Annotated in this window: 99 protein-coding genes (2 of these 99 running past the window's edge); 83 read left to right on the top strand and 16 right to left on the bottom strand. The window is 47.9% G+C overall.

Features of this window, described 5'->3' with window-relative positions; all coding sequences use genetic code 11:
- The 24 genes from HPY28_RS01940 to HPY28_RS01830 form a co-directional block, all read left to right on the top strand.
- Nucleotides 1-347 carry the final stretch of an ABC transporter permease gene (locus tag HPY28_RS01940; protein WP_017248300.1) on the top strand. It extends 586 nt beyond the left edge of the window, so 347 of the gene's 933 nt are visible here — the last part of the coding sequence; its start codon lies off the left edge, out of view; it ends in the stop codon at nucleotides 345-347.
- A gap of 3 nt (nucleotides 348-350) precedes the next feature.
- A complete protein-coding gene (locus HPY28_RS01935; protein WP_174229990.1) occupies nucleotides 351-1,295 on the top strand; it encodes an ABC transporter permease in 945 nt (314 codons plus the stop codon).
- A gap of 28 nt (nucleotides 1,296-1,323) precedes the next feature.
- Nucleotides 1,324-2,343: an ABC transporter ATP-binding protein gene (locus tag HPY28_RS01930; protein ID WP_026043061.1), complete on the top strand. Its 1,020-nt coding sequence runs from the start codon at nucleotides 1,324-1,326 to the stop codon at nucleotides 2,341-2,343.
- Nucleotides 2,344-3,291 carry an ABC transporter ATP-binding protein gene (locus HPY28_RS01925; RefSeq protein ID WP_174229989.1) on the top strand — a complete coding sequence of 316 codons (948 nt, stop codon included), beginning with the start codon at nucleotides 2,344-2,346 and terminating at the stop codon, nucleotides 3,289-3,291. It abuts the gene before it with no gap.
- A gap of 36 nt (nucleotides 3,292-3,327) precedes the next feature.
- Nucleotides 3,328-4,956, top strand: a complete 1,629-nt coding sequence (locus HPY28_RS01920) for a peptide ABC transporter substrate-binding protein (protein ID WP_017248302.1) — start codon at nucleotides 3,328-3,330, stop codon at nucleotides 4,954-4,956.
- 80 nt (nucleotides 4,957-5,036) lie between these two features.
- On the top strand, nucleotides 5,037-6,839 hold the full coding sequence (locus tag HPY28_RS01915; protein ID WP_174229988.1) for a S9 family peptidase: 1,803 nt from the start codon (nucleotides 5,037-5,039) through the stop codon (nucleotides 6,837-6,839).
- A gap of 5 nt (nucleotides 6,840-6,844) precedes the next feature.
- A complete protein-coding gene (locus HPY28_RS01910; RefSeq protein ID WP_174229987.1) occupies nucleotides 6,845-8,860 on the top strand; it encodes a S9 family peptidase in 2,016 nt (671 codons plus the stop codon).
- A 31-nt stretch (nucleotides 8,861-8,891) separates the two neighbouring features.
- Nucleotides 8,892-10,271, top strand: coding sequence for a M20/M25/M40 family metallo-hydrolase (locus HPY28_RS01905; protein ID WP_174229986.1), 1,380 nt, complete (start codon nucleotides 8,892-8,894; stop codon nucleotides 10,269-10,271).
- Between the two features lie 174 nt (nucleotides 10,272-10,445).
- Complete coding sequence (msrB, locus tag HPY28_RS01900) at nucleotides 10,446-11,417, top strand: peptide-methionine (R)-S-oxide reductase MsrB (protein WP_174229985.1); 972 nt, start codon at nucleotides 10,446-10,448, stop codon at nucleotides 11,415-11,417.
- A 95-nt stretch (nucleotides 11,418-11,512) separates the two neighbouring features.
- Nucleotides 11,513-13,090, top strand: a complete 1,578-nt coding sequence (locus tag HPY28_RS01895) for a glutathione ABC transporter substrate-binding protein (RefSeq protein WP_174229984.1) — start codon at nucleotides 11,513-11,515, stop codon at nucleotides 13,088-13,090.
- 96 nt (nucleotides 13,091-13,186) lie between these two features.
- Nucleotides 13,187-14,089 (top strand): M15 family metallopeptidase, encoded by a 903-nt coding sequence (locus HPY28_RS01890; protein ID WP_069845181.1) that lies wholly within the window; start codon nucleotides 13,187-13,189, stop codon nucleotides 14,087-14,089.
- A gap of 80 nt (nucleotides 14,090-14,169) precedes the next feature.
- The gene (locus HPY28_RS01885) at nucleotides 14,170-14,817 is read left to right on the top strand and encodes a TetR/AcrR family transcriptional regulator (RefSeq protein ID WP_026043063.1); all 648 of its coding nucleotides are present in this window, start codon (nucleotides 14,170-14,172) and stop codon (nucleotides 14,815-14,817) included.
- A gap of 240 nt (nucleotides 14,818-15,057) precedes the next feature.
- A complete protein-coding gene (accB, locus tag HPY28_RS01880) occupies nucleotides 15,058-15,573 on the top strand; it encodes an acetyl-CoA carboxylase biotin carboxyl carrier protein (RefSeq protein ID WP_174224660.1) in 516 nt (171 codons plus the stop codon).
- Between the two features lie 31 nt (nucleotides 15,574-15,604).
- Nucleotides 15,605-17,728 carry a methylmalonyl-CoA mutase family protein gene (locus HPY28_RS01875; protein WP_174229983.1) on the top strand — a complete coding sequence of 708 codons (2,124 nt, stop codon included), beginning with the start codon at nucleotides 15,605-15,607 and terminating at the stop codon, nucleotides 17,726-17,728.
- Nucleotides 17,728-19,899, top strand: coding sequence for a methylmalonyl-CoA mutase (gene scpA, locus HPY28_RS01870; protein WP_174229982.1), 2,172 nt, complete (start codon nucleotides 17,728-17,730; stop codon nucleotides 19,897-19,899). The genes HPY28_RS01875 and scpA overlap by 1 nt, the downstream gene beginning before the upstream one ends.
- Nucleotides 19,896-20,948 (top strand): methylmalonyl Co-A mutase-associated GTPase MeaB, encoded by a 1,053-nt coding sequence (meaB, locus tag HPY28_RS01865; protein ID WP_017248313.1) that lies wholly within the window; start codon nucleotides 19,896-19,898, stop codon nucleotides 20,946-20,948. Before scpA ends, meaB begins: the two co-directional genes overlap by 4 nt.
- A gap of 4 nt (nucleotides 20,949-20,952) precedes the next feature.
- Nucleotides 20,953-22,518 (top strand): acyl-CoA carboxylase subunit beta, encoded by a 1,566-nt coding sequence (locus HPY28_RS01860; protein ID WP_174229981.1) that lies wholly within the window; start codon nucleotides 20,953-20,955, stop codon nucleotides 22,516-22,518.
- Between the two features lie 20 nt (nucleotides 22,519-22,538).
- On the top strand, nucleotides 22,539-22,988 hold the full coding sequence (locus HPY28_RS01855) for an acetyl-CoA carboxylase biotin carboxyl carrier protein (RefSeq protein WP_173621701.1): 450 nt from the start codon (nucleotides 22,539-22,541) through the stop codon (nucleotides 22,986-22,988).
- A 14-nt stretch (nucleotides 22,989-23,002) separates the two neighbouring features.
- A complete protein-coding gene (gene accC, locus HPY28_RS01850; protein WP_017248316.1) occupies nucleotides 23,003-24,349 on the top strand; it encodes an acetyl-CoA carboxylase biotin carboxylase subunit in 1,347 nt (448 codons plus the stop codon).
- Nucleotides 24,350-24,541: 192 nt separating this feature from the next.
- Nucleotides 24,542-24,757 carry a WYL domain-containing protein gene (locus HPY28_RS30330; RefSeq protein ID WP_254613043.1) on the top strand — a complete coding sequence of 72 codons (216 nt, stop codon included), beginning with the start codon at nucleotides 24,542-24,544 and terminating at the stop codon, nucleotides 24,755-24,757.
- The gene (locus HPY28_RS30325; protein ID WP_238144767.1) at nucleotides 24,685-24,903 is read left to right on the top strand and encodes a WYL domain-containing protein; all 219 of its coding nucleotides are present in this window, start codon (nucleotides 24,685-24,687) and stop codon (nucleotides 24,901-24,903) included. The genes HPY28_RS30330 and HPY28_RS30325 overlap by 73 nt, the downstream gene beginning before the upstream one ends.
- Before the next feature lie 10 nt (nucleotides 24,904-24,913).
- Complete coding sequence (locus HPY28_RS01840) at nucleotides 24,914-25,249, top strand: hypothetical protein (protein ID WP_026043065.1); 336 nt, start codon at nucleotides 24,914-24,916, stop codon at nucleotides 25,247-25,249.
- 110 nt (nucleotides 25,250-25,359) lie between these two features.
- Nucleotides 25,360-25,587 carry a hypothetical protein gene (locus HPY28_RS01835; RefSeq protein ID WP_254613042.1) on the top strand — a complete coding sequence of 76 codons (228 nt, stop codon included), beginning with the start codon at nucleotides 25,360-25,362 and terminating at the stop codon, nucleotides 25,585-25,587.
- Nucleotides 25,588-25,610: 23 nt separating this feature from the next.
- Nucleotides 25,611-26,807 (top strand): MFS transporter, encoded by a 1,197-nt coding sequence (locus HPY28_RS01830; RefSeq protein ID WP_174224655.1) that lies wholly within the window; start codon nucleotides 25,611-25,613, stop codon nucleotides 26,805-26,807.
- A 13-nt stretch (nucleotides 26,808-26,820) separates the two neighbouring features.
- Here the strand turns inward: HPY28_RS01830 and HPY28_RS01825 are convergent, their stop codons facing one another.
- Nucleotides 26,821-27,420, bottom strand: coding sequence for a TetR/AcrR family transcriptional regulator (locus HPY28_RS01825; RefSeq protein WP_017248321.1), 600 nt, complete (start codon nucleotides 27,418-27,420; stop codon nucleotides 26,821-26,823).
- A gap of 180 nt (nucleotides 27,421-27,600) precedes the next feature.
- Between HPY28_RS01825 and cyoE the strand changes: the two genes are divergently transcribed.
- From cyoE to HPY28_RS01800, 5 genes are all read left to right on the top strand, one after another.
- Nucleotides 27,601-28,518: a heme o synthase gene (gene cyoE, locus HPY28_RS01820; protein ID WP_017248322.1), complete on the top strand. Its 918-nt coding sequence runs from the start codon at nucleotides 27,601-27,603 to the stop codon at nucleotides 28,516-28,518.
- Nucleotides 28,519-28,699: 181 nt separating this feature from the next.
- Nucleotides 28,700-28,996, top strand: coding sequence for a heterocycloanthracin/sonorensin family bacteriocin (locus HPY28_RS30860; protein WP_082192166.1), 297 nt, complete (start codon nucleotides 28,700-28,702; stop codon nucleotides 28,994-28,996).
- Nucleotides 28,997-29,151: 155 nt separating this feature from the next.
- Complete coding sequence (locus HPY28_RS01810) at nucleotides 29,152-31,095, top strand: putative thiazole-containing bacteriocin maturation protein (protein WP_174229980.1); 1,944 nt, start codon at nucleotides 29,152-29,154, stop codon at nucleotides 31,093-31,095.
- A complete protein-coding gene (locus tag HPY28_RS01805) occupies nucleotides 31,092-33,032 on the top strand; it encodes a TOMM precursor leader peptide-binding protein (protein ID WP_174229979.1) in 1,941 nt (646 codons plus the stop codon). The genes HPY28_RS01810 and HPY28_RS01805 overlap by 4 nt, the downstream gene beginning before the upstream one ends.
- A 22-nt stretch (nucleotides 33,033-33,054) precedes the next feature.
- Nucleotides 33,055-34,668 carry a SagB family peptide dehydrogenase gene (locus HPY28_RS01800; protein WP_174229978.1) on the top strand — a complete coding sequence of 538 codons (1,614 nt, stop codon included), beginning with the start codon at nucleotides 33,055-33,057 and terminating at the stop codon, nucleotides 34,666-34,668.
- A 40-nt stretch (nucleotides 34,669-34,708) separates the two neighbouring features.
- On the opposite strand, the gene HPY28_RS01795 is transcribed toward HPY28_RS01800, so the two are convergent.
- Nucleotides 34,709-36,454 carry a cysteine desulfurase-like protein gene (locus HPY28_RS01795; RefSeq protein ID WP_173621708.1) on the bottom strand — a complete coding sequence of 582 codons (1,746 nt, stop codon included), beginning with the start codon at nucleotides 36,452-36,454 and terminating at the stop codon, nucleotides 34,709-34,711.
- Between the two features lie 279 nt (nucleotides 36,455-36,733).
- On the opposite strand from HPY28_RS01795, the gene HPY28_RS01790 reads away from it, so the two are divergent.
- On the top strand, nucleotides 36,734-37,246 hold the full coding sequence (locus tag HPY28_RS01790; protein ID WP_173621709.1) for a GNAT family N-acetyltransferase: 513 nt from the start codon (nucleotides 36,734-36,736) through the stop codon (nucleotides 37,244-37,246).
- 124 nt (nucleotides 37,247-37,370) lie between these two features.
- On the opposite strand, the gene HPY28_RS01785 is transcribed toward HPY28_RS01790, so the two are convergent.
- Nucleotides 37,371-38,147, bottom strand: coding sequence for a hypothetical protein (locus tag HPY28_RS01785; protein ID WP_174229977.1), 777 nt, complete (start codon nucleotides 38,145-38,147; stop codon nucleotides 37,371-37,373).
- A 253-nt stretch (nucleotides 38,148-38,400) separates the two neighbouring features.
- Here HPY28_RS01785 and HPY28_RS01780 point away from each other — a divergent pair, with 253 nt between their 5' ends.
- From HPY28_RS01780 to ybaK, 14 genes are all read left to right on the top strand, one after another.
- Nucleotides 38,401-39,012 (top strand): DedA family protein, encoded by a 612-nt coding sequence (locus tag HPY28_RS01780; RefSeq protein ID WP_017248330.1) that lies wholly within the window; start codon nucleotides 38,401-38,403, stop codon nucleotides 39,010-39,012.
- Between the two features lie 182 nt (nucleotides 39,013-39,194).
- Nucleotides 39,195-40,679 (top strand): amidohydrolase family protein, encoded by a 1,485-nt coding sequence (locus HPY28_RS01775; RefSeq protein ID WP_173621711.1) that lies wholly within the window; start codon nucleotides 39,195-39,197, stop codon nucleotides 40,677-40,679.
- A 188-nt stretch (nucleotides 40,680-40,867) separates the two neighbouring features.
- Nucleotides 40,868-41,710, top strand: a complete 843-nt coding sequence (locus HPY28_RS01770) for an ABC transporter ATP-binding protein (protein ID WP_174229976.1) — start codon at nucleotides 40,868-40,870, stop codon at nucleotides 41,708-41,710.
- Nucleotides 41,643-42,398: an ABC transporter permease gene (locus tag HPY28_RS01765; protein ID WP_020477521.1), complete on the top strand. Its 756-nt coding sequence runs from the start codon at nucleotides 41,643-41,645 to the stop codon at nucleotides 42,396-42,398. The genes HPY28_RS01770 and HPY28_RS01765 overlap by 68 nt, the downstream gene beginning before the upstream one ends.
- A 29-nt stretch (nucleotides 42,399-42,427) precedes the next feature.
- Entirely contained in the window at nucleotides 42,428-43,423 is a 996-nt protein-coding gene (locus tag HPY28_RS01760) for an aliphatic sulfonate ABC transporter substrate-binding protein (RefSeq protein ID WP_173621712.1), read from the top strand.
- Between the two features lie 80 nt (nucleotides 43,424-43,503).
- Nucleotides 43,504-44,364: a tryptophan 2,3-dioxygenase gene (kynA, locus tag HPY28_RS01755; protein WP_017248335.1), complete on the top strand. Its 861-nt coding sequence runs from the start codon at nucleotides 43,504-43,506 to the stop codon at nucleotides 44,362-44,364.
- 199 nt (nucleotides 44,365-44,563) lie between these two features.
- Complete coding sequence (locus HPY28_RS01750; protein WP_026043067.1) at nucleotides 44,564-45,664, top strand: ATP-binding protein; 1,101 nt, start codon at nucleotides 44,564-44,566, stop codon at nucleotides 45,662-45,664.
- On the top strand, nucleotides 45,625-48,027 hold the full coding sequence (locus HPY28_RS01745; RefSeq protein WP_174229975.1) for a DUF5682 family protein: 2,403 nt from the start codon (nucleotides 45,625-45,627) through the stop codon (nucleotides 48,025-48,027). The genes HPY28_RS01750 and HPY28_RS01745 overlap by 40 nt, the downstream gene beginning before the upstream one ends.
- Nucleotides 48,012-49,151, top strand: a complete 1,140-nt coding sequence (locus HPY28_RS01740; protein WP_017248338.1) for a VWA domain-containing protein — start codon at nucleotides 48,012-48,014, stop codon at nucleotides 49,149-49,151. The genes HPY28_RS01745 and HPY28_RS01740 overlap by 16 nt, the downstream gene beginning before the upstream one ends.
- Nucleotides 49,152-49,170: 19 nt before the next feature.
- Nucleotides 49,171-52,638 carry a DUF4132 domain-containing protein gene (locus HPY28_RS01735; protein ID WP_174229974.1) on the top strand — a complete coding sequence of 1,156 codons (3,468 nt, stop codon included), beginning with the start codon at nucleotides 49,171-49,173 and terminating at the stop codon, nucleotides 52,636-52,638.
- Nucleotides 52,639-52,640: 2 nt separating this feature from the next.
- On the top strand, nucleotides 52,641-54,299 hold the full coding sequence (locus tag HPY28_RS01730; RefSeq protein ID WP_174229973.1) for a hypothetical protein: 1,659 nt from the start codon (nucleotides 52,641-52,643) through the stop codon (nucleotides 54,297-54,299).
- Nucleotides 54,300-54,323: 24 nt separating this feature from the next.
- A complete protein-coding gene (locus HPY28_RS01725) occupies nucleotides 54,324-54,614 on the top strand; it encodes a hypothetical protein (RefSeq protein ID WP_017248341.1) in 291 nt (96 codons plus the stop codon).
- Nucleotides 54,615-54,987: 373 nt separating this feature from the next.
- Nucleotides 54,988-56,565, top strand: coding sequence for a glutathione ABC transporter substrate-binding protein (locus HPY28_RS01720; protein WP_174229972.1), 1,578 nt, complete (start codon nucleotides 54,988-54,990; stop codon nucleotides 56,563-56,565).
- Nucleotides 56,566-56,680: 115 nt separating this feature from the next.
- Entirely contained in the window at nucleotides 56,681-57,160 is a 480-nt protein-coding gene (gene ybaK, locus HPY28_RS01715) for a Cys-tRNA(Pro) deacylase (protein ID WP_174229971.1), read from the top strand.
- 40 nt (nucleotides 57,161-57,200) lie between these two features.
- Here the strand turns inward: ybaK and HPY28_RS01710 are convergent, their stop codons facing one another.
- The gene (locus HPY28_RS01710; RefSeq protein WP_174229970.1) at nucleotides 57,201-58,025 is read right to left on the bottom strand and encodes a hypothetical protein; all 825 of its coding nucleotides are present in this window, start codon (nucleotides 58,023-58,025) and stop codon (nucleotides 57,201-57,203) included.
- A gap of 110 nt (nucleotides 58,026-58,135) precedes the next feature.
- Here HPY28_RS01710 and HPY28_RS30855 point away from each other — a divergent pair, with 110 nt between their 5' ends.
- The 4 genes from HPY28_RS30855 to HPY28_RS01690 all read left to right on the top strand — a co-directional run bounded on the left by HPY28_RS30855 (nucleotide 58,136) and on the right by HPY28_RS01690 (nucleotide 62,324).
- Nucleotides 58,136-59,110 carry a helix-turn-helix transcriptional regulator gene (locus HPY28_RS30855; RefSeq protein ID WP_217444705.1) on the top strand — a complete coding sequence of 325 codons (975 nt, stop codon included), beginning with the start codon at nucleotides 58,136-58,138 and terminating at the stop codon, nucleotides 59,108-59,110.
- A gap of 149 nt (nucleotides 59,111-59,259) precedes the next feature.
- Nucleotides 59,260-60,240, top strand: a complete 981-nt coding sequence (locus tag HPY28_RS01700) for an ABC transporter substrate-binding protein (protein WP_174229968.1) — start codon at nucleotides 59,260-59,262, stop codon at nucleotides 60,238-60,240.
- Between the two features lie 76 nt (nucleotides 60,241-60,316).
- Nucleotides 60,317-61,342 (top strand): AraC family transcriptional regulator, encoded by a 1,026-nt coding sequence (locus tag HPY28_RS01695; RefSeq protein ID WP_017248347.1) that lies wholly within the window; start codon nucleotides 60,317-60,319, stop codon nucleotides 61,340-61,342.
- 190 nt (nucleotides 61,343-61,532) lie between these two features.
- Nucleotides 61,533-62,324: an SDR family NAD(P)-dependent oxidoreductase gene (locus HPY28_RS01690; protein WP_017248348.1), complete on the top strand. Its 792-nt coding sequence runs from the start codon at nucleotides 61,533-61,535 to the stop codon at nucleotides 62,322-62,324.
- Nucleotides 62,325-62,426: 102 nt separating this feature from the next.
- Here the strand turns inward: HPY28_RS01690 and HPY28_RS01685 are convergent, their stop codons facing one another.
- Nucleotides 62,427-63,443, bottom strand: a complete 1,017-nt coding sequence (locus HPY28_RS01685; RefSeq protein WP_174229967.1) for an LLM class flavin-dependent oxidoreductase — start codon at nucleotides 63,441-63,443, stop codon at nucleotides 62,427-62,429.
- 349 nt (nucleotides 63,444-63,792) lie between these two features.
- Between HPY28_RS01685 and HPY28_RS01680 the strand changes: the two genes are divergently transcribed.
- Genes HPY28_RS01680 through HPY28_RS01635 form a run of 10 tightly spaced genes read left to right on the top strand, consistent with a single transcriptional unit; the run spans nucleotide 63,793 to nucleotide 72,108 of the window.
- Entirely contained in the window at nucleotides 63,793-64,083 is a 291-nt protein-coding gene (locus HPY28_RS01680) for a glutaredoxin family protein (protein ID WP_174229966.1), read from the top strand.
- 58 nt (nucleotides 64,084-64,141) lie between these two features.
- A complete protein-coding gene (locus HPY28_RS01675; protein WP_174230165.1) occupies nucleotides 64,142-65,161 on the top strand; it encodes a methionine ABC transporter ATP-binding protein in 1,020 nt (339 codons plus the stop codon).
- A 2-nt stretch (nucleotides 65,162-65,163) separates the two neighbouring features.
- Complete coding sequence (locus HPY28_RS01670; RefSeq protein WP_173621722.1) at nucleotides 65,164-65,814, top strand: methionine ABC transporter permease; 651 nt, start codon at nucleotides 65,164-65,166, stop codon at nucleotides 65,812-65,814.
- Nucleotides 65,815-65,844: 30 nt separating this feature from the next.
- Nucleotides 65,845-66,687: a MetQ/NlpA family ABC transporter substrate-binding protein gene (locus HPY28_RS01665; RefSeq protein ID WP_017248353.1), complete on the top strand. Its 843-nt coding sequence runs from the start codon at nucleotides 65,845-65,847 to the stop codon at nucleotides 66,685-66,687.
- A gap of 24 nt (nucleotides 66,688-66,711) precedes the next feature.
- Nucleotides 66,712-68,061, top strand: coding sequence for an LLM class flavin-dependent oxidoreductase (locus HPY28_RS01660; RefSeq protein ID WP_174224640.1), 1,350 nt, complete (start codon nucleotides 66,712-66,714; stop codon nucleotides 68,059-68,061).
- A 4-nt stretch (nucleotides 68,062-68,065) separates the two neighbouring features.
- Nucleotides 68,066-69,223 (top strand): M20 peptidase aminoacylase family protein, encoded by a 1,158-nt coding sequence (locus tag HPY28_RS01655; protein ID WP_017248355.1) that lies wholly within the window; start codon nucleotides 68,066-68,068, stop codon nucleotides 69,221-69,223.
- A gap of 4 nt (nucleotides 69,224-69,227) precedes the next feature.
- The gene (locus HPY28_RS01650) at nucleotides 69,228-70,013 is read left to right on the top strand and encodes a methionine ABC transporter ATP-binding protein (RefSeq protein WP_173621725.1); all 786 of its coding nucleotides are present in this window, start codon (nucleotides 69,228-69,230) and stop codon (nucleotides 70,011-70,013) included.
- The gene (locus HPY28_RS01645) at nucleotides 70,010-70,678 is read left to right on the top strand and encodes a methionine ABC transporter permease (protein WP_174224638.1); all 669 of its coding nucleotides are present in this window, start codon (nucleotides 70,010-70,012) and stop codon (nucleotides 70,676-70,678) included. Before HPY28_RS01650 ends, HPY28_RS01645 begins: the two co-directional genes overlap by 4 nt.
- Before the next feature lie 41 nt (nucleotides 70,679-70,719).
- A complete protein-coding gene (locus HPY28_RS01640) occupies nucleotides 70,720-71,562 on the top strand; it encodes a MetQ/NlpA family ABC transporter substrate-binding protein (protein WP_017248358.1) in 843 nt (280 codons plus the stop codon).
- Nucleotides 71,563-71,589: 27 nt separating this feature from the next.
- Complete coding sequence (locus HPY28_RS01635) at nucleotides 71,590-72,108, top strand: GNAT family N-acetyltransferase (RefSeq protein WP_173621727.1); 519 nt, start codon at nucleotides 71,590-71,592, stop codon at nucleotides 72,106-72,108.
- A gap of 52 nt (nucleotides 72,109-72,160) precedes the next feature.
- Here the strand turns inward: HPY28_RS01635 and HPY28_RS01630 are convergent, their stop codons facing one another.
- Nucleotides 72,161-72,595 carry a VOC family protein gene (locus HPY28_RS01630; RefSeq protein WP_174224883.1) on the bottom strand — a complete coding sequence of 145 codons (435 nt, stop codon included), beginning with the start codon at nucleotides 72,593-72,595 and terminating at the stop codon, nucleotides 72,161-72,163.
- 91 nt (nucleotides 72,596-72,686) lie between these two features.
- Nucleotides 72,687-73,589 (bottom strand): glutamate biosynthesis transcriptional regulator GltC, encoded by a 903-nt coding sequence (gene gltC / locus HPY28_RS01625; RefSeq protein WP_174229965.1) that lies wholly within the window; start codon nucleotides 73,587-73,589, stop codon nucleotides 72,687-72,689.
- A 124-nt stretch (nucleotides 73,590-73,713) separates the two neighbouring features.
- On the opposite strand from gltC, the gene gltB reads away from it, so the two are divergent.
- The 3 genes from gltB to HPY28_RS01610 all read left to right on the top strand — a co-directional run bounded on the left by gltB (nucleotide 73,714) and on the right by HPY28_RS01610 (nucleotide 81,543).
- Nucleotides 73,714-78,327, top strand: a complete 4,614-nt coding sequence (gene gltB / locus HPY28_RS01620) for a glutamate synthase large subunit (RefSeq protein WP_174229964.1) — start codon at nucleotides 73,714-73,716, stop codon at nucleotides 78,325-78,327.
- 126 nt (nucleotides 78,328-78,453) lie between these two features.
- Nucleotides 78,454-79,533 (top strand): WG repeat-containing protein, encoded by a 1,080-nt coding sequence (locus HPY28_RS01615; RefSeq protein WP_174229963.1) that lies wholly within the window; start codon nucleotides 78,454-78,456, stop codon nucleotides 79,531-79,533.
- A gap of 69 nt (nucleotides 79,534-79,602) precedes the next feature.
- Complete coding sequence (locus HPY28_RS01610) at nucleotides 79,603-81,543, top strand: hypothetical protein (RefSeq protein WP_017248364.1); 1,941 nt, start codon at nucleotides 79,603-79,605, stop codon at nucleotides 81,541-81,543.
- Nucleotides 81,544-81,642: 99 nt separating this feature from the next.
- Here the strand turns inward: HPY28_RS01610 and HPY28_RS01605 are convergent, their stop codons facing one another.
- A complete protein-coding gene (locus HPY28_RS01605) occupies nucleotides 81,643-81,855 on the bottom strand; it encodes a glycine zipper domain-containing protein (protein WP_026043071.1) in 213 nt (70 codons plus the stop codon).
- A gap of 192 nt (nucleotides 81,856-82,047) precedes the next feature.
- Between HPY28_RS01605 and HPY28_RS01600 the strand changes: the two genes are divergently transcribed.
- Complete coding sequence (locus HPY28_RS01600; protein ID WP_017248366.1) at nucleotides 82,048-82,470, top strand: VOC family protein; 423 nt, start codon at nucleotides 82,048-82,050, stop codon at nucleotides 82,468-82,470.
- Nucleotides 82,471-82,545: 75 nt separating this feature from the next.
- On the opposite strand, the gene HPY28_RS01595 is transcribed toward HPY28_RS01600, so the two are convergent.
- From HPY28_RS01595 to HPY28_RS01585, 3 genes are all read right to left on the bottom strand, one after another.
- Nucleotides 82,546-83,874 (bottom strand): GntP family permease, encoded by a 1,329-nt coding sequence (locus tag HPY28_RS01595; RefSeq protein ID WP_017248367.1) that lies wholly within the window; start codon nucleotides 83,872-83,874, stop codon nucleotides 82,546-82,548.
- Nucleotides 83,875-83,899: 25 nt separating this feature from the next.
- On the bottom strand, nucleotides 83,900-85,441 hold the full coding sequence (gene gntK, locus HPY28_RS01590; protein WP_174229962.1) for a gluconokinase: 1,542 nt from the start codon (nucleotides 85,439-85,441) through the stop codon (nucleotides 83,900-83,902).
- A 196-nt stretch (nucleotides 85,442-85,637) separates the two neighbouring features.
- A complete protein-coding gene (locus HPY28_RS01585; protein ID WP_017248369.1) occupies nucleotides 85,638-86,504 on the bottom strand; it encodes a MurR/RpiR family transcriptional regulator in 867 nt (288 codons plus the stop codon).
- Nucleotides 86,505-86,675: 171 nt separating this feature from the next.
- On the opposite strand from HPY28_RS01585, the gene gnd reads away from it, so the two are divergent.
- Together gnd and HPY28_RS01575 are read left to right on the top strand one after the other, a co-directional pair.
- Nucleotides 86,676-87,572 carry a phosphogluconate dehydrogenase (NAD(+)-dependent, decarboxylating) gene (gnd, locus tag HPY28_RS01580; protein ID WP_069845130.1) on the top strand — a complete coding sequence of 299 codons (897 nt, stop codon included), beginning with the start codon at nucleotides 86,676-86,678 and terminating at the stop codon, nucleotides 87,570-87,572.
- Nucleotides 87,573-87,867: 295 nt separating this feature from the next.
- A complete protein-coding gene (locus HPY28_RS01575; protein ID WP_238144715.1) occupies nucleotides 87,868-88,266 on the top strand; it encodes an enoyl-CoA hydratase-related protein in 399 nt (132 codons plus the stop codon).
- Here the strand turns inward: HPY28_RS01575 and HPY28_RS01570 are convergent, their stop codons facing one another.
- Nucleotides 88,267-88,971: a MerR family transcriptional regulator gene (locus HPY28_RS01570; protein WP_174229961.1), complete on the bottom strand. Its 705-nt coding sequence runs from the start codon at nucleotides 88,969-88,971 to the stop codon at nucleotides 88,267-88,269.
- 178 nt (nucleotides 88,972-89,149) lie between these two features.
- Between HPY28_RS01570 and HPY28_RS01565 the strand changes: the two genes are divergently transcribed.
- Nucleotides 89,150-90,415: a class I SAM-dependent methyltransferase gene (locus HPY28_RS01565; RefSeq protein ID WP_174229960.1), complete on the top strand. Its 1,266-nt coding sequence runs from the start codon at nucleotides 89,150-89,152 to the stop codon at nucleotides 90,413-90,415.
- A 2-nt stretch (nucleotides 90,416-90,417) separates the two neighbouring features.
- The gene (locus HPY28_RS01560; protein WP_174229959.1) at nucleotides 90,418-93,003 is read left to right on the top strand and encodes a metallophosphoesterase; all 2,586 of its coding nucleotides are present in this window, start codon (nucleotides 90,418-90,420) and stop codon (nucleotides 93,001-93,003) included.
- 52 nt (nucleotides 93,004-93,055) lie between these two features.
- On the opposite strand, the gene HPY28_RS01555 is transcribed toward HPY28_RS01560, so the two are convergent.
- Nucleotides 93,056-94,471, bottom strand: a complete 1,416-nt coding sequence (locus tag HPY28_RS01555) for an alanine/glycine:cation symporter family protein (RefSeq protein WP_173621736.1) — start codon at nucleotides 94,469-94,471, stop codon at nucleotides 93,056-93,058.
- Nucleotides 94,472-94,514: 43 nt separating this feature from the next.
- Nucleotides 94,515-95,492 carry a glutaminase gene (locus tag HPY28_RS01550; protein ID WP_035291144.1) on the bottom strand — a complete coding sequence of 326 codons (978 nt, stop codon included), beginning with the start codon at nucleotides 95,490-95,492 and terminating at the stop codon, nucleotides 94,515-94,517.
- A 217-nt stretch (nucleotides 95,493-95,709) separates the two neighbouring features.
- Between HPY28_RS01550 and HPY28_RS01545 the strand changes: the two genes are divergently transcribed.
- The 7 genes from HPY28_RS01545 (at nucleotide 95,710) to HPY28_RS01515 (ending at nucleotide 102,221) form a co-directional block, all read left to right on the top strand.
- Nucleotides 95,710-97,020 (top strand): sensor histidine kinase, encoded by a 1,311-nt coding sequence (locus HPY28_RS01545; protein ID WP_305819875.1) that lies wholly within the window; start codon nucleotides 95,710-95,712, stop codon nucleotides 97,018-97,020.
- Between the two features lie 4 nt (nucleotides 97,021-97,024).
- Nucleotides 97,025-97,957 carry a response regulator gene (locus HPY28_RS01540; protein WP_174229958.1) on the top strand — a complete coding sequence of 311 codons (933 nt, stop codon included), beginning with the start codon at nucleotides 97,025-97,027 and terminating at the stop codon, nucleotides 97,955-97,957.
- 155 nt (nucleotides 97,958-98,112) lie between these two features.
- The gene (locus tag HPY28_RS01535; protein ID WP_017248378.1) at nucleotides 98,113-98,862 is read left to right on the top strand and encodes an alpha/beta fold hydrolase; all 750 of its coding nucleotides are present in this window, start codon (nucleotides 98,113-98,115) and stop codon (nucleotides 98,860-98,862) included.
- A 7-nt stretch (nucleotides 98,863-98,869) separates the two neighbouring features.
- Nucleotides 98,870-99,469, top strand: a complete 600-nt coding sequence (locus HPY28_RS01530) for a TetR/AcrR family transcriptional regulator (protein ID WP_174229957.1) — start codon at nucleotides 98,870-98,872, stop codon at nucleotides 99,467-99,469.
- A 106-nt stretch (nucleotides 99,470-99,575) separates the two neighbouring features.
- Nucleotides 99,576-100,238 (top strand): GntR family transcriptional regulator, encoded by a 663-nt coding sequence (locus HPY28_RS01525; protein WP_174229956.1) that lies wholly within the window; start codon nucleotides 99,576-99,578, stop codon nucleotides 100,236-100,238.
- An 11-nt stretch (nucleotides 100,239-100,249) separates the two neighbouring features.
- Nucleotides 100,250-101,587: a serine hydroxymethyltransferase gene (locus tag HPY28_RS01520; protein WP_106833959.1), complete on the top strand. Its 1,338-nt coding sequence runs from the start codon at nucleotides 100,250-100,252 to the stop codon at nucleotides 101,585-101,587.
- A gap of 145 nt (nucleotides 101,588-101,732) precedes the next feature.
- Nucleotides 101,733-102,221, top strand: a complete 489-nt coding sequence (locus HPY28_RS01515) for a MarR family winged helix-turn-helix transcriptional regulator (protein WP_174224628.1) — start codon at nucleotides 101,733-101,735, stop codon at nucleotides 102,219-102,221.
- Nucleotides 102,222-102,243: 22 nt separating this feature from the next.
- On the opposite strand, the gene HPY28_RS01510 is transcribed toward HPY28_RS01515, so the two are convergent.
- Nucleotides 102,244-103,131: an NAD-dependent epimerase/dehydratase family protein gene (locus HPY28_RS01510; RefSeq protein ID WP_017248383.1), complete on the bottom strand. Its 888-nt coding sequence runs from the start codon at nucleotides 103,129-103,131 to the stop codon at nucleotides 102,244-102,246.
- Nucleotides 103,132-103,311: 180 nt separating this feature from the next.
- On the opposite strand from HPY28_RS01510, the gene HPY28_RS01505 reads away from it, so the two are divergent.
- From HPY28_RS01505 to HPY28_RS01475, 7 genes are all read left to right on the top strand, one after another.
- Nucleotides 103,312-104,319 carry a LacI family DNA-binding transcriptional regulator gene (locus HPY28_RS01505; RefSeq protein WP_026043074.1) on the top strand — a complete coding sequence of 336 codons (1,008 nt, stop codon included), beginning with the start codon at nucleotides 103,312-103,314 and terminating at the stop codon, nucleotides 104,317-104,319.
- 64 nt (nucleotides 104,320-104,383) lie between these two features.
- Nucleotides 104,384-105,352 carry a sugar phosphate isomerase/epimerase family protein gene (locus HPY28_RS01500; RefSeq protein ID WP_174229955.1) on the top strand — a complete coding sequence of 323 codons (969 nt, stop codon included), beginning with the start codon at nucleotides 104,384-104,386 and terminating at the stop codon, nucleotides 105,350-105,352.
- Nucleotides 105,353-105,363: 11 nt separating this feature from the next.
- Nucleotides 105,364-106,428: a Gfo/Idh/MocA family protein gene (locus HPY28_RS01495; RefSeq protein WP_173621742.1), complete on the top strand. Its 1,065-nt coding sequence runs from the start codon at nucleotides 105,364-105,366 to the stop codon at nucleotides 106,426-106,428.
- Between the two features lie 17 nt (nucleotides 106,429-106,445).
- Nucleotides 106,446-107,783: an ABC transporter substrate-binding protein gene (locus tag HPY28_RS01490; protein WP_174224627.1), complete on the top strand. Its 1,338-nt coding sequence runs from the start codon at nucleotides 106,446-106,448 to the stop codon at nucleotides 107,781-107,783.
- A 108-nt stretch (nucleotides 107,784-107,891) separates the two neighbouring features.
- Entirely contained in the window at nucleotides 107,892-109,202 is a 1,311-nt protein-coding gene (locus tag HPY28_RS01485; RefSeq protein ID WP_174229954.1) for a carbohydrate ABC transporter permease, read from the top strand.
- A 12-nt stretch (nucleotides 109,203-109,214) separates the two neighbouring features.
- Complete coding sequence (locus HPY28_RS01480) at nucleotides 109,215-110,042, top strand: carbohydrate ABC transporter permease (protein WP_017248389.1); 828 nt, start codon at nucleotides 109,215-109,217, stop codon at nucleotides 110,040-110,042.
- Nucleotides 110,043-110,061: 19 nt separating this feature from the next.
- Nucleotides 110,062-110,553, top strand: coding sequence for an SRPBCC family protein (locus HPY28_RS01475; RefSeq protein ID WP_017248390.1), 492 nt, complete (start codon nucleotides 110,062-110,064; stop codon nucleotides 110,551-110,553).
- A gap of 79 nt (nucleotides 110,554-110,632) precedes the next feature.
- On the opposite strand, the gene HPY28_RS01470 is transcribed toward HPY28_RS01475, so the two are convergent.
- Nucleotides 110,633-112,042 (bottom strand): sigma-54 interaction domain-containing protein, encoded by a 1,410-nt coding sequence (locus tag HPY28_RS01470; protein ID WP_017248391.1) that lies wholly within the window; start codon nucleotides 112,040-112,042, stop codon nucleotides 110,633-110,635.
- Nucleotides 112,043-112,273: 231 nt separating this feature from the next.
- Here HPY28_RS01470 and pdhA point away from each other — a divergent pair, with 231 nt between their 5' ends.
- The 3 genes in view from pdhA to HPY28_RS01455 are tightly spaced (at most 17 nt apart) and all read left to right on the top strand, a layout consistent with a single transcriptional unit that may run on beyond the window.
- Complete coding sequence (pdhA, locus tag HPY28_RS01465; RefSeq protein WP_174230163.1) at nucleotides 112,274-113,341, top strand: pyruvate dehydrogenase (acetyl-transferring) E1 component subunit alpha; 1,068 nt, start codon at nucleotides 112,274-112,276, stop codon at nucleotides 113,339-113,341.
- Complete coding sequence (locus HPY28_RS01460) at nucleotides 113,338-114,321, top strand: alpha-ketoacid dehydrogenase subunit beta (RefSeq protein WP_173621747.1); 984 nt, start codon at nucleotides 113,338-113,340, stop codon at nucleotides 114,319-114,321. The genes pdhA and HPY28_RS01460 overlap by 4 nt, the downstream gene beginning before the upstream one ends.
- Nucleotides 114,322-114,338: 17 nt before the next feature.
- Nucleotides 114,339-115,343: the 5' portion of a dihydrolipoamide acetyltransferase family protein gene (locus HPY28_RS01455; protein ID WP_174229953.1), read on the top strand. It continues 297 nt past the right edge of the window; the window shows 1,005 of its 1,302 coding nt (coding positions 1-1,005); it begins with the start codon at nucleotides 114,339-114,341; the stop codon falls past the right edge of the window.

Raw genomic sequence — 115,343 nt, 5'->3', positions numbered from 1 at the left:
TGATCGACGTGATGAACCAGAACTATATACGGACCGCTGAGGCGAAAGGAATTCCGACTTTTCTGATAGTGATCAAGCATGGAATTCGCAACGCTATTTTGCCGATCGTCACGTTTATGGGACCGCTTATCGCGGGGTTGTTAACTGGAACGTTCGTCGTCGAAAAGATTTTTGCGGTACCAGGGATCGGCAAGTACTTCGTCGATGGCATTTTCAATCGAGATTATCCCGTTATTCTGGGAACGACAGTATTCTACAGTGCCATCTTGGTGCTCATTATCTTCTTGATTGATCTGGCCTATATGTTCATCGATCCACGAATCAAACTATCGAGTAGGGGGAGGTAGCCAATGGCGGTAGATCAATCGGTAAATGAGTTGTTTCGACCTAGAGCTCAAAAAGCAGATGGACAGATCGCCCAGATGCGACCGAGCCTGACTCATTTTCAACAAGTTACGAGAAAGCTCGTCAGAAACAAGCTGGCAATGGTGGGTTTTACCCTGATTGTTTTGCTGATTGCCATGGCGATCATTGGACCACATCTCGTTCCGTACAGCTATTCCGATCAGAGTCTCTTGAATGCGAATCAGGAAATTTCGAGCGAGCATTGGTTCGGAACAGATGAGCTGGGTCGTGACATGTTTTCACGAACATGGTACGGAGCGCGGATTTCACTGATTATCGGAATATCGGCAGCGTTAATTGATTTGGTCATCGGAGTGACTGTCGGTGGTATTGCCGGATACATGGCCGGTCGAGGCAAAAAGGGAGACCGAATCGATACCATCATCATGCGATTGATCGAGGTCTTGTACGGACTGCCGTACCTGCTCGTGGTGATCATGCTGATGGTTGTCATGGAGCCTGGAATTGTTACCATCATCATCGCGTTATCCGCAACCGGTTGGGTAGGGATGGCTCGTCTCGTTCGGGGACAAATCCTGCAATTGAAAAACCAGGAGTTCATCATGGCTGCGCAAGTGCTGGGTGCCAAATTCCCTCGCATTCTGTTACGCCACCTGATTCCGAACACGATCGGAGTCATCATCGTGAACTTGACGTTTACCATTCCGTCGGCGATATTTGCAGAATCTTTCCTCAGCTTTTTGGGGTTGGGTGTGCAAGCACCAATCGCTAGCTGGGGCACGATGACTAACGACGCACTCGGCGTCATTTTGACAGGGGATTGGTGGAGACTTTTCTTCCCGGCCCTGATGATTTCTTTGACGATGTTTGCCTTCAATGTCTTCGGTGATGGCTTGCAGGACGCATTGGACCCAAGAATTCGCGAGTAACCTCGCCACGAAGATAGGAGGATCAGACATGGCGGATCATTTGCTACAAGTAGAAAACCTCCGCGTACATTTCAAAACGTACGGTGGAGAGGTACAGGCTGTACGGGGAGTTACCTTTCATGTTGATCGTGGCGAGACGCTTGCGGTAGTAGGAGAGAGCGGCTGTGGGAAGAGTGTAACCGCCCAAGCGATCATGGGCTTGATCCCGAACCCGCCGGGAAGAATCGTGGATGGTCAGATTCGTTTTGACGGAAAAGTCATCACGGGGATGAACAAGAAGGAATTGCTTTCGGTTCGTGGAGCTGAGATCGGGATGGTCTTCCAAGACCCGATGACAGCACTGAACCCGACGATGAAGGTCGGCGCTCAGATTGTAGAGGGATTTGTTCGTACCCATCAGGTCAGCAAAGAAGAGGCGCGTAAAAAAGCGATGGAGATGCTTCGACTGGTCGGTATCCCCGATCCGGAAAAACGTGTCGATCAATACCCGCATGAGTTTTCCGGGGGAATGCGGCAACGTGTCGTCATCGCGATTGCACTCGCCAATAATCCAAAGCTCGTCATTGCAGATGAACCGACGACAGCATTGGATGTAACGATTCAAGCACAAATCTTGGACTTGCTCCGAGAATTACAGGAAAAGCAGCAGCTCTCCATCGTGATGATTACACATGACTTGGGTGTCGTAGCCGAAATCGCGCACCGGGCCGTGGTTATGTATGCAGGAATTGTGGTGGAAACAGGCAAGGTAGAGGATATTTTCGCAAATCCGAAGCATCCGTACACATGGGGCTTGATGCGCTCTCTGCCGCGGATCGATGGCGTGGAAAAGGAACGACTGGTACCGATTGAGGGAACCCCGCCAGATTTATTCCACCCGCCAAAAGGTTGTCCGTTCGCTCCGCGTTGTCAGTTTGCGATGGAAATATGCGAGCAGCAAATGCCGGACGCTTCCACATTCACCGAGGGTCACCAAGCTGCATGTTGGCTACATGATCCACGGGCACCGAAGCTGGAAGAATTGGTGGCAGCAGGGAGGCAGACGTAGATGAGCCAAGCGTTGGTTGAAGTCAAAAATCTAAAAAAGCATTTTGCGATCGGCAATGGGATTACGCTAAAGGCAGTCGACGGCGTGACCTTCACCATTAATCGCGGCGAGACGCTCGGACTAGTAGGCGAGAGCGGTTGCGGTAAGTCGACGTTGGGCAGAACGATGATTCGCCTCTATGAAAATACAGATGGAGAAGTTTTGTTCAAAGGCAAAAATGCACACGGTCTAAAAGGGAAAGATGCAGAGCAGTTCCACCGTGACGTCCAAATGATTTTTCAAGACCCGCAAGCAAGTCTGAATCCGCGCATGACTGTCATGGACATTATTGCGGAGGGCTTGGATATTCACGGCTTGTCCCGTGGTGCAAGAGCGGATCGGGTCAAAGAATTGCTGGAGCTGGTTGGTTTGTCTAAGGAACATGCGAACCGATTCCCTCATGAATTCAGCGGAGGCCAAAGACAGCGGATCGGGATTGCCCGAGCACTTGCGGTTGAACCGGAATTTATCATCGCGGATGAACCGATTTCGGCGCTTGATGTGTCGATTCAAGCGCAGGTCGTGAATCTATTAGAAGACTTGCAACAGGACAGGGGGCTGACTTACTTGTTTATCGCCCACGATCTGTCCATGGTGAAGCACATTTCCACTCGAATCGGAGTAATGTACCTCGGCAAAATGGTAGAAATGGCAAACAGCTTCGAGCTGTATGCAAAGCCACTTCATCCATATACACAAGCATTGTTGTCCTCGATTCCGATTCCTGATCCGACGATCAAGCGGGAGCGCATCATTTTGCAGGGCGATTTGCCGAGTCCTGCCAACGCGCCAAGCGGTTGTGTTTTCCGAACAAGATGCCCGAAGGCCATGGAGCAATGCGCGGCACAGATTCCGCAATGGCAGGAAGCCGCACCGAACCATTGGGTTGCTTGTCATCTCTATCAGTAGTTCGATTTTCTATCTTAATATATAGGGGGAAACAACGTGAAGAAATTAGCTGCCTTTGCCCTGTCGCTCTCGCTCGTCATTCCGGCTCTAGCTGGTTGCGGCGGTAGCGGCGAGTCAGCATCGACTGGAGGTACCACTACTCCAGGCGCTGCTGCCAAACAAGAAGTTGTGTTCAATGCCAAGTCTGAGCCACCAGACTTGAACCCGCTCACCTCGACGGATACCACGTCCTTCTGGATCATGGATCACTTGGGCGAAGGCTTGTACACCAAGGATAAGGACGGCAATCCGATCCTGGGACAAGCCAAGGAAGTGAAGCTGTCGGATGACAAGCTGAAGTATACATTCATTTTGCGTGATGATGTGAAATGGACCAACGGCGAGCCAGTGACAGCCGAGGATTATGCCTTTACGTACATGAAACACCTTGATCCGGCAACTGCTTCCACTACGGCTTACCTCCTCTATTACATTAAAGGAGCAGAGGCATACAACAAGGGCACAGGAAAAGCAGAAGATGTAGGGATCAAGGCTGTGGATGCAAAAACGCTCGAAATCGAGCTGGTTGCACCTACTTCATACTTTGACAAAATGCTGGCTACCCGTTACTGGCACCCGATCAACAAGAAGCAGGCGGAAGCCAATCCAAAATGGGCAGCAAATGCGGATACCTACATCTCCAACGGTGCTTACAAGCTTGTTTCGTGGAAGCATGACTCCGAGCTCGTGGTAGAAAAGAACGAGCATTATTGGAACAAGGCTGACGTAAAAATGGATAAGATCACCTGGAAAATGGTGAATGACGCCACGACTGCTTATCAGATGTACAAGAGTGGTGAGCTCGACTTCAACAAAGAGATGCCGTCTGACATCCTCGCGCAAGAAAAAGCGAGCCCAGATTTCAAATCCGTTCCTTACTATGGTACGTACATGTACATGTTTAACGTAACGAAAGAACCGTTTACGAATAAAAAGGTCCGCAAAGCTTTCGCCATGTCGCTTGATCGTAAAGCCCTGTCCGAAATGGTGAGCCAAGGTGGAGAGACACCAGCTTACTCTATGGTTCCGCGTGGTGCGATGCAACCAAACGGAAAAGACTTCCGCGAAGAAGGCGGAGATTACTTCAAAGAAGATTACGAAGCAGCGAAGAAGTTGCTGGCTGAAGGTATGCAAGAAGAAGGCTGGTCCACACTGCCAGACGTTACGCTGATGTACAACACCGATGAAAGCCACAAGAAAATAGCGCAAGCGATCCAAGAAATGCTCAAGAAAAACTTGGGCGTAGAAGTGAAAATGACAAACCAAGAGTGGAAAGTGTACCTGGATACAACGAAACAAAAGAACTACCAAATGGGCCGTATGGGCTGGGTAGGTCAAATCAACGACCCTGCATTTAACCTGGACTACTATTTGGGTGAAAGTCCGAACAACCGTACTGGTTGGGTAAACAAAGAGTATGATCAGTTGAATATGGCGGCAAAAGTTGAGCAAGATCCGAACAAGCGTATGGAACTGCTTCATCAGGCAGAAGCCATTTTGATGGATGACATGCCGTTCATACCAGTCTACCACTACCAGCAAAACTATTTGGTGAAACCGAATGTAGAAGGTCTCACTTTCCCAGTCAACGCGTTCCCGAGCGCTCGCTGGGCAACCAAAAAATAGAAAAAAAGAGGAGCTTCTCCTCTTTTTTCTCTTTACATACTCCAATATACATCTAGCAAAAGAGGAAAGGATGATTTCTCTTGATTTTGGACTATCTGCAAGTGAAATCCGCGTATCAATTGAAGGTGGTACCGCAGCGTAGAGAGATTACCTTTTTAACGAAACAGACAGGTATCGCGCAGTTGTGGCGCTGGAATGAAGATTCCAACCGCTCGGAGCAAGTGACCTTTTTGCCTGATCGTGTGGTAGCTGTTGACCATTCCCCGTGCGGAACGAAAACGATTGTGGGGATGGACAACAAGGGAGACGAGCGGCAACAGTTCTTTTTGCTAACGGAAAATGGTGCAGTCGTGAAGCCGCTGACAGACGCTCCCGATTATTTTCACTATTTAGGAGGCTGGTCTCCGTGTGGGCAAAAGATCGCGTGGTCCAGCAATCGTCGCAATCCGCGCAGCTTCGATATTTTTGTACAGGATGTCGAGAGTGGTGCGCATGAGGAAGTCTTCCGCTCTGATGGGCGCACAGATCCAATCGGCTGGCTGCCAGACGGGACAGGACTCATTTTCAGCGTACAGGAGACCAACATTGACAATTGTCTGTATGTGTTGAATCTGCAAACGAAGGAAGCACAAAAGCTCGCCATTTGCAGCAAACATGCGCGCTATCATTCCTTGGTACTGTCAAAAGACGGCCAAACGGGATATCTCGTAACCGACCGCGATGAAAACACAAAAGCGTTGTGCCGCTTTTCACTGCATACAGGAGAGCTGAACAAACTGGTGCACGATGCGAAATGGGACATTGAGGAGGTAAAATTATCTCCAGATGAGAAGCGACTTGCCTTCACGATCAATGAAGGAGGCTACTCCGTTCTTGCTCTCTATTCTTTGACAGAGCAACGCTGGGAGCGGGTGGAGGAAGCACCACATGGAGTGATCTCTTCCTTGGCGTGGGTGAGTGATGATCAGCTCGCCTATACACTGAAAAGTCCTACACTTCCAGGCGACATCTGGACGTATACCATTTCGGAGCAAACCAGCAGACGTGTGACGAACATTGGTCAATCCGATGCGCTGGAAGATAAACTCATCGAGCCCAAATTGTGCAGCTTTCCCTCTTTTGATGGCTTGGAAGTACCGTATTTCCTCTATGCCAAAGATACAGCTAATGATGCAGAGATAAAACCAGTCGTCGTCTACGTCCATGGCGGGCCAGAGAGCCAAATTCGACCGGAGTATCATCCCGTTTTTCAGTTTTTGGCGAACGAAGGCTTTACGGTGGTAGCACCGAATGTTCGCGGCAGCATGGGTTACGGTCGGGAATATGTCCAGCTCGATGATCGCCGCAAGCGGATGGATTCTGTAGCCGATTTGGCTTGGCTGGTCAAAGATTTAGGCAATCGCCCAAGCGTTGACCCGAAGGCGATCGGCATCATGGGTCGCAGTTACGGAGGCTTCATGACACTGGCGGCACTCACGCATTACCCTGACCTGTGGGCCGCAGGTGTTGATATTGTGGGGATTTCCCACTTCAAAACCTTTCTGGAGAACACCGGGGCATGGAGACGGAGATTGCGTGAGGTGGAGTACGGGTTCCTCGGCGAAGACGATGACTTTTTTGAAGAAATTGCTCCTTTGAATCATTCCCATAAGATCTCGGCTCCGCTTCTCGTATTCCACGGGCGCAATGATACGCGTGTTCCTGTCAGCGAAGCAGAGCAGCTCGTAGCAGACATGAGAGGCAGGGGACAAGAAGTCGATTTGCACATTTTTGAGGATGAAGGCCACTTTACCGAAAAGCTGGACAATCACATCACGTTGAATCAAAAAATTTCCCAGTTCTTTTTGGAGCAACTGGCATCCACCAATAAAATCGAGGAGTGATTAGGATGACGCAAGTAAAAAGAGGCATAACGGCTGAAGATTTGTATCAAATGCGGTACGCGAGCGATCCACAGCTATCACCAGACGGAAAAACGCTTGCCTATGTGGAAAATCTCATCGATGAGTCCCCCGCTTACCAAAATCACTTGGTTTTACGCAAATTGGATGCAGATGATCCACAGCCCCTGACGTCTGGCTCCCGCGATACCTTCCCACGCTGGTCGCCGGATGGTTCAAAGATTAGCTTTGTTTCGAATCGATCTGGAAAACCACAGATTTGGCTGATCGATGCAAAGGGAGGAGAAGCAAGGCAGCTCACGCGTTGCAAAAACGGCGTCAGCAATCCGACTTGGTCACCTGACGGCAAATACATTGTCTTCTCGTCGATCCTGGATGAGGGTGAAACATTCGCAGACCTCGAGGGTACCGAGGAAAAAGAAAAGGCCAAAGCCATTCATGTCGGAAGAATGAAGTACAAATCCGATGATCTCGGGTTCATTTACGAGAAAAACAAGCAGCTGGCCATTGTTCAAGTAGAAACAGGCGAGGTTACTCCACTCAGCGATGGCCCGTACAATCATACGTTTGGCTCCTGGTCGCCGGACGGAAAATGGCTCGCCATTACGGCGAACCGAGCAGAAGACCCTGATTTTCAGCATAGTGTTGACGTTTTTCTCATCCCTTCTGAAGGGGGAGAATGGAAAAAGCTGACCAACAGCAAAGGGATTTTTGCCTATCCAACCTGGTCACATGACGGGAACAAGCTAGCGTATATCGGAAGTGAATTGGACACGCATTTGTACGCAGCACAGAAGCGCATCTGGGTATATGATTTGGAAAAGGGCGACTATACTTGCATCACAGCGGATTGGGACGTTCAGGTTGGCGATTCCACCATCGGAGACATGCGCTCGCCAGGTCACCCGAATCCAGGGGCTGTATGGACAGCGGACGGAGGAGGCATGTATTTCATCGCCAGCGAACGAGGAAATTCTGGCATTTATCACGTAACGCTGGACGGACAAGTCACGAGTGTTGTAACGGGCAACCGGAATATTTACGGCTTTTCGCTGCATGAAAACGAACAAGCGGTGGTTGCTGCCATCAGTGATCCGTTTACGCCCGGAGACTTGTATCAAGTAAGTCTGAAAGACGGCGAAGAAAAACGTTTGACAGCACTGAACGAAGAACTATTTGCGGGCATTGAGTTCCCTGTTCCTGAAGAAATGGAGTTTGTCGCGATGGATGGCTGGAAGCTGCACGGTTGGATGCTTAAGCCTGTCGGTTTTGAAGAAGGAAAAAAATATCCGATGGTTCTGCAAATTCATGGCGGGCCTCACTCTATGTACGGAAATACGTTTTTCCATGAGTTCCAGCTGCTCGCTGCAAAAGGCTACGCCGTACTCTATACAAATCCGAGAGGGAGCTTTGGCTACGGAGAGCGTTTTGTTCAGGCGTGCTGCGGAGACTATGGAGGGAACGATTATCGCGATTTGATGACGGCCGTGCAATATGCATGCGATCATTTCGATTTTGTCGATGAGGACCGCTTGGGTGTCGCAGGTGGCAGCTATGGTGGCTTCATGACGAACTGGATCGTCGGTAAAACCAATCGATTCAAAGCGGGTGTAACAGATCGGAGTATTTGCAACTGGGTAAGCTTTTACGGTGTCAGTGATATCGGTTATTACTTCACTGCCGAAGAGATTCAGGCAAATCCATTCACGAATCCGGAAAAAATGTGGCAGCATTCACCGATTCGCTTGGTAGAGAACATCGAGACGCCACTGCTGATCATGCATGGGGAACATGACTACCGTTGCCCAATCGAACAGGCCGAGCAGCTTTATGTAACGTTGAAGCATCAAGGCAAGGCCCCGGTGTCATTTGTCCGTTTCCCGGGTGCCAGTCATGAACTATCCCGCAGTGGTGATCCTCTGCAACGTGTGTTGAGACTGCAATATACGACGGATTGGTTTGATACCTATTTGATCGCACACCAAAAAGTGAAAGTAGAATAAGCAGATAACTGCCAATTGGAGGTGCCCTTTCGTGAACAAAGAACAAGTCATAGGTAGCGTGCAAGAAAATTTGCCACAGGCAATCGAGAAGCTGAAGCATTATTTGCGTTTTCCTACCGTATCCGCACAGCATAAGGCCATCCCAGAGACGGTTGAATACGTGGTCAAGATGATTCATGAGGTTGGCGGAGAGACAAAGGTACTCGACAATCTTGGCGGCAATCCAGTCGTGTATGCGTCTTTTGCAGCAGGCAGTGAAGGAGACGCCAGTAAAACGATCCTGTTTTACGATCACTACGATGTTCAACCACCTGAGCCGTTTCATGAGTGGAACACGGAGCCGTTTGACCCTACGATCATTGATGGAAAGCTGTATGCCCGTGGGGCTGCTGACAATAAAGGTGACCTCGTTGCGCGTCTGACGGCGATTCATATTTTGCAGCAGCAAGCGGGCGGTTTGCCTTGCAACATCAAGTTCCTGATCGAAGGAGAAGAAGAGATCGGCAGCCCGAATCTGGAGCCATATCTTCGAGAGTACAAGGATCTTTTCCAGGCGGATGCCTGCATTTGGGAATTCGGTGGAAAGGACGAAAATGAGCGAATCAGCATGGTTGCAGGGATCAAAGGAATGGCGTACCTTGAGCTGACATGCGTTGGGGCAGAGATCGACATGCATTCCTCTGTCGGTGCGTATGTAGACAATGCAGCATGGCGCTTGGTCCAGGCATTGGCGACGATGAAAAATCAACAAAACGAGATTTTGGTCGAAGGCTTCTTTGACGGGATCGAGGAACCGACAGCGGATGAAAAGAAAGTCGTTTCCGAATTGCCGTTCAGTGAAGAAGCGACAGCAGCGCTATACGGTTTGAAACGCCCACTGATTACCGCAGCAAACAACGTGGACCCACGAGAAGCCATGGTTTTCCACCCAACTATGACCATTTGTGGTCTGGATAGCGGCTATACAGGAGAGGGTGCGAAAACGGTACTGCCGAAAAGCGCGAAGGCCAAGTTGGATTGCCGCCTTGTCCCAGGACAAGATCCACAGCACATCATGAATTGCATCGAGAACCATTTGGAGAAGCATGGTTTTACGGATATTACCATCAGCATGATTAACGGACAAAAAGCGTACCGTTCCGATTTCCACCATCCATTTGTTGCTCACGTGCTGGACTCGGCTCGCGTCATTTACGAACATGAACCAGTGCTTTCTCCAAACGCGGCAGGAACGGGGCCGATGTATATTTTCGGTGAACAGCTGAAGCTTCCGGTTGTTAGTACAGGAGTAGGCTGGGTTGGCTGCAAAGTACATGCACCGAACGAATCCATCCGTTTGAAAGACTTCGAGGAAGGAATTGCCCATATGGTTGTCATGCTCTCTGGATTTGCCAAAGCGCTGTCAGAGTAGCGACATACGAGTGAAGAATCAGGCAATTCTATAGCGAAAAGGGGACCTTTCAAGTGAAAAGGTCTCCTTTCCTATTTGGAACCCTCTCGCAGCACTTCCAGAGTGGACTTTGCTTTTGCAAACCATGTACAATCGTAAATGATAATGTACATACATTTACAGGAGGCGAAATGCGTGAACAGCGATACACATCCATTCGAAATCGCAACCTTTGCAGGCGGGTGCTTCTGGTGCATGGTCAGTCCGTTTGACAAGATGCCAGGCATTGAAAAAGTCGTCTCCGGCTATACAGGCGGTCATGTCGAAAACCCAACCTATGAACAGGTATGCTCTGATACGACGGGACACTATGAAGCGGTCCAAATCACATATGATCCGTCGCTCATCACATACGAGGAATTGCTGCAAATGTTTTGGAGACAAATCGACCCGACTGACGCTGGTGGTCAATTCGGTGATCGAGGTCAATCGTATGCGCCAGCGATCTTCTATCATAATGAAGAGCAAGAAAGGCTTGCGTTGAAATCCAAGCAAGAGCTGGATGCGAGCGGTCGTTTCCAAAAGCCCATTGCAACGCTGATTTTGCCAGCCAAGCCGTTCTATCCGGCGGAGGAATATCATCAGGACTACTATAAAAAAAATTCGGTTCGCTACCAATACTATCGGGCGGCATCAGGCAGAGCGAAATTCACCAAGGAAGCCTGGCGAGACAGTGCGAAGCAAGAAGAATTGAAAAAAACCTTGACCCCGCTCCAGTACGAGGTGACGCAAAATAACGGGACAGAACGTCCATTTACGAACGAATTCTGGGATCATAAGGAAGAGGGCATCTACGTAGATATCGTCTCCAACGAGCCTTTGTTCAGTTCTTTGGACAAGTTCGATTCCGGCTGCGGGTGGCCATCCTTTACCCAGCCATTGCAAGAGGAAAACGTAACCGAGCATGTGGATTTGACACATAATATGATTCGTACAGAGGTTCGCAGCAAAGATGCAGATTCTCATCTCGGCCACGTTTTCGAGGACGGTCCTGGAGAAAATGGATTGCGCTACTGCATCAATTCAGCCGCCTTGCGCTTCATTCCGAAGGATCGTTTGGAGGAAGAAGGCTTCGGGGAGTTTCAGCGATTATTTGAAAAAGAATAGTGCGTGGACCGCTACTCTCTGGGAAACATGGGAGAAGGCGGTCTTTTTGCTAAACATACAACTAGGCAAACATAAGAGCATGCAGGGAGGGTCCAATGTACACGCAGATATCCTTTCACAGACTAATTGGACTGTTACTCGCAGCAATCATAGCTATAGCAGGCTGTTCCTTCGGTCAGGAGCCGCCTCACAGCAACCAAATCGTACCGACACCCCAAAACGTTGTTGAGGGTGGGACGTTAATCATTGCACGTATGTCGGATGCCGCAAATCTCGATCCCCATTTTATTTTGACGATTAATGAGGCGAGTGTCGTCCAAGGAAAAGTGTATGAAGGGCTCGTCAAACGAGATCGGAACATGAACATTCAGCCACAGCTGGCAACGTCATGGAAACAAATCGACGATCTTACTTGGGAGTTTACTCTCCGTCAAGGTGTTGTTTTTCACGATGGGACTCCCTTTCATGCACAGGCGGTCAAGAAAACATTTGATCGTGTATTAGATCCAGCGGTGGCTTCTCCTCGGGCAGCCATGTTCGAAAAAGTAAAGCAGGTAAGGGTCATCGATCCGTACAGAGTGCAATTCATCCTTCATAAGCCATTTGCGCCTTTGCTTTCTATTTTGGCCAGTCATGAGGGGAGCATCATCAGCCCTACTGCGATCGATAAATACGGACGGGAGTTATCGCATCACCCGGTTGGTACTGGCCCTTATCAGTTCCAATCATGGGAGCCTGGCAGTCAAATTACGTTGAGCAAAAACCAGTCCTATTGGGGCGAGGCTGCTACGCTTGATCAAGTCTTCTTCAAGGTTGTTCCGGATGATGCGGCTCGCATTGCGATGGTCGAGAATGGAGAAGCACATATTGCAGAGTCCATCCCTGTCATGGAGCTGGATCGGATTCAAGCGTCCAACCAGATGCGGGTGTACCGCAGTGATGCGCTCGGGACGGAGTTTATGGGGTTTAATGTTTCACGTCCACCACTGAATGATATCCGTGTGAGGAAAGCCATCAGTATGGCGATCGAGACGGGAGCGATCATTAAAGGGGTGTATAACAATGTGGGAACCAAGGCGAACTCACCGATTGGACCGCATGTGTTTGGCTACAGTCCGACTGTGAAAAGCTACCCGTACGACATCAACCAAGCGCGTCGTTTGCTCGCAGAGGCGGGCTATCCAGATGGTTTTCCTATTCAAATGATTACCTACAACAGACGGGACCGAATCTTGGTTGCCCAAGTGATACGGTCGCAAGTAAAAGGGATCGGTATCGACGCGGAGCTAAAAGTCGTCAGCTACGATGAGTTTGTCCGAACCATTGAGAAAACGAAGGATCATGAGATTTTTGTCAGTGGCTGGGCAAATGCAACCGGGGATGCCGACTACAATCAGTACAATTTATTTCATACATCGGGTGGCGGGGCTGGCAACAGTTTTCAATACAGCAATCCCGAGCTGGATCGTCTCATCGAGGCTGGTCGTATCGAAACAGATCCTGCCAAAAGACTCGCCATCTACGCAAAAGCACAAGAAGTGGAGCTGCAAGATGCTTTGGTCGTGCCGATTCGCAATCTGGAGAATTTAGCTGTGATTAGCAACCATATTCAGGGCTTCTCCATCAGTCCAGCGGGTTACCTGAATATCGATCAGGTCGTGATTTCTCGATAAAACATGTAACGAAACGCCGGTCAATTATGTCATAATAAGTACGTACTTTTATTACCTACATAATTGGATCAGCTCCAAAACGAAAGGAACGTTACAATGAGAAGTTTTCGACACCGACTTTTGCATCCGCTCGTACTCGTAACGGCAATGACATTTGTGTTGTCTGGATGTAACAGTACAGCTGCTCCACAAGAACCACAGACACCACCATCCGTGGAGACGCCAACTCCTCCAAAGAAAGAAGAAGTGAAGCCAAAAGAAGAGACCACGCCTTCACCGGCTGAAACACCAAAGCAAGAACAACCGGAGCAACCCCAGAAAGCGAAGCCTACGGAAACGAAGCCGGCAGAAAAGCCACCAGCGGGTCAGCCACCTGAGCTGTCGTTCCCGGACATCGAGGTCGTAGGTGAGCCTGAGAGTGTTGCTGTACTGGTGAACAAACAACGCAAGCTTCCAGAGAACTATCAGCCAAATGATTTAGTGTTTCCGAACGTTCCTTACCTGCTCCCGGAAAAGAGCGAGAAACGAAAAATGCGCAAAGAAGCAGCTGGTGCGCTTGAACAGTTATTTGCGGCAGCCCAGGCTGACGGCGTCCAGTTGGCTGGCGTATCTGCCTATCGCTCCCACGCCTACCAGAAAACGCTGTTTAATCGCTATGTAAAAAAAGACGGCGTAGAGAAGGCACGGACCTACAGTGCCGTTCCAGGGACGAGTGAGCATGAGACGGGACTCGCGATTGACGTCTCCGGTAAGGATGGCAAATGCGCAGCAACGAGCTGCTTTGGTGGAACAAAAGAAGCGAAGTGGCTGGATGAAAACGTCGAGAAGTTTGGATTTATCATTCGCTACCCAGAGGGAAAAGACGCGATTACTGGCTATATTTATGAGCCGTGGCATTTGCGCTATGTAGGTGCCGAGATTGCGCAAGAAATTGGAGAAAAAGGGATTACGCTCGAAGAATATTCAGGTGCCGTGCCTGTTTCCACACCAACGAATTAAGGAAGAAACGCCGATCTCTCACCGAAGAGAATCGGCGTTTTTGCTATGTAGTTATGCTATAATGGTCACGGGTGAAGATAATGGCCGAAAAATCAATCAGAGAACGTATTATTGAAACATCCATGCGCTTGTTTGAAGCAAATGGCTACCACAAAGTGACTGTGGATCAAATTGTGAAAGAAAGCGGCACGTCGAAGGGAGGATTTTATCACAACTTCAAATCAAAAGATGAACTCCTCTATATCATTCATGATCAATTTATTACGTATGTGTTGGAGAAAGCAGAGGAAGCTTACGAGAAGTGGGATACCCCGACTGAGCGACTCCAAGCAATCGTAAAATCCTTCGTTATGATGATTGATCTGTACCGCTCGCAGGTTACGATCTTTTATCAGGAGAGTCTGTTTTTAGCACCAGAGTACTACACGGATATTGAAACAAAACGGGATCGCTATAAAAAAATCATGTTCACCGTCATTTCGGACGGAATCGAATCGGGTGAGTTCCGCCCGGAGCTGCCTGTGCCGATTGTGTCCATGGCTATCTTTGGCATGGTGAACTGGATTTACAAGTGGTATCAAAAGTCAGGGACGTACTCGATCGAGCAAATCGCGGATATTTATGCAGATATGGTTCTTCATTCCGTTTTGAAATCAGAATCGATGGAAAACCCGGCATTTCAACGTTTTTTCCTGCAATCAGAAGGAAATTCCTTCAATCCATTGTAGGGGCGCTAACAAGGATCATGCGGCTACACTCAAGCTTTTCGATAGGAGACAGGGGCATAGTCGCTTGATGGTCCCTTATCATATTCTTCGATCAGACCAACTGGTTGGTCTGTACTAGTATTCTGACATTTGTTATACTATCAAAAAGACCAACTGGTCGGTCTTGCACAATCACAACAGACCAACTAGTCGGTTCGTGAGAGTGTGCCAGTCAGATGCGGGAATAGGGGAGGAATAGTCGTGCTTACCATTTACGAATTACGAGAACTTGTGAAGCTATTGGAGCAGACGGACATAGAATCTTTTGAGGTAAATGATGAAGATTCTTCATTGCGAATCAAACGAAGAAATGGGAATCAAGTCACAGCCATACACCAGACTCCCGTACAAACAAAAAGCGCGCCAATCGTGACGGCGGCACCCGTTGTCCCTTTGCCTAAAAAAGAAATGATTGAGCGTCCGGTCGAAAAGGTCCCTGTGGAAGCGCCTCAGAAATCGGCGGAAGTGACGGAAAACTTGTACAAAATCACTTCACCCATGGTGGGAACCTTCTATGCAGCACCTGCCGTTGACGCAGCACCATACGTATCCATAAATGATCGGGTAGAGCCAACTACCATTGTCTGTATTGTCGAAGCCATGAAGCTGTTTAACGAGATTGAAGCAGAAGTAAAAGGAGAGATTGTCCAAGTCTTGGTGGAAAACGGTCAGTTGGTCGAGCATGGACAGCCGTTATTCCTGGTGAAGCAAGCGTAATGGAGCAGCTTTTAAGGGGAGGACTGGAAGAGTGAGCAAACATACATGGTTCAAGGAATTCTCCGTTCCCACGTACGAGCAATGGCGGGAGGCGGCAGAAAAATCGCTAAAGGGTGCCTCTTTTGATGCCAAGTTACTGACGCATTCGTACGAGGGGATTGTTCGCCAGCCCATCTATCGGTACGAAGATGTCAAAACATTGCCGCATCTGGAAGCGCTACCAGGCGAGGCACCTTTTCATAGAGGGAATCAACAGCATGGCGAGCAAAAGGAACACAAATGGCATGTCTGTCAGGAAATCATCGCAACGAGTGCCGAGGCGTTCAATCAGGCAGCCGTAGACGATTTGGAGCGCGGGCAAACGATGCTACATCTGCTGGTGGATCAAGCGACATTGGATGGACTTGATCCGGACGAAGCATTGCCAGATTCGATTGGTCACAAAGGTGTATCTGTTTTTTGCAGAGAGGATGTAGAGCAGGCACTTCAAGGGGTGAAGCTTTCAGAGGTCCCTCTTTTCGTGAACACGGGAGCGATGGGCTTACCCATTCTTTCGCTCCTTTTGGCACATGTTGAAACGACAGGTCAGCAAGTCTCCGAACTTCGCGGTTGTATCGGGCAAGACCCTATAGCGGTTCTGCTCACAGAGGGCAAACTCCCTTGTTCTTTGCAGACAGCTTATCACGCCATGGCGAGCATGACGAAATGGGCAAAAGATCATGCGCCCGCGCTGAAAACGATGCTGGTTCAAAGCCATCCTTATCAGGACGGTGGCGGAAACGCAGTAACCGAACTTGCTTTTTCACTGGCCACAGGTGTCGACTATTTGCAAGCGATGCTTGAGCGGGGGCTGTCTATAGAGGAAGTTGCACCACGAATGCAGTTCTCATTTTCGATCGGTTCAGACGTCTTCATGGAAATCGCGAAGTTGCGTGCTGCAAGAATGGTCTGGTCAAACATCGTGGCAGCCTACGGTGGATCATTGGAAGCGCAAAAGATGACGATTCACGCCAGAACTTCGGCCTGGACGAAGACGATTTACGATCCGTATGTCAATATGCTGCGTTCCACGACAGAAGCGTTCTCAGCCGTCATTGGTGGAGCAGACAGTCTGCATGTATCCGCATTTGACGAATCCATACGCCCTGCCAATGCGTTTTCAAGAAGAATCGCCAGAAATACGCAAATCATTTTGCAAGAAGAAGCGCATTTGGCAAAAGTGATCGACCCTGCGGGAGGTTCTTGGTACGTAGAATGGCTCACAGATGCATTAGCGAAAAAAGCATGGGAGCTGTTCCAGCAGGTTGAAGCGCACGGTGGCATGCTGAGCGCATTAGAAGCAGGCTTCCCACAAGGCTTGATCGCCCAGATCGCGGATCAAAAAGCAGCGAGCATCGATACGCGTAAAAAGCGTTTGGTTGGAACCAACATGTATGCCAATACGGCTGAGCAGCCACTGCAGGCCGAGAGTCTTCCGAGCATTCACGAAGAGCGAGCAGCGGAAGCACGATCCCTCCGGTTGAAACAAAACGCGACTCTCGTCTCCACAGCGCTCGATGAGTTGGCGAATCGTACGGAGGAGTTCGTGGAACGTGCAGTAACAGCAGTGCTTCATGGAGCGACTGTGGGTGATATCGCCAAAGCCATGAAACGTGAAAATTCAGTGGAGACAATCATCCAACCACTCCGTATTCACCGGGCATCCGAACGCTTTGAATCCTTGAGAATACAGGCAGATGATTTCTTGAAAACGACAGGCAAGAGACCGACTGTGTTCTTGGCTATGATGGGTTCAGTGGCAAAGCATAAGGCACGGGCAGATTTCGCATCAGAGTTTTTTGCAGTTGGCGGTTTTGACGTATTGCGTCAGCAAGCATTCTCTACCACTGTAGAGGCGGCCGAAGCTGCATTGGCATCGGGTGCGTTGATCACGGTCATTTGTTCGGACGATGCGAGTTATCCAGAGCAGGTTCCACCTTTGGCGCAAGCAATCAAGCAACGTGTAGCTCAGATGACGGTTCTGTTGGCTGGCTTGCCTGACGCAGAGCAGCTGGCTACTTTTAAGGCGGCCGGTGTAGATGATTGCATCCACATGCGTTCCAATTGCTACGAGATGTTGCGAGAACTTCAGGAGCGGATAGGAGTGAGCTCATAATGAAGCGACCTGATTTTTCAAAAATGACTTATCAGTCCAAACGAGATGTGTCTGATTTGTTTCCCCAACTGGATGCAAACCCACCAGGAAACGAGCAAATGTGGCAGACGCTGGAGCAGATCCCTGTAAAACCTCTTTACACCATGGAAGATGTGGAGGACATGGATCACCTCGGCTACATGCCTGGTTTGCCACCGTATACGCGTGGACCATATCCGACGATGTACGTAACTCAGCCTTGGACGGTGCGGCAATATGCCGGATTTTCTACGGCGGAAGAGAGTAACGCATTTTACCGACGGAATTTGGCTGCGGGACAAAAAGGGCTGTCGATTGCCTTCGACCTCGCGACACATCGCGGCTATGACTCTGATCACCCCCGGGTAGTCGGTGATGTCGGGAAAGCAGGCGTAGCAGTTGACTCCATTCTTGATATGAAAATTTTGTTCGATGGCATTCCCCTCGATAAAATGTCCGTCTCCATGACGATGAACGGAGCCGTTTTACCTATTATGGCGTTCTATATCGTGGCAGCAGAAGAGCAAGGGGTATCGCAGGCCGAGCTAACCGGAACGATCCAAAATGACATTTTGAAGGAATACATGGTTCGGAATACTTACATTTATCCGCCAGAAGCGTCGATGAAGATTATTTCCGATATTTTTGCCTACACCTCCAAGCACATGCCCAAATTCAACAGCATCAGTATTTCAGGCTATCACCTGCAAGAAGCGGGTGCGACCGCGGATATTGAATTGGCCTACACGTTGGCAGATGGCTTGGAATACGTTCGTACTGGCCTTGCAGCAGGCATCGACATCGATGCGTTTGCGCCACGACTGTCCTTTTTCTGGGCGATTGGCATGAACTACTTCATGGAAGTGGCGAAAATGCGTGCAGGCCGCTTAATTTGGGCCAATCTGATCAAGCAATTCCATCCCAAAAACGAAAAGTCGATGGCACTGCGGACACACTCGCAAACATCTGGATGGAGTTTGACGGAGCAGGACCCGTATAACAACGTGGTGCGGACGTGCATCGAAGCCATGGCCGCGGCTCTGGGGCATACCCAATCTCTGCATACGAACGCTCTGGATGAAGCGATTGCGTTGCCGACCGATTTTTCAGCCAGAATCGCGCGAAATACACAGTTGTTTTTGCAGGACGAAACCGAGATAACCAAGGTCGTCGATCCGTGGGCAGGTTCTTATTACGTCGAGTCCTTGACTGCGCAGCTCGTGGAAAAAGCGTGGGCGCACATCGAAGAGATCGAAGCACTTGGTGGTATGGCAAAAGCAATAGAGACGGGATTGCCGAAAATGAAGATCGAGGAAGCGGCTGCACGCCGTCAGGCCCATATCGATTCGGCGAAGGAAGCCATTATTGGCGTGAACAAATACCGTCTGGACAAGGAAGATCCGCTGGAGATTCTCGAAGTGGACAACACAGCGGTTCGGGAAGCGCAAATCAGACGTTTGCAGGAGCTGCGCAGTAACCGAGATGAGGCGAGAGTGCAAGTAACTCTTCAAGCGATTACGGAATGTGCGAAATCAGGCGAAGGCAATCTGTTGGAACTGGCCATTGAAGCGGCGCGGGCAAGAGCTTCTTTGGGCGAAATATCGGATGCCTATGAAAAGGTCGTAGGTAGACACAAGGCGGTCATTCGCTCCATTAGCGGCGTCTACAGTTCCGAATACGCAGATGCCGATGAGGTAGCGACTGTGCGCAAGATGGCAGACGAATTCGAGCAGTGGGAAGGCAGACGTCCCCGTATTATGATCGCGAAAATGGGTCAAGACGGACATGATAGGGGCGCGAAAGTAATTGCTACTGCCTTTGCGGATTTAGGCTTTGACGTCGATATCGGTCCGTTGTTCCAAACACCTGAGGAAACAGCGAAGCAGGCGATAGAAAATGATGTGCACGTGATCGGCTTCAGCTCGCTTGCGGCAGGGCATAAAACCTTGCTGCCCCAACTGGTGGAAGAGCTCAAGAAGCTAGGACGAGAGGATATTGTTGTGGTCATAGGCGGTGTTATACCAGCGCAGGATTACGCCTTTTTGCGAGAGCATGGTGCCGCAGCTATCTTTGGGCCAGGAACAGTCATTCCTGTAGCAGCCCAGCACGTTCTGCAAGAGATCGTGTATCGCCTGGAGGCTGCTGGACAATGACCGGGGGCAAGGCTGACAAGAATTTCTTGAACGTTTCCTCCAAGGCACGTCTCCCGCGCTTATCAGTGGATCAATACGTCACAGGCGTACGAGATAGTAACCGAACGGTTTTGGCGCAGGCAATCACGCTGGTTGAGAGCAATGCTCCCGCTCATATGGATATGGCCCAAGAGGTGATTAAGCAGCTGCTTCCTCATACAGGTCAATCTATACGCATAGGTATATCCGGTGTGCCAGGTGCAGGTAAGAGCACGTTCATTGAAGCATTCGGCAGTATGCTTTGTGAAAAAGGTCATCGTGTCGCTGTTTTGGCTGTTGATCCGAGCAGTACGGTTACTCGCGGGAGCATTCTCGGCGACAAGACACGGATGGAGCTTTTGTCACGCAATCCACAGGCGTTCATCCGACCTTCTGCCACAGGGGGCACGCTAGGCGGTGTCAATCGGAAGACGCGGGAAACGATGCTGATCTGCGAGGCAGCAGGCTATGATGTGATTTTGGTCGAGACGGTAGGGGTTGGACAGAGTGAGACGACAGTCAGGTCCATGGTTGATTTCTTTTTACTGCTGATGTTGACAGGGGCGGGCGATGAACTGCAAGGAATCAAAAAAGGCATCATGGAAATCGCGGATGCGCTACTGATTAATAAAGCCGATGGGGAAAATCGCACGCGTGCCTTGATCGCCAAAGGTGAATACAATCGTGTTCTGCATTACTTGCAGCCGGCAACCACTGGCTGGGAAACGAAGGCATATATGTGTTCTTCCCTGACAGGGGAAGGCATTGAAGGTATTTGGGAGGTCATCGGTCAATTTCGTGAAACCACCATCCAATCAGGCGGCTTCGAGGCAAGACGCAAAGCGCAGCTACTCGATTGGATGCACAGTATGGCTCAGGACTACTTGCGCGCGACCTTTTTTGGCAACCAGCAAGTAGCCGAGCTGCTTCCCTCCATTGAAGGAGCCGTTGCGAGTGGCGAGATTTCACCGACGAGTGCCGTGCAACAATTAGTGGCGATCTACGAGAATGCGATCATGAAAAAGGAATAGAGAGATGGTGGCCCTTATGAGCAACAATATGTACGAGAAAATTGATGAATTGATGGAACGGAAATATAAAATCCAGCTTGGTGGCGGAGATGCTCGTATCGATGCCCAACATAACCGCGGTAAGTTGACCGCACGTGAGCGGATCGATCTACTGCTTGACCCAGACACCTTTATGGAGCTGAACCCGTTTGTTGAGCATCGTGCTACGCATTTTGGTCTCGACCAGATGGAGGCACCAGGCGAAGGTGTTGTGACGGGCTATGGTAAAATCAACGGTCGTCCTGTCTATTTGTTCGCGCAGGATTTCACGGTGTTTGGTGGAGCTCTGGGTGAGATGCACGCGATGAAAATTGCCAAGGTGATGGACTTGGCAGCGAAAAACGGCGCTCCCTTTATCGGTCTGAATGACTCTGGCGGCGCACGCATTCAAGAAGGGGTAAGCTCACTGGATGGCTATGGTACGATTTTTTACCGCAATGCCATTTACTCCGGTGTGATTCCACAAATCTCTGTCATTCTCGGTCCGTGTGCAGGAGGAGCGGTTTACTCTCCAGCGATTACGGATTTCGTGTTCATGGTTGAGAAGACGAGTCAAATGTTCATCACAGGACCAAAAGTCATCGAAACCGTTACAGGTGAAAAAATATCCGCGGAGGATCTAGGCGGAGCCAAAGTCCATTCTACGGTGAGCGGCAATGCCCATTTTACGGCAGAGACCGAACAGGAAGTGTTGGAAGGAGTACGCAGGTTGCTCAGCTTCCTACCACAAAACAATCGCGATCGCGCACCTGTGATAAAAGCAGAGGAGAATAATGGTTGGCAAGAGGAACTCTTGGAGCTAGTACCTGCTGAAAGTACCAAAGTATACGATGTGCGCAAGGTCATCGAAAAAATCGTGGATCACGGTGATTTCATGGAAGTACAGCCGAACTTTGCCCGCAATATCGTTATCGGTCTGGCGCGTATCGATGGACACAGTGTCGGCATTATCGCCAACCAGCCAAAGGTCATGGCAGGCGGACTGGACATTCATTCATCGGATAAGCTGGCACGGTTCATCCGTTTCTGCGACTGCTTCAACATTCCACTGTTGACCTTTGAAGATGTCTCTGGCTTTTTCCCGGGGATCAATCAGGAGCACGGCGGGATTATCCGTCATGGGGCGAAAATCTTGTATGCATACTCAGAAGCTACGGTTCCCAAAATCACCGTGATTCTGCGCAAAGCTTACGGAGGCGCTTATGTGGCGCTCAACTCCAAGTCCATTGGTGCAGATATCGTGTATGCTTGGCCGAATGCAGAAATTGCCGTCATGGGTCCCGAGGGGGCAGCTAACGTCATTTTTTCAAAGGAAATCGAACAAAGTGAGGACCCGGCTGCGACTCGCGCAGAGAAAATTGCCCTCTACCGAGAAAAGTTCGCCAACCCATATGTCGCGGCAAGTCTCGGGATGGTGGATGATGTCATCGATCCGCGCGAAACCCGCCAAAAGGTGGCGCAAGCCTTGGAAATGCTCAGAAATAAACAAGAAGATCGTCCGTACAAAAAGCACGGGAATATCCCACTTTAGAAAGGAGCTCTGATCGTGCTATGAAGCTGCATGAGCTGCGTGAATTCATCAAGCTGGTGAATCAGTCTTCCATTGAGGAGCTGGAATGGGAGAAGGGCAAGACCCGCATCGTGATCAAGAAAAGCGCACCAGTCGAAGTCGTGGCTGTCCATGAGCCTGTACAGGTGGGCGAAGTGGAGCATGGCTATCAGGAGGCAGCCGCCACTGCTGAGTCCGTCGATGTCGTTGCTGCGGTACCCAAGGAAGTGATACAGCAAGTCATGTCGCCGGGAGTAGGACTGTTCTATGCGGAAGTGACAATAGGGCAGACTGTTCAAGTAGGCGAAAAGGTTGGACGCTGCACGGCTGATGCTCTTCAGCTATCTGCCGAAATTACGACCCCAGTTAGCGGCATCATTACGGAAATTCTCGTCGTGGATGGTCAATTTGTCGATTACGGAAAAGCATTGCTCGTTGTCAAAACTCAGTAGGAAGGAGTGCGCCTATGTTTACGAAAGTATTGATTGCCAATCGCGGCGAAATCGCTGTCCGCATTATTCGCGCTTGTCAGGAACTAGGGATACGTACAGTCGCTGTCTTTTCTGAGGCGGATCGGGAAGCATTGCACGTAGAATTGGCGGATGAAGCGTATTGCATCGGACCCACGGCGTCCAAGGACAGCTATTTGAACATGGCACGGATTATGACGGTCGCTCTTTATACGAAGGCAGACGCTATCCATCCGGGCTATGGCTTCTTGGCGGAAAACGCTTCGTTTGCCCAGCTTTGCCAAGATTGCTCGATTACCTTTATCGGTCCCGATCCTGAAGCGATCACAAAAATGGGTGACAAATCCGTAGCAAAAGCAACGATGAGTCAAGCGAATGTACCATTAGTCCCGGGCACAGACGGCTTGATTGATGACATCGATGAGGCATTGCAGGTGGCGGAGAAAATAGGCTATCCTGTCATTGTAAAAGCAACGGCTGGTGGTGGCGGCAGAGGCATGCGTGTCGCTTTTGACGCCGATGACTTGTCCAAGGCGATTCGGCAAGCCCAGAAAGAAGCAGAGACGGCATTCGGTAACGCTGGCGTGTACTTGGAAAAATACGTGGAAGAGCCACGGCATGTGGAGATTCAAATCATGGGCGACAAGCACGGCAGTGCAGTGTACTTGGGAGAGCGGGATTGCTCCATTCAGCGACGTCATCAAAAGCTGGTAGAAGAAGCGCCATCTCCTGCGCTAGACCAAACACTGCGCGAGCAAATGGGGCAAGCTGCGGTGGCGGCAGCCAAAGCGGTTTCGTACCACGGAGCGGGCACTGTTGAATTTTTGCTCGACAAGCATGGCCAATTTTACTTCATGGAAATGAATACACGGATTCAGGTAGAGCATCCCGTGACAGAGATGATCACAGGAATCGACTTGATCAAAGAACAAATATCTGTCGCAGCAGGCAATCCGTTATCCTTTTCACAAGAAGACGTGAAAATCAATGGATGGGCGATCGAGTGCCGAATCAATGCGGAGAATCCTGCGAAAAACTTTATGCCATCACCAGGTAAGGTCATCAATTACTTGCCGCCTGGCGGTTACGGTGTACGCGTGGACAGTGCGGTTTATCCCGGCTACGAAATCTCTCCCTTCTATGATTCGATGGTCGCCAAGCTGATCGTTTGGGGTACAGATCGCAACGAAGCATTGGCTCGTATGAAGAGGGCGCTAGGTGAGTTTGTCATCGAGGGCGTGCATACGACGGTTCCCTTCCATGAGAAGCTGCTGGAGCACCCTGACTTTGTCGCAGGGAATTTTGCTACGAACTTCTTGGAGAAACATAAGCTGGAATTGTAAAGAAAGAAAAGAGGGAACAAGCTGCGGGGTTATCGTGGCTTGTTTTTCTTTATCATAAAACGAGGTAAACTGCGAAAAGGAGCCATGTAAATGAGCAGCTCTTCGCATTTATCCATATTGCTGGATGCTGCCATCCAATAAAAAGTACTCCTTATCACTTATGAAACGCGCGGACAACAATCCAAGCGGGAGATGCAGCCGATTGGCATTTATACAAAAAACGGTTTATGGTACAGCACGGCTTCTTGTTATCAACATCAAGATATTCGCGTGTTTCGTTGTGACCGTATTCATGCCGTCGAACATTCGGCATCGAAGCCGTTGGATCTGAAGGTGTGCAGGCTTGTGAGGCTGAACTTTGGCTTGCATCTATGCTGCATGTGCGGCAGGATGGAAGTGGTTGGTTAGAAGGAAGTGTAGCGAGAAGAGACATTTTATATTTTGCAAAGTTCTTGATTGGGTTGGGGAAAGAAGTAACTGTGCAGCATTCACCCGAAATCGTGGACGGCATAAAAACGTATTTGGCAGAATTGATAAACATGTACTCGCTTTGAGGAGGTAGCTATGGCATTACCCAAAAAAGGAACACGGGGAATCACGGTAGGAGAGCAGCGATATCGTTGGGTGATTAGTCCAGCAGCAAAGGGGCTGCTCGCGTTGACGATCCAGCACAACGAAGGTATGGGTCAATTGATTCGCGTGTATGTAAAATCAGATGTAAATGATTTTTGGACGGAGTTTCCACATGTGCAGCATTTGGATATGAGAGCGATAAAGCCAGCTGACGTCGCGGCTATCATTGAAGAGGCGATCAAGCTGGGATGGCAGCCCGACAAAAAAGGGGCGCCTTTGAGCTTTGACTTCATCGGTAGTACGCTCGTCAAAAAAGGGGATACATAGCAATAGCGAAATGGGAATTGTCTAGATTGAAAAAAGATTTGGATAGGGGTTGATCCACGGAGGAAGAATGGAACAAGATCAAGCATAGCTGTCCGCAATGTGGTGAGGGAATGACGGCGATGGGGCATGATTTCAAGGCTCCGAAGCAAACGGATGTGAAGCAGTGGAAAAAGGTTGAAATCCTCTATCAGCATGGGTTTACCTATCATTCCTGTGGCTGTGATGGCCCAGGCTACCGGCCAGCCCAATTACATGAAGTGAACGAATTTCTCGAAAAGAACAAACAGTTCAAAACAGAGGGAGAGAAATTGCTGAATAGACTCACAGGAAGAATGTAAAAACGAGCAGGAGGCGGGGGATAGTGGCAACATTCTTTTTGATCATGATTTACTTGTCGTTTATCAGCTTGGGCCTTCCTGATTCGTTACTGGGGGCAGCTTGGCCGGTCATGCAAGCAGAATATGGCGCGGCATTTGGTATGGCAGGTGTGATCAACATTGCGATTGCGTCTGGTACGATCGTCTCTAGCTTGATGAGTGGTGCATTATTAAAACGATTGGGAACTGGACGGATCACGCTGATCAGCTGCTTGATGACGGCGGCAGCCTTGCTCGGATTTTCTTTTGCCCCTTCGATTTTATGGTTAATGATTTTTGCATTGCCACTGGGACTAGGAGCTGGTTCTGTGGATGCAGCATTGAATCATTATGTTGCCACGCATTTTCAAGCCCATCATATGAGCTGGCTGCATTGCTTCTGGGGTGTGGGCGCTACGCTTGGCCCTATTATTATGTCTGGCTTTATGCGCGATCATGATTTATGGCGGAATGGCTACTTGACCATTTCGCTCATTCAATTCGCGTTAGTCGTACTTTTAGCGTTTACACTTCCTTTGTGGAAACGAATGGAGAACCTGCAGAGCCATGTTGTCAAAGAGTCACAGGGTGAGCCGTTTCGTAGGCAGAGCGAACAACCGTTACGGACAAAAGGCGTCAAGCTGACTTTGTTGACCTTTCTCTTCTATTGTGGGGCTGAAGCATCGGTGGGATTATGGGGGAGCAGTTTTTTGGTAAATGTGAAAGAGCTACCAGCGTCTGTAGCGGCGGTGTGGGTAGCCATGTATTACGGTGGAATTACGGTGGGGCGATTTATTTCGGGCTTTGTTACCTTCAAAGTGAGCAACCGCGTCCTGATTCGCAGTGGACTTCTCGTATCATTCGCTGGGGCAGCACTGTTGATGTTGCCATTACCGACCTTCTGTTCGCTCATCGGGTTTCTGTTACTCGGGCTAGGCTTCGCTCCGATTTATCCCTGTATGCTGCATGATACCCCTGAACGCTTTGGGAAAGAGCAAACACAAAAGCTGATGGGCTATCAGATGGCGGTTGCGTACACGGGTGCCACACTTTTGCCTCCGTTGCTAGGGTGGCTTGCTGCACAAACGACAGTTTCCATTTTACCGTTTTTTATCGCTTTCTATATTGCGTTCATGCTTTATGGTTCTGAGAGAGTCAATCGAATCATGAAGCGACGGGCCGCCCAGTTAGAATCGCTCTAACATAAGGCACTTGCTATTTTGACGATAGCATGTTTTGCAAAGCTTTTCCGTATAAAGACAGGGGTGCCTGGTCGCCGCTAATGTAAGAAAAGATGGTCATGCCATTCTCTAGAGCAAGAATCGTCCATGCCATTTCATCCGCAGATAGAGTAGAGTCACTTTCTTTTGGCATCAATGTTTGTATCGCCTTGGAAAGATGCTGTACCGACTCTAAGATCATGTTTGACCATCGCTTTCGAACTGACTCTTCGCGCATGGCATAAAGCAAAAATTCTAGGTTCAGCATGCTCCACGTGCGATTTTGTTGCTGAACGGACATAAAATAGGCGTCCATGGCTTCTATAAAATGCGATAATGATGGCTGGTGATCAATTACGTGATGGATATTGGACACATGTAATTGCATCTGACCTTCCAAAATAGCGAGAAAGAGATCTTCTTTGGACTGAAAATGAGCATAAACAGCTCCTTTGGTAAATCCAGCATGGTCTGCGATTTTATCAACGGAAGCCCCGTGGAAGCCTAACTGAGCAAAGGTTTCAATGGCTGCATCAATGAGCAATTGCCGTGTTTCCTTTTTACGCTCTGCTTGGGTTAACCTGCGTCTGTTCATTCGTCCACCTCCTTCTCTTGACAAGCATACCATATAGAATTAACATTCCATATAGTATTTAAATCCTTATTGGTATGTAAGATACAAATGGCAGTTTTGTAGGATTTAACCGTCTACTATGTCATGCTATTTTGGAGTACGATAGATATAGATCATCTAGTAAGAGGGGACAGTGTACGAATGCAGAGGGAAGAAAGCGTAGCAACGCGGAATCGGCCTATGTCCAATATTTTGGCGCAAACGGTTAAGACGGGGATTATCAAATCGAATCTGATTCCGATGTTTGCCGGATTAACATTAGCTTTATATACGTATCACTTCAGTCTAATAGATAAGTTGCCAGAAATCTTATTTGCTACAATCGGCTCTATTTTAATCATGGGTGCAGCAGGTGCTTTTAATAACGTGTATGATCGGGATATCGATTCTGTCATGGAGAGGACGAAGAACAGACCTACAGTGACAGGAGAAATATCAACGAAGAAAGTTTTATGGCTAGCATCCCTGATGACGATTTTTGGCTTGGTGGCGCTCGTCTTGGCATCACCTTTGGCTGCTATTATGGGATTTCTCGGACTGTTTTTTTATGTCGTGCCTTATACGATGTGGACCAAAAGAAGAACGGTTTACAATACGGAGGTAGGGAGTATTTCTGGTGCAATGCCGCCGCTCATCGGTTGGGCTGCTATTCACCCAGATATCACGCATCCTGCTATCCTTGGTCTGTTTATCATCATGGTCATTTGGCAAATGCCTCACTTTTATGCGATCGCGATTCGCAAGTATGATGAGTACAAGGCGGCTGGAGTTCCTATGTTGCCTGTGGTCAAAGGTGCAAGACGTACCTACATTCAAACAAATGTTTATTTGGTTATTTTAATTGCTAGCAGTTTTTTATTCTGGTCATTAAGCGTTGGTCTTACGTTGATGGCCCTGCTCCTGAATATTTTATGGCTGGTTCTGAGTGTATTTGGATACCGGAAAATGGATTCGCAGAAATGGTCAAAAACGATGTTTATTTATTCACTGATTCATATGACGGTGCTGTTCTCGACGGTGATTATTTACTCGCTGATGGGGATTATTTTCAAGTTGTAAATCAGTGATCATACAAGCTGCCTTCACTTTGAGGGCGGCTTCTTTTTTTGTCTGGGAACCTTGCAGTATAGCGGGTTCTTCTCATGTTCAACCAAAAATGGGCGCATGATCATGGAACAAATACCCAATGTCACTTCATAAATCTAGAGTAGCTCCCATGATGTGACGGAGGTGAAAATGAATGGATGATTTCAAAAAAGAGCTAAAAAAACTAAAGGCATCTGAAATAAAATCGGATAAAGTACAGCGTTGGGACAAAGAAAAAATGAATGAAGCTACGCTCGTTCGCGGACGGTGTGGCGGATGTGGAAGATGCGGTGGCTGCAGTAGATGCAGTTGTAGTCGTTGCAGTCGTTGCAGTTGCTCTTGCTCCTGTTCTTGCGTCTGTAGCTGTTCATGCAGTTGCTCTTGTTCTTGCAGTTGCTCTTGCAGTTGCTCTTGCTTCTTCCCATGCTTTGTCATATTTGATAACGATTAATGATCACACCCCGAATTATGCTCCTGCCAACAGTATTGTTTTGGCAGGAGCTTTGTTTTTTACGAACAGGAATGTGAGACAAATAGTCCTACATAAAATGGGAGTGACATGTCTCGTCACAAATAGATTGATTTCGCAAAGGGAGGGGGAGAAGAATGGAAAGGTTGAATCCTTCGATGCGTATAAAAGTGAAACGGGATACCGTTTATATACCCGATGCAGATGGAAGTGTATTTTTTCGGAATAACATCGGGACCTTCCGCATGAAGGGTGACATGATCGAACAATGGGTAGACCAATTAATGCCCATGTTTAATGGCGAGCATACACTGGAACAATTGACCGACGATTTGCCGGATGAATACCAACAGCAAATATACCAGGTAGCGGGCACTCTTTTGCAAAATGGATTTCTCCAAGACGTGAGTCAGGATAAACCACATGATTTATCCCGAGAAATGATGTCAACGTATGCAGCGCAGATTGAATTTTTGGACCAGTTTGGTGGTTCGGGAGGGTATCGGTTTCAAAAATATCGAGCAGAGAACGTTTTGGTAATCGGAGCGGGCCCATTTCTCCTTTCTGCCATCCAAGCATTGTTAGAATCGGGATGCGTTCAATTCCATTTTGCAATGACGGGTGAGACTCCGACTGATCGTGAGCGGCTAGAGACGATCATCGAGAATTCGCGCAGGAAAGACCCGCATGTAAAGCTGGAAGAGCTAGAACCAGCGTCGTGGGGGAAGGTAGAGTGGTCGGAGGCAATCGAGCCATTCACTGCTGTTTTGTACACATCGGCACATACAAACAAGGATGAAATAAGTGTCATTCATTCTGTGTGCAGAGAGCAAGAGAAGGTGTTTATTCCGGCGCTTTTCGTACTCCAAAAAGGAATGGTAGGGCCGCTGGTTCATCCGCAATCAGAGGCTTGCTTTGAATCGGCTTGGCGTCGGTTGCATCGACAGGCTTTGAGTGCGGACCCTGATCATCATGCATTTTCTATGACCGCAGCAGGCATGTTGGCGAATATCGCAGTTTTTGAATGGTTCAAATACGTTACAGGGTCCATAGAAACAGAGGTCCCCAACAAGGTTTATTTGCTAAATCTAGAGACATTAGAAGGAAGCTGGCAGTCATTCATGCGGCATCCGATGCTGAGTGAAGAGATGAGCATGGAGGTATTGGATGAACGTGATCTCCAATCGTGTCTATCAAAAGAGGCAGAACAAAAGGAAAGTCTACTGTCTCTGTTCCCATCATGGACCTCATCGGGTACGGGAATTTTTAACAGTTGGGATGAGGGTGAGCTAACGCAATTGCCGCTCACTCAGTGTATCGTTACGGCAGTCGATCCCGTCGCAGATGGACCCGCAGAGCTTTTACCATCGGTTGTATGTGCGGGTTATAACCATGACGAGGCGAGAAGAGAAGCAGGATTACTTGGGGCAGAGATGTATGTCGAAAGAATGGTGAACCATCTCGCTACCCAAAACATGGCTTTTCAAATGGGGATAGATGGAAACATCGGAATTGGAGCAGGAGAAACGGCAGCAGAAGGGTTAAGTCGGGCGTTACTGCATTATTTAACACTCACGTATGTGTCAGAAATGAAAGGACGACAACCAACAGCTAGACCTGTGCACGCTGGAACGATTGCGGATGAGCAGTCTCAGTATTATTTGCGGTCATTCGCTACATGGGGTGAAGAACCGAAGATTGCCAAAGGCCATGATGTATGCGGTTTTCCGGTTGTTTGGGTGGGAACGCGCTCCGGTTGGTTTGGGAGTGTTGGCTTACAGGAGCTAGACGCTTTGCAAAAAGCGTTGATGTATGCCTTGCATCGTATCCAGAATCCAGCAACACCATTGTCTAAGTATGTACTTACAGCGCAATCTGTAGCATTGACGGGTGAAACATTGGAATTGGCATTCATCCCTAGCAAAGAAGAATCTGAACATGAAGTCTGGCAGCACGCTGTCGAAGTTTTAGCGCTTCATCACAAAAAACCTCTGATCATAAATGCGGCGATAGAGCCTTTCTTGGAGGAAGACCTTGGCGGGGTATTCGCTTTGCTGCTCTCTCGGGAGGTGCTTCAATGAGTGCTGACATTCTTGTAATCGGAGATGGTGTATTAGCAGAGCTGATTTCAGAACGTCTCATGACGGATTACCGCGTGTGGCGGAGTGAGAAAATGGAATCAGCAACAAGGGTAGCAGACTTGGCACTTCTGTTACATGATACCTATCATCCTTCCTTGTATCTGCATGCAGAGAAACATTTCCAACAAGCGAATATTCCATGGCTGCGCGGTTTTGTTTCATTCGGAGAAGCGATTGTAGGCCCGTTGGTACGACCAGGTCAAACAGGGTGCTCCCAGTGCGCAGATATGCGTCGTTTGATGGCGGGACGCGATCGGCAAGAGATGTGGAAGGTACAAAAAATGCTGAGCGTAAAAGGCGAAATACATCGGGATCCGTGGTCATCCCGCTCTGGCTTGCTACAGGTGGCACACCACGTAATCGCGGAGGTGTTACGTTTCGTAGAGGGCAGGCAAGCCCACTTATCGGAGCATATCCAATTCATTGATTTACAAACATTGACAAGTACCCGCCATTTCTTTCTGCCAAATCCATTATGTTCGGTATGTAATCGGTTGCCTGAGGATTCAGAGGATCGGGCAAGAATACGCTTGAAGCCCAACATAAAGCGAAGTCCTGATAGTTACCGCACAAAATCCATTGCTGAGTTGCAACAAGCACTTACCTCCGAGTATTTGGATTCCCGAACCGGATTTTTGAACGGGAAAGTCCGTGATCTCGTGTCTGTTTTTGCAGATGTAAGTGTCAATTTGCCTTTATTTTCGCATAATGAGGGCACAGCAGGCAGATCCGTTTCGTACGCGGATAGCGAGTTAACGGCGATTCTGGAGGGAATGGAAAGATATTGCGGTGTAATGCCGCGTGGTAAGAGGACGACGGTTCGCGATTGCTATGCAAATCTTGCACCCCATGCCCTTGATCCGACGACGGCAGGAACCCATTCAGAAGAACAGTATGCCCTTCCAGATTTTCCGTTTCAGCCGTTTGATCCCAAGCGAGAAATGAACTGGGTATGGGGTTATTCCTTTAAGGAAGAGCGACCCATTCTCGTACCTGAACTCATGGCCTATTACAGTATGGGATTCGGGGAGGGAGTTGTATTTGAGACTTCAAATGGTTGTGCGTTGGGTGGCAGCTTGGAGGAAGCGATTTTTTACGGCATCCTGGAAGTGGTTGAGCGTGATGCATTCTTGTTGACCTGGTATGCTAGATTGCCATTGCCACGCCTCGATCCGGCTACAATTCATGATCGTGAATTGCTTTTGTTGATCGATCGAATGCAGACAGTTGCGAATTACGATTTGTACTTGTTCGATGCGACGATGGAAAATGGCATCCCGAGTGTATGGACGATTGCGAAAAACCGAAGCAAGGAAGGAATACACCTTGTTTGTGCAGCAGGAGCGCACCCAGATCCCATCCGCGCTGTAAAAAGCTCTATTTACGAGACAGCTGCCATGCTCCTGCCTTTGACAGACAAGTACGAAGCGAACCGAGGCAAATATTTGCGTATGCTCCAGGATTCGTCCTTGGTGAAAAAGATGGACGATCATGCGATGCTTTACAGCTTGCCAGAAGCAGCAGAGCGCTTATCCTTTCTTTTGGATGATGCACGTCCGATGGTCTCTTTCGCTGAACAATTTCCTAAAAGAGACCAGCATCGTGATCTAACAGACGATTTGCGTGCGTTGCTCGACGTGTTCCAAAAGTTAGATCTCGATGTCATTGTGGTAGATCAAACGACACCAGAGGTCGGGCGCCATGGCTTATCTTGCGTGCGCGTATTGATTCCTGGCATGCTTCCGATGACTTTTGGCCATCATCTCACGCGAGTAACGGGATTGAAAAGAGTATTGGAGGTCCCTGTGAAGCTGGGTTACGCGAAACAACCACTGCGTGTAGACGAGTTGAATCCTTTTCCGCATCCGTTTCCATAACATGCATCTGGGAGTGAGCCGGATGAGTCTCGAAAATTTCTTGTACCGCCTTCATTTTGATACAGAAAACTCTCGACCAAGTGACCTTGAAGTGGATTGGGGGGATGCGCCACTGACATACAAGCTGTACAGGGGACTACCTGTCATTCCACTGCCAGGAGATGTGCCTCTATCGCTCGTAGATCAAACGGTTTCACAAGAGATGTCTCTACCTCAATTGGGCGCTTGGCTATGGTATAGCTATGGACTCATCCAAATCAGCCAATCGTTTTTAACCACGACTACGGCAGATGCAGGATCTGAGTCGTTTTTGCCGCTTGTAACGAATCGAAGACCGGTTCCGTCTGGGGGAGGGCTCTATCCGAGTGAGCTGTACGTGTATTTGAAGCTTTCGACTATTCCTTCAGGTCTATACCACTACGATGTGGCTCATCACAGACTCGTGCAATTGCGCGAAGGGAATTTTGATCACGTCCTTAGCCGAGCGCTTGATGGCAGTTGTCCGGTACATGCATGTTTTGGAGTTGCTTTCGTATCCATCTATTTTTGGAAGAACTTTTTTAAGTACGATGAGTTTTCTTATCGATTGCAGGGGCTCGATGCTGGTGTACTGCTAGGACAATTGCAGGAAATGGCAAACCAACTCGGTGTGACGACTGCAGTACATTACCAGTTCCTAGATAGAGCGATGAATGCACTGCTAGGATTGTCTGCCGATCAAGAGAGTGTATACGCGGTAGTTCCCTTATCGCTCCAAACAGACGGGGAGAGGCATTCGCATTCACCGGCACAATGGACAGAGCGAGGAGAGAAGACGGCAATCGAGCTAATCAGAGAGCTGCCTGAGCAAAAGCATGTGCATGTGCATGTGATGCGCTCAAAAAGAATGAGACAATATCCTGCGCTCCTGCAAATGAATGAGGCTGCCATGCAGGAATCTACTCATGCGTTTACACGTTATTCGGATCAGTTGGAAAGCAAGTGGCCTCGTCGTTCCGATGAGCGAATCCTTCTCCCTCGTTCGCAGAAACCAAACTACGATCTGGCGCAATATTGCCGGGAGCGTTTTTCGCCGGAAGTGGATTTTATCAGGAGGAAAACAGACCAGAATCAGGTAGCGCGTATCATGGAAATGACGATGAGTGCTCTATCGTATGGAAATGATTTAGGAAATAATCTGGAGGTAGCGTGGAGTAGGATTTCTCTCTTCGTAAGCATTCATCAGGTAGAAGGGATACAAGATGGCGCATACGCGTACGAACCGCTGGAGCACGCTCTTTATCCGATTGTCTATGGAGATTTTCGAGCACGTCTTCAAGACGGAATGACACTGGACAACGTGAATTTGTATCAAGTGCCGCTCTGCTTTCATGTGGTGGGTAAACGCGATCATCTGATCAACCAGTTAGGTTACCGAGGGTATCGCATTCAGCAGATGGAGGCGGGAATCGTCGTGCATCACTTGCTTTTGGCAGCATTCACGTGTGGAATGGGCGGCCATCCGCTACTCGGATTTGACGTGGAGAATTGCGATGACCTTTACAACCTAGAGACTGAAGAGAAAACCTGCCTGATTCAAATTCCGGTCGGGCACTATCGCCCCCGCGCCAGATTTCAGGGCGGGCTTCATGGATAAAAACGTGGAAGACCCGAGTCGCGTTGACCCGGGTCTTGAATTATGCCCTAATGATGGCTTGGATACCTTGAATGAGACGGTCAATTTCCTCGTGGGTATTGTACGGTGCCAGCCCCGCTCGTATCCAACCGCCACTTTCATTGATTCCCAAACAATTGGCGAGTGTTGTCGCATAGAAGTCCCCGTCCGCAACGAATATGCTATGCTCTTCACACAATCGCTCACATATTTCTTGGGGAGAAAACCCTTCGATCCGAAAAGCGATCGTCGGTGTTTTCGGTACATCTTCACCCGCTTGATAGAGTGTGACGCCATTCATTGAGCCTAGTTCTTTTCGCAGCTTTTCTGCCAGCTGATTTTCATAGGCTTCAATCCATTCGTAGCCAGAGCGGATTTTTTCGGAGAAGCTATCACCGAAACCAAGCGAAGCAACAAATTCGATAGCGGGTCTGATTCCTGCGATTCCTTCATGATTTTGTGTTCCGGTCTCCAATTTATCTGGATAAAAAGAGGGGGCGGGAACCAATTTGTAAACATCGAGTGCTTCAAAAATTTCTTTGCGGATGACAGCGATTCCCACATGAGGGCCAAAAAATTTGTAGGCGGAACAGAGGAGGATATCGGCTCCAATCTCGTCCCGATGGATAGAGAAGTGAGGGACCGCATGCACGGCGTCGACAGCGACAATGACTCCTTTTGCACGTGCTTTTTGGGAGATGGCAGCGAGATCATGGATCGTTCCGACAGCATTAGAAGCAAGCCCGATTGCCACAAGTCTGGTCCTGGAAGTAAGTATGGTGTCGAGCTTATCTAATTGTAATGTAAGTGTCTCTTTATTCACCTTTAACCACCGAACGGTCATTCCACGATCAGCAGCAACAGTCAACCACGGGTCTACATTAGCACGGTGATCCATCTCGGAGACGATGATCTCATCCCCTTCATTCCAATGTCGACCTAATGCACGCGCAATGGCAAAGGTCAGGGTGGTCATATTCGCACCGAAGGCTACCTCCAGCGGCTTCACGTGGAAGAGGTCTGCTATAGCTTGCTTGGCATCTGCGAGGATAGCTTCTGTCTCCTTACTCGTTGGAAAAGAGCCGTGTAAATTGGCCCCACCGTTCGCCATATAGCGATAGATCGCGTCCATGGAGGATTTTACGACTTGCGAGCCGCCTGGGCCATCCAGATAAGCAACTGGTTTGCCTTTGTACGTTCGTTGTAGTGCGGGGAATTGCTCCCGAACTTTTTCAATGGGGAATTGTTCCGATGCAACTTCTAATCGCCAATCATTGGAGCGCATAAAACTTCCAGGAGGGTATTCAAAGACGCATTCTGACTGCAGCGTGAAACCTAGCTTACGGCAAATGGCATTGGAGCCGGGGTTGTCCACAGAGGGATAGGCATGAATAAACTTGTGTCTTCGTTCTTGGTTGATGCGTGTGATGAGTGAGGCTAAAGCCGCAGAGGCGATGCCTTTCCCTTGATAGGGGGGCAGGACGCTCCAGCCTACTTCGTATACGTTTTCTCCTTGCCAGATGCGGTCCCAATAGCCGATGCTTCCGACGGGGGTGTGATCTGGCAGCAGTACGATGCTGAACATCTTGCTCGTTAGCTGTCCGTCCTTATTGACGTATCGTTCGTGCCGAGCAAGTAGCTGCTCTTCTGTCTCCGGGCCTCCAAGATGTTCCATCATGGCTGGTGCATTCAAATAACGCAGCAAGGGAAGATCGTGATCGGCCCAGGGTTGAATGCGGACAAGCTCAGTATTTAGCGTTGTGGACATTTTCTCACTCCTTACCAACTGGATTTCCGTGGTGTCCATCATCATTCGTTATCTCTCATTATTCGGAAAAGATTCCAATTAATCAATCTTCAATTCGTTTGAGAAAACGGGGTGGAAAATTATGCTATAATGGTTGGTGCCCGAGTGATTCTTATTATCGGAGTATGTATAAAGTAGCTGAGGTGTAGGAATAGACCCTTTCTGAAAAAACATTTGGAGAGTAAATCCAACGTAAATATCGTCACGGACATTGAAGGGAAAGGGAAGGGGTACCTGTTCATGAATGAAAAAAGCATCCATACACAACGGCTCATATTGATTCCATTTACGCATAGAATAGCGACGAATATTTTGCAAGAAAATTACGAAGAATTATTGGATATGCGGCTTACATTAGGCAAAGGCTGGCCTGATGCAGATGCGATGGAAACGATACCCAAAATCATCAAAGCACTCGAACTCACAGGGGAACCGACAGGATTTGAATCGTGGATGATCATTACAAAAGAGGGCATGAAGATCATCGGGGATGTAGGGTTCAAGGGAGTCCCGAATGCGGCGGGAGAAGTGGACATCGGCTATGGAATTATTGAAGCCGAGCGAAAAAAAGGCTACGCGTACGAGTCGGCTGAAGGCCTAGCGAATTGGGCGTTGTTGCAGCCAGATGTGAAAACGATTACGGCGAAGTGCTTGCTAGATAACATAGATTCCGCAAAAATATTAGTCAAAATGGGCTTTGGAGAAATAAAGAGAGACGACACCATGATTTACTGGTCTAAGCAGAAGCAATAGCAAGCTAGAATAGAATCAGATATAAAACGAAAAAAAGGACGCACACATGGCAGTCCTTTTTTTATGGAGAACATCAGTTGCTAGTATTTTTTATGGGTATGTTGTAGATGTGTTTCGTTCCATCTTAATACGTCACTTCGTTTACACCTGATGGAAGGGACGGGCCTTTTGCTTTTACTTTTTTCTTTGTGGAAAACTCTCCTGACTTCGAGTCGATTCGCAACGTAATGGTCGAATGGAAGACCTGAATCGATACGCGTTTGATATCTTTATTGGAGGCTTTCCCTGTCACTTTGAGTTCGTAATACGATTTAGAGAGCTCGCTCGATTCAGACTGTAGCTCGATTTCATCTGGATTGAGGGCCAGCCCTGGAAGAAATTTCGTCTGCATCTTTACGATTTCCTTTTTGCGTTCCTTATCTTCAGGTCCAACGAGGATACGTATGGAAGAATTCAATTGAAAATAGTCTGGGGTAAGATCATCCGGCAGTTCATCTGTTCGGAAGTATTCATCTTGCTCAATCGTTCTTCCAGGTTTTAAGGTTCTCTCCTTGATGTCCGGGGTACAGGCAGGTTCGTCTTCAGGGTAGGGAAGCTCCCAAGAGTCTCCAGAGGCATACGCTTCTAGTCGTGTTGTCACACCATAACAATGACCAGTCGTGTATGTGATCGGTTTCCGCGAAATATTCGTGACAATCGTATTTACGTGGTACACTGGTGAGTCGTATTTTGGATTGTCGTTTTCGGTAACGGTCACTTGAAACCGAAGTCCTTCTTTCTTGAATGGCTTCTCAATGAATAGCATGCCGGTTTCTTTTGCTTCGGCCACGTTTACATGAACGGCGCTAGCAGTCATAACCAGTAAAAGACATACGAGTGATTGGACAATCTTGCGAAACACACAGTTCACCCCTAACGATTCGTTTTTATAAAATGGGCATGGAGGCACCTTTTCTATATTCCATATAGTAACTCTCTTTGTAATATTTTTCGATCAAAAAAAGTCGAAATGAAAAGTTTCGAAGGAAAGGTAACCCAAGAGTTCCTTCTTTCGTATTGAAATAAAGGAAAAGATTATTGCTTTTCATTGAACTATACAACGCGTGTCTCTATACTGGAGAGATAAGCATTGGCAAATAATTGTGAGGGATAGCATGCAGAACTGGATGACCCAAATTATTGAACAATATAGTTACTTCGGTATCTTACTCATGATGGCACTGGAAAACATATTTCCACCCATACCTTCTGAGGTGATCTTGACCTTCGGTGGATTTATGACGACGCAATCATCGTTAACGGTTTTTGGTGTAATCTTGTCAGCTACAATCGGTTCGGTGATCGGAGCAATCATGCTTTATGGAATCGGTTATTACCTAGACGTCCAAAAAATAGAGAAGATCGTAGAGAGATGGGGGCATATTCTGCGCATTAAAACGGCAGATATCCATAAAGCGAACGAATGGTTTGACCGATATGGGTACTGGACGATCTTTTTTTGCCGCATGATCCCATTAATCAGAAGTCTGATTTCCGTTCCTGCTGGTATGACCAAAATGAATTTCCCGCTGTTTTTGCTGTTTACAACACTCGGTACGTTTATTTGGAACATCGTCCTAGTGATGGCTGGTCATTTATTGGGGGAATCGTGGGAAGACATTCTGTACTATTTCGATCTATATTCCAATGTCGTTTATGTTGTACTCGCATTTGCGGGGATAGCCTTTCTCATTTTTTTCTTCCGCAAACGAAAAGCAGATGCCTAAAACCTTCAGACCATCTTTCCTTTAGGAAAGGTGGTTTTTTCATTTAGAACCAACAGGTAAACATATTATAAAAAGTTGTAATTTTCTTGCAAATACAAGATGTCGAAATTGCGGTAAGGTGTAGGGAGGGAAGTAGGTGACATGGGCACCGCCCTTATTCTTGAGGCTGGGGGAGATGCAACTTGATCGATTTGTTACTCGTAAACGGCGTAGTCATTACGATGGACAAAGACCGTCGAGTATTACAGGACGGGGCAGTCGCCATCGATAAAGGAAGAATTTTGGAGGTAGGCGACACTCCACTTCTAAAAGACAAGTATCCCGCGCAAAAGGTAGTCGACTGCGCGCATCATTGTATACTGCCAGGCTTCATTGACGCACATGGTCATGGCGGACATTCGTTGTTCAAAACGATTGCGACGGACAATATTAACGACTGGATGCCAATCATGACCAACACATACAAGCACTACGTGACAGACGATTTCTGGTACTACGAGGGAAAGCTGTCAGCACTGGAGCGGCTTAAAGCAGGGATTACGACAGGTGTTAGCGTCTTGGGCTCGATGCCGCGCTCAGATGATCCGATCTTTGCCTTGAATCACGCCAAAGCGTACAACGAGGTCGGTGTTCGGGAAATCGTAGCGACAGGTCCATGTAATCCACCTTGGCCGCATCCCTTCAGCCGCTGGGTCGATGGACAAAAAATAACGAAGGAAGTCACCTATGAGCAGGTGCTCGCTGGAGCAGAAGCCGTGATCGAAGCCCTGAATCACGCGAATAACGATAAAACCAGAGCTTACATAACTCCATTTGTCATCGTGACCTCTGTCAATCCGTCCTATCCGACACCTGCTGACCAATTGTTTGGCTTAACCGATTTCGACCGGTACCAAGCACGGAAAATCAGGGAGATTGCGAAAAAGTACGACACGCGCATCCATTCCGATGCTTTTGGAGGCATGATTCACCTAGCGATTCAAGACAAAGAGTACGCGCTGCTCGGTCCAGACGTACACTTGCAGCATTGTCGGGGAATTTCTTTTGACGAGGCGAAAATTTTGGCCGAAACAGGAACGAATGTGAGTGCTTCTCCTGGTTTTGGTCAAATCAATGCACGCACCCCTATTACGGAATTACTGGAGATGGGAGCGACTGTTGCGATCACGACAGATGGCACCTCGCCGATGACTCCTTTTGACATGTTCCAGGCCATGCGCAGAATGCAGCTGCTACAACAAGCGGCGCTGCGGGATTATTATTACCTCCCGCCGGGCAAGCTGCTGGAAATGGTAACGATTGATGCGGCACGCTGTGTCGGCTGGGATGACGAGCTGGGGTCGCTTGAGGCTGGTAAAAAAGCGGATGTCATTACCGTAAATATGCATCAGGCCCACTTAAATCCAGAGAACATGCACGTCCATCGTGTTGTCTATCAGGCAGTCGGTGGAGATGTGAACCATGTCATTGTCGATGGTGAGCTGATTATGGACGAGCGCCGTGTTTTGACTGTGGATGAAAAGCAAATTCTCAAAGAAGCGAATGAAGAGGCGAATCGGACAATCGAGCGGGCAGGACTAGAAATCTACATGCAGCCAAGCAAGTATTTCTGGGGGCATGCGCGAGCTTATTTGGATGAGAGAAGATTTGATCCGACGAAGTTGTAGGGGGAAAAGGAGTAGGTAAAGAAGACGACGTCTAATGCTGCACATAAAACTTGGATCTCGCATTGAATAGGAGAAGGTGCCCGCCGCCTTCCCTTTTTTATTGGATTATAGTTGACAAAAACGATAGGATTAATCATTATTTATTCATAATCCCCATCGACAAAGTTGGAATAAAAAGAGGTGCAGCCATGTATCTGACTATTGATAATGTTACGAAACATTTCGTGAATCAGCAGAAACAAAAAGTAAAGGTGCTGGATGATATCAATCTGGAAGTGGAAAAGGGCAGCTTCGTTTCTATTGTAGGCCCCTCTGGCTGTGGAAAATCGACGCTGCTCTACTTAATTGCCGGATTGGATCAACCGGACAGCGGTGACATATACGTTGCTGGCAACAAAGTGAATAAGCCCGGGCCCGATAGAGTCGTCGTTTTTCAAGAAGCGGGATTATTTCCATGGCTGACGGTTTTGGAAAATGTTACATACGGGCTCAAGTTGAAGAAAATGTCTGCAGCGAAAGCCAACGAAAAGGCGTTGGAAGTACTCAAAATGGTTCATTTAAGCAAGTATGTTCATTCCTATCCCCATCAGCTCTCAGGAGGGATGAAGCAACGTGTAGCCATAGCTCGGGCACTTGTCATGGAACCCGATATTTTGCTGATGGATGAACCGTTCTCGGCGCTGGATGAACAGACGCGGATGGTTCTTCATAAGGAGTTGCTTGAGATTTGGCGGACGACCAAGGTCACGATTTTTTTCGTCACCCATAATATCCGGGAGGCCGTTCAGCTTGCGGAGAGGATCGTCGTTTTTGCCACACGCCCCGGAAAAATCAAGGAAATCATTGCGGTTCCTGCCTTGCGCGATGGAGTCATGCCGGACAGTGTGACATTAAACACGGAGCAGAAGGTGCTGTCGATCCTGCAAGAAGAGATAGAAAAGGTGCTGAAGGAGGAAATGGGCAATGACTACAGCTTTAAGACGGGTCATCTTCATCGCTATGATAGCGGCGATATGGGAAGTCACATCTAGATTATCTGGGCTGCCATCTTTCATGTTTCCCAGCTTGACCCAGGTTTTCGAAACACTCGTAAATGGATTGATAAGCGGACAAATTACCGCTGCGATTGGAAAAAGCATGGGACGAATCCTGTTGGGCTTTCTCATTGCCATTATTGTCGGTCTGATATTGGGTTACTTCATTTGGAGGTACAAACTCGTAGAAGATACGCTTGGCTTTGTGGTGACGGCGCTTCAGTCTATCCCGAGCATTGTTTGGTTCCCGCTTGCGATTATTTGGTTTGGCTTAAATGACTTCTCCATTTTGTTCATTGTGACGATCGGGGCGACCTGGACGATGACAGTCAACGCGACCAGCGGTTTTAAAAATGTCCCGCCATTATATCAGCGAGTGGCCAAGACTTACGGTTCGTCTGGCTTTCACTTTGTACGAACAGTCATTCTTCCTGCATCTGTCCCGCAGATCATCTCCGGACTTCGAATCGCTTGGGCATTTTCCTGGCGGGCACTCATGGCTGGTGAATTGCTCGGGGGTGGCGGTGGTCTTGGGCAACTGCTCGAGATGGGACGTTCACTTGGACAAATGGATTTGGTGATATCAGTCATGATCATTATTGCGATCATCGGTACCATCGTCGATAATGTTGTCTTTTCACGCATCGAACGCAACGTTCAGATGAAGTGGGGAGTCCATTCATAAAGAAAAATGGCTAAGGAGTGTGTCGTCACATGCTTAAAAAAGTGTTCAGTACTGTTATCGCATCTCTATTATTGATGGGGATTGCAAGCGGCTGCTCTACTGGCGGAGCAGCATCCTCTGAGAAGGAAGTAAGGATCGGATATTTCCCAAATCTGACCCATAGCGCCACGATCATCGCGCTGGAGAAAGGCTATTTTAAGGAAGCCTTCGGTGCTGATATGCAGATTCAAACAAAAACGGTCGCCAATGGCGGATTGTTTATGGAAGCAATGGCAACGAAGGCGATTGACGTAGGGACAGTCGGGCCAGGGCCGCTATTGAACTTTTATGTCAAGCATCCTGGGTATCGTTTGATTTCAGGAGCGGTTAATGGTGGAGCAGTGCTCGTCATGAATGGTTCAACCAATATTACGGAACTAAAAGATTTAAAAGGTAAAAAAATCGCGATTCCGGTAATCGGAAGCACGCAGGATGTCATGCTCAGAAAAGCACTGAATGAGGTTGGTCTGAAACCGACGACGAATGGTGGAGATGTGGAACTGTATGCTGCGGCTCCAGCAGATACGGCAGCATTATTCGTGCAAAAATCCGTCGATGGTGCAGCAACTCAGGAGCCGTGGGGATATGTACTGGAAAATCAGGCCGAAGGAAAATTGCTTCTGGATTGGGATCAATTCGCTTGGGGGAAAGAATCAACCAATACGGTGGTAGCAGCCAGCGATGAATTTCTGAAAAGAGAAGGATTGGCAACCGCCTATCTGCAAGCACATAAAAAAGCAGTCAAATTCATTCAGGAAAATCCCGAAGAAAGCCAAGAACTGATCATCAAGCATTTGAAAAATCTGACTGGCAAAGAGCTGAGCAAAAAAGAAGTGCAGGCAGCCTTTTCCCGTTTGGAAGTAACAACGGAGGTCAATGATAAAGTTATTCAGGAAATGGCAGATATTAGTCAGGAAGCCGGCTATATTTCCAGTAATAAAATCGACGGCTTGATCGATTTGAAATATTTAGAAGCAGCGAAATAATATCGGGTGAGAAGGATGGAGATTCAGCAGGAGTAACGAGAGGTAGAAAGGAATTAGATGGGAAAGGAGGTCATGCCGCGATGAGACCACATGAACAAGGAAGTAATCAACCGAACGACACCTCATTGGAGACACAGATTCACACGGATTTCCAAAAAGAAATGACGTACGGCGATTATTTACAGCTTGATCAAATTTTGTCGAGTCAACAATGTCAATCCACGCATCATGATGAAATGCTGTTTATTATCATTCATCAGGTGAGTGAGCTATGGATGAAACAAATTTTGCACGAACTGTCAGCAGCATATGAATGCATCTGCAATCATGATCTGGAGCCTGCTTTCAAAATGTTCGCGCGAGTCTCGCGTATCCAGCAGCAATTGATTAAATCGTGGGATGTCCTTTCTACATTGACGCCAGCTGATTACCTCCAGTTCCGTGACAAGCTGGGTCATTCCTCCGGATTTCAATCCTATCAAAACCGATTCATCGAATTTACGCTAGGATATAAGAACCAGCATGTCCTAGCGGTGTATGCACATCAACCAGAGCTTCATTCCCAAATGAGTGCGGCCTTGCAGCAGCCCAGCATTTATGATGCGGCGATCAGGGAGATGGCTGCTCGTGGCTTGCCGATTGATCCGGAATGTTTGAATCGCGATTGGTCACAACCATATCAACCAAATCAGAGTGTAGAGCATGCCTGGCTGACCGTGTATCGAAATGTGAACCAGTATTGGGATCTGTACGAGTTAGCAGAAAAGCTGGTGGATATCGCCAGCCAGCAACAACAATGGCGTTTTAACCATATGACGACAGTCGAACGCATCATAGGCCAAAAGCCGGGAACAGGAGGGTCATCAGGCGTCATGTACTTACGCAGAGCACTCGATCACCGTTTTTTCCCGGAGCTTTGGAGCTTGCGGACACAGTTGTAAAAAAACTCTTCAAAAAAAGCGAGAAAAGCGTCTTGGGGACCCAGGGCGCTTTTTAGCATGTAGTACTCTTTTCACATCTTTTCACATATCTTTCCTAATATTGGGTACAAATACCCTTCTTTTCCTAACAAACATATGTTTTCATTTTTAGTGGTATACATATATTTCAAGAACAACCAGAAATGGAGTGGGCATTTGGATGGAAACAATGAAACCACCTATGGAAGTGTTATATGCAAAACAGCTGAATGCGCTGCGTTCCCATGATACAGGGACAAAACCTCCCAATTGGCTGATGTCGCCAAGAGCTGTGCGCGATTTTATTTTAGGAACGGATGAACCTCTCTCTTATGAGGGCGAAAGTATACCGATTACGAAGAAGTTCTATGGAGACGATGTGCTTATTGAGCGTGCGATTGTCACGTTGGCAGGCAATCGCGGCTTGATGCTCGTCGGTGAACCAGGAACGGCAAAGACGATGCTGTCTGAGCTGCTGTCTGCGGCCATCTCCGGTACGAGCACGAATACGATCCAAGGCACCGCTGGCACGACAGAGGATATGATCAAATACTCGTGGAACTACGCGATGCTGCTGGACAAAGGTCCTTCGCTGCAAGCGCTGGTTCCTTCGCCGCTATACACCGGTATGAGCAAAGGAATTATTACGCGATTCGAAGAAATTACCCGTTGTCCGTTTGAGGTTCAAGACGTGTTGATTAGTGTTTTGAGCGACAAGGTGATGAACATTCCCGAGCTGTCAGACGGCATCCTGTTTGCCAAGCCCGGTTTTAATATCATTGCAACAGCGAACTTGCGGGACAAAGGCGTCAATGAAATGAGTAGCGCGCTCAAACGCCGTTTTAACTTCGAGACGATCGCGCCGATTAATCATGTGAAAATGGAAGCACAAATTATCGAATCCCAAGCAAAAGTAATTCTGGAGCAAAGTGGCGTGAATATCGAAATCGATCGAGATGTGGTTGAGATATTGGCGACGACCTTCATGGAACTGCGTATGGGCGAGACCAAGGAAGGATTCAAAATCGATTCCCCTCAATCCGTGATGAGTACAGCCGAAGCCGTATCCGTCTATGTCCAAAGTGCAATGACGTCCCATTACTATGATGGCAGGCCCATTTCCATGGATCGACTGGTACAGAACATGCTGGGAGCGGTCGTCAAGGAAAACCAAAAGGACGCAAATATCCTGAAAACCTACTTTACCAAAGTGGTCAAAGAACGGGCAAAGGAAGAGGGTCTATGGGGAACTTATTACAGCGAGAAGAAATGGATCAAATAAACGGTCAAGACCGCTTCATAAAATCATTCGTCGAAGAAGAGGTCTACAACCTTAGCAAACAGGTCGTCTATTTCCCGGTTCGTCATCATAGTCCTGCCTGCTCGTTTCATTTGAAAAAAACGATCGAAGAGTATCAACCGGAAATCATTCTGATTGAAGGCCCGGACCATAGTAATCATATCATTCCGATCTTGACGGATGAACGGACGAAACCTCCTGTGAGCATTTATTACGCGTACGCCTCAGGGGAGCAAAAATACGTCTGTTACTTTCCGTTTCTTCTGTATTCGCCGGAATATGTAGCCTTGGTTGAAGCAAAACGCCGGCAGATACCTGCTGCTTTCATTGATCTAAGCTACGGAAGTCGCCTGGAAAGCTTGGAAGACGGCCATGATTTAAAAAAGAAGAATGAAAAGCTGTCCTATCACGATGAGCGCATGCTGGCAGGCTCGCAGTTTATTCAGCGATTGTGTCAGACGATGAAATGCCGGAACTTCGATGAGCTGTGGGAAAAGGTATTTGAGATTGATGGTATCCGCAAACAGACGCAGGATTTCGTCAAGGATGTCTTTGCCTACTGCTACCTGTCTCGAAAATGCTATGATGACGCTACTTTGGAAGCGGAAGGCGATTTAATTCGCGAGGCGCACATGCGTCAAAAAATTGCAGAGGCAAAGCAAAAGCATGCGAGAATTCTCGTGGTTACCGGGGGATTTCATACATACGGACTCATCGAGGAACGCAAGACTTCCTACAAGATACAAAAGGTGCAGGAAGAAAAAATATATCCGATGGTGTACACGTACCAGGAAGCGGATCAGTTGAATGGATACGCAAGCGGGATGCCGTACGTTCACTACTACGAGAGTGTGTGGAAGGCACTGGAGAAGAAGGAGCGTGCTCCCTTCTCGAAAAGCGCCTTGGTGTACCTCCCGCAACTGCTTAAAAGGCTGCGTGATAAAGGAGAAACGACATCGACTGCGGATGCGATTGAAGCGTACAGCCTCATGAATGGCATGGCAGTCATGCGGGAAAAGGCCGAGGGCGGCGCCTATGAGTTGATCGATTCCGTTCTCTCTGCTTTTACAAAAGGCGAGCGCTCGATTGCAACCTCACAGCCGATCGAGACATTGCGAGAGCTGTTGACAGGAGACGGAATTGGTGAGGTTGCTCCAAATTCACTGGATGTGCCTATCGTTCGCGATTGCAAAGACAGATGTAAATCACTAAAGCTCGCGATCACGACAACAGGGCGTAATCAGAAGGTGCTAGAGCTGTATGCCAAGAAGTCACATCGCGAAGCCAGCCAGTTTTTTCACTGCATGCAGTTCTTGGGTACAGAATTTTGCGCGAAAGAATCCGGACCAGACTGGATGAACAATCGAAATGTCAATCTTGTCCGAGAAACATGGCGCTACAGCTATTCCTCCTTCGTCGAAGCCCGTCTGATCGAGAGCTCAGTTTACGGTGGGACGGTGAAGGAGGCAGCTGCGCAAAAGCTAGCCGATATGGTAAAAGAAATGCCGCAGCACCAGAGCCATGAGCTGGCAAAATGGCTTATGATGGCGGTCGTCATGGGATTGGAAGAGTTGTCGGAAAGGCTCTTTGAATCTGTAGAAGGGTCCGTTAGGCAGGATGGACATTTTCTCTCTCTTTGCAAAACATTGAAGACACTCACGATTCTTTTGGAGCAAAAAAGGTTGTTCGGTCTGATCGAGACAGAACGGCTGGAGAACCTGGTGGAAGAAGTATATTACCAGGCTGTGACCAAAATCGTCGAGCAGGGAAACCCGAACCCCAACGAACTGGATGAGTTGGCGGATCAGCTCAAATTCCTGTACATGCTGAGTGAGAAGAGACAGGCGGATGATTCCCGAGAGGTATTCAGTGATCAACTGCTGGAATTGCTGCGTAACGACAAGCTCCCCGCGAAAATGGAGGGGGTGGTGGTCGCAATCTTGTGCAATCTCGAAGTGATCGAACGCGCAGAAATCTCCAGACGTGCGCGTGCCTATATGTTCGGCTCGCCTGAGCAAATGCTGCATACCGCCGCGTATTTACATGGCGTTTTTATCGTGGCTCGTGACTACCTCTTTCATCAAGAAGAAATCTTGCGCGATCTGCATCAGATGATTACATCCTTGGCCTACGACGACTTTTTGCAAGTGGTGCCTGAACTGCGATTAGCGTTTACATATTTTAGCCCAATGGAAATTAGTATGCTCTCGGAAAAAGTGGCAGCTCTCTTCCAAACGACGGTGGAACAAGTCACGAATCCAGTCATCGATGAGCGTACCTTGCGTGATGCCCGCATGCTCGATGAAGCGATCAAGGAGGAGTTTGCCAAATGGAACCTGATTTGAGCCGCGAAGCCTTGAACCGCTGGCGGTTGTTATTGGGCTCTCATGCCGAGGAATCATTGGAAGGCAGCGGGGTCTATCAATCATCCGAGTTTTCCTATCAAGAACTAGACTCGATTCTTGAATTTTTATACAACCGTGAATACGGCGAAGAGCAAGGCTATCGAAAAGAAGGTGGCCGGGGAGATTCGGCATTGACGGTTCCCGTCTGGCTGAATAAAATCCGCAAGCTGTTTCCCAAAAAGACGGTAGAAATCCTCGAGCGGCAAGCTCTGGACCGCTATAACATGAAAGAGCTGTTGACAGACAAAAAAGTGTTGGAAAGCATGGAGCCCAACATGACCCTCTTGAAAAACATCCTCCAATTTAAAGGCAGGATGAAAGGAGAGGTCGTGAAAAGTGCAAAGGAAATTGTACGCAAGGTCGTAGACGATCTGCGGCGTCAGCTGGAAAATGAGGTGCAGACCAGCATTGTCGGCAAACGCAATCGCCACAAACGCGGCTATACGAAGTCGATGAAAAATCTGGATGTGCATAAAACGATTCGCAAAAATTTGAAAAACTACGATCGCAAAAAAAGCAGGTTTATCATCGATGAGCTGTATTTCCACAGCAATATCCAGCATCACAACAAATGGAACATCGTCATTGTCGTGGACGAGAGCGGCAGTATGATGGACTCTGTGATTTACAGCTCCGTTATGGCAAGTATTTTTTACAAGCTCGCTGCCTTGAAGACGCATTTGGTTATTTTTGATACAAAGGTCGTTGATTTGAGCGATAGACTGGATGATCCGGTCGATGTGCTGATGAGTGTGCAACTTGGTGGGGGGACTCATATTGCCCAAGCGCTCAAATACGGAAGAACACTGCTCGAAAATCCATCGAAGACGATATTTATCCTCGTCAGCGATTTGGAGGAGGGCTATCCGATCAAGGAAATGTATCGCCAAAGCAAGGAAATTATAGACGCAGGCTGCAAGTTTTTAGTGCTGACGGCTTTAGATTTCGAGGGCAACGCTACGTACAACCAGCATGCTGCAAGGGTATTGAGCGATATGGGAGCAAATGTCGCCGCGATCACGCCTGATGAGCTCGCGCAGTGGATTGGTAAGGTTATCAAATAGAGAGAAGGAGGAGTAAGGAATGGTTTTACGAAAGACAGATCTGAATCCAGTTACGAAGAAATTTGTGGAGGAATTTATCAGTGCAAGTGATCGAAACAAGCATTTGTACGATCAAGTGGCTGATTACGTTGCAGGTGACACAGACGAATGCCCGGCAATCGTAGAGGACCCGCGGTTTTACAGCTATACGGTTCGATCCGAATTTGACAAGCTAAAAAAACGCGGAGAAGAGCTGGCCTTCTATCGAGCAGCTGTGCTGATCTACAAGGCTAGCAACCGTTTTTACGATAAGAAAAATGTGATGGATGAATGCTTCCTGGACCAGATCGAACTGCAAAGTATGAAGGAAATCAATGATGCTGACATCCGTGCAAAAGATCAGAAGGCATTGGAGGCCATGAGAAAAACGGTCGAGCATTTCGGACATACGTTGTTTGGCGAATTTTTGTTAAAAGCTGCAGAGGATTATCGCGCAAGCATCAGCCGTGATTACTCCTCGACATTTGATCGGGCCGAATTTTTGCTATTCATTTCGTATGCGTACACGATTTCTCCGAGCTTATTGGAAGAAGCAAAAGAAAAGCTGATGCCGATCTACTATTACCTGCTTACAGGTGATACGCGCGAATATATAAAAGAGCTGCATACCATTGCAAAAGAAGTGGTGACCATGCAGTTTTCGAGCAACAATTTACTGACCAACGAGTCATTGTACCCTTCATACGTCAAAGAGAAAAAGGCTGCACTGCGAGATAAGTATTATCCAGGAGAGCAGGTCAAGGAAGGCTCCCTTTTGAACCAGAAACATTTGAAACGTTTTATGGAGCTAGTCATCAGCTTGCTGTACTTCCGCATTCACGTCAAAGGCGGGATCAGTGCATTCCTGAAGAAGGAAGAGGAGATGGATCGGGAGCTGCACAACACCTTGCAAATCCTTTTTGACATGTTCCCGCTTGATATCTTGTCCGAAGATAAGAGACTGTTTGGACTCGTACACATGGAGGAGCCTTACGATCTACTGCTGGGACTGCGCGAGCATTTGCTATCCCCGCCGACAAATTGGGAGCAAGTGAAGCAGCTGGTGCAAGAAGACGTAACGAAATCAAGACGAGCGCTTGAGCTTGCTTCGATTCCGATGGTCAAAGGATTTTTACACAAAACGCTGGCGGCAGAAGGCGTGGATCTCTCCGATTTCCAGCCTTCTTTGGAAGGGATTATTCAAGACGCGCTGCGACGTGCGAAGGGCTCGACAAAGCTGGCGAACTATCTGGATGACAAAGCTGTCCTAGAGGATGTGCTCGAGCATGTGCATCTGGAAGACTTACAACTTGTAAGGCAGCAGATGATCCTGCTGAGCTTCTTGCCTGTGGACCATCCGTTTATTGCTCGTCTGATTCCGTTCATGTGCCAATACAAAGACAAGTCCAATCGCAGAGTAGGCCATATGTGCTTCGCTCATGCGTTCCAGGATCGATTGACCGGTATCATCGATCATTACCAGAAGGACGAAGCTGTAGATATCGAGACACTTTTCTACCAGATTTTGTCGATCAAGGAGACGCACTATTATTACACAGACGTCAATGAAGAGGTGTATCGTTCGTTGGTCGTAGCGAATCCGGAAATGAGTCTGGCTCATTTTGACAAGCTGGATACAGAGCTTCGCGTGTTTGTGATGCAGACCCTATTAGCGGCAAAGGAGAAGCTGTCAGAGGAATTGCGCAACCAAGCGATTCTGCTCGGTTTGGGTGACAGCTCGAAGAAAGTGAGCGGCCTTGCTGGTGCAGCGTTTCTTCAGGCCAAAGACAAGGAGCTTTATTTGCACGTCTATCAAACCGAGAAAAAAGCAAAGGTCAAGGAAATGGCGCTTGATGCGATTCGCTCCTTGGACAATAACAAGGAGATTTTCCAAGAGCTGTTGACAACAGAAAAGAGCAGCAAATTTAAAACGCTGCTACAAACATTTATCGACGCCGAGGAGCAAGGGCCAGATGCGAGCTTGACCCATTTAGGCAACCTGACCGACAAGCGCAAGCTCACACGAATTAAATGGATGCCACTGGAGCGCATGCCAGTCCTTCGTGACCAAGACGGCAACGAGCTGGGTCAGGAAGTAATGGAGTACATGCTAACCGCTTCCATCGATTTTCCGACAGCGCCAAACCAGTTGGTACTTGACTTGAAACCGTCTCTGCAAGCGGCATCTGTTGCTGACTTTACCGTAGAAGTTTTGCGCACATGGCTCGATAATGGAGCAGTCGCCAAAGAAAAATGGGTCATGCCGCTCTGCGTCGCTTTCGGAGATCGACGTATAGTCGATACGATTGGTCAGATGATCAAGGATTGGACAGATCACTCTCGCGGTGCTTTGGCTGCGGATGGCGTGCGTGCTCTGTCGTTCTCGAATGATTTGACGGCGCTGCGTCTAATTGACCAGATCAAGCGTACGATCAAAAACAGGCAAGTCAAATCAGCAGCAGAAGAGGCGCTGTCCATGGCGGCTGCGAATCAGAACATTTCTGCGATGGAACTGGAAGACCGACTGGTTACTACGCTTGGCTTCGATGCGTCCGGCAAGCAAGTGTTTGACTACGGGGACCGCACCTTCACGGTCAAAGTCAGCAACGAGCTGGAGCTGGAAGTCACGAACGACAGCACAGGAAAAGCAGTCAAAAATCTGCCTGCACCGTCCGCGAAAGACGATCAGGAGAAGGCAGAACAAGCACGTTTGACTTTTGCTCAATTGAAAAAAGACCTAAAAAATATGGTGAAAGTGCAATCTCTTCGTCTGGAGGAGTCCCTGTCTAAATCGCGTTATTGGTCAACGGCAGCATGGAAACGTCTCTTTGTGGAGAACGTTTTGATGCAAAAATTCGCAATCGGGCTCATCTGGGGTGTATACGAGGATGGTAAGCTCGTAGATACGTTCCGCTATATGGACGATGGGACATTTAACACCGTGGACGAGGATGAGTATGAGTTGGCAGATGAGCAGCTCATTGGTTTGATTCACCCACTGGAGCTGGACGAAGAGATGTTGAACGGTTGGCGTACTCAGCTGGAAGATTACGAAATTACTCAACCATTCGAGCAGTTGAATCGTAAAGCGTTCCTGCCTACGGAAGAAGAAATAAAAGCCAATGAATTGCTCCGCCTACCTGTTGAATCATATTCACCTACCGCTTTTGCGAAAATGATGGAGAAATTCGGCTGGGTCAAAGGTACGCCGCTCGATGCCGGTTATTATTATGAGTTTTACAAACTGTATGACGGAATGGTGGCTGAGCTGAAAATCAGCGGGGCGAGCATTTCGTATTGGGAGGGCATGGAGGATGTGAAGCTGGAAGCGTTGGCTTTCTTTCCGAATAAAGATGCCGAGTACAAGCATTTTTACTTCAAGCCAGTGGATCGACTGAAGCTCACCGATATTCCAACACGCATTTTCAGCGAAACCGTCTATGATGTCATGCGAGCAGCAGGAAAATAACGATGGCGGATTTTACATCAGAATTTCATCGGTTTATCGCGCTGTGCAACGAAGAGTATCTTATCAAATACGCGAACAAAGGAATTTACAATCGTTCCATCAAGGAAATGGAAAAAGGAATGAACGTTTCCTACGAGTTCGGGGACGATTACGTCGAGTGTGCGCTGTCAGATGACAGCGTATGCCGACTTCATGCAGATATTAATCGTTTTTCCTGCTCATGTCCATCTGACAAGATATGCAAGCATATCATCATCTCCATCGTCTACTATGCCCAAAACCATTTGCAAGCAGGAGCAGAGACCGCAGAAGAGCTGGAGACCTACAAGCCTGACTTTAGCTGGCTCTTGCAATTGCAGCCGACTCACATTAGCAAGGCTTTTACCCCAGCACAGCTGGAAGAAGTGTTGTTTCGCCTCGACTATTTCGAGGAAATGGAGATCGTTGAAACATCCTTTTTAACCATGACATTGCGCACCCAAGATATATCCGTATCTTTTGACAGTGAATCGGAGATCGGGAAAAGCATGTGCTCCTGCAAGGCGAAAGGCAATTGCTTGCACAAGCTGGAGGTCATTTTGCGCTATCGGGCCATGCATCAGCTACAGGATCGTGAGCAGTTACAAGCATCCGTAACCGATGTCAGCTACGAAACAGATGTTGTAGCGGAAGCCAAATCGCTGATCGCAGAGATTCTTGGCATCGGCTTGGCGAAGCTATCCCAGACAATTTGTACACGGCTGGAGCTGCTTGCTATTGCTGCGCATAACGGCAATCTTCCCCGCGTGGAAAAGGACATTCGCGGCATTCATGGGGAGCTGAACTTATTTTTTCAGCGCCATGTCAAGTTTTCAACGGAAGCGCTGCTCGATCGACTTTCCCGGGTGTATCTTAGTTTGATTGCTCTAGAGAAGATCGATCACACCGAAGCGAAAAAGCAGCTGCTCGGCAGCTTCAAAAGTAAGTACCATATGGTTCCGCAGTTAAGTTTGTATGCTTTGGGAGCAAATCCATGGGAGACGCGGTCAGGGTACAAGGGGATTACGTATTACTTTTATTCGCTCTCTGATCAGCACATCTACACGTATACAGAAGCGCGCCCCGTGTATTATGAAGGCATATCCTTTTCCTTTAAGGACAGCTATAAAGGCAAGGTACCCTGGGGCGAGTTGATCTCGATGGAGGAGCTCTCTCATTCACAGGTCATCCTGACACAGGCGAAGACGAATCGGGAGCAGCGCTTGTCTTCCAGCGAGGATACACGGCTAACCATCGTTCCTAGGGACAATATCGAAGAGTTGGATCTCGGCAAGGTGCTTGTTGGCGACTGGTCAAGTGGCTGGAAGGACACGGCAGGCGATATGTTTGAGACTGCGTTGGACTCGGTTTTTATATTGAAAGCGAACAAGTTCAATCAAGTCGAATTCGATCAGAAGACACAGCAGTTGCTTCTGACGATCGAAGACGAACAATGTCATTCCCTCCAATTGAGCATCTCCTATCAGGGGGAATTCGTCCGCAATATACGTCATCTCGAACAAAACAAGCGGCTGCTAGAGTTGCGCGATGTGTATTTGCTTGTGCAAAAAATAGGAGATGGGCTTTATCCGATCAGCATCATGCAGGGCAAATCGCTGACGAGCTTTAAGTTAGACCTATAACGGTGAGGGAGTGGACGTAAAATCATGGAGGAGTTATATTCCTTTACCGAAAACCTGACTGATTGGCAGGAACGCTTGTTACTCAAAGGAATCCATAAGTTTGACAGGCAAGATTTGCAGGAGCTGAAAAAGCTGCAAGAACTCGCGACCGAATACGATATGAGCTTCCTCGCCTCATTGATCGAAGACCTACAAGTGGAAGGCAATCGCTATTTGCAGGAAGTAAAAGCGGATGCGGAGTTGTTAACGCAGCAGTATTTGTATGTGGTGCAGTACGTCAATATGATGAAAAAGCCTATGACTCGATCATTGTAATTCGGGTGAAGGATAAGGAGAGAGATTCTTGAAGAGTCTCTCTTTTTTCTATGGTCGGTACGTATAACTAGACTCACTGCGATCCCCGGGATGGAAATTTTCAATATGGGGTGGCCATTTTCCGCGACTATCATCCGTAGAGGGTATGACATTTTGATGAATACATATATGGGCTGTTAAAAAGTGAATTTGTCAGATAATCTTTGAATCACTTTCTCTCGCTGCCACAGGGGAGAGTTTTTTGTTTATATACAAAGTTGTAAAGAAACTGAAAATAAAGGTAAACAAAGTGAAAATATAATGACTGAATATTATCTAAAATAAAACATGTTTGAATGCTAAAACATTTGCAACAAGAATTGGGGGAACACAGATGAAAAAGAAGAGCTTTTATCACACGCTGATTGCCATGACAATCGCGGTATCTGCGGCTTTGGCAGGGTGTTCGTCGGGGCAGGATGCGTCCACTAGCGCTGGACAAGCAGGGGGTACTGCAGAAGCTGGCAAAACAGGAGGAACCCTCGTCATCGCTCGTCTGTCCGATGCGAACAACCTCGATCCGCATTTCCTGTCCCAAATCCCTTCAGCAGCAATCGTTCATCACAAAGTATACGAAGGGCTTGTCCGCATGGATAAAGAAAGCAAATACGTCCCATCTCTGGCAAGTGAGTGGAAGCAGCTCGATGACTTGACGTGGGAGTTCAAGCTGCGCCAAGGCGTGACGTTCCATGATGGAGCACCTTTCAATGCGGAAGCGGTAAAGGCAACGATCGCTCGCGTTCAAGATCCTGCCGTTGGCTCCAGCCGGATTAATATGTTTGAAGCAATCAAAGAAGTGAAAGTAGTAGATGAGTACACAGTACAGTTTCTTCTGAATTACCCGTACGCACCGCTCTTGTCTGTTTTGGCGAGTGCAGAGGGAAGCATCATCAGCCCGAAAGCCATTGAACAATATGGAAAAGATTTGAGCAAGCATCCAACCGGTACGGGTCCGTACAAATTCGAAAAATGGACGCCGGGCCAAGAAGTGGTTCTCGTGAGAAACGATAGCTACTATGGCGGTACACCAAATTTGGATAAAGTTGTTTTCAAAACCGTACCAGAAGACACGACTCGCCTCGCCATGGTTGAGACAGGTGAAGTTCAAGTGGCAGAAAACCTGCCTGTGACGGACATCGATCGCGTGCAAAATTCTCCATCGATGCAGTTGGGGCGATACCCTGGGTTCTCTGTCGATCACATCGGGTTGAATACAAAGAAAAAGCCTTTTGATGATGTGCGTGTCCGCCAAGCCATTGCCCACGCAATCGACAAGAAAACCATTATTGAAGGCGTTTACAATAGCGTAGGAACGCCAGCTCACTCCTCGATTACACCAGCGATGGTTGGGTACAGCCCGAATGTAAAAGACATTCCGTATGACGTCGAGAAAGCCAAACAATTGCTCGCAGAGGCTGGATATCCGAACGGCTTCAAAGCAAAAATCGCGTTGAATGACAACAAAGCACGAATTAGCGTAGCCGAGGTTTTGCAGCAACAGCTAAAGCCAATCGGTATTGACCTGCAACTGGATGTTATGGAATTCGGGGCGTATATCGAAGCAGCATCCAAAGGGGAGACAGACCTGTTCATGAGCGGATGGGGGAATGCTACGGGCGATCCCGATTACAACCAGGCCAACCTGTATCACTCAAAAGCACATGGCGCACCAGGAAATCATTCCTTCTACAACAATCCGGAAGTAGACAAGCTGATTGACGAAGGACGCAGAGAACCAGACGCAGAAAAACGCAAACAAATCTATGAAAAAGCACAACAAATCGAAATGAACGAAGCTCCGCTTATTCCGTTCCGATTCTCCGAGAACTTGGCGGCAATTCAAAAGAATGTACAGGGTGTATGGATTAGCCCTGCAGGCCATATCGAGATTGATGAAGTAACGATTCAATAATACGAGACGCCGCTGACATGCTTGTGTCAGTGGCGTTTTTTGGTTGAAAAGTAGAACGCCATCCCCTAAGATAGATTATATTTTGTTGACCAGCGTGTAGTGGAGGTGGACTGGCGTGAAGCAAGGAAAAACGAATGCGATGCGGATTTTGGATAAAGAAAAAATCGCATACACCATGCTGACATATGCAACGGATGATGGGAAAATCGACGGAATTGCCGTCGCCCAAAAGATCGGTCGCGAAAAGAATGTTGTCTATAAAACATTGATTTCGCAAGGGTCGAGCAAATCGTATTATGTGTTTGTCATTCCCGTTGAAGCCGAGCTTGATCTCAAAAAAGCGGCCAAAGCAGTCGGAGAGAAGAAGATCGAGATGATTCCCGTGAAGGAGATCACCAAAGTATCTGGCTATATTCGTGGTGGATGTTCGCCGGTGGGGATGAAGAAATTGTTTCCAACGGTGATCGATCAACGAGCACAGTCGTTAGAGACGTTCATCGTCAGTGGCGGAAACATTGGCGTCCAGATCGAGATGGCAGTAGAGGGCTTGTTACAAGCAACGAAAGGCTCCTTGGCAGATGTATCTGCAATCTAAAGCAAAAAGGCCACGGCATTAGCTGTGGCCTTTTTGCTATTTATAGAAAGAGTCCCGTCCAAACCTGGATAGGGGTGTCGCATGAGCAGCAGTTCAATTCACCAGCAAGATAAGGAAGATGGGCAAGCAGCTCTTTATCCTCAATCTCAAGCGCACGGCGGTATAATTTCTGAAGTCCGCTGTCATTTGTCATGTCCGGTTTTTTGGCGATGATTGAAAATCGTTTCGCTGTACCGTGAGAAACGGGATCGTCTTCGTAAGCGAACAAAATCTCCTCTTCCTCGTCTGGCCATATGTAGATAGACTGTTCGCACATCGGACACACCGTTACATATTCGTCTCCCGCCGAAAAGGTGAGAAGCATGTTGGCAATGTCTTTGTCCCCACGAAACGCAGCGTCCGCAGCCAGTATGTAGCGCTTGTCTGCATCATGCTCTCCCATCTGTGCTAGGTGAAGGATTGATTCTGTTTGCTCTGTCAGTGATAGAATGGAGCGGTGGTATTCACGGTAGATCTCTCTGATGGTCTCTTGATCCAATAAGGGTGTGGAATCTCGTAAAAACTCCGATGGCACATCCATATGAGGAGCATTTTCGCTACTGGCTTCGAACATGCCGCAGGTTATGAAGATGTCCAACAGAATATCAGGGCTCTCTGTTTTTAAAGCGATCTCTACTAAATAGGGGACTGCAGCATATGTACATGGATAAATCGTATTTTGATGATACAGAAACTCCCAATACAACTCTTCTTTTTCTTCGGAAAAATAGTCGTGCTGAACATGCTGGATGAGCGCAGGGACGCCATCAGACAAACCATAAGGACCTTGTAGCTTACCCCATAATGGACTTGCTAAATCTAGCATCAGAACATCACCTCTCTTGCTGAAACGAGCCACTATTCCCATATCATAGTAAAACTTTCCTCATTCCGCTATAATTTGAGAATGATTATCATGTGCGTTTTACGCATCGGATGGGGTGGACAGAGTTGAGTTCTACAAATATTCAAGAAAACATTCATCTTTTTTTCGACAGAATGAATCTGGATCAGAAAACAAAACTGACCCTTCATCCAGAGGTGGGTGAGGGGTATGTTCGTCGATTTCTTCCTCGGTATGATATGGAAGTGGTTGTATCCGACTATACATTTTACCGATCACAGAGCATCTCTCTATCTACGAAAAGCCCTATGGTAGAGCTTAATTTTTGTTTAAAAGGGGAGAGAGGCATAAGCGTGCAAGGCAAAGAGCACCAGCTGCTGCCAGGACTTTGCTCGCTTCAATTCATGTCAGAAGTGGAAGCAAGGTTTGAATATGTTGGAAATGAGCCGTTCTACATGCTTGGCATCGGTATTCCTGTGTCGACCTTTCATCATTTTATGGAGGAGTCGAATGGACAGCGTTCCATTGAATTCGGACAAGTTCTTGGAAAACAATCGTTTCGTATCTTTCAGGAAAAGCTGTCTCCTGCCGCTTCCGTTGCCCTCCAGCGTGTGATGCAGTACGTTGCCAAACCGGGAACGAAAAAGATTGAGATGGAAACAGGCGTTTTGGGACTGCTTTCGATGGCGTTTCAATCCTTTCTGCTTGATAGCGAAACGGCGTCTGTTCCCTTATCGAAAAGAGACAAAGAAAAGATCGCGCAGGCAAGGGTGATCATGTTGGAATGCATGGTAGACCCGCCTTCATTACCTGAGCTGTCCCGAATGATTGGTTTAAACGACTACAAGCTGAAGACAGGTTTTAAAGCAATGTTTGGTACGACCGTTTTTGGCTACTTGCGAGAAAAGAGGTTAGAAAAAGCCTTATTTTTACTTCAACAAGGGGAAATGAATGTGACCGAAACCTCGAGTGCTATCGGATATACGAATACGAGCTACTTTGCGGAAGCATTCCGGGAGAAATATGGAGTCAATCCAAGCGTATTCGTGAGACGTTCCTCTAAGTAGGTAGGCTCAGTATCCCGATAACCAGCAAACTATTCCGTCTACAGGTAGTATGGATGACCGACCAGTAGTATCATTTGGGGCGTTGATAACGAATCTCATTTACATAATGTTTTATGTAGGAGAGCCTCAAAAAGGAGAGAAGACGGAGTATGCAGCGACAAGGTACTGTTTTTATGGCCCTTGCTATCATTTTCGTTCTGATGATAACAGGATGCAGTGGAGGAGCGAGCCCAAAAACAACTGCACCAACTACGAACAAACAAAAGGAACACCAAGACTCAACGCCTGTAAAGAGCGAGAGTGCTTTTCCACGGACGATCTCGCATCTATCAGGTGAAACGGTCATTCAGGAAAAACCAATAAAAATCGCAACGCCGTATATTGCTTTTGTTGACTATTTGGCCGTTTTGGATGAGTATCCGATTGCTGCCCAAGGTGTATCGACGATTACAGCGAATTTTCCCAGTCTCAGTAAACGAGTAGCGGATAAAAATATGATCGATCTGGGGATGGAGGTTGATCTGGAGAAGCTGCTGGCTGCTCAGCCTGATGTCATCATTGCCGCTAATGACATGCGCGACCAATACGAAAAATTATCGCAAATTGCACCCACTGTCATCTTGCCACAGGCTGGTGATTGGCGTGAAACCATACAACAAATGGCAGCCATTATTGGAAAAGAGGAGAAGGCTACGAATGTGCTAGCTGAGTTTGATCGGAAATCGGCGGCATACAAAGAAGAGCTCGCCTTTCGCAGTCAGGAGTCAGTCATGTTCATCATGTACAGAGGGAAAGAGCAGTTCATTACTTGGAACGATGGACGTTTCGATCCATTTTATGATGGACTTGGCTTGAGACGTACAGAAGGGGCCAATGAAAATGGACAGCTTTCATTGGAGAGCCTCGCTCAATTAAATCCAGACCATCTGTTCGTCATCAATAATTGGCAAGCGCCGATCCAAGGTGGAGTGAAAGAGGCCTTGAAAGGAAGCAACGTCTGGAATAGCTTGAACGCCGTCAAAAACAACCGGGTCTATGAATTGGCAGACCCGTCGTTACCTGGACCGATGGCTTTAGCGAAAATAGATGGGATTGAAGAAATCATGAAAGCGATGGGAAAGCAAAAATAACGGGTACGATCACCTTCCTGTATACTTAATCATAATCGGAACGAATCGGTAAGCAACTAAAGGAGATCCATACGTAATGAAAGCAGACCGTATAAATTTCCCGGCGGGATTTTGGGCGAGTTTACAACAACTAGGGATTGCCCCCCTCGACCTAGCTCACAGAGCGCGCCTGCCGCTCACCATTTTTACAGAACCTGCTGTAGTCACCACTGCCCAATATTTCAGAATCTGGCAAACATACGCCGATCTAATTGGTGATACTGCTGTGGGAATCATCAAGCTTTCCACCACCTTTGAAGCGGCACAATACCCACCGACTGTTTTAGCGACCTACCATGCTCGTGACTATCGCGACGCGCTTAATCGAATGGCCCGATACAAACAACTGTGCCCTCCGGAAAGGCTGCGTATAACAGAGGAGGGCGAGCGCTGTACAATCGAATTGGAGTGGATGCACAGCGAGCAACCCGGTCCACCAGTCTTGGTTGGAACCACGCTAGCCTTTCTTCTAGAACTTGGGCGACGGGGCACTGGCACGCGTTTAACTGCACAGTCCGTGGAATTTTCTCACTCGATGGGGGATGTCACTGCTCTCGAAGCTTACTTCGGTTGCCCGATACGGATTGGTGCCACCGTTAACCGATTAACACTCCATCGACGCGATCTGGACCGCCTCTTTCTTTCGTATAACAAAGAATTGTTGGAGATATTGACACCTGTATTGAACCGATCATTGGATGAGCAGTGCAGTCATTCCATTGCGGAGATGGTCAAGTGGATCTTGAAGCGAAGTCTAACAGGAGGCCGCCTTGATATTCGAGCTGTTGCCAGCGAGCTGGGCATGAGCGATCGTACCTTGCAGCGCCGTCTTACGGATGAATGCACAACGTTCAAGCAACTGTTGACACAGGCTCGACATGAACAGGCACGAGAATACTTGGCCGACCCCAAGCTCGATATAAAAGAAGTGGCTTTCTTAATTGGATACGAAGATCAGAACTCATTTTACCGGGCCTTTCGCCTTTGGGAAGGCGATACACCTTCCAATTGGCGTTCCGAATACTTTAGGGTCAACCCCGCCGTCAAAGAATTCCCAAGCTAACCCGTCCCAAGCGGGGCTACCATTTTCCCGGTTTCACTATTTGTGGCGGGTAAAGCAAGAAATTTGGCGTTGTACGCTAGTTACCGAACGATCCAGACAAAGTACGATAATCTCAATCCGGAGCATAAGGATGTTCCAAGATTAACTTCTAGTCAGCTTGCCGTGAATGGCTACAAAGGAGACAAGTGTTATGGATATGGGATTAAGGAACAAAACTGCTTTCGTTACTGGATCGACGAAAGGTATTGGGAAAGCAATTGCCATAGAGCTTGCCAGAGAAGGCGTCAATGTCCTCGTTAATGGACGAAATGATGAAGAGGTAGAACGAATCGTACATGAATTGAAGTCGCAATTCCCGGCTACTTCTCCTCAGAATGCTACGGCTGATATTGTGGATAGGCTGCAAAGAGAAGCTATATTTGAGAAATATCCCAACGTGGATATTCTCGTTAACAATTTGGGTATTTATGAAATCATGTCCTATGAAGACGTTGACGATGAAGTATGGGAAAAATACTTCCGAACAAATGTCCTTGCCGCTAATGGATTATCTAAATTTTACTTACCGAACATGTTGAAGAACAATTATGGACGAATCATCTTTATAGCAAGTGAAGAAGCGATCATGCCTTCAGGGCAAATGCCTCAGTATTGCATGACGAAATCGATGCTATTATCACTATCAAAAAGCCTATCTAAATTAACGGTAGGAACAGAAGTCACTTCCAATACAATCATCCCAGGACCAACGCTTTCCGAAAATGTATATCAAATCATCGATCGTTTGTTTCCTGATGATAGGGCATTTTCGGAAAAAGAAAAGCAATTTATGGCAGCAAACCTGCCCCAATCCGAATTACAGCGGTTTATCAAGCCTTTTGAAATAGGCAGGCTCGTAGCATTCGTATCCAGCCCTTATGCAACCGCATTTAAAGGTTCACCAATCCGTATAGACGGGGGCATGGTGCCAACTATTTTTTAACAGGTTGGAATAAAAGGGAAGGATAGGAAAAAAGCTGACCCGTTATATCCACACAAGCGGGTCAGCCACGATAAATTCATTTTTGAATCTGTCTGACGCCAATCAGGAAACAGTCAGTTCCGAAAATGCTTCCCGCAACCGCTCATACGACAGCACTCGTTTTTGAAAGTCTTTGATAGGTGCTGTAATGATGACTTCCTCGATGTCGTACTGATCCTGGATGGCGATGAGCTTTTTACGTACCGTGTCTTTCGTTCCGTGAATGACATTCGCTTCCTTTACCTCAATCGTATACGGCTCGACGGATTGAAGCCCGAATTCTTCCGCCTTTTTCAGACTGGTGACGGTTACGGTTTTTCCGCTTTGCAAATGGATTTTGGCGACCTTGCTTTCCTTTGCTAATTGAGCCGCTTCTTCTTCGGTATCAGCTACGATGACAGAAAGAGCAAGGAGTGCTTGCGGGTTGGCGATTCTGCCTGGACGAAACTGTTTTCGGTAGGCTTCCATGGCGGCTTGACTCACCGTCTTATCATGGTTGATAAACAAGGCAAATACGTATGGAATACCCCGGGAAGCGGCTAATTCTGCGCATTCGATACTGGTACCCAATAAGAATAGATCAGCAGGCTCGGGCGGAGTCGGAATGACTTTTAATCCATAAAGGGAATGCGCAGGTATTAGCTCGTCATGGAGAAAGTGCTCGAGTTCTTCAAGTTTTTCTGCAAGAGTTCGGTTGGTTCCTGTGCTCTCCTGTTGCAGTGCTTTTGTCGATAACGGAAGCCCGCCGGGAGCTCTGCCAATACCGAGATCGACGCGACCAGGTGCCAGGGAAGCCAGTACATGGAAATTTTCAGCTACTTTATACGGGCTGTAGTGTTGTAGCATTACTCCACCGGAACCGATACGGATACGTTCTGTTTTCGCCAGCAAATGGGCGATGAGCACCTCTGGTGATGAGCCGACCACATGATCTAAGTCGTGATGCTCAGACACCCAAAATCGGTGATAGCCGAGTTCTTCGGCTTTCTTGACCAAGGCAATGGTATGCAAAAAAGCCTCTGTTGCCGTTTCTCCTTCTTGGATGGGACTCTGATCCAAAATGCTTAGTTTTAGCGTCATGTTGTTGTTCGCTCCTATTCGTAAAGTAAAAAAAATAGAGGCCCCCTGATCGTACGTTTTCATGTACAAAGGGGGCCTCTGGATGTCCAGTCGGCTAATTTCATAGTTATTTGCTAGGATTTTATCGGTAACCCCATTTCATTGTCAATGACTTTTTCAATCCTTGGTAATCGTGATGCAGTGAAATTAGCTGTTGACGTGGCAAAGCTGCGAATGATAATATCCCAAGTAATCCGATGTGAATTAAAAATGTCGACCAGACAACTGGAGACTTCCTGCCAATGGGTAGGGGGTCTTTTTGTTTTTGGATCGCGCCGGAAGACAGCGTTGGGAGAAGGAGGAGTTGTACATGTCAGCCAAACAAAAAGTGATTGTATGGGGAAGAAGCGGGTGCTCATTTTGTACAGACGTCAAGGCTGTTTTACAAGCGAATCAACGCCCTTTCGAATGGATTGATGTAGAAGGAAATGACGTGCTCCGCGAAGTGCTGGAAGTCAAATACGGCACGCGCCTGGTCCCGGTGGTGGAAATCGGCAGGGATGGCAAATACGAAGCATTGCTTCATACAGAACTGGATCAGTTACAATCGCGATTGTCAGTCGGTAGGGGGGATCAACATGGGGAGCGTACAAGCGATTAGGGAGGAGACACATGCATCTCTTCCGTCCAACGGGAAGAAGATTGAACTGATAGAGAGCATGATTCAGTTTCACGAAGTCCATAAATCATACGAAAGTGGCGGCGCAACGATTGAGGCATTAAAAGGTGTTACGCTGAACGTGCACAGAGGCGACATTTTCGGTGTGATCGGCTTAAGTGGCGCTGGAAAAAGTACGTTGCTTCGCACGGTCAATCGATTGGAGCAGCCCACATCTGGCAGAGTGATTGTCGACGGGAATGATTTGTCTGTTTTGTCGGTCAAACATTTGCGGAGCCTGAAGAAAAACATCGGCATGATCTTTCAGCAGTTTAATCTGCTCTCTACGAAGACCGTATTTGAAAATGTAGCCATGCCGTTGCGCCTCGGAACCACTTCGCACAAGGAAATCCAGGAACGCGTAGGCGAGCTCCTGTCATTTGTAGGCTTAACAGAAAAAGCGCAGAGCTATCCCAACCAGCTATCCGGCGGACAAAAGCAACGCGTCGGGATCGCACGTGCACTGGCGACCAACCCGTCCATTTTGCTGAGCGACGAAGCAACCTCGGCATTGGACCCGCAAACGACCGCGTCCATTCTGGAATTACTCACAAGAGTGAACGAGGAATACAACGTCACCATTCTCATGATTACCCATGAAATGAATGTCATTAAAGAGGTTTGTAACCGTGTTGCGGTCATGGAGCAAGGCGCTGTCGTGGAACAAGGAAATGTCTTGGAAGTATTTGCGAATCCCCAGACAGAGACGGCTCGCCATTTTGTCAAATCAGTAGTACGTGACGACATTCCATCTAGTGTCTACAAGCTTCTTGAAGCGAATCAAGGAAGATCCAAGATCCTCCATATTCGTTTTATCGGAGAAAGCTCTGGTCAACCGATGCTCTCGCAAGTAGCGAAGCGATTTGCCAGTGACGTCCATGTCCTATTCGGAAACATCACCGAGCTGAAAGGAGTACCATTTGGCAACTTGATTGTCGAATTGCAGGGCAACGAACGGGAAATTGCCCGCGCGTACCAATACATCCTGCAACAAAACGTCACGGTTAAGGAGATTTCATAACGATGGAAGTCACATCCGACCAAGTCATCCAAGCCGTATACGAAACGATTTACATGGTGAGCGTATCGCTCGTGTTTGCGACATTGATAGGCCTTCCGCTCGGAGTTTTGCTCGTGGTCACGCGCAAGGGCCACATTTTAGAGAATCCGTTGATTTTTTCGATCTTGAATCCGATCATCAACGTCCTTCGTTCGGTTCCATTTATCATATTGCTGGTGGCAATTATCCCATTGACGAGGCTGATTGTCGGGACCTCTATCGGCACGACAGCGGCGATTGTGCCGCTCGTCATCTACAGCGGACCTTACATGGCTCGCTTGGTGGAAAACTCCTTGCTGGAAGTAAACGCAGGGATCATCGAAGCCGCAGAAGCGATGGGAGCAACGCCATTACAAATCATTTTTCGCTTTCTCATCCCGGAAACACTCGGGTCGATAATTCTGAGCATCACGACAGCTACCATCGGCTTAATCGGAGCCACAGCCATGGCTGGTGCAATCGGTGGCGGAGGGATTGGAGACTTGGCGATTACATACGGATATCAGCGGTTCAGCACCGTGACAATTGTTGCGACCGTCGTCATCCTCGTCGTGCTAGTCCAAGGGATTCAATCATTCGGCAACGTGCTTGCCCGTAAAATTCGCCGGAACTAAGGCAACAGAAGAGACAGGAGAGAACCATCGATGAAAAATGTAGCGCTTACCCTACTATGCACCTTGATAGCCATGCTCGCAGTCGGTTGCGGAAAAACAGAGGAACAGACAGGGCTTACAATCGGCATTCGCGGGTCGGAAAGCCGTACGTGGGACTTCGTGAAGGAGCAGGCGGCAAAAGAAGGATTGCAAATTGAATTGGTTTCATTCAATGCGAATGTCAATCCGAATACCGTCTTGCTCGATGGGGAAATCGACGCCAATGCATTTCAGCACGTCGCTTTTTTAGACCAATTCAATACGAAAAACAACTCGCAAATCGTGCCCGTTGGTTCCACGATCATTGCACCCCTCGGAATCTACTCCGATAAGTTCAAAAAAATCGAAGAAATACCGGACGGAGCAAAGATCGCCGTACCGAACGATGACTCCAACTGGGGACGTGCCTTGCTCCTGCTCCAAGAGGCTGGACTGATTCAAGTCGTGGACAATTTCGATGGATTTGGCGGGGCGGATAAGATCAAGGCGAATCCCAAGCATTTAGAAATTGTCCCTGTCGATGGTGCAACGACTCCTCGTGTCATGAAGGATGTGGCGGCCTCCATTATCAATAACGGTGTAGCAGTCGAGGCTGGTTTTCTATTAAAAGACGCTGTGTTTCACGAAAGCAAAACGGCGAAGCCATACATCAACGTAATTGCGACGACAAAAGAAAAGGCAAACAGGGAGGACGTAAAAAAGCTGGTGGCGATCTACCAGTCCCAAATCGTATCGGATTTTATCACGGAGACGTATAAAGGAAACTACATCCCGACGCAAGTAACTGTCGAAGAACTGAACGATTTTAAACAATCGTTTAAGTCTAAACCATAACGCGAACGAATGGGAGAAGAGCAGATGGAAAAGCGACAAATTCACTTATCCGCTTACTTAGTTGGTACGGGCATACATGTAGCGTCATGGCGGTTACCGACAGCGAAAAGAAATGCGAGTATCGACATCGATTATTACAGGCAACTGGCTCAGACGGCAGAGCGTGGGAAGTTTGACATCGCCTTTATTGCAGACAGCTTGGCAGTCAATGAAGCTTCGCATCCGAATATTCTCAACCGTTTTGAACCAATCACGTTATTGGCAGCTTTAGCCGGGGCTACGTCCAAAATCGGTCTCGTCGCGACTGCGTCTACCACGTACCATGAGCCTTACAATCTGGCTCGGCTGTTCGCTTCTGTCGATCATATCAGTAATGGTCGCGCAGGCTGGAATATGGTCACAACGGGTGATGCAACAGGAGAAACGGGGCGCAACTTCAGCCGTACATCCCATGTTCCACACGATCAACGCTACGTGCAAGCAGAAGAATTCATCGATGTCGTGCAGGGCTTGTGGGATTCGTGGGAAGATGACGCATTTGTGCAAGACAAAGCGACGGGTGTGTTTTTTGATCCAGAAAAAATGCACAGACTTCATTACAAAGGGCAACATTACACCGTACAAGGACCGCTGAATATCGGCAGGTCCAAGCAAGGACAGCCTGTCATCGTGCAAGCGGGAGCATCGGATCCAGGACAACGACTGGCAGCACGAACAGCAGAAGTCGTCTTTTCGCACGTTAAAGATTTCGAGCGTGCCAAGAAGTTTTATCACAGCCTGAAAAGTAAGCTGCCTGATTACGGTCGCACGCCAGATGAATTGCACATTTTGCAAGGCATTTCCCCGATCATTGCGGATACGAAGGAAGAGGCAGAGGCGATTTATGAGCAGTTGCATGACTTATTGCTTCCTGAACAAGGCTTGCGATTTTTGTCAGGTTATTTAGGCAAAGTCGATTTCAGCAAATATTCGCTCGATACGCCAGCTGCGGAAGTCATTTTTCCAGAAGAGAATGGCATCCAGAGTCATTTCGAATGGATGACAGAGCTGATTCGCGAAAAGAATCCGACCTTGCGCCAGTTGTATGCGCTACTTGAAGGAGGAAGCAATCGGGAATGGATCGGAACCCCTGAACAAATCGCAGACGCGATGGAAAAATGGTTTGCCCAAGGGGCGGCAGATGGATTCATGTTCATCGCTCCGATTCTCCCGCATGGCTTGGAGGTGTTTGTCGACAAGGTCATCCCGATTTTGCAAGAAAGAGGGCTTTATCGTCTCGAGTACGAGGGCGATACGTTACGAGATCATCTGCATTTGAAAAAGCCGCTCAATCGGTTCCAGGTCCGAAGCAAACAATTGACAGAAAGGAGATAGTGCAGTGGGAACAGGCATAGAGGCATTACGATCAACCGAACTGGAGTCAAAGCTGATTGCGATACGTAGACAATTGCATCAATATCCCGAGGTTGCCTACGAAGAGTTCGAAACCACTCGCGCTATTCGTGAATGGCTAGAGGAAGCGGATATTCGTATCATCGATCTCCCGCTGCAAACAGGCGTAGTGGCAGAAATAGGCGTGAACAATAGCGGACCGATCATTGCCCTACGCGCAGATATGGATGCATTGCCGATTCAAGAGGAAACAGGCTTGCCGTACGCATCGAAAATCCCAGGGCAAATGCATGCTTGCGGTCATGACTTTCACACGGCGGTCATCCTCGGTGCTGCTTATCTATTGAAGCAACAGGAAAAGACACTGGCAGGAACAGTGCGGCTTCTTTTCCAACCCGCAGAAGAAAAAGGAACAGGTGCGAGGCAATTGGTGGAGAGGGGCGCGCTGGAAGGGGTTCAGGCGATCTTTGGCTTGCACAATAAACCTGATCTGGAAGTCGGGACCATCGGGATTAAATCGGGACCGCTGATGGCGAGCGTAGATGGCTTCGAGATCGATGTGGAAGGGATCGGTACGCACGCAGCTATCCCACATGCTGGGGTCGATCCAATCGTGGCAGCTTCGCAAATCGTCACGGCTTTGCAATCGATTGTCAGTAGAAATGTAAGTCCGTTGGATAACGCTGTCGTGAGCGTGACGACCATTCACGGCGGAACGACTTGGAATGTGATACCTGATAAAGTCGTTCTTGGCGGTACGATCCGTACTTTTCAAGAGGAGGTACGTGCGCGAATTCCCGATCGCTTGCGTGCGATTATCGAGGGAGTGGCGTCAGCCTATGGTGCCAAAGTTCATCTGCGCTGGTTTGCAGGACCACCACCTGTTCACAATGACGAGAAGCTGACGAAGCTGTCCATCGATGTAGCAAAAAAGGTAGGCTTGCAAGTCGTAACGCCCGATCCGTCTGCTGCTGGAGAAGATTTTGCTTACTATCAATTGAAAATACCGGGCTCCTTCGTTTTTTTCGGTACATCCGGTACCGAGGAATGGCATCATCCCGGATTTACGCTGGATGAACGGGCACTTTTACCTGGCGCTCATTATTTTGCCGAACTGGCTGCTAGCGCATTAAAGGACAGGTGAACGAATGGTAAACATCCAGAACCTCACGAAATCATACAAAACCTCAAAAGGAGACATCCCTGTTTTGCAGGACATCCATTTACAAATTGAAAAAGGAGATATTTTCGGGATCATCGGGTTTTCAGGCGCGGGTAAATCAACCCTGATTCGTTGTCTTAATCGGCTGGAGGAGCCAGATTCTGGGACGATTGAGATCGGAGGAAGAGTGATTACTGATTTAGCCGAGAAAGAACTGCGACAGGCAAGGCAGAAAATCGGCATGATTTTTCAGCAGTTTCATCTGCTGGATGCAAAAACGGTCTATCAAAACGTCGCTTTTCCTTTGGAGGTAGCTGGTCATCCGAGGCCATACATTCATCAGCGCGTAAGAGAAATAGTAGATCTCGTACAACTCGGAGACAAGGAAAACACATATCCGTCCCAGCTTAGCGGCGGTCAAAAGCAGCGTGTCGGGATAGCCAGGGCGCTGGTCAATTCCCCTGATTTACTGCTAAGTGACGAAGCGACATCCGCGCTCGATCCGCAGACGACGTATTCGATTCTGGAGCTGTTGAAGGAGATCAACCGCCAGTTAAAGCTGACGATTGTGCTCATCACGCACGAGCTGGATGTGCTTCAGCACGTATGCAACAACATGGCGGTCATCGAAAACGGCAGAATCGTCGAGACCGGGAGTGTGGAGAAGTTTTTCCTTCATCCGGAAAGTGATACCGCTAAGCGATTTGTCCATATTATCGACTATTACCGTGACAAGCGCCATGTAATGGAAGGAGTCGGGGCGGGTATATGAACGCAGATTTGGTTGACTTACTATGGGAAGGATTACTTGAGACGCTTTACATGGTATTTTGGTCATCCTTGTTCGCTTTTTTGATCGGAATGGTTTTGGGAATCACCCTCGTCGTGACGGAAAAGGGCGGCCTTCTCGAATCACCAAAACTGAGTAAAGTGATCGGGTCAATAATAAATGGCGTTCGGTCTCTTCCTTTCATTATTCTGATCGTGTTGCTACTGCCGTTGTCGAGACTCATTGTGGGAACTTCGCTCGGGCCGACAGCTGCTATTGTCTCTTTATCCATTGGTGCAGCACCATTTTTGGCGCGTATCATTGAAAACTCACTCAAGGAAGTAAGTGCAGGGAAGATGGAAGCAGCCAAATCCGTCGGAGCTTCGCCCATCACAATCATTTTCCGCGTGCTCATTCCGGAAGCGATGCCAGCCTTAGTGCGAGGTGTCACGATTGGGATTATCGGCATTACGGAATTTACTGCAGTAGCTGGGGCAATCGGTGCTGGGGGACTAGGCAGCTTGGCCATTCGCTTTGGCTACCAACGTTTTCGAGAAGATGTTCTCATCGCAACCGTGATCATTATCATTCTGCTTGTCCAAGTCATTCAATGGTCAGGGGATTCGATCGTCAAAGCGATCCATAAGAAACGCTACAAGTTTGAATAAAGCAAGGATTCAAGCTGTATGAAACCAGGGGAGTGGAAAGCATGGGGAAAAAGAGTCTCGGAATGATCGTTGGATTATTTACCGCTGTTAGCTTGGCGGTCGCAGGGTGCTCAACATCAGCCTCCTCTAGTAACAGCACGGGTCAAGCGACAGAACCGAAGAAAGAAGTCACCTTGAAAGTTGGAGCCGCGCCTGTCCCGCATGCTGAAATACTGGAGTTCATCAAGCCAAAGCTCAAAGAGCAAGGGGTGAACTTGGAAGTGGTCGTGCTAGACGACGAGGGGCAACTGAATCCCGCCCTAAAAGAGAAGCAAATCGACGCGAATTTTTTCCAGCACGTGCCGTATTTGGATTCGGTCAAAAATGAACAAGGCTATGATTTTGTCGTCACGACGAAAGTTCACGTGGAACCAATCGGATTCTATTCGGACAAATTGGGTTCGAAGGACGAAATCAAGGAAGGTGCGAAAATCGGCATTCCAAACAACCCGTCCAACGAGTACCGGGCGTTGATTCTGTTACAAGAACAAGGCTGGATCAAGTTAAAAGACGGTCTAACCAATTACGCCGCAACTCCGAAAGACATAGCAGATAATCCGAAAAAACTGGAATTCGTAGAAGTAGAAGCAGCTACCTTACCCCGGGTGCTACCCGATCTCGCGGGAGCCGTCATCAATACGAACATCGTTCTCGAAGCAAAGCTTGATCCGAAAAGCGCTTTATTTCGTGAAGGTGCGAATTCCCCCTATGCGAACGTGATTACGGTGCGAAAAGGAGACGAGAATCGGGAAGAAATCAAAAAGCTGGACGCTGCTTTGACTTCAGCCGAGGTCAAAAAGTTCATCGAGGACAAATACGGAGTTGCCGTCGTACCCGCCTTTTAACTCATCGAATGGGAGTGCGCGTGAGACATGAGAGGAATCCACATAGGCAATCTATGCATTCGTGATGCAAGAGTCGAGGACCGCGATCAGATTGAGGAGCATCTACTCGAAGCCTACCAGCAATATGAGCAGCATTTATCCACCGTGAAATGGGAGCGATATAAAGAAGAAATCAGGCAATCCGTAACAAACAGTAGGACTCTCGCCTTCATCGTTGCGGTCTTGGACAGCGAAATAGTAGGCAGCGTTCAGCTATTTGTTTCCTCAGAAGCCGCTTATGCCAAGCCAGAACTCGGCATCGATTCCCCCATCATACGGTTTCTGGCCGTTTCACCGAAAGCGAGGGGGCATGGTATTGCGGCACAGCTAATTGCGGAAAGCATCCATCGCATGGAAAGACTAGGAGCAACGACGCTTCATCTCCATACAACTGACATGATGGCATCCGCAATCAAATTGTACGAACGCCTGGGATTTACGCGAGCCATAGAGAAAGACTTTTCAAACGGGGAGACACTTGTGAAAAGCTACTGGCTGCGACTGTAAGGAAGATACACAAAAGTCCTGATGCCACTGTTCATCAGGACTTTGTCTTTGCTTACTCTGTTTGGAACGAACCGAAAATCTCCAGGTAGTGTGCATTGTACATGATGCCGAGGACATTCCCAAATGGATCAAGGACCGAAGCCGTTATGAATCCGTCACCACGCTGGATCAGGGGTTCGTACTCTCTTGCTCCCATGGATAAAAGCTTATCGAGTACGGATTCAATATCGTCGACGTGCCAATACATCACAGCGCCCCCCGGACCAGGTACCGCAGCAACAGGTGCGAAACGGCGGTCAATGAGGCCTAGTTCGTGCTGGTAGTCTCCAATGCGAAACTCGACATAGGCGAGCTGTCCATCTGGTCCAGACCGCTCGAAGTACGGTGCAATGCCCAGTAGTTCCGTGTACCACTTTTTTGCCGCCTGCACATCATCCGCCCAATAACTGATCGTAGCAAAGCCCCGCAAGGTTTGGTTGTGACTCATCATCGAAGTTCCTCCTTTACATGGATGGTACTTCCGATTATAAGGACCAATTACTGACAACAGTCTGTCAGTAGTTTGCCATTCTTTCCCCTTAACTGTACTTACTCAGCACATCAAAAAACTCTTTCAGAAAATGATAAAACAGCTTTTCAGAAGGGGGGAGCTCACGGTTGTTGGGGATGATAATGCCCACTGTTCGCGTCACCAACGGCTCACTGATCGGGATTTTCACTGTCTCACGGGGAACGTTATCCGTTAATGTAAGCTCTGGCAATAATGTGACGCCCAAGCCTGCCGCCACCAAACCTTTAATGGCATCGATGTCTTCCCCTTCAAAAGCAACTTGTGGAGAAAAGCCCATTTGCGAGCAAGCATTGACAGCGATATTGCGAAGGATGAAACCGGGTGGAAACAACACAAAAGTATCTTCCTGCAACTGACTGAGACGCAAGCTCGGTTGCTTGGATAGCGGGTGCTTCGCGGGCAGTAGCGCGACGATATTTTCAGCAAAGAAGATGTGGCTGCGCACATTTTTTTCCTGAGTGGGAACAGGTCCAAGAAAAGCCAAGTCGATTTCACCGTTGATGACCGAATTGATCAGTCCCTGATAAGAGCCTTGCTTTAATTGAAACCCGATGTCCGGATACCGAGATCGAAAACCGGAGATGACCGTCGGCAGGGGATTGGCGGCGAGGCTGCTCGTAAAACCAACACGAATCGTGCCACATGACGGGTCGAGGAACTCCTCCATCTTCTCTTTTGCCTTCTCGATTTCGTTCATCGCCATTTCGACGTGTTGCAAAAAGATTTTTCCAACTGCCGTCAGCTTGATATTGCGACCTTCGCGGAGGAACAGCGACACACCGAGCTCCTCCTCCAGATTGGCGATTTGCCGACTGAGGGCAGACTGGGCGACGTGCAAATGATGTGAGGCTTCGGTGAAGTGCTCTCGTTTGGCAACCTCGATGAAGTATTGAATCTGTCGTAGCTCCATGAATACCCCCACCTTACCCATTTATCTCGATTTGAGATAGATTTTGCATAAATTATATATTGTTTGTATCGTTTCACTCAATCTAAAATTAACATACCAGAGAGAGCAAGGAGAGTGGAGATACATGACGACACAAGGAATGCCTGCTAAGCAAGGGTTATACGATCCGATTTTCGAACATGACGCTTGCGGAATTGGTTTTATTGCAAATTTGAAATCGAAATCGACGCATGATATGGTCCGAAAGGGTCTGAAAATTCTGTGCCAATTGGAACATCGCGGCGGTCAAGGCAGTGATCCGGAAACGGGAGACGGTGCAGGGATTTTAACGCAAATTCCACACAGCTTTTTCAAAAAGACCTGTAAAGAGCTGAATATCACGCTGCCAGCGCCAGGCAAATACGGTGTAGGTATGCTGTTTCTTCCGATGGATGAGGCGAAGCGGCAAAAGTATGAAGCTCAGCTGGAAGCGATTGTCGCAGCTGAGGGGCAAAAGCTGCTAGGCTGGAGAACAGTTCCAGTCGATGCGACGAAAATTGGCAAAACGGCTGTAGCGAGTCAGCCTTATGTCCGCCAAGTATTCATTGGAGCCAGCTCGAATATACAGGACCAAATGGCATTTGAACGGAAGCTATACATCATTCGCAAGCAGGTGGAACAGGCAACAGGTGCTGATTTTTACGCCGCTTCCATGTCTTCGCGTACGATTGTCTATAAAGGATTGCTCACACCAGGACAACTGGATGCTTTTTACCTTGATTTGCAAGATAATTCTTACACTTCTGTTTTCTCGGTGGTCCACTCGCGTTTCAGCACGAACACATTCCCTACATGGGAGAGGGCACACCCGAATCGTTATTTGATTCACAACGGGGAAATCAACACCTTACAAGGAAACATGAACTGGATGATGGCTCGTGAAAAAATGTTCCAGTCCGAGGCGTTTGGTGCTGATTTGGCAAAAGTGGTGCCAGTCATTGATATGGCGGGTAGTGATTCAGCGATTTTGGATAACTGTGTGGAGTTTTTCTCGCTGGCAGGTCGTTCCTTGCCGCATGTCGCGATGATGATGATTCCTGAACCGTGGGATCAGGATGAGCGAATCGACGAAAATAAGAAAGCTTTTTACGAGTACCATAGCTGCCTCATGGAGCCGTGGGATGGTCCAACAGCTATTTCTTTCACGGATGGCAGACATATCGGTGCGATTCTCGATCGAAACGGATTGCGACCAGCGAGATACTATGTGACATCAGATGATACGATTATTTTCTCATCAGAGGTTGGAGTTCTCGAAGTACCAGATGAAACGATTGTCCAGAAAGGACGGCTTAGCCCTGGACGGATGCTGCTCGTCGATCTCGAAGAAGGCAGAATCGTATCTGACGAGGAAATCAAGCAAAAAATCGCAAGCGAACAGCCATATAAGGAGTGGGTGAAAAATAACCTGCATGCTATCGAGGATTTACCGGCAGCAGGTCGCACGGAGGAGCTGCAAGGAGATTGCCTGCTTGCGCACCAAAAAGCGTTTGGCTATACCCAGGAGGAAGTCGACAAGGTACTAGCCCCGATGGTTGCTGAGCAGAAAGACCCCATTGGTTCGATGGGCGTAGACACACCACTCGCGGTACTGTCAGATCGCGCACAGCTTTTGTACCACTATTTCAAACAGTCATTCGCCCAAGTCACGAATCCGCCAATTGATGCGCTACGGGAGGCTTGCGTAACTTCGACCCATACTGTGCTTGGCGCGGAAGGAAATCTCTTGGCACCGGATGCGAGCAATTGCCGCAGAATTCGTTTGACCAATCCTTTGATCTCCAATCAAGAGCTGGCGAAGCTTCGCGCGAACCCATACCAAGAGTTCAAGGCGAAAACATTGTCGATACTCTTCTCGGCGCAAGGGGGAGAGCAAGGACTGGAGCTGGCACTTGATCAATTGTTCGCTTCGGCGGATGAAGCAATTGCTGCTGGCTACACCTTGCTGATTTTATCAGATCGCGGAATGAATCAAGATTTGGCTGCGATCCCTGCCTTGCTCGCTGGAAGTGGACTTCATCATCATCTCGTCCGCGCAGGAACACGTACCAAAGCGAGCATCATCATCGAATCCGGAGAACCACGTGATGTACACCAGTTCGCCATGCTGATTGGTTACGGTGCCGACGCGATCAACACATACGTCGCCATCTCAACTGTAAACAGTCTGGTTGAATCGGGTAAGCTGAAGGATCTCACCAGCGACGAAGCAGTCGAAGTGTACCTGCAATCAGCTGTAGAGGGTGTCGTAAAAGTCATGTCCAAGATGGGCATTTCGACTATTCAGAGCTACCGCGGCGCACAAATTTTTGAAGCGGTGGGCATCCATTCTACCGTCATCGATCGCTATTTTAGCCGTACGCCTTCTCAGATTTCGGGGATCGGACTGGATGTAATTGCGCAAGAGACGTTGATTCGCCATGCGAAAGCATTTTTGCCAGAGCATTCCGAGGAAGCATTGGAGGCAGGCAGCGATTTTCAGTTCCGCCGTGACGGTGAGTTCCACCTGTTCAATCCGAAGACGGTTCATGCCCTGCAAAAAGCTTGTCGGGAAGGCAGCTATGAGCAATACAAAATCTATGCGGAGCAAGCGACAGCACAACAATTCGTAGCTCTGCGACATTTGCTCGATTTCAAGTCCAATCGACAGCCGATCCCGCTAAACGAGGTAGAATCTGTTGACTCCATTGTTCATCGCTTTAAAACGGGGGCGATGTCATACGGCTCTCTCAGCAAAGAAGCGCATGAGACCTTAGCGATCGCCATGAACCGTTTGGGTGCGAAAAGCAACAGTGGGGAAGGTGGCGAAGATTCGGCACGTTACATCATGGATGAAAACGGAGATTTGCGACGCAGTGCCATTAAGCAGGTCGCTTCAGGACGCTTTGGCGTATCCAGTCATTACTTGGTCAATGCCTCGGAGATCCAAATTAAGATGGCACAAGGAGCAAAGCCGGGCGAAGGCGGTCAATTGCCAGGAAGCAAAGTCTACCCATGGATTGCCGAAGTGCGCGGATCGACACCAGGAGTTGGACTCATTTCGCCGCCGCCTCATCACGATATTTATTCAATCGAGGATTTGGCACAGCTGATTTTTGACTTGAAAAATGCGAATCCACGTGCGCGAATCAGCGTGAAGCTCGTATCCAAGGCTGGAGTCGGAACGATTGCGGCTGGTGTAGCGAAAGGTCTTGCAGATGTCATTGTGGTCAGTGGACACGATGGAGGCACAGGCGCTTCCCCAAAATCAAGCATCAAGCACGCAGGACTGCCATGGGAACTCGGTCTTGCTGAGACACATCAGACACTCTTGCTGAACCAATTGCGCGACCGTGTGGTTCTGGAAACGGACGGCAAACTGATGACGGGACGCGATGTCGTCATTGCAGCTCTACTCGGTGCGGAGGAATTCGGCTTCGCTACGGCACCACTTGTTTCCATAGGGTGTGTCATGGCTCGCGTATGTCACCTCGATACATGCCCAGTGGGTGTGGCGACACAAAATCCCGAGCTGCGCAAACGGTTTAAAGGCGATCCGCAGCACGCCGTGAATTTCATGCGTCTCGTTGCCCGTGAAGTTCGTGAGATTATGGCGGAGCTGGGCTATCACTCCATCGAGTCGATGGTCGGGCAGAGCCATGTGCTGAAGATGAGCGACAAGGCAAAAGAACATTGGAAAGCCAAGCACGTTGATTTGTCTGCGCTCTTGTTCCAACCGGATGTTTCCGAGGAAGTGGGCCGCTATCATCAACGTAACCAAGATCACAAGCTGGAAGAAACGCTGGATCGTCAAAAACTACTCAAGCTGTGCAAGCCAGCATTGAATAAACAGCAGCAGGTAGAGGCAAAGCTCGCTATCACCAATACGAATCGCGTGGTCGGTACGATCTTGGGCAGCGAGGTAACCAAACGATTTGGCGAACACGGTCTGCCGGAGGATATAATACGCCTGCATTTTACTGGCTCGGCAGGTCAAAGCTTCGGGGCATTTGTTCCTCGAGGGATCACGCTTCATCTTGAGGGAGATGCGAATGACTACGTAGGAAAAGGGTTGTCGGGCGGCAAAATTTCGGTCGCACCATCGAAAAAAAGCAAATTCACTCCCGAGCACAACATGATTATCGGAAACGTTGCGTTCTACGGAGCGACCTCTGGGGAGGCGTATATCAACGGGATGGCTGGTGAGCGATTCTGCGTTCGCAACAGCGGAGTGACTGCAGTCGTTGAAGGAGTAGGCGACCATGGCTGCGAGTACATGACAGGAGGACGTGTCGTTGTTCTCGGCCCAGTCGGCAAAAACTTTGCAGCAGGCATGTCAGGCGGTACTGCCTACGTTCTGGCGGAGGATAAAGAGCAGTTTGCTGCGACGTGCAATCAGGAGATGGTACTCCTGGAGACACTGGAAGATCAACGGGAAATCGCTCGAGTCAAACGCTTGCTAGAAAACCACGTCAGCCACACAGGTAGCCGTCATGCACAAGCTTTGCTCGATGAGTGGGAACGTACCGTCCAACAGTTTGTCAAAGTCATTCCAAAAGATTACAAGCAAATCGTCTCCACGATGGAGGAGTTGGAGAAATCCGGTATGAAGCGTCAAGAGGCGATTTTGGCCGCTTTTGAGATGAGCCAGAAGAAAGGCGATGCCAAAGCACCGAAAAAGAAAGCGCCCGAGCAATCCTTTGTCTCTGTGGGCAAATAAGGAGAAAAGCCGATGACTTATGTTGTGAGTCGTCGGCTTTTCTTTTGGTAACCAATCCCTTGTCCATGACGTCATAGGATTAGGTATTAGATTTTGCTAATAAGCTAGCGAAAGAAGGGATCATGGATGAAAGGATTCACCATCATGGCTGTATCCATCGCTGCTCTGCTATTTTCGCCAGTCATCGCCAACGCCAAGGAAGGCGTGATCAACAGCAAGGGAGAATGGATCGTGGCACCTACGTTCGAGGAAGTGAAGGACACGGGTGGACTCTACGCTGCAACACTGGGAGACAGTCCAGCCAACCAATCCTGGGGTTTCATTGATCAAAGAGGAAAGTGGGTAATTAAGCCTCAATTCTCGTACGTGGGTTCCTTCGCTGCAAACGGACTTGCGCCTGCTGCACAAAACCTGAAATATGGTTACATCAATCAAAAGGGACAGTGGGTCATCAAGCCACAGTTTGACTATGCCGCCGATTTTTCCGCGAATGGACTCGCTGAGGCCCGCATAAAAGGAAACACGGAATACGGTAAGATCGGTTATATCAACGGCAAGGGACATTGGGTCATCAAACCGCAGTTTCATCCTATCGAGCAAGAGAAGTCCATGGTTGTGGACCGTTCCTTTTCCGCGAATGGATTAGCCTGGGCATACAAGGATGGAAAAGTCGGCTATATCAATACAAAGGGCCAATGGGCGATCAAATCGCAGTTCACCTATGCGAGTTCGTTCAGTGCAGAGGGCTTGGCAGTTGCGGATCAGAATGGAAAATTAGGCTATATGGACGGGAAAGCAAGTTGGGTGATCAAACCCCAATTTGAGCAAGCTAACAAATTCGTCAACGGGATAGCCAAGGTGATGATCAATGGCAAGGTGGCTTATATCAATAAAAACGGAAAAATTTTGCTCAAAACCGCCTATACAGATGCAGGCGACTTCCATCAAGGTCTGGCGTGGATTTTGTCAAACGGGAAGGTTGGTTATATAGACACCAAGGGAAAACTAGTGATTAAGCCTAGCTTTGAACCCGATTATGGAATGGATACAAGAGCAGGCGACTTTCAGTCAAATGGCTTGGCACCGGCCTTGTTGAACGGTAAATGGGGCTTTATCAACAAAAAAGGAGTATGGGTCATGAAACCTCAGTTTGCTTGGGTGAGGAGCATTTCTCCCGCTGGCTTTGCTGTGGTCGGTGTCCAGTAGCGTTTTTTTTCAATCGGATTGGGAAAGAAGACAGAATTTGATATGATATGATAAGAAAAGATTCGATAAATGATCGTACTGGCAGGTGATGTGATGTTTTTCCAGAATCAAGATTCGCAATCAAGTTATCGACAAACCCCTGAAAATTCTTCTCTATCCCCAAACTCTAAAAACTCAACGCCACATGTCTTACAGCTCGCCAAAAAAGTCGGAAATAAAGCCATGATCCATTTACTCCAAAAGCAAAAAAATAACCAACCTGTGATACAAGGCAAGTTCAAGGGTATTGAACCAACCGATTACACAACAGATGAGTATGATAACGATCCGGATAATGAAGGTCAATTTACTGCTGTGCGAGCAGATAAAGGCCTCCCCACCTTTTTTGGCGTGTTGAAAGATACATATGGTGAGGACAACGTAAATAAACGATTCTTTTCCAAGACAGTTGAATTAGGAGATACATGTGATCGTCCTCATTCTGCTTCTGCTATCGTAAAAAAAGGCACATCGAGAAAAGATCGTAAAGGCGATTCTTTTGTAAGTGCGATCGGCAATTTGGGTACAGAAGAGCGATTGCTACGGGATGGAAAAAATGATGCAGCCAAAACCGCATACGATGGGGGACACCTGGTCGGTTATCAGATTGTACGAGGAATCGAAGCGAACCAAGCGTGGAATATAGCCCCGCAAGATGTGAAAAACAACGAGCATTCCTATAATAATACGATTGAAAAAATGCTACGTGGAGCGGGAAAAGGTACAGAGTATGTGTACAACGTTGAAGTGAAATACGATCAATGGAACTTTAGTGTAGATCAAGAACAATTGGTAAAATTAGGTGCATTGAAACAGGTTGATTCAACGAAGCCATGGGAAATTCAGCTGCCAGTCAGAATTCCGTTTAAATGGGATGCGAAGGCGGATATGACCAAGACAGATAAAAAGAATTGGAAATTTAGTAGTCCAACAAAGGGTGAATCTTCTTTCGAACAATTTTCTCAAACAATGGATGAAGGAAATTTGGATTTTACGAGAAAAAGTCACACAGCAAGATTCAATCTTGCATTTTCCGATAAGGACGGAAATGAGGAGCTCTATGACATTGATTCCAATAATTTCGATGCTAAGAAAGTGAAAGGGATTCGCTACTCCATGCATCAATCTTTACCTACAGATTTTTTGAAAAATCAAAATCCGGTAGATTGGATGGGGAACGAAGCAAATAAAATTGCTCATTTTGGTGAGGTTACAAAAGGGAAAGCTTCGTCCACCAATATTTTGGAAATCATGTCAGCTAAACTGAAGCGAAACAAAATTCTTATCGATGAGATTGAAGAAATTGACGATGTAAAGAAGCCAGAAAAAATGAGATTTATTCCAGAAGGGATTTCCCATCTAGACGAACGTGACGAGAAAAAATGTGTATTTATTTATCAATTAGATAAAAACAAAATTCGAAACGAATACATGGCACTTAAGAAAATAGAGGCGGATTACTACCCATTTTTTGATGTACAACAAGAAGAAGAGGAAAGGTTTGAGAAAGAAAAGGAGGACTTCGATACCATAGCAGATGAGTTCGCTACATGGATGGAGGAATTAGACAAAAAAGAAGAGGATGAGATTGAAAGTATTCAGCAAAAAATGGCCCAGTATAGCAAAATACTAGAGGCACAGACCCTAGCTCTGACACGGATAAAAAACCATCGGATAGGAAGGAATTTATACCAGGAAACAGTAGAAGAGATCTATCCACAATATAAAGAGAAAATATCGCGCAGCTTACAAGTATTACGATCGATAACTGGTTATGATTCTGACATCGAATATCATGATAGTAAAAACAAAATGAATATGAATGGGAAAAGAACACTGGAGGCTAGGGAAGATAAGCGTAAAAAAAGTAAAGATGATAAGGAACAACAAGAAGAATATAAAAAGATGATCGAAGTAGCAACAAGCAAGTATAAGCGAAAATCAGTAGAAGATTATTTAAATAAGAAGTAATGAGGAGTAAGGCAATAGACATGTGCGGGAAGTAATGGGAACGAGGTGCAGGTTTTTGCACCCGCACCTCGTAATTGTCATACATAGATGAAGCTTGCTTTATTCTGCTCGGTCTCTATCGGCCTCATTATTCGCAACATCCCATGTGTCATTGCCGTCAGCCGCTACATTCTCTCCCATTTCGTTGCCAAGTGCACCCCCGGCAACCGCACCTGCAATGGTACCAAGCGGCCCTAAAATAGAACCTACGGCAGCACCTACTGCCGCACCGCCAACTGTTCCTACTGCTTCAGAAGCTCCACTGCCTGACATGTTTGCTTCGTTGTTGTCAACGTTGTCAACAGCATCGTTGTGATTGCGTTCGTTGTTAGTAGTCAAGATTGTCACTCCCTCGATTAGTGTTGGGAAGTTCTGCTATATCAAACGTGCAGCCCCAAGGCATAGGATGCCCCAAACAAATCATTTCATTCCAAAAATAACCTTGAAGCTGGAGGTATTGAGCAAATGATTCAATCCATCGTCCATATCGCGCTAGTGGTCAAAGATTATGATGAAGCCATTGCGTTTTATACCCAGAAGCTCCATTTTACCTTAGTAGAAGATACGTATCAGGCAGAGCAGGATAAGCGGTGGGTTGTCGTATCCCCACCTGGTTCTGTTGGCACTACGATCTTGCTTGCCAAAGCATCCAAACCTGAGCAAGAGCGGTTTATCGGGAATCAGGCTGGCGGGAGAGTGTTTCTCTTTTTAAACACAGATGATTTTTGGAGAGATTATCATGAGATGGTCGCAAAAGGAATCCAATTTGTGAGAGAGCCAAGCGAACAGCCGTATGGAATGGTGGCGGTCTTTCAGGATTTATATGGCAACCTGTGGGATTTGCTAGAACTGAATGAAGATCATCCAATTGCCAAACGAATGAAGTAGTGAGTTACCCAGCCAGACAAAAAACAGGTCTTACCTCCAGTGATGTGGATGGAAAGACCTGTTTTTCATTTCGGGTTACACGATATAGGATAGTCCCATGATCAAGATGATTGCCACAACAGAAAGAATGGTCTCCATCACTGTCCACGTTTTCAGTGTATCTTGCACGGACATATTGAAGTATTCCTTGATCAGCCAGAAACCGGAATCATTTACGTGAGACAGGATCAGGGAGCCAGAACCTGTTGCCAGTACCAAAAGCTCTGGGCTTGTTCCAGGGATTTGCATCGCGATCGGACCTACGATACCGGCTGCCGTCATCATGGAGACGGTTGCAGAGCCAGTTGCTACACGGATCAAGGCCGCGATTAGCCAGCCCAGGAAAATAGGGGAGATCGCAGATGCAGTAGCGAGCTCAGCAATATAGTCACCCACACCGCTGTTCAGCAGTACTTTGTTAAATGCGCCACCTGCACCGATGACGAGCAAGATTGTCGCGGTTGGGGCCAAGCAATCATTTGTGAATTTGAGAATATCGTCTTTGGTAAAGCCGCGGTTAAACCCGAGCGTCCAGAAGGAAACAATCACGGCAATCAACAAAGACGTAATCGGACTACCGATAAAATCAGCCCATTGGCGAATGGTATTTTCTTTTGGCAGCGTCACATCTGCAACCGTAGCAGACAGCATCAACAGCACGGGGAGCAAGACGGTGAAGACGGTGATCCCAAAGCTAGGCAAATCACGCTCGGATTTTGGTTCCGCCAACTGGGAAGCAAGCTCTGGAGAGATACTGGTCTTGACCCGTTTGCTAATCCAACTGCCGTAGAGTGGTCCTGCAATAATCGCGGAAGGCAGTGCGACAATGATCGAGAGCAAAATCGTTTTACCAACATCCGCCTGGAACAGATCGACAGCGGCCATAGCAGCAGGGTGCGGTGGCACGATCCCGTGGACGATGGACAGGCCGGCTACGAGCGGAATTCCGATTTTGACTAGGGAGACACCTGTTTGTCTGGCAATCGTAAACACAAGTGGAATCAAGAGAACAAAACCAACCTGGAAAAATACCGGAATCCCTACGATAAATGCCACGAACATCATGGCCCAATGTACGTTTTGCTCACCGAAGCGATTGATGAGAGTACGGGCAATGCGTTCGGCACCGCCAGATTCTGCCATCATTTTGCCAAGCATAGTTCCCAAGGCAAGCACGATCGCGATAAAGCCGAGTGTGCCACCCATTCCATCCTTGATCGAATCCACAACTTTTACAAGCGGCATGCCGGATGCGATTCCCACAAATCCAGCGGCCAATAACAACGCAATAAATGGGTTCAGTTTGAAGCGAGTAATGAGAACGAGCAGAAAGATGATAGACAGCAGTGTTATGACGAGTGGCATGATGAACCCTCCCTAGTTGTTGTCTCTAGTTGTTCAACCGCTTTTGGAATTCGGCTATCAGCTTGTACTCTTCCAGCAGGTTGTAATAAACACGCTCGTATATATAGAAAAGCTCCAAATAGACACTGGATCGTTCCAAATCAGGCTCATGGCGATGGGAAATATGAATCATCTTTTTCACATCTTGCAAATGATCCATTGCCCCCAGGGCATGCATCGCCAAGAGAGCGGCACCAAAGCTCGAGCTTTCATGACTCTCCGGAATCAGCACTTCATACCCGAACATGTCGGACATAATCTGGCGCCATTCCCGCGAGCGGGCGAATCCACCCGATGCACGGATTTCCTTGGCTCCACCTGCCAGGTCGCGCAGGGCGATACCGATGCTGTAGACGCTAAACAAGATTCCTTCAAGTACAGCTCGGATAAAATGCTCGCGCTTATGATGGAGGCCGATACCGAAGAAGGAGCCTCTTGCTTGGGCGTTCCAGTACGGAGCTCGTTCGCCGGATAGGAAGGGGAGAAAGAGCAACCCGTCTGCACCAGCTCGAACATGCTCAGCAGCTTGGATCATGACTTCATAGGGATCGACGCCGAGCTGTTTGGCTTTTTCCACTTCGGGCCAACTGAATTCGTCACGGAACCAGCGAAGCATGATCCCACCGTTGTTCGAGGGTCCGCCAATCACCCAATGATTTTCCGTCAGCACGTAGCAGAATGTCCGTCCTTTTGGATCGGTGATCGGTTCTGGAACTACGGTTCTTACAGCGCCACTCGTGCCAATCGTGATGGCTACTTGTCCATGATCAATGGCTCCGATGCCGAGGTTTGCCAAAACCCCATCGCTAGCACCGACAACGAAAGGCGTATCTGGATCGATTCCGATCTCTTCCGCATAACGAATCTTCATTCCTCGCAGGATATGAGTAGTCGGTACAGGCTCACTGAGATGTTGCTTGGAAATGCCTGCGACTCGTAGCGCGTCCTCATCCCAGTTGAGCTTTCTCAGATTGAACAGCCCCGTAGCGGAAGCAATGGAGTAATCGACGATATACTCACCAAAAAGCCGATAAATGACGTACTCCTTAATCGAAATAAACTTGGCTGCCCGCCGAAACGTATCAGGCAAATTCTCCCGTAGCCACATGATTTTGGGCAGGGGAGACATGGGATGGATAGGCGTGCCCGTCGCTAAGTAAATCTGATGACCGACACTGTCTGCTTTTAGTCGATCTGCTTGTGCCACGCTCCGATTGTCAGCCCAGATGATGCTGTTCGTCAGGGGATTGCCACTCGGGTCGACAGCGATCAGACTATGCATGGCAGTAGAGAAGCCAATACCACCGATCTCGCTTTTGGCAATGCCTGCATGCTCCAGCGCTTGCTTCAATGCCTGGATGACAGCAGCAAAAATCGTCTCCGGTTCTTGCTCAGCCCAAGACGGTTGGGGAACGAGTAGCTGATAATCGATATTACCCGTACCGCGGATGGCGCCGGAAGGAGTGAATACAATTGCTTTGGTACTGGTTGTCCCGATATCAAGCCCGATAAAATAGGTTTGCGTCATAGAAGTCACCCCTAATTGAATACGCTTTCAACGTGTTGTCATGGAGATAACGCGATTATATCGAAATTTTTTTCATTTGTTAAGCATTAAGAAAAAAATTATTTCATAATTGAACACTTCACACGATGCTTGTATGATTTGCATTTTTCTCCTGCAAGTTGCAAGAGGAGGGTAAGCAAAAGAAAAAACGCCTGATTTACAGGCGTTTGAGTGAGATGGCTTCGCGGATGTGCTGGATATTGGCGATCGTATCATCCTGCCTCCGTAAGGATACGGCTACATAGAGCAGATCAATTAAGCTAAGCTGAGCAAGCCTGGACGACAGGGCTTCTGTACGAAATACCGTTTCGCGTGAAGTCGTGTACAAGCACATATCTGCCAGACGCACGAGAGGAGATTTTCCATAGCTCGTAATGCCGATTGTTTTTGCTCCGGCATCCTTGGCAACCTGGAGGGCTGCCAAAATATCTTTATTGGACCCAGAGTGGGAGATGCCTACGACGACAGCACCTTTGGTAAGCAGAGAGGCAGACATTACTTGATAGTGAGCATCAGAATGATAGAGACAAGGGATGCCTGTCCGCATAAATTTGTGGTACGCATCCTGTGCGATGACGGCTGAGCCTCCCGAGCCATAAAACTCGATCCGGTTTGCGTTTTCCAAACAGGAGACGATTTTCATTAACTCATCTTTATTGATAATCTGCTGTGTATCTCGAATCGTCTCGATATTCGCTGTGAAAATTTTTTCAGCAATCGCACTGACGTCATCGTCGTCGAGGTTGATTTCTTGGTGAATGGTTTGCTTCGGATTCGTGACTTCACTCGCCAAGGCGATCTTGAATGCTTGGTAGCCGCGAAAGCCCAGTCTGCGACACAGACGAAATACGGTAGCATCTGCACACTGGCATTGGTCGGCTAGCTCCGTGATCGAGAAGTGAATAATTTCACTGGCATGCTCCAACATATAGTCGGCGATCTGTTGTTCTTTCCCGCTTAATTGCGTATAGATGGCGCGTAATTGCGTGAGCACGCGAGGAGCAGGCGGGGTGGAAGCGTTCATCAATAGGTACCTCCTAACGTTCCATTGTGGATCTGTACTGATAGTATAAGGAAAATCAGACTCCTTTTCATAGGTTCGAAAAAATTTTCTTCATTTTTGATGAAAGATGAAAATTTTTATCTTATAATACGTGATAACGGATATGATCCAAAAAGGAGTGACGTACACGATATGAAACTTGCGATCCTCGGATTAGGAAAAATGGGGTACAATCTCACGCTTAATTTGCTCTCGCATCAGCATGAGGTCGTCGCCTATGATGTAGATTCTACGCGAGCAGAAGAGTTGAGTCATGAAGGCGCGATTCCAGCATTTTCGGTGGAAGATGCTGTGGCGAAGCTGCCGACACCTCGCGTAATATGGCTGATGGTACCGGCAGGAGAGATTGTGGATCAATTGGTTGATCAACTCTCTACCTTGCTTGCTGCAGGGGATATCGTCATTGACGGTGGCAACTCTCATTACAAGCAATCATTAGATCGCTATGCTCGCTTAAAGGAAAAGGGCATTCACTTCATGGATGCAGGTACGAGCGGAGGCATGGAGGGAGCGCGCCACGGAGCATGTATGATGATTGGTGGAGATCGAGAAGCCTTCACACATATTGAGCCAATGATTCGCGACATTAACGTCGAAAACGGATATTTGTATGCTGGGGAAGCGGGTAGCGGCCACTTCTTGAAAATGATTCATAACGGGATCGAATACGGTATGATGCAGGCGATTGGGGAAGGCTTTGAGGTACTTGCGAAAAGCCAGTATAACTACGATTTTGCCGAGGTCGCACGCGTATGGGCAAATGGTTCCGTCATTCGTGGCTGGCTGATGGACTTAACAGAGCGAGCTTTTCGAAAAGACGCCAAGCTCGATGAAATCCGTGGGGTCATGCATTCTTCCGGGGAAGGAAAATGGACGCTGGAAACCGCGCTGGATCTACAGGCAGCCACACCCGTGATTGCGATGTCCTTACTGATGCGTTACCGTTCGTTGGACGAGGATACGTTCCACGGAAAAGTGGTCGCAGCCTTGCGCAATGAATTTGGCGGACATGCCGTAGAAAAGAAATAAGAAATGGGATGACCGTAAAGGTGCTTCGGTGGTTGAAGCTCCGGGGTCATCCTTTTTTGTTTTGTATATGGAAGAAGAAGCAATTTTCATTTGGAAAGCAAAGTATGCATGTATCGCCCAGAAGTTTGCCTGGTCGAAACGTGCTTTTTTATTTAGTAGCTTCTAAAACGATGGGAGGATGGAAAGATGAGCGTTGAAGAGGTTGTTTTGTACAAGAATGAGAAAGGAATCGTGACCGGGAGAAAAAGCATTTTCGGCCGGCGCTGACATCTCGTATCTGCATCAAGCGACACCGTTGGAAGTAAGGGATTTTGCTCAGTTGGCCGTTTCGGTCACGAGTCAGATCGAATCGTTGGGAAAAGTAGTCGTTGCAGCAATAAACGGCTATGCGTTGGGCGGGGGCCTTGAGATCGCTGAATCGTGCACGCTGCGTATTGCGGTTCACCATGCCAAAATGGGACATCCAGAAGTACGAATTGGAGCAGTGGCGGGCTTTGGTGGAACAACCAGACTCCCTAGGCTGCTGGCAGTGAAACTAACGTGGGACGCGATTCATCGAGGGAGTAACCTGACAGTAGAGGAGTCCGCACTGCTAGGCGTAGACTACTTCGGACTCGTGGCATCCACCGAAGACTTCCGGGAAGGAACCAAAGCTTTCTTAGACAAGACTCCACCGCGTTTTACAGGAAGATAATCATACGAGCTTCAATACCTCACACAATTCAACCAACCGCCTAACTCCGTACATCTGATGGCGATTGCGATCGTGAATGCTTCTGATCGCATCCGTCGTCACTTTTTTGGCCTGTTCAATACTTTGATTTTCTACTGCTTGTACAATTTCTTTCATGTTCGTTAGAAAATACACCGTATTGCGCAATGTGCGGATAAGCAAAATCTTCCGTATATCCATGGGAGTGAATTGGCGGTAGCCATTCTCAGGATCTCGTAGCAGTACAAGCAAGCCTTCTTTTTCCCAATGGCGGATCGCAGACGTTGTGACTCCTGTGTAAGCAGCGACTTCACCAATCGTCATGCGGTTTCGCCACTTTTTGTTTGGAGGCAAGGGGAGATCGAGATTTTCCAAAAGCTCGAGTGTTTGGTCTGCTGCGACCTTCTCTTGTTGGAGGTTGGCCTGTTCTTTATTCACGAGCCAAAAGGCAGCATCCATATCCGCTTTTTGAAGCGATCGAAGGACTTCACAGGTGACAGCGACACCAAAGCCGGGAAACATGGCGCGCAGGCAACGAAAATAGGCAAGATGGATTTCTGTATAAATTCGATACCCATTGTCTGCACGATCAGGAGCAGGAACGACTCCCCATGATTCATAATGGCGCAAAGCACTCGTACTAATATGTAACTCGCGAGCGATCTCAATCGGCTTGTAATAAGGCATCTGATGCACCTCCCGCTGGTTTGTTATCGCGGATTTCACTATACCAAGAACAGCAAATTGAATCAAATGCTTCTGTTAATGGGAAAGTCGTAATACTTTTACCCTGTTCAGCAGGTGGATGGAAAGGCGAATATTGTCAGTAGGTATTCATTCTTCTTTTACAGAGGTGAGACAACGTATGGCCATTGTTCAGCTACGATCAGAGAATCCGGACTTTTCGTACATGATCAAGAAAAATCCGAATTCCGGACTGAGTTTACGATCCATTCGAAAAGGCATCGCATACGGGTGGTTTTCCAATACGGATACATACAACGTTTACTTTAAAGACGCAGAAAATGAGGTCTCCTATAAACAATCCGAACAGGAGCATTTTGAATATTTGAATGTCTCCCGGTACAATACACCCTTGTTTCCGTTAAACGCGATTAATGAGTTTTTTTCCGCTCCAATGAAGCAACATGACGAGCGGGATGCAGAAGGGTATGAGCATGTTTTTTTCATCAACATGATTCACATCGAACGACTGCAGTATCTGACATTTTTTGAGAAGCACCTCAAGGACTTTACCTTTGAACTCAAGCACCACGCCGATAAAAGCTACGCTCTGACCATCACAACGAGAACGAGTCTGCATCAGCTTCTCCACGTCGTGAGTGTGCTCTGTCTATTCTTGAGTATGTTTGGAAAAGAGTACATCGACATATCCGATAACATCCTGGATAAATACATCAAAAGCATCCATGTTATCGACGCACCTTTTTACATACGAAGCCTGTTCGCTCGCAACTTCCTGACAACGAGAGAGCGCTATCGCAAGTACAAGACCGAGATCGAGAAGACGAACCGCTACCCCATTCAATTGGAGTACGGCAGCACCGGTTTGCAGAGAAGGAACTACATCGCGAGTAAGCTACCTTTTACCAAATCTATTGTAGATATCGGATGTGGAGAAGGCTTTTATGCGATCCCGTTCGCTACCAAGCTGCCGCAGTATTACTATGCCATCGATATCGATGAACAATCGCTGGAAGTAGTGAGACGCAGGGCTGAGGAAAAAGAAATCTCGAATCTGATTTTGTTCCGCTCGCTTGATCAGTTTTTGCAGGATTACAACGGTGAGCAGGTAGATGTCATTTTGACTGAGGTCATCGAGCATATGAGCAAGGAAGAAGCGAGAGTGCTCATTAAGCAAATCTGTAGTCGATTGGATTTTGACCATTTTGTCATAACTACACCGAACTCGGATTTCAATCCGTTCTATGAACTGGAAGGCTATCGCCACGACGATCATAAATGGGAAATGGGACAAGAAGAGTTCCAGGCATGGATGACTGAGATCATGGAAGAAGCCGGGGTGCAGGGCCAATTTGTATCCATTGGTGACGGCGTGAATGACATACACACCACACAAGGCGTCATTGTCCAGAGAAAGGGGGCGTAACGATGCTGTTACAGACGCAGGTTCACACGATTTTTATGCTCGTCGGTCCCACTGAGTGTGGGAAAACGACTTTTGCCAAGGAAGTACTCATGCCGAGGCTTTCTTTTGAAGATGAACAAAAAAACGCAAAAGCAAATGTCCAATACATTTCCTCGGATAGCATTCGCCAGGAACTGCTGGGCTATGATTACGACAAGTATGATCAGGTGATGCTTGAGGCCAGCGAGCAGGCATTTCAGCTCCTGTTTGAAAAGCTACGCTTGGTGACATCGTTTCCGATCAACGCCGAATTCGTGGTTGTCGATACAACAGGACTAGCAGAAGACTTCCGTTCGAAAGTCCGCGAAATTGCAGCCGAGAACAATTACCGATTGGAGGTGATCCTCTTTGATTATCGCAATCGGGAAGATTACTATGCATCCGAGCGGTCAAAAAAACTGATTACCAACCATATTCTCCGGTTAAAGCAAGAAGTGCTTCGGGCATTATCCAAGGAAGGGTACCACAACATACACCGGATACGGCACAAAGATTTTTACGCACTAGCTGATGGGGTGGCTAATCCACGTTATGAGGTCGAGATCGAAAATAAGGATGCCTATCTGGCTACGATCCTTCCCAAAGACCAAACATACATAATCATCGGAGACATTCACGAATGCGTCCACGAATTAAAAGGTCTCCTGCAAAACTACGGATTCAAGCTCGAGGACAATCGTCTCATCTCGACTGACAAGGTGCAGCATACCAAAATCATCATAGCAGGGGACTGGATCGACAAAGGAGCGCAAACCAGGGAGATCATCGAGTTTCTATACGAAAATCAACAGCATTTCTTGTTTGTTGTCGGGAACCACGAAAATTTTGTCTACAAGTACTTGCGAAAGGAATTAAAAGGGGTAGACCCGCAGCTATTGGAGAATTACTTTGATTCCACACACGTCCTGGAAAAAGATGCTGAATTAACAGCGATGTTCAATCACCTGTATACGCTCGCTCAGCCGTTTTATCGATCGAACGCACTGACTGGTCCGTCCTATTATGTAACACACGCTCCCTGCAAAAAGAAGTATATGGGAAAGCTTGATACACATTCGATGCGGCGCCAACGTAATTTTCGGATAGATCGAACAGCTTCATTGGAAGAGCAACTCGCATTTTTGACGGGTGAAGCGGTCAGTAACCATCCGTACCATATTTTTGGACATATTGCGGCACAAAAAACGTTTCGCCTGAAGAACAAGCTCCATCTCGATACAGGATGTGTGCACGGAAATGCTTTGACCTCCGTCGTGATCGCACACAAGCCGTTTTTCAAATCGTTTCAGTCTGAGCATCGGGTGATGACTGATGAGCTGCCGACCTTGTTCCATGCAGAAAAACAAGTATCCATGGAAGATTTGGAAGAGGAAGAACTCCGTCGACTCCGTTACTGCTCGCAAAATAAGGTCAATTTTATTTCCGGAACGATGCCTCCGGCGGATAAGGATCAGGCGACTCAGGAATTGGAGTCTTTGAAGGCAGGGCTGGACTATTTCGCGAGTCAAGGCATTCAGCAAGTCGTGTTACAGCCGAAATACATGGGTTCGAGATGCAATCTCTATCTCCATCATGATCGCGACAAATGCTTTGCGATCAGCAGAAACGGTTATGCCATCAATCAAGTTGATTTGACACCAATTTATGACAAGCTACATGCAAGGTTCCGCGAATACATGGAGCAGAATGAAATGGCAATGCTCATCTTGGATGGCGAATTGTTGCCGTGGAGTGCAATAGGGAAGGGCTTGATCGAAAAGCAGTTCAAACCAATCGAATCCGCGCTGCACAGTGAATTTGCATTTTTGCAGGAAAATGGTTTTGAAGAGGCGCTTCACCAACTCATTCACAACTATGACGAGAGCGGATTCGAAAAAGACCAGTTCCACCTTTCCAAGAGTGCGCTCACGGAAAAATTCGGATCGAGCTTGTATCAAAACTACAAGTATGTACGAGAAATCAAAGAGAGCTACGTTCCTGTCGACAAGCATTTGGAGGCCTATCACATTTACCAAAAACAGATGGAGCTCTATGCAGGAGAAGGGGAGCTAGCCTACAAGCCATTTTCCATTCTAAAGGCCATCTATTTGAATGGGGAGGAGCAATTGCCGAAATGGGATACATCCGATATGTATCGCTTCGTAAATGACGATCATTTTCTCGCCATCGATTTGTCTGAGCCGAATGCATATGAACTAGCGACACGTTACTTTTCCACGATTACACTGGAAAACAAGATGGAAGGAATCGTGATCAAGCCAGAGGTTATCGATCAGAAGGTCGTTCCTGCCATGAAGGTTCGCAATCCGGAGTACTTGGCGATTATTTATGGCTACGACTACCGTTTTCCACACAAGTACCGAAAGCTGTTCAATCAGAAAAATATTACGCAAAAGCTCAAGACTTCGATGAAGGAACACAGGCTGGGGGAGCGGATGCTTGGGTTCAAATTCGACGACATTTCACCAGAAAATACGGAATATCAAAAAGTAGTCGCAACGATGCTCTTTGAAGTGGCGAAGGAAAAAGAGATCGATCCGCGATTGTAAATGAAAAACGAGAAGCCGCTACCACACGGGCTTCTCGTTTTTATTCGTAGAGCTATTTGTTGGAGGAAGGAGTAGCATTATCCCAGGCTTCAATATTATCGAGACCTTCAATACTGTCCTTGTAGAACACAGGATCTTTTCCTGCTTTTTTCTGTTCCAAATAATCATGTAGCGCAGCATAGGCGACTTTTGACAACATGGCGATCGCAATCAGATTGACGATGACCATGAGGCCCATGAACAAATCGGCCAAATCCCATACGAGCTGTACCTTTGCCACTGATCCGAACAACACCATGGCGAGTACACTTAAACGATATAGCATGAGCCATGCTTTGCTTGTCTTTAAAAACTCGATGTTGGTCTCGCCATAATAGTAGTTCCCGATCAATGTACTGAAGGCGAACAGGAATACCATAATGGCAAGGAAGCCAGACGCCCAAGAACCAATATGAATGCTCAGTGCTGCTTGGGACAGCTCAATGCCACTCAGTCCTTGTTGCGTGTATGCGCCGGACAGCAAAATAATGAAAGCTGTGCTTGTACAGATCACGAGGGTATCGAATAGAACACCGAATGCTTGAATCAAACCTTGCTTCACTGGATGGCTTGTCGTTGCTGTAGCTGCAGCGTTCGGGGCACTACCCATACCAGCTTCGTTAGAGAACAAACCACGCTTGATGCCGTGCATCAGGGCTGCACCCAGGGTACCACCAGCGAATTGCTCGAATCCAAACGCGTTTTTCACAATCAACGCGATCAGTGCAGGCATCTCGGTGATGTTCATCATCACAATAAACAGGGCCATACCTATGTACAACACGGCCAAGACAATCACGATGTACTCAGACATTTTTGCGATGCGTTTCACACCACCGAAAATAATCAATGCAAATGCGATCGTCATGATAATTCCGATTGTCAATCGGTCAGTACCGAACGAATTTTCAAAGGCAATCGTGATAGTGTTGGATTGCACGGCGTTAAATACGAGACCAAACGAAAGGGTGATGAGGACGGCAAACAGTGCGCCCATCCAACGTTTGTTCAGCCCTTTTTCCATGTAATAAGCCGGACCGCCACGAAAACCGTTTTTATCCTTGATTTTATAAATCTGAGCGAGCGTACTCTCAACAAAACTGGATGCCGAACCGATAATTGCAATGACCCACATCCAGAATACGGCGCCAGGACCACCTAAAGCAATGGCAATGGCAATTCCTGTAATGTTCCCTGTGCCGACACGCGCGGCCATACTAATAGCGAAAGCTTGAAAAGGGGAGATGCCACCATCGTCTTTCGCTCTGCCTTCTTTAATGGAACGGATCATTTCCGGCAACATACGTACTTGCAAAAATTTACCTCGGAAGGTAAAGAACAAGCCTAACGCGATTAGCATGACAATGATAATATAGGACCACAAAAAATCGTTTATGGAAGCTGTTACATCAAGTAGGAATTGTTGCATCGTGTCACCTCGAATTTTTTTATGAATGTTTCCTTAGTATTCTCTAAAAAATCGTTACATCCCATTCCTGAGCCATATGTTTTAACAAAGAAACGCCCGCTACACTGTTTCCACAACCATCAATGGAAGGTCCAAAAATACCGATTCCACAACCATCTTGAAACGGTGAATGTGGTTTGCGGTTAGGAGGAACCAGTGTCATGATTCCGCCAGAGACGCCACTTTTTGCTGGCAGGCCAACATTCGCGGCGAATTTGCCCGATGCATCGTACATGCCACAGGTGAGCATCAGTGCTTTGGCTAAACGGACGACATCTTTCGGGAGAACTTGTTCGTTGCGCATCGGATGGTAGCCATCGAGTGCCAAAAGGAGACCGATCAAGGCAATTTGCTCGGTGGTTACTTCAATCGAGCATTGGGTGAGATAGACCTCCAAAGCGTCTTCCACTTCGCACGCCAAATAGCCAGTATCTTTTAAATAGTGGGCGAGTGCCCGGTTTCTGTGAGAGTTTTCCCATTCGGAAAGAAACACTTCCTCGTTCACCGTTGGCGTAACACCAGTAATTTTACTGAAAAATGCATACAAGTAACGCAGTTTATGATCCGGTGTTTGACCAGGGAGAAGTGAAGAGGTCGTAATCGCTCCCGCATTGATCATCGGATTAAAAGGCTTACCTGGTTTGTTCATTTCCAGACGGATAATGGAGTTGAATGCATCTCCAGTCGGTTCTACATCTACCCGATCCAACACGTAAGGGATACCATGGTAGCAGCAAGCAGCAATAAAACTGATTACTTTGGAAATACTTTGCATCGTGAAAGGAACTTCCCAGTCACCCGCCGTGTGCATTTTTCCTGTAGGCTCGATGATACAAATACCTAACTGATTCGGATCCGTTCTGTCCAAAGCAGGGATATAACTGGCACATTTTCCTTCAGATGCCTTGGAACGATATTGTTCCACCCATTGTTGTAATTCATCCACGAGTAAAACCTGTTGAATCAACGCCTTTCCCCCCAAAAATCGAATACATTGCTCTAACGCGAAGTGTATAGAAAGCGCTTCCATGCTTCGCGAAATACATATAATGATCACTTTACAACCACCCTACAAAATAAAACAAAAACTCACAGATTGTTTCATGTGAGTTTCACATTTTTTTTGAGACTTGTGCTTTTTACACATTCTCGATAAAAATAGATAGGGGCATCAAGAAACAACATGGGAAGTGAGAGGCATGCGTGTTCAGACACAAGTAAAACGAGATTGGTATATATTGGCGCTCATGCTCATTACGGTCCCGTTGGCAGGAGAGTTGAAATTTTATCCCGTCAATGAGACATTTCGAATTAGCTTTGGAGCTCCTACCTTTTTCTTCTTTTTATTACTGTTTCAACGAATTCCATCTGTGCTCGCTGGCTTTTTGACGGGGATGACGGTCGTATGCTTTCGGATTGTGATCGACCTCATCGCGGGGAATCATACAGCATGGGAGGCTTCCCTCCAAGCGCATTATTCTAGCTTTTTCTTTTATTTCGCCTATTCTGTTCTGTTTTATCTAACCGGAATGCGCCGTTTTCACAACAGGACGATTCTGGTTGGATTGATGGGGATGGTCATTGAGGTATTGGCTGATCTGTTGGAGGTTCTATCCCAATATGTGCTACTGGATACTGTCCTCACTTGGGGAGCGGTGCAAGAGATGCTTGTCATCGCGCTATCCCACAGCTTTATCGTGATTAGTTTTCTCAATATGATGAAGCTGTACGAAGCACAGTCGCGGGAGCAACAGACAAGAAAACAGAACGAGCATATGCTGATGCTGATTTCAAACCTGTATGAGGAATCGATTCATCTGAAAAAAACACTGCAAAATGCCGAAAGTATCAGTATGAAGTCTTTCGAGCTATACCAGGGCTTGCATGAGCTTCATAAAGAACAGGTAGTATCTTCGAATGTAGAGAGCTTCGCCAAGCGTGCATTGATTGTCGCAGGCGAGGTTCACGAGATTAAAAAGGACAACCAACGTATTTTTGCTGGGCTTCACAAGCTGATATCCGATGAAAGCATTTCGGACTACATGGACATCCATCAGCTCGTGGACATTATTAATCGAAGCAATATGAAGTATGCAACTTTGTTGGAGAAGGACATACAAATCACAGCTTTCATTTCGGGGACACATCCGCTCTACCATGTTTTCATGATGCTTTCCCTAATCAATAATCTGGTGGCAAATGCAGTGGAAGCCATCCAGCAAACAGGAGCTATTTCCATTGAAATTGATCGGATAGGCGATGTTGTGGAAATCAGAATCAACGATGACGGACCGGGGGTACCTCCGCGGCGAAAGGCTTTGCTGTTCAAGCCTGGCTTTACTACGAAATACGATCGAACCGGCAACCCCTCTACAGGGATCGGACTGTCTTATGTACAACAATTGGTGGAACAATGGCAAGGAGAAATCTCCTTACAGGATGGAGTAGATGGGAAGGGGACAACATTTCTCATGCGATTACCAATTGATCCGATAACGAAGAAAGAGTGAGAAGATGCTGTTTTATTTAGTTGATGACGATGATGCTGTACGTCTTATGTTGACGGAAATCATTGAAGACGAGAATCTGGGAGAAGTCGTGGGGGAAGCATCTGACGGCTCAATGGTAGACGGTCATACGTTAACCGCACGCAACGTAGATATTTTGCTGATCGATTTGTTCATGCCCAACCGGGATGGGATTGAGACGATTCGACAAGTGAAGCCGACATTCACAGGAAAGATCGTCATGATTTCTCAGGCAGAAACGAAAGATTTGATTGCCCAAGCTTACGCCCTTGGAAGTGAATACTACATTATCAAGCCCGTAAACAAGATCGAAGTCGTGACCATCCTCCAAAAAGTAATCGAGAAAATTCGCCTAGAGCGTTCGATACGGGACATCCACAAATCGCTGAATGCCGTCATGCAAGTGGACCAGCAGCCTTCCGGACAACTTCGTCCGTCACAGGGCAAACCACTTCGAGAGGCGGGTCAGTTTCTGTTAACGGAGCTGGGTATCGCGGGAGACAATGGAAGCAACGATTTGCTAGATATTTTGGACTTCTTGCATGGATACGAACAGACGCATATGTTTAAAAATGGATTTCCAGCCCTGAAAGAGATTTTTGTGGCAGTAGCACAGGACAGGATCGGAGTAGCAGTGGACGATCCACAAGTCGCCAAGGTTGTCAAAGCTTCTGAGCAGAGAGTCCGTCGAGCGATCTATCAGTCGCTGAATCATTTGGCGTCTCTTGGGCTTGCAGACCTCTCGAATTGGAAGTTCGAAAATTACGCTTCTCAGTTTTTTGATTTTACATATGTGTGGAAGAAGATGGCGGAGTTAAAGAGCAATGCCGCATCGCCTGGTTCAGATATTCGGATTAATATGAAAAAGTTCATTCAAGTGCTGTATGCAGAGGCGAAGCGTATTCAGTCGGAAGCGTGATTGTTCTGTGTCTGACGTGAAGAGGTAAGTCCTGATCATGTTGATTAGGGCTTTTTGTTTTGTATGGGAATGCAATTGTTTATTATTGACTAAACGTTCATTCAATAATAAACTGGGATCATATACCAAATCTACAATTCACGGAGGGATCACCGATGGATTTGTACTATGAGGTTACAGGAGAAGGAAAACCAGTTATTCTCTTGCACAGTGGCGGTGCTGATTTGCGAGATTGGACGTTCGTCGCGCCGATTCTGGCGAAGCATTATCAGGTCATCGCTTTCGACGGACGCGGATGCGGGAAATCGCCGTCTCCAACAGAGACAGCGAACTACGTCGATGATTTACTTGCCGTCATGGACCATTTCCAGCTGGATGAAGCCACGCTCGTAGGGCACTCGATAGGCGGTCGAATTGCTATGGATTTTACGCTGACTTATCCGCAGCGAGTGAGCAAGCTCGTGCTGATTGCTCCTGATGTGACAGGGTATACACCGAGTCAGCCGTTCACGGAATGGATGCAGAAAATCCAAGCTGCACCGGATGTTGACCGAATGGTAGAGCTGTCCTTATCGGCCTGCCCGTACCGCTTCGTGATGGCAAGTCCGCAGAAGGACCTACTGGTAGAGATGGCGAAGCATAATCTAGCGAAAATGTTCGAGTGGGCGACATGGGAGTCCGTATGGCCGCAGCCCCCTGCCATTGAGCGGCTCAAAGAATTAGCCAATCAGGCATGCTTCATTATCGGGAAGGAAGATGCCCTGGATGCGCAGCGGATTGCTGAATATTTTAAAGAAGTATTACCAGAGAGAAGGTTTATCGAGATTACGGGTGCCGATCATAAACCGACGTTGACGCATCCAGAAGAAATCGCTCGCGCTATCACTGAATTTTTGGAGGATTGACTAAACCGTGCCCCGTACCCCAGCAGAAAATGAACGTATTCGCCAAGCCGCAAAAGACAAAATCCATGCAGCCGCGATGACGCTCTTCATAAAAAAAGGCTACCACGCGACCTCAATCGACGATGTAGCGAAACAGGCCCAGATATCGAAGGGACTGCTTTACAATTATTACAAAGGCAAAGAAGAGCTTCTCGCCGCGATGGTCCAGGTACGGATCGAGGAAGTCAAAGAAGTGATGGAGGCTGCTACGAAGCTCGCAACGCCGCACGAACAGCTGCGCCATATTGTCGACGGTGCGCTTGATAACGTTTACCAGCGACCGGATGTCTATCGTTTTTACTTGAATTTGCAGACGCAGCCCGAAGATGATCGGGTACTTGCTTCTTACAGAGAGCAATTAAATGAGGAGTCACGCAGGCAGTTTGAAGTCCAGTGCCAGATATTCAAACAGTTAGGCGTAAAGCAGCCCAGATTGAGATCGCTCTATTTTTCTTCGGCGCTCCAAGGCGCAATGCTGATGATGACGACTTATCCGGAAGGGTTTCCGGTTGAAGAGATGAAGGAGCAGATTGTACGGGAGTATTGTTGTCCTCCGGCAGAATCATAGCGTTACGTTCAAAAATGAAGAGGCTATCCCATTCGTAAATGATACTTGAAAATATATCTAAATATTTAAAATTGACAGAAATAAACAAAACCAATATATTGGTTTCATGGACACAAACCTAATCAAACAAATCGAACGCCCCACATTACGCGAACAAGTATACCAAGGCTTGAAGAAAGCGATCATCATGCTAGAACTAAAGCCAGGACAACGAGTCAACGACAACGAGCTGGCGGCTTTATTTGGCGTCAGCCGAACACCTGTGAGAGAAGCGCTCAAACGGTTGGAGGACGAAGGGCTTATTGAATCCGTTCCGGGCTCTCTAACGCGGGTGACACCCTTACTTGAAAAGGAGGCGAAGAACGCTTTTCCTGTTGTTGCGGCCTTGCACGGGTTGGCAGCACGTTTGGCGATGCCACTTGAGTCAGAGGTCATCCGTAGTCTGGAGGAGTGGAATGAAAAGCTGGAGGTCGCACTCGAACAGCAAGATGTGATTAAAGCGATCGAAGCAGATGACGGCTTTCACGATGTGATCCTCGAGGCTTCGGGGAATCGTGAAATCTACCTGGCACTTGAGCGAGTTGTACCGAAAATTCGGCGTTTGGAATTTGCTCGGTTCGGTTCCTTAGAAGGGGTGGAATCAGTAGAACAGCATCGCAGAATTATCGAAGCGATTCGAGACAACAACAGTCAGCTTGCCTCTTCTTTGATGGAAGAAAACTGGATCAACCTCGGCAAATTGCTTACGAACACTTCCAATGATGAATAGGGGGTAATGGCATGAGTACGGTTGAAATGAAGGGGGAAGTACATGATTCACGTGTTTTGCAATGGGCGCGTTCCATTATCGAAGAGAGTCCATCCCACCGTCTGATCCAGCAAGAGATCGTGAATGCTGTCAACCGCAATGCGATTTGGCGAGGCGAGGAATGCCTGAATTTGCTCGCACCAGAAGCACCCACCACGCCCATCGTACGTCAGCTGCTCGCTTCTGAGGTTGGTACTCGCGCTGCGGAAGGACATATCGGCAGCACACAGAGATGGTTCGCTGGCACGAAATATATCGATGAAATTGAAGCGTTATGTGTTGAGCTATTGAAAAAAGTATTCCAAGCCAATTTTGCTGACCATCGATTGGTAGCGAGCATGATCGGGAACATGACAGTCTACGCGGCGTTAACGCAACCGGGCGACACGATTATGACGATCTCGCAACCGTTTGGGGGGCATTCCAGCAATCGGGTAGACGGGCCTGCTGGCATTCGCGGTTTGCAAATTGTCGATGTGCCAATGGACCCCGTTGAGCTTACCGTTGATCTGGACGAGTTCGCAAAGGTCGCACGACAAGTTAGGCCAAAGCTCGTTACCTTAGGCGCCTCAATGACCTTATTTCCATTTCCACTGAAGGAGATGGCTGAGATCGTGAAAGAATGGGGCGGTCGCATTTATTTTGACGGTGCACACCAGCTGGGGTTGATCGGTGGCGGTCAATTTCAGGACCCGTTGCGAGAAGGGGCATGTGTGATAACTGGCTCTGCTGGCAAAACGTTTAGCGGTCCACAAAGCGGCATCATCGTCTGGAACGACCCGGAACTATCGGTACCGATTACAGATGCCATCTTCCCAGCACTTGCCGCGACACATCAAGTCAACCGGGTAGCGGCATTGGCTGCAGCGGCGGCGGAGTTTTTGGCGTTTGGCAAGGAATACATGGCGCAAATTGTGACGAATGCACAAGCACTGGGAAAAGCATTCGATGAACGGGGAATTCGCGTGCTTTGCGCGCACAAAGGCTATACACGTACACACCAAGTCATTCTGGACGTAAAAGAGTTTGGCGGTGGTTACGAGGTAGGCAAGCGGTTGGCAGAAGCGAACATCATCACGAACAAAAATTTGATTCCAGGTGACGGGCCAGAGGATTGGGACTTCCCAAGTGGTTTGCGTATCGGGACGACAGAAGTCACTCGCTTTGGCATGAAGGAACAAGAGATGAACACGATTGCTGAGCTGATTGTAAGTGTGTTGTCAGGCAGGGAAAAGCCCGAGGTAGTCCAGTCTAAGGTGATCGAATTGCGCAGATCGTTTAGCAAGATGCAGTTCTGCTTCCCAGAATAGAGTAGGTAGGATAAACACCGTATGTCAGAGTTCAGACCTGGCATACGGTGCTTTTTCGAGTCGTATGTGGACTCTCATTCTTGACAATGTCATTTCTTTTCGTAAATAATCGATTGATACCATCAAAGAATGGGAGTCTAAACGGATGAGTACAGACCATACAAACTCGGATGTTACCATTGATCATACGACGAAAGAGCTGGCTCTCGTATTTGGTCAGTTAAAGCGGATCGGACATGTTTTCAGTCCGTCGAAAGACCTCCGTCAGAGCGAATTGAATTTGCTTGTTCACTTGACCTACGTAAGTCCCCCAGGCACGAACGGCATCAGAGTTTCCGAGCTAGGTAAGCAGTTGAAAATAACGTCAGCAGCTGTGACGCATGTCATTCAATCACTCGAACAGCTTGGGTTTATCACCCGTACCGTGGGACCAAAGGATCGACGCTCCATTCTTGTAGCCCCTACGAAAGAGGGCTTTGATTTTGTGGCAGCGAGAGAGCAAGAGCTGTTTAATCGTTTTCAGCAATTGCATGAGCATCTTGGTACGGATGATGCACAGGCACTCATACGCATATTAACGAAATCAATCAGATTCCTGCATACGTATCAGGATAGCGATGAAGCACGACCATAGTTCGATGACGGACTATGGTTTTTTATTGTTTATGATAAGTACCTTGCTCCAGCTCTTTGCGGATCGAGTTCGCAGAGGGGCTCCACTGCAGCTGCTGTTCCGCACGCAATCCAGATATCCTCTGGTTGATGCTTGCCCCCCAAGCGGCTGGTCCTAATGCTTTGGCCGCATCCTCATAACTCCATGATTCCACTTTTTCTATCCCAGCTATTTTAGCAATCGAAGTCATGAGTTCTTTCGTCGTGATCATTTCCTTGGAAGTTGCATTGAATAATGTTCCTGGTTGTGCTCGTAAAAAAGCGCATTCGTAAAGTCTCGCTAAATCATCAACATCGATCGTAGACCATGCCGTTTGCCCGTCATCGATATAGTTGGCTGATTGAGAGAGCTTCGCCCTTTGAATCGTTGCTTGGACGAGTCCACCGCCTCGACCGTATACAAGCGTTGGACGTATGACGATCGTACGAATATTACGCTTGGCTGCTCCTAAAACTTCCTGCTCCTGGTTCGCTTTCCATTGGAGAAAAGGCAACGGATCAAGAGGAGAGTCCTCATTCACGACATTCTCGTACGTATCGTTATAGATCAGCGTACCGCTCGTATAAATAAATGGCTTCCCAGTGCCTTCCAAACCTTTCAGCATGGCTTGAACCGCTGCTACATCGAGTTTTTCCATATCAGGTGTGTGCGAGATCGCCATATGAATGACACCATTGAATTTTTTAACACTTTCTGTTAGCAGTGTGGTATCCGCAAGATCGCCAACAATAGGGGTGAACCCTTGTGAGAGCAACAGCTCCGCTTTCTCTTCCGATCGAACAAGTCCAGCAACCTGATACCCCAGAGACTGAAAATGCTCGGCGACTACAGATCCAACATAACCTGTTATTCCTGTAAGCAAAACATTCATGACAAAACCTCTTTCATACATAATTAATTTAGTAACTAAATTATATGGTACATTATTTAGTAACGTTCTCGTGATGTCAACAGTATTTATAATTAACTGAATATTGACAAAACAAAAGTTGGGTGTTATTTTCAGATTAGGAAAACGTTTACCCGTTAGATAGAAAGTGAGTGAAGAACCATTACTGTAACCATTAAAGACATCGCACAACTCGCCAACGTTTCCATCGCGACTGTTTCGCGCGTGCTGAACAATTCCAAGCCAGTCCGTCCAGAGCTGCGAGAAAGAGTCTTGAAAATCGTGCAAGAGACGGGCTTTCAGCCGAATGCGATTGCCAGGAGCTTGGTTAGCAAAGAAACCCGCATCATCGGGGTGATGATTCCCGATATCTCCAACAATTTTTACTCCAATCTCATTTACGGAATTGACAGCGTCATTAGCGAGTACGACTACAGCATGTTTTTGGCCATATCCGATGAAGTGGTGGACAAAGAGCTGAAGTACTTGCGACTGTTCAAAGAAAAACAAATCGATGGTGTCATTATCGCGAGTATTCATTTCCTGGAGGGCAATATCCAGACGCTGCAAGAGATTCAAGTTCCCCTTGTTGTTACCGGGCACGATTTGCCCGGCTATCAGATTCCTACTGTCAACGTCAATAATGTGCAAGCCTCCTATGATGCTACCGCCTATCTCATCTCGCAAGGCCATACAAAAATCGCGTGTATATCTGGTCCGTTATGGGACCCGCCGTGCGGTCTGGATCGTATGGGCGGTTACCGAAAAGCCATGCGGGCACATGATTTGCCCATCTATGAAGGATTCGTCGTGGAAGGAGAGTTCACAGCCAAGAGCGGTTACGAAGCCATGCGCCGTATTTGTGAGGAAAAAATTCGTCCGACAGCTGTTTTTGTCGCCACAGACCTGATGGCGGTTGGCGTCCTCAATTACTTGTACGATCATGGCATTCGTGTACCAGAAGACATCTCCGTCATGGGCTTCGACAATTTGGAGCTTGCCTCACTTTCACGCCCCATGCTCACCACCGTGCACAATGACCCGTTCATGTACGGAAAAGCCGCAGCAGAGCAATTACTCAGACAAATCCGCCATGAACCTGTAGAGAGAATGAGCGCCGTCCCACACCATCTCGTGATTCGCCAAACTGTAAGCGCTTTATTGGAGTGAGGCAACAAGTCTTACCATATAGAAGAAGCAAACGAGTTTACGCATTCAAAAGGGGTGAAGAGATATGAAGCTTGGCGTATTTACCGTTCTTTTTAGCGAGAAGTCGTTCGAAGAAATGCTGGATCATGTGAAGGCAGCAGGTTTAGAGGCGGTGGAAATCGGCACAGGCTGCTATCCGGGCAATGCACACTGCAATTTGGATGAGCTGTTGGAAAGTCCAGAAAAAAGACGAGCGTACAAGAAAGCAGTAGAGGATCGGGGATTGATAATCAGCGCGCTTAGTTGTCACGGCAACCCGTTGACACCAGATAAAAGCTTTGCGCAGCAATCCCACGATACGTTTGTGAAAACGGTACAGCTAGCCGAGATGCTGGAGGTACCCGTGGTCAATTGCTTTTCTGGCACGGCAGGCGACCACGAAGGAGCGAAGTACCCGAGCTGGCCGGTTGCTCCTTGGCCCAATGAGTATCGAGACGTTCTCCATTGGCAATGGAACGAGAAGCTCGTCCCGTACTGGCGCGAATGGACCGCTTATGCGACTGAGCATCATGTCAAGGTTGCGTTGGAGCTACATGGCGGCTTTCTCGTACACACGCCAGGGACACTGCTGAAGCTGCGGGAACAGGTAGGCGAGGGGATTGGGGCAAACTTCGATCCAAGTCACATGTGGTGGCAAGGGATTGATCCGGTAGCTGCGATCAAAATTTTGGGCAAAGAAAAAGCCATTTATCATTTCCATGCGAAAGACACGTATATTGACCAGGAAAAAGTGAACATGTATGGGCTGACGGATATGAATTCCTACGCCAATCTACATGAACGTGCTTGGTATTTCCGAACCGTAGGCAATGGGCATTCGCAGCAGACGTGGGCCGATATGATGAGTGCACTGCGTATGAATGGATACGATTATGTCGTGAGCATCGAGCACGAGGATGCCATCATGTCGATTGAAGAAGGCTTTTCGCGCGCTGTTCAAAATCTACAGCAAGTCATCTTGCGAGAACCAGTCCAGAATCTATGGTGGGTGTAGGAGGGGAGAAAATGACGAATCGGCGCAAATGGAAAATCGGAATCATCGGTGCAGGTGGGATTACAGAAGCACACTTGGAGGCGATCAAGGAAGAGCCGCGAGCAGAGGTAGTTGCCATTGCAGATATTTCCGCAGAAATGGCTTCCTATCGTGCAAAGCGGCATGACATCCCACAGGTTTTCACCGAATACGAGGCCATGCTACAAGAGTCTGATACAGACGCGATCATTGTTTGTGTCCCGAACTACTTGCATGCAGAAGCAACCAAAAGTGCGCTTGCAGCAGGCAAACACTTGCTGTGCGAAAAGCCGATGGCGATGAATGCCCAGGAAGCAACAGAAATGATCGAAGCCGCGAAGAAAGCAGATAAAATCCTCATGGTCGCACAAAACAACCGATTCCGAAGCGATTCCCTACAAGTCAAAACGTGGCTGAAAGAAGGAAAGCTGGGAAACATTTATCACGCCAAGACCGGTTGGGTCAGACGAAATGGAATTCCAGGATGGGGAAGCTGGTTTACACAAAAAGAATGGGCAGGCGGCGGTCCGTTGATTGATATCGGCGTACATATGCTCGATTTGACCTTGTGGCTCTTGGATCATCCAAAGCCTGTATCCGTCCTCGGGCAAACGTACGCGCAATTCGGGCCTCACAAACGTGGCTTGTCAGAGTGGGGCAGGATCGACGATAGCGGGAAGTTTGACGTGGAAGATATGGCTGTAGCGATGATCACTTTTGAAAACGGATTGTCGCTTACGCTTGATGCAAGCTGGGCTTCTCACATTGAAGAGGAAAACGTTTTCCTTCAACTGTATGGACAAGAGGGCGGGGCATCCCTGCGTTTATTGGATAACCAGTTCACGCTTTACCACGAGTGGAACGGCGTAACTGCCTCGACAGAAATAAAACCAAAGCCTCAAAAAGAACGCGTACTCTTATTCCGTAATTTCATCGACGCCATCGAAGGGAAGGCAGAGGTTCTCTGCACACCGGAACAAGCCTTGTACATCAACAGATTGATCGAAGCCATCTACGCATCCGCACAAAAAGGTGAAGCAGTGCGTTTTAAAACATAGCATAGGGGGTTACTTAGATGAAAGTTGTGAAAAGACTTACATCCGTTGGACTTACCTTAGTAATGGCCTTTTCATTGGCAGCATGTTCCTCCACACCACAGCAAGCTTCTACGGATACAACCCCATCACAACCTGCAACACCATCCGCACCCAAAACAGAGCCAGCACAGCAACCAGCAGAAAAAATCAAGCTCGTCTACGCACGGGGCAAAGACTCAACGGATTCCACTGTAAAGCTCGTGGAGGCGTTTCAAAAAGCAAATCCGAATATCGAGATTGAGATTCGCGAAATGCCTGCGGATACAGGACAAAGCCATGACCAGTACGTCACGATGTTCAGTGCACAATCGTCGGAGATCGACGTGTTTGACCTCGATGTCATTTGGCCGGCTGAATTCGCACAAGCGGGTTATCTCCTGCCGCTCGATCGCCTGATGGAGCAAGATGGAATTGAAACCGGAAAATATATCAAAGGGGCCATGGATGCTGGGAACTTTGGCGGCCAGCAATGGACCATGCCCAAGTTTATCGACGCGGGTCTCTTGTTCTACCGCAAAGATCTCGTAACTGAAGCTCCAAAGACGTGGGATGACTTGATTGCCCAAGCAAAAGCAACGAAGGGCAAGGGCGGCACGAAGTTCGGCTACTTGATGCAAGCCAAGCAATATGAAGGTTTGGTTTGTAACTTTGTCGAGTTCAGTGCATCGTACGGTGGAAAAATTTTGGATGAACAAGGAAAAGTAGCGGTCAACAATCCAGCTACGATCAAAGGGTTGAAAAAAATGATCGAGGTCGTCAAATCCGATTTCGTCCCAACCAATATCACCACATTCATGGAGCCGGAATCACATACGGCATTCCTCGAGGGGCAGGCACCGTTTATCCGCAACTGGCCGTATCAGTTCGCGTTGGCGCAGGATCAGGCTCAGTCCAAAATCGTCGGTCAAGTCGCGATCGCTCCACTGCCAGCTGGCGATGCAGGCTCCGCAGCAGCACTCGGCGGTTGGATGGGCGGAATCAACAAGTTCTCGAAGCACCCGAAAGAAGCGTGGGCATTCCTCAAATTCATGGCAGGTCCAGAGGGTCAGAAAATATCCGCGGTAGAAGGTGGGCTCGCACCAACCTATTTGCCAGCCTACGATGATGCTGATGTTCAAAAAGCCAGTCCGTTGTTTGCCAACAAAGATTTCGTCGATGGGGTAAGCGCTGCTGTATCTCGTCCAACGACTCCGATCTATCCAAAAATCTCGGAAGTGATTCAGATCGAAGTATCCAAAGCGCTTGCAGGGCAGCAAACAGCCGAGCAAGCGGTGCAAAACATGGAAACGCAGATGAACGACCTGATGAAAAAATAAGCGGCAACATGTGGGGCTTCCAAGGGGGTCTAACCGGCTTCCTTGGAAGTTACACAGCGATCGGGCAATCACAAGCAAGCTTCTAGTGGGAAGGAAGGTGGTGAACGGATGAATCGATCAACCAAAATGTCTCTTTCAGAAAAACAGATGGGGTATTTGCTGATTTTTCCTGCACTGCTCATCATACTTGTTATCGCGATTTGGCCTGTCATGCGATCCTTTTGGATCAGTCTGCACGACATCCGGTTGAACGACCCGACGAAATCAGAGATTCACTCTTCATACGGACTAGATATGGAGCGCTACGTCAGTACGTTACCCAATCTGCTCCGGTATGTGAAGAGGGAGGTGGACTCTGCAGAAGGGTCATCAAAGGAAAAATTGAACGCGCTCCAAGCGCAAATCGAACAAATGAACACTTCCCTCAACCAAACAGGCGAGATCGCGAGCCGATACCAAATGATCGACCAGCTATTGCTGGAATTTAAACCAGTCCCCACAGAACTCAAATATGTGAGCCTCTCGAACGAACAAACAGACGCAATCAAAACTAGCTTGGCGGAAGTCAGAGCGGTTCTTTTGCAAATGAGTGAACAAAAGCTGCTTGCAAAGCCAGAGGGTGCTCTTGGCGTAATCCAAGGCATTGAAGCTTCGATTATCGAGCCCAACTTTGTTGGCTTTGCCTACTACAAGAAGTTTTTAACAGACGCTCGGATGTGGGGGGCTCTGTACAATACGGCGTTTTTTACCGTTATCTCCGTTGCCATTGAATTGGTGCTCGGCATATTGATTGCCCTGTTGATCAATCGCCCTTTTCATGGAAGGAGTCTTGTTCGAGCAACCGTGTTAATACCGTGGGCGATTCCAACTGTTATCTCCGCGATGATGTGGAAGTTTTTGTACGACGGGCAAAATGGCATCGTCGCCTATCTTTTTGAGCAGGCAGGGCTGATCTCAGATATGGGGATGCTCTTGACGACTAAGGCTGGCGCCATGTTTTCCGTTATTTTGGCAGATGTGTGGAAGACGACGCCATTCATGGCCTTGCTCTTATTCGCTGGCCTGCAAACGATCCCGCAAAGCTTGTATGAAGCAGCTTCTGTGGACGGTGCAACCCGCACCCAGCAATTTTTTCGTATTACGCTTCCGATGCTGAAATCAACCATTTTGGTGGCATTATTGTTCCGTACATTGGATGCATTTCGTGTGTTTGATTTGATTTACACGCTGACAGGTGGGGCACCTGGGAACTCGACCGAGACCATTTCTATTTACGCGTACAAAACGATGTTTGCTCAAATGAGCTTCGGAGAAGGCTCCGCGCTCGCAGTCATTGTCTTTTTATGTGTGGCGCTGATCTCCATCGGCTATGTCAAAATATTAGGAGCTGATCTGCTGAGTGATGGCAGTGGCAAATAAGGAGGTGATTGGATGCGCAAACATACGGGTCCCTTGTTTTACGTGGGTTTACTGCTATTCGTCTTTCTAGTGATGTTCCCGTTTTTATGGATTCTCCTCGCAGCATTGAAGCCACCAGCGGAGCTGTTTGGAGAGCGAGCCTTTCATTTTATCATCCAAAATCCTTCATTTGACAACTTTGTCCGCGTCTTCACGGAAAGACCGTTTGCCCGTTACTTGTGGAATTCGACTGTCGTGGCGACGTTAACCACACTCTACTCCATTACGATCGCTTCTTTTGCTGCCTATGCGATTGCCTGGCTGTCCTTTCGGGGAAAGACAATTATATTAGGTGTCGTACTGGCTGTGTCCATGTTTCCGCAGATCGCTACTATTTCGCCTATTTTTATGTTCATGCAATCGATGGGCTTAACGAACAGCTACATCGGTCTGATCATTCCTTATACAACTTTCGCGCTTCCGCTTGCGATCTGGAATTTGACCATCTTTTTCCGCAAAATACCGAGTGATTTGGGCGAAGCAGCCAAAGTAGACGGCGCGAGCATTTGGCAGACGATGACCAAAGTGTTTTTCCCACTCGCCATGCCTGGGGTTTTTACGACGGCCATCCTCGTTTTTATAGCAGCGTGGAACGAATTTTTGTTCGCCCTGACATTGAATACACAGGAAGCGATGAAGACTGTGCCTGTGGGAATCGTCATGTTTCAGGGAATGTTTACAATCCCGTGGGGAGAAATATCTGCTGCCTCCATCATCGTGACGATCCCTCTCGTAGTAATGGTGTTGATTTTCCAAAGGCGGATTATCTCTGGCCTTACTTCTGGGGCAGTAAAAGAATAAAAGGGAGTCATTCTATCGTTTGTCTCGCAAATGTGATTATGATACGGTGGAAGCAGCAATCAGAAAGCGAGTTGACGGACGCATGAATAATCTTACAAAATTTCAGATTAACAGACCTGCGCATGAAGTGTTCGAAGCTTTCGTGGACCCGGCGAAAATCGGCAACTTCTGGTTCTCTTCCAGCTCGGCAAGGTGGGAGGAAGGGAAGAACATTACGTTATTCTTCGATATTTACAACGCAGAAGTAGGGATTACCGTTCACGAAATCGAAGTGAATAAGCGCATCTTTTTCCAGTGGGCTGGAGAAGAAAATACCGTAACAATTACGTTAAACGCGTTGGATGAAGCCACGACGATCATTGAAGTGAACGAAGAGGGCTTTCAAGAAAATGATCCTGCGCTCCTTCAAAAAATAGTCGACAACAAAGAAGGCTGGGTGTACGTCTTAAGCTGTTTGAAGGGGTATCTGGAGCATGGGATCCACACATTAAGAGAAGGGCTTGTGAAATAGCCCTCGGATGTTTTGCGAGACCACACTCTGAAATAACGAGAAAGCCCGAACCTACGCGTATCGGGCTGTTCCTTTTGCGCTATTTAATTCTGAGGCTGCGTTTTTTTCGCACGAGCGTGGATATGTTCACTTGCAGCTTATCCGCACACTGCTGCATGGTGTCTGTTTCTTTCAAGAGTCGTTGGATATATGCACGTTCAAACCGTTCGACCGCTTCTTTTAGCGGCAACAGCTCATCCATTTTGGCGAGATGGAGCGGCAGGGCTGTCTGCTGGGTATTGCGAATGGACACCGGTAACTGATCAAATGTAATTCGCCCATTTTCACACATGTGGAAAGAACGTTCCACCACATTTTTCAGCTCGCGTGTATTCCCTGGCCAGTCATAATCCATCAGTGCCTCTAACGCATCTGTTTCGATGCGCATTTCTTGCTGGTACTTCCATTCGAGCTTTTTCAAATAGTAGAAAATGAGAGCCGGAATATCCTCGCGGCGTTCACGCAAGGGTGGAATGGTGAGAGCAAGTACATTTAGCCGGTAGAACAAATCCTGCCGAAACCGTTTTTGTTCCACCATCGATTCCAGGTCGCTATTGGTGGCAGCGATGATTCGCATGTTAACCTGACGCGATGTTTTCCCCCCGAGTCTGCGAATCCGCCCATCCTGCAATACATTCAAGAGCTTCACCTGTAAAGGAAAAGGGAGGTCTCCAATCTCATCGAGAAAAATGGTTCCTCGATCCGCTAGCTCAAACAATCCCTCCTTCGATTGACTTGCCCCCGTAAAGGCGCCTTTCTCATAGCCAAACAATTCGGACTCGAGCAAATGCTCGGGAATGGCCCCACAGTTTATCTTAATAAATTCCCCTGTACGTCCGCTTTGGGCGTGAATGTAATTCGCCATGACATCCTTACCGACACCCGACTCGCCTAGCAAAAGGACGGGGGAGTCGTTGGTCGCAAAGCGTTTGGCGAGTGAAGCGATTCGATGCATGAGCCCACTGCGATAAATGATCTGCTCGTCAAAGTCACCATCGGTTTGGATATGCTCCAGCGCCCTTTGATATGCCGAACTGATTTGACGTGTTTCCTCCAGCTCCTTCTGAAGCTGATTCAGCTCTGTGACGTCACGCACATTTCCCACGACAAACAATAATTCCTTGTTTGGATCGAGCAGCGGAGTAGCCGTGTTAATCGCTTGCCGACCGTTTGCATAATCGATCACGACACTATGGGTTTGTTTTGTCAAAATCGTACGTACAGCAGAAGAGTCAGGAACAAGATGCATTTCTTTTTGCTCCATAAAGCTAAAATTATTCAAGATGTCGGCGGGAACTCCCGTGATGTTCAAGTACGCCTCATTGTAGAGCAGGACGTAGCCGTTACGGTCACAGATCGCCAATCCATCGTGGGACGTACTGAAGATGGTCGTCAGCAATTTTGCCAGCTCATGATTGTCACTGGCCTGGAAATACTTGGTTTGATACATCGAAGTCCTCCTAAGTAGGCTTGTAAACGGAATAATCAGAATTAATCATCCGTGTGCAATGTTGCATATGCAAAAATGAGCATTTTCGAATCGTTTTGTTGTGAAATCGCTTTCAATTGTTTGGCATGCTACTTGCTCTTCTATAGGGAGGAAAGCAGAAGCATGACGAGTCGAATCACAATATCGAAAGACACCGCGGTGTTTTTCAGCGAAAAAGAGAGGGATGTTTCCATGTCTTCATTATATCAGGTATTGAGTCCAGCGGGTGAGCTGGTAGGCGATCTTAAGGGGCAATTAGACGAGGCAACGATGATCAAGATGTATGAAAATATGGTGCTGGTTCGCCAGTTTGACCGCAAGTCGATTAACCTGCAGCGACAAGGCAGAATGGGCACGTATGCTCCATTTGAAGGGCAGGAAGCTTCACAAGTAGGCAGCGCGATGGCACTGACGCCTGGAGATTGGCTTTTCCCGACCTACCGAGACCATGCGGCAGCGATCGTCCATGGTCAATCCATGGCACGGGTGTTTCTCTATTGGATGGGCCACATGGAAGGGAGCATCAGCCCGAAACATCTGCACATCATGCCGCCATGTGTACCGATCGCGACTCAAATGGTTCATGCGGTAGGGACTGCTTGGGCGAGCAAGCTGCAAAACGAAAAGCATGTCAGCATCGCCTACTTTGGTGACGGGGCAAGCTCAGAAGGCGATTTTCATGAGGCATTGAATTTTGCAGGTGTGTTTCAAACGCCGACCATCTTCTTCTGCCAAAACAACGGCTTCGCGATCAGCGTTCCGTTTTCGCAGCAGTCTGCATCGAAAACGATTGCACAACGTTCGGCCGCGTATGACATCCCTGGGGTTCGGATAGACGGTAATGATATCTTTGCTGTTTGGCTGACCATGAAAGAAGCCATGCAACGTGCGTTAGATGGCAAAGGACCGACGTTGATCGAAGCGGTGACATTCCGCTATGGCGCGCACACAACCGCAGATGATCCGAAGAAATACAGGGATCAAGAGAGCTTGTCCGAGGAATGGCGTCAAGAACGCGACCCACTCCAACGGCTGCGTGTATATCTGGAGAATCAAGGGTTGTGGAATGAAACGAAGGAAGTAGAGCTGATCGCACGGGTGAATGAACAAATCGACGCCGCTCTTGTCGAAGCAGAAAGCTATCCGAAGTCCAAGCCGGAAGACATGTTCAAGCACGTCTACGCTGAACCATCGTGGATGGCAACGGAACAGGAGAGCGAGCTCGTCAAGCCATCGAAGCAGGAGGGAATCCCAGCATGAAACGCAAACTGACGATGATTCAAGCAATCACGGAAGCCATGGATCAAAAATTGGCAGATGATTCACGCATGATGCTGCTTGGCGAGGATATTGGCGTAAACGGTGGTGTGTTCCGGGCGACCGAAGAGTTGATTCACAAGTACGGTCCGGACCGTGTAGTGGATACGCCGCTAGCTGAGGCGGGAATAATCGGGGCGGCAATCGGTCTTGCCATGAACGGGAAAATTCCTGTGGTCGAGATTCAATTCCTTGCTTTTATTTATCCGGGCTTTGAACAAATTGTTTCTCATGCTGCACGCATGCGCTATCGGACCCGCGGACAGTACCATGTACCGCTGGTCATACGCACGCCGTACGGGGCAGGGATTCGTGGGCCTGAGCTTCATTCGGAGAGTGTCGAAACGTTTTTTGCCCATGTCCCTGGTTTAAAGGTTGTGGCACCAAGCACACCTTATGATGCGAAAGGCTTGCTGATTGCAGCAATGGAAGATCCTGATCCAGTCATTTTTTTAGAGCCGACCAAGCTGTATCGCGCATTTAAACAAGAGGTTCCGGAAGAAATGTATCGTGTGCCCATCGGAAAAGCGAAGGTCGTCCAGGAAGGCTCGGATGTATCCATTTTTGCTTGGGGAGCGATGCTTCGTGTCGCAGAGGATGCTGCGAAACAGATCGAGCGCGAAAACGGCTTGAGTTGTGAAGTCATTGATCTGCGCACGCTCTATCCATTGGATCGGGATACGATCATAGCCTCGGTCAAAAAGACTGGACGTGCAGTTGTCGTACACGAAGCGCATAAGACTGCTGGCTTGGGTGCAGAGATCATCTCCATCATCAATGATGAAGCATTGATTTACATGAAGGCTCCCGTGAAACGGATTACCGGATATGACGTGCCCGTCCCGCAATTTAGCATCGAGGATGACTATTTGCCAACAGCTGAACGCGTGAAGGACGGAATTATGGAAACGGCTACGTTTTAAGAGAAGGAGCGAGTCATATGGTTGAGTTCAAGCTTCCTGATGTGGGAGAAGGTATGCATGAAGGTGAAATCGTAAAAGTGCTGGTACGAACGGGTGAATCCGTTCAACAGGATCAGCCACTCTTGGAGGTGCAGACAGACAAGGTGAATGCCGAGTTGTCTGCGCCAGTGACTGGTATCATTCGTGAAATTTTCATAGCGGAAGGGGAAACAGTAGAGGTCGGAACTACCCTTCTCGTGATCGATGCAGGAACGGATGCAAAGAAGGAAGAGACAAAGCTTCCAGAAAAGGTTGTAAACCCGGAAAAAACAGTCAATTTTGCACCAGCTCGTGCTGATCACCGACGCTCATTGGCCACGCCATACGTTCGGCAGCTAGCACGGGAGATGAAGCTGGATATCGAGTTGGTAACGGGTACAGGAGCAGCGGGGCGTGTGACGGAAGAAGATTTGCGCCAATTCGCCAATCGACTGCAAAAATCTGCACCAGCTAAGTTTCCAACGACGGCTACTGGCAATGAGCGTTTGTTAGAGGCATGTACAGTCGCGGTTGAGACTGAAGCAGTTGTTCAGCCGAAAACAGGGTCCGCTACGCGTGTAGCCACCTCGTCACAGGGAGATATCGAACGGCTACCGTTAAAAGGCATCCGGAAAAAGATTGCCGAGCATATGGTGAAATCAGTCACAATCATTCCGCATGTTACTTCTGTCGATGAGCTGGAGATGGATCAGCTGCGTGCTTTGCGCGAAAAGGTAAAGCCTCATGCGGATAAGCGAAATATCAAGTTGACCTTCCTGCCGTTCTTTATCAAGGCGCTGGTCATTGCACTGAAGGAATTCCCGACGCTTAACGCATCGATTGATGAGCATACGAATGAAATCTTGCTCAAGCGCTTTTACCATATCGGCATTGCTACAGATACGCCTGATGGATTGATCGTACCAGTCATCAAGGATGCAGACCACAAATCGATTTTTCAACTCGCAGAAGAAATCGATCAACTGGCTCGCTTGGCTCGCGAA

Source organism: Brevibacillus sp. HB1.2, from assembly GCF_013332495.1.
GTDB lineage: Bacteria > Bacillota > Bacilli > Brevibacillales > Brevibacillaceae > Brevibacillus > Brevibacillus porteri.
Note: the sequence above shows the minus strand (reverse complement) of the source record. Positions and strands in the feature narration are given on the sequence as shown.

Excerpts from the sequence above, each read along its gene's own strand:
- HPY28_RS01460 (WP_173621747.1), top strand. The coding sequence starts at position 113,338 with ATGAAACGCAAACTGACGATGATTCAAGCAATCACGGAAGCCATGGAT.
- HPY28_RS01710 (WP_174229970.1), bottom strand. The coding sequence starts at position 58,025 with ATGCTAGATTTAGCAAGTCCATTATGGGGTAAGCTACAAGGTCCTTAT.
- HPY28_RS01690 (WP_017248348.1), top strand. The coding sequence starts at position 61,533 with ATGGATATGGGATTAAGGAACAAAACTGCTTTCGTTACTGGATCGACG.
- HPY28_RS01585 (WP_017248369.1), bottom strand. The coding sequence starts at position 86,504 with ATGAACGCTTCCACCCCGCCTGCTCCTCGCGTGCTCACGCAATTACGC.
- HPY28_RS01860 (WP_174229981.1), top strand. The coding sequence starts at position 20,953 with ATGGTGGCCCTTATGAGCAACAATATGTACGAGAAAATTGATGAATTG.
- HPY28_RS01615 (WP_174229963.1), top strand. The coding sequence starts at position 78,454 with ATGAAAGGATTCACCATCATGGCTGTATCCATCGCTGCTCTGCTATTT.
- gltC (WP_174229965.1), bottom strand. The coding sequence starts at position 73,589 with ATGGAGCTACGACAGATTCAATACTTCATCGAGGTTGCCAAACGAGAG.
- HPY28_RS01855 (WP_173621701.1), top strand. The coding sequence starts at position 22,539 with ATGAAGCTGCATGAGCTGCGTGAATTCATCAAGCTGGTGAATCAGTCT.
- HPY28_RS01495 (WP_173621742.1), top strand. The coding sequence starts at position 105,364 with ATGACGAATCGGCGCAAATGGAAAATCGGAATCATCGGTGCAGGTGGG.
- HPY28_RS01780 (WP_017248330.1), top strand. The coding sequence starts at position 38,401 with ATGCAGAACTGGATGACCCAAATTATTGAACAATATAGTTACTTCGGT.
- HPY28_RS01770 (WP_174229976.1), top strand. The coding sequence starts at position 40,868 with ATGTATCTGACTATTGATAATGTTACGAAACATTTCGTGAATCAGCAG.
- HPY28_RS01765 (WP_020477521.1), top strand. The coding sequence starts at position 41,643 with ATGACTACAGCTTTAAGACGGGTCATCTTCATCGCTATGATAGCGGCG.
- gntK (WP_174229962.1), bottom strand. The coding sequence starts at position 85,441 with ATGACGCAAACCTATTTTATCGGGCTTGATATCGGGACAACCAGTACC.
- HPY28_RS01665 (WP_017248353.1), top strand. The coding sequence starts at position 65,845 with ATGAAAAATGTAGCGCTTACCCTACTATGCACCTTGATAGCCATGCTC.
- HPY28_RS01525 (WP_174229956.1), top strand. The coding sequence starts at position 99,576 with ATGGACACAAACCTAATCAAACAAATCGAACGCCCCACATTACGCGAA.
- HPY28_RS01675 (WP_174230165.1), top strand. The coding sequence starts at position 64,142 with ATGATTCAGTTTCACGAAGTCCATAAATCATACGAAAGTGGCGGCGCA.
- HPY28_RS01510 (WP_017248383.1), bottom strand. The coding sequence starts at position 103,131 with ATGAATGTTTTGCTTACAGGAATAACAGGTTATGTTGGATCTGTAGTC.
- HPY28_RS01605 (WP_026043071.1), bottom strand. The coding sequence starts at position 81,855 with ATGTCAGGCAGTGGAGCTTCTGAAGCAGTAGGAACAGTTGGCGGTGCG.
- HPY28_RS01925 (WP_174229989.1), top strand. The coding sequence starts at position 2,344 with ATGAGCCAAGCGTTGGTTGAAGTCAAAAATCTAAAAAAGCATTTTGCG.
- HPY28_RS01790 (WP_173621709.1), top strand. The coding sequence starts at position 36,734 with ATGAATGAAAAAAGCATCCATACACAACGGCTCATATTGATTCCATTT.
- HPY28_RS30855 (WP_217444705.1), top strand. The coding sequence starts at position 58,136 with ATGGGGTGGACAGAGTTGAGTTCTACAAATATTCAAGAAAACATTCAT.
- HPY28_RS01750 (WP_026043067.1), top strand. The coding sequence starts at position 44,564 with ATGGAAACAATGAAACCACCTATGGAAGTGTTATATGCAAAACAGCTG.
- HPY28_RS01930 (WP_026043061.1), top strand. The coding sequence starts at position 1,324 with ATGGCGGATCATTTGCTACAAGTAGAAAACCTCCGCGTACATTTCAAA.
- HPY28_RS01745 (WP_174229975.1), top strand. The coding sequence starts at position 45,625 with ATGGGGAACTTATTACAGCGAGAAGAAATGGATCAAATAAACGGTCAA.
- meaB (WP_017248313.1), top strand. The coding sequence starts at position 19,896 with ATGACCGGGGGCAAGGCTGACAAGAATTTCTTGAACGTTTCCTCCAAG.
- HPY28_RS01555 (WP_173621736.1), bottom strand. The coding sequence starts at position 94,471 with ATGCAACAATTCCTACTTGATGTAACAGCTTCCATAAACGATTTTTTG.
- HPY28_RS01835 (WP_254613042.1), top strand. The coding sequence starts at position 25,360 with ATGACGGCGATGGGGCATGATTTCAAGGCTCCGAAGCAAACGGATGTG.
- HPY28_RS01630 (WP_174224883.1), bottom strand. The coding sequence starts at position 72,595 with ATGAGTCACAACCAAACCTTGCGGGGCTTTGCTACGATCAGTTATTGG.
- kynA (WP_017248335.1), top strand. The coding sequence starts at position 43,504 with ATGAGACCACATGAACAAGGAAGTAATCAACCGAACGACACCTCATTG.
- HPY28_RS01800 (WP_174229978.1), top strand. The coding sequence starts at position 33,055 with ATGAGTCTCGAAAATTTCTTGTACCGCCTTCATTTTGATACAGAAAAC.
- HPY28_RS01610 (WP_017248364.1), top strand. The coding sequence starts at position 79,603 with ATGATCGTACTGGCAGGTGATGTGATGTTTTTCCAGAATCAAGATTCG.
- HPY28_RS01540 (WP_174229958.1), top strand. The coding sequence starts at position 97,025 with ATGCTGTTTTATTTAGTTGATGACGATGATGCTGTACGTCTTATGTTG.
- pdhA (WP_174230163.1), top strand. The coding sequence starts at position 112,274 with ATGTCTTCATTATATCAGGTATTGAGTCCAGCGGGTGAGCTGGTAGGC.
- HPY28_RS01700 (WP_174229968.1), top strand. The coding sequence starts at position 59,260 with ATGCAGCGACAAGGTACTGTTTTTATGGCCCTTGCTATCATTTTCGTT.
- HPY28_RS01640 (WP_017248358.1), top strand. The coding sequence starts at position 70,720 with ATGGGGAAAAAGAGTCTCGGAATGATCGTTGGATTATTTACCGCTGTT.
- HPY28_RS01840 (WP_026043065.1), top strand. The coding sequence starts at position 24,914 with ATGGCATTACCCAAAAAAGGAACACGGGGAATCACGGTAGGAGAGCAG.
- HPY28_RS01480 (WP_017248389.1), top strand. The coding sequence starts at position 109,215 with ATGCGCAAACATACGGGTCCCTTGTTTTACGTGGGTTTACTGCTATTC.
- HPY28_RS01670 (WP_173621722.1), top strand. The coding sequence starts at position 65,164 with ATGGAAGTCACATCCGACCAAGTCATCCAAGCCGTATACGAAACGATT.
- HPY28_RS01695 (WP_017248347.1), top strand. The coding sequence starts at position 60,317 with ATGAAAGCAGACCGTATAAATTTCCCGGCGGGATTTTGGGCGAGTTTA.
- HPY28_RS01935 (WP_174229990.1), top strand. The coding sequence starts at position 351 with ATGGCGGTAGATCAATCGGTAAATGAGTTGTTTCGACCTAGAGCTCAA.
- HPY28_RS01760 (WP_173621712.1), top strand. The coding sequence starts at position 42,428 with ATGCTTAAAAAAGTGTTCAGTACTGTTATCGCATCTCTATTATTGATG.
- HPY28_RS01650 (WP_173621725.1), top strand. The coding sequence starts at position 69,228 with ATGGTAAACATCCAGAACCTCACGAAATCATACAAAACCTCAAAAGGA.
- scpA (WP_174229982.1), top strand. The coding sequence starts at position 17,728 with ATGAAGCGACCTGATTTTTCAAAAATGACTTATCAGTCCAAACGAGAT.
- HPY28_RS01740 (WP_017248338.1), top strand. The coding sequence starts at position 48,012 with ATGGAACCTGATTTGAGCCGCGAAGCCTTGAACCGCTGGCGGTTGTTA.
- HPY28_RS01595 (WP_017248367.1), bottom strand. The coding sequence starts at position 83,874 with ATGCCACTCGTCATAACACTGCTGTCTATCATCTTTCTGCTCGTTCTC.
- HPY28_RS01600 (WP_017248366.1), top strand. The coding sequence starts at position 82,048 with ATGATTCAATCCATCGTCCATATCGCGCTAGTGGTCAAAGATTATGAT.
- HPY28_RS01735 (WP_174229974.1), top strand. The coding sequence starts at position 49,171 with ATGGTTTTACGAAAGACAGATCTGAATCCAGTTACGAAGAAATTTGTG.
- accC (WP_017248316.1), top strand. The coding sequence starts at position 23,003 with ATGTTTACGAAAGTATTGATTGCCAATCGCGGCGAAATCGCTGTCCGC.
- gltB (WP_174229964.1), top strand. The coding sequence starts at position 73,714 with ATGACGACACAAGGAATGCCTGCTAAGCAAGGGTTATACGATCCGATT.
- HPY28_RS01910 (WP_174229987.1), top strand. The coding sequence starts at position 6,845 with ATGACGCAAGTAAAAAGAGGCATAACGGCTGAAGATTTGTATCAAATG.
- HPY28_RS30860 (WP_082192166.1), top strand. The coding sequence starts at position 28,700 with ATGGATGATTTCAAAAAAGAGCTAAAAAAACTAAAGGCATCTGAAATA.
- HPY28_RS01515 (WP_174224628.1), top strand. The coding sequence starts at position 101,733 with ATGAGTACAGACCATACAAACTCGGATGTTACCATTGATCATACGACG.
- HPY28_RS01890 (WP_069845181.1), top strand. The coding sequence starts at position 13,187 with ATGAGAAGTTTTCGACACCGACTTTTGCATCCGCTCGTACTCGTAACG.
- HPY28_RS01730 (WP_174229973.1), top strand. The coding sequence starts at position 52,641 with ATGGCGGATTTTACATCAGAATTTCATCGGTTTATCGCGCTGTGCAAC.
- HPY28_RS01825 (WP_017248321.1), bottom strand. The coding sequence starts at position 27,420 with ATGAACAGACGCAGGTTAACCCAAGCAGAGCGTAAAAAGGAAACACGG.
- HPY28_RS01520 (WP_106833959.1), top strand. The coding sequence starts at position 100,250 with ATGAGTACGGTTGAAATGAAGGGGGAAGTACATGATTCACGTGTTTTG.
- HPY28_RS01895 (WP_174229984.1), top strand. The coding sequence starts at position 11,513 with ATGTACACGCAGATATCCTTTCACAGACTAATTGGACTGTTACTCGCA.
- HPY28_RS01470 (WP_017248391.1), bottom strand. The coding sequence starts at position 112,042 with ATGTATCAAACCAAGTATTTCCAGGCCAGTGACAATCATGAGCTGGCA.
- gnd (WP_069845130.1), top strand. The coding sequence starts at position 86,676 with ATGAAACTTGCGATCCTCGGATTAGGAAAAATGGGGTACAATCTCACG.
- HPY28_RS01810 (WP_174229980.1), top strand. The coding sequence starts at position 29,152 with ATGGAAAGGTTGAATCCTTCGATGCGTATAAAAGTGAAACGGGATACC.
- HPY28_RS01680 (WP_174229966.1), top strand. The coding sequence starts at position 63,793 with ATGTCAGCCAAACAAAAAGTGATTGTATGGGGAAGAAGCGGGTGCTCA.
- HPY28_RS01720 (WP_174229972.1), top strand. The coding sequence starts at position 54,988 with ATGAAAAAGAAGAGCTTTTATCACACGCTGATTGCCATGACAATCGCG.
- HPY28_RS01805 (WP_174229979.1), top strand. The coding sequence starts at position 31,092 with ATGAGTGCTGACATTCTTGTAATCGGAGATGGTGTATTAGCAGAGCTG.
- HPY28_RS01500 (WP_174229955.1), top strand. The coding sequence starts at position 104,384 with ATGAAGCTTGGCGTATTTACCGTTCTTTTTAGCGAGAAGTCGTTCGAA.
- cyoE (WP_017248322.1), top strand. The coding sequence starts at position 27,601 with ATGCAGAGGGAAGAAAGCGTAGCAACGCGGAATCGGCCTATGTCCAAT.
- HPY28_RS01565 (WP_174229960.1), top strand. The coding sequence starts at position 89,150 with ATGGCCATTGTTCAGCTACGATCAGAGAATCCGGACTTTTCGTACATG.
- HPY28_RS01685 (WP_174229967.1), bottom strand. The coding sequence starts at position 63,443 with ATGACGCTAAAACTAAGCATTTTGGATCAGAGTCCCATCCAAGAAGGA.
- HPY28_RS01490 (WP_174224627.1), top strand. The coding sequence starts at position 106,446 with ATGAAAGTTGTGAAAAGACTTACATCCGTTGGACTTACCTTAGTAATG.
- HPY28_RS01535 (WP_017248378.1), top strand. The coding sequence starts at position 98,113 with ATGGATTTGTACTATGAGGTTACAGGAGAAGGAAAACCAGTTATTCTC.
- HPY28_RS30330 (WP_254613043.1), top strand. The coding sequence starts at position 24,542 with ATGCAGCCGATTGGCATTTATACAAAAAACGGTTTATGGTACAGCACG.
- HPY28_RS01545 (WP_305819875.1), top strand. The coding sequence starts at position 95,710 with ATGCGTGTTCAGACACAAGTAAAACGAGATTGGTATATATTGGCGCTC.
- HPY28_RS01645 (WP_174224638.1), top strand. The coding sequence starts at position 70,010 with ATGAACGCAGATTTGGTTGACTTACTATGGGAAGGATTACTTGAGACG.
- HPY28_RS01570 (WP_174229961.1), bottom strand. The coding sequence starts at position 88,971 with ATGCCTTATTACAAGCCGATTGAGATCGCTCGCGAGTTACATATTAGT.
- HPY28_RS01660 (WP_174224640.1), top strand. The coding sequence starts at position 66,712 with ATGGAAAAGCGACAAATTCACTTATCCGCTTACTTAGTTGGTACGGGC.
- HPY28_RS01635 (WP_173621727.1), top strand. The coding sequence starts at position 71,590 with ATGAGAGGAATCCACATAGGCAATCTATGCATTCGTGATGCAAGAGTC.
- HPY28_RS01725 (WP_017248341.1), top strand. The coding sequence starts at position 54,324 with ATGGAGGAGTTATATTCCTTTACCGAAAACCTGACTGATTGGCAGGAA.
- HPY28_RS01485 (WP_174229954.1), top strand. The coding sequence starts at position 107,892 with ATGAATCGATCAACCAAAATGTCTCTTTCAGAAAAACAGATGGGGTAT.
- HPY28_RS01795 (WP_173621708.1), bottom strand. The coding sequence starts at position 36,454 with ATGTCCACAACGCTAAATACTGAGCTTGTCCGCATTCAACCCTGGGCC.
- HPY28_RS01560 (WP_174229959.1), top strand. The coding sequence starts at position 90,418 with ATGCTGTTACAGACGCAGGTTCACACGATTTTTATGCTCGTCGGTCCC.
- HPY28_RS01885 (WP_026043063.1), top strand. The coding sequence starts at position 14,170 with ATGGCCGAAAAATCAATCAGAGAACGTATTATTGAAACATCCATGCGC.